Origin of the sequence: Flagellimonas algarum (assembly GCF_040513375.1) — a bacterium.
Classification (GTDB): Bacteria; Bacteroidota; Bacteroidia; order Flavobacteriales; family Flavobacteriaceae; genus Flagellimonas_B; species Flagellimonas_B algarum.
The window spans coordinates 229,640-344,982 of the sequence record NZ_JBEVTG010000002.1 but is presented as its reverse complement, the minus strand read 5'-3'; the positions used below and the strand labels follow the sequence as shown (position 1 = coordinate 344,982).

The 115,343-nt window shown below is 47.3% G+C and carries 103 protein-coding genes (2 of these 103 running past the window's edge); 26 read left to right on the top strand and 77 right to left on the bottom strand.

Translation table 11 applies throughout. From position 1 onward, the window contains the following. The 9 genes from ABV409_RS08765 to ABV409_RS08725 form a co-directional block, all read right to left on the bottom strand. Nucleotides 1-1,480, bottom strand: the 5' portion of a protein-coding gene (locus ABV409_RS08765; protein WP_353877206.1) for a DUF2779 domain-containing protein. 491 nt of this gene lie to the left of the window's left edge; only the first 1,480 of its 1,971 coding nucleotides appear in the window; the start codon lies at nucleotides 1,478-1,480; its stop codon lies beyond the left edge, outside the window. Nucleotides 1,481-2,049: 569 nt separating this feature from the next. Then, complete coding sequence (locus tag ABV409_RS08760; protein ID WP_353877205.1) at nucleotides 2,050-3,270, bottom strand: hypothetical protein; 1,221 nt, start codon at nucleotides 3,268-3,270, stop codon at nucleotides 2,050-2,052. Nucleotides 3,271-3,591: 321 nt separating this feature from the next. After that, entirely contained in the window at nucleotides 3,592-3,897 is a 306-nt protein-coding gene (locus tag ABV409_RS08755) for a hypothetical protein (protein WP_353877204.1), read from the bottom strand. A 421-nt stretch (nucleotides 3,898-4,318) separates the two neighbouring features. Continuing rightward, on the bottom strand, nucleotides 4,319-4,531 hold the full coding sequence (locus ABV409_RS08750; protein WP_353877203.1) for a hypothetical protein: 213 nt from the start codon (nucleotides 4,529-4,531) through the stop codon (nucleotides 4,319-4,321). Further along, nucleotides 4,531-5,283 (bottom strand): hypothetical protein, encoded by a 753-nt coding sequence (locus ABV409_RS08745; protein ID WP_353877202.1) that lies wholly within the window; start codon nucleotides 5,281-5,283, stop codon nucleotides 4,531-4,533. Before ABV409_RS08745 ends, ABV409_RS08750 begins: the two co-directional genes overlap by 1 nt. 1 nt (nucleotide 5,284) lies before the next feature. Then, a complete protein-coding gene (locus ABV409_RS08740) occupies nucleotides 5,285-7,147 on the bottom strand; it encodes a hypothetical protein (RefSeq protein WP_353877201.1) in 1,863 nt (620 codons plus the stop codon). Nucleotides 7,148-7,423: 276 nt separating this feature from the next. After that, the gene (locus ABV409_RS08735) at nucleotides 7,424-9,247 is read right to left on the bottom strand and encodes a DNA/RNA non-specific endonuclease (RefSeq protein ID WP_353877200.1); all 1,824 of its coding nucleotides are present in this window, start codon (nucleotides 9,245-9,247) and stop codon (nucleotides 7,424-7,426) included. Between the two features lie 536 nt (nucleotides 9,248-9,783). Next, a complete protein-coding gene (locus ABV409_RS08730) occupies nucleotides 9,784-10,197 on the bottom strand; it encodes an SRPBCC domain-containing protein (RefSeq protein ID WP_353877199.1) in 414 nt (137 codons plus the stop codon). A gap of 250 nt (nucleotides 10,198-10,447) precedes the next feature. Beyond that, nucleotides 10,448-12,049 carry a hypothetical protein gene (locus tag ABV409_RS08725; RefSeq protein WP_353877198.1) on the bottom strand — a complete coding sequence of 534 codons (1,602 nt, stop codon included), beginning with the start codon at nucleotides 12,047-12,049 and terminating at the stop codon, nucleotides 10,448-10,450. Between the two features lie 230 nt (nucleotides 12,050-12,279). Between ABV409_RS08725 and ABV409_RS08720 the strand changes: the two genes are divergently transcribed. From ABV409_RS08720 to ABV409_RS08710, 3 genes are read left to right on the top strand one after another with little or no spacing between them, the layout of a single operon-like run. Next, nucleotides 12,280-13,743 carry an ankyrin repeat domain-containing protein gene (locus ABV409_RS08720; RefSeq protein WP_353877197.1) on the top strand — a complete coding sequence of 488 codons (1,464 nt, stop codon included), beginning with the start codon at nucleotides 12,280-12,282 and terminating at the stop codon, nucleotides 13,741-13,743. Nucleotides 13,744-13,776: 33 nt separating this feature from the next. Further along, nucleotides 13,777-14,826, top strand: a complete 1,050-nt coding sequence (locus tag ABV409_RS08715; protein WP_353877196.1) for a sensor histidine kinase — start codon at nucleotides 13,777-13,779, stop codon at nucleotides 14,824-14,826. Further along, entirely contained in the window at nucleotides 14,823-15,593 is a 771-nt protein-coding gene (locus tag ABV409_RS08710; RefSeq protein WP_353877195.1) for a LytR/AlgR family response regulator transcription factor, read from the top strand. The genes ABV409_RS08715 and ABV409_RS08710 overlap by 4 nt, the downstream gene beginning before the upstream one ends. A gap of 69 nt (nucleotides 15,594-15,662) precedes the next feature. Here the strand turns inward: ABV409_RS08710 and ABV409_RS08705 are convergent, their stop codons facing one another. From ABV409_RS08705 to ABV409_RS08690, 4 genes are all read right to left on the bottom strand, one after another. Then, nucleotides 15,663-16,715, bottom strand: a complete 1,053-nt coding sequence (locus tag ABV409_RS08705) for an AraC family transcriptional regulator (RefSeq protein ID WP_353877194.1) — start codon at nucleotides 16,713-16,715, stop codon at nucleotides 15,663-15,665. 83 nt (nucleotides 16,716-16,798) lie between these two features. Beyond that, nucleotides 16,799-17,902 carry a type 1 glutamine amidotransferase domain-containing protein gene (locus ABV409_RS08700; protein ID WP_353877193.1) on the bottom strand — a complete coding sequence of 368 codons (1,104 nt, stop codon included), beginning with the start codon at nucleotides 17,900-17,902 and terminating at the stop codon, nucleotides 16,799-16,801. 152 nt (nucleotides 17,903-18,054) lie between these two features. Next, nucleotides 18,055-21,312, bottom strand: a complete 3,258-nt coding sequence (locus ABV409_RS08695) for an ABC transporter permease/M1 family aminopeptidase (RefSeq protein ID WP_353877192.1) — start codon at nucleotides 21,310-21,312, stop codon at nucleotides 18,055-18,057. A gap of 11 nt (nucleotides 21,313-21,323) precedes the next feature. Continuing rightward, on the bottom strand, nucleotides 21,324-22,190 hold the full coding sequence (locus ABV409_RS08690) for an ABC transporter ATP-binding protein (protein ID WP_353877191.1): 867 nt from the start codon (nucleotides 22,188-22,190) through the stop codon (nucleotides 21,324-21,326). 187 nt (nucleotides 22,191-22,377) lie between these two features. Between ABV409_RS08690 and ABV409_RS08685 the strand changes: the two genes are divergently transcribed. The 3 genes from ABV409_RS08685 (at nucleotide 22,378) to ABV409_RS08675 (ending at nucleotide 24,461) form a co-directional block, all read left to right on the top strand. Continuing rightward, nucleotides 22,378-23,172 (top strand): sensor histidine kinase, encoded by a 795-nt coding sequence (locus ABV409_RS08685; protein ID WP_353877190.1) that lies wholly within the window; start codon nucleotides 22,378-22,380, stop codon nucleotides 23,170-23,172. Next, a complete protein-coding gene (locus ABV409_RS08680; RefSeq protein WP_353877189.1) occupies nucleotides 23,169-23,852 on the top strand; it encodes a LytR/AlgR family response regulator transcription factor in 684 nt (227 codons plus the stop codon). Before ABV409_RS08685 ends, ABV409_RS08680 begins: the two co-directional genes overlap by 4 nt. A gap of 99 nt (nucleotides 23,853-23,951) precedes the next feature. Continuing rightward, nucleotides 23,952-24,461 (top strand): hypothetical protein, encoded by a 510-nt coding sequence (locus tag ABV409_RS08675; RefSeq protein WP_353877188.1) that lies wholly within the window; start codon nucleotides 23,952-23,954, stop codon nucleotides 24,459-24,461. Between the two features lie 34 nt (nucleotides 24,462-24,495). Here the strand turns inward: ABV409_RS08675 and ABV409_RS08670 are convergent, their stop codons facing one another. Together ABV409_RS08670 and ABV409_RS08665 are read right to left on the bottom strand one after the other, a co-directional pair. Next, complete coding sequence (locus ABV409_RS08670) at nucleotides 24,496-25,383, bottom strand: TolB-like translocation protein (RefSeq protein WP_353877187.1); 888 nt, start codon at nucleotides 25,381-25,383, stop codon at nucleotides 24,496-24,498. Between the two features lie 3 nt (nucleotides 25,384-25,386). Continuing rightward, complete coding sequence (locus ABV409_RS08665; RefSeq protein ID WP_353877186.1) at nucleotides 25,387-26,571, bottom strand: serine hydrolase domain-containing protein; 1,185 nt, start codon at nucleotides 26,569-26,571, stop codon at nucleotides 25,387-25,389. A 199-nt stretch (nucleotides 26,572-26,770) separates the two neighbouring features. On the opposite strand from ABV409_RS08665, the gene ABV409_RS08660 reads away from it, so the two are divergent. Both ABV409_RS08660 and ABV409_RS08655 read left to right on the top strand, forming a co-directional pair. Continuing rightward, entirely contained in the window at nucleotides 26,771-27,757 is a 987-nt protein-coding gene (locus tag ABV409_RS08660; RefSeq protein ID WP_353877185.1) for a sensor histidine kinase, read from the top strand. After that, nucleotides 27,754-28,440: a LytR/AlgR family response regulator transcription factor gene (locus ABV409_RS08655; RefSeq protein WP_353877184.1), complete on the top strand. Its 687-nt coding sequence runs from the start codon at nucleotides 27,754-27,756 to the stop codon at nucleotides 28,438-28,440. The genes ABV409_RS08660 and ABV409_RS08655 overlap by 4 nt, the downstream gene beginning before the upstream one ends. Before the next feature lie 24 nt (nucleotides 28,441-28,464). Here ABV409_RS08655 and ABV409_RS08650 read toward each other — a convergent pair whose 3' ends face one another. The 4 genes from ABV409_RS08650 to ABV409_RS08635 all read right to left on the bottom strand — a co-directional run bounded on the left by ABV409_RS08650 (nucleotide 28,465) and on the right by ABV409_RS08635 (nucleotide 32,903). Then, nucleotides 28,465-30,192: a hypothetical protein gene (locus ABV409_RS08650; RefSeq protein ID WP_353877183.1), complete on the bottom strand. Its 1,728-nt coding sequence runs from the start codon at nucleotides 30,190-30,192 to the stop codon at nucleotides 28,465-28,467. A gap of 312 nt (nucleotides 30,193-30,504) precedes the next feature. After that, nucleotides 30,505-31,011 carry a PAS domain-containing protein gene (locus ABV409_RS08645; protein ID WP_353877182.1) on the bottom strand — a complete coding sequence of 169 codons (507 nt, stop codon included), beginning with the start codon at nucleotides 31,009-31,011 and terminating at the stop codon, nucleotides 30,505-30,507. 78 nt (nucleotides 31,012-31,089) lie between these two features. Beyond that, on the bottom strand, nucleotides 31,090-31,986 hold the full coding sequence (locus tag ABV409_RS08640; RefSeq protein ID WP_353877181.1) for a hypothetical protein: 897 nt from the start codon (nucleotides 31,984-31,986) through the stop codon (nucleotides 31,090-31,092). A 59-nt stretch (nucleotides 31,987-32,045) separates the two neighbouring features. Beyond that, on the bottom strand, nucleotides 32,046-32,903 hold the full coding sequence (locus tag ABV409_RS08635; RefSeq protein ID WP_353877180.1) for an alpha/beta hydrolase: 858 nt from the start codon (nucleotides 32,901-32,903) through the stop codon (nucleotides 32,046-32,048). Between the two features lie 144 nt (nucleotides 32,904-33,047). Between ABV409_RS08635 and ABV409_RS08630 the strand changes: the two genes are divergently transcribed. Then, complete coding sequence (locus tag ABV409_RS08630) at nucleotides 33,048-34,286, top strand: TraB/GumN family protein (protein WP_353877179.1); 1,239 nt, start codon at nucleotides 33,048-33,050, stop codon at nucleotides 34,284-34,286. Here the strand turns inward: ABV409_RS08630 and ABV409_RS08625 are convergent. From ABV409_RS08625 to ABV409_RS08525, 21 genes are all read right to left on the bottom strand, one after another. Further along, a complete protein-coding gene (locus ABV409_RS08625) occupies nucleotides 34,283-35,707 on the bottom strand; it encodes a serine hydrolase domain-containing protein (protein ID WP_353877178.1) in 1,425 nt (474 codons plus the stop codon). The two genes, ABV409_RS08630 and ABV409_RS08625, sit on opposite strands and share 4 nt — an antisense overlap. A 1-nt stretch (nucleotide 35,708) precedes the next feature. Then, nucleotides 35,709-36,125 carry a nuclear transport factor 2 family protein gene (locus ABV409_RS08620; protein ID WP_353877177.1) on the bottom strand — a complete coding sequence of 139 codons (417 nt, stop codon included), beginning with the start codon at nucleotides 36,123-36,125 and terminating at the stop codon, nucleotides 35,709-35,711. Between the two features lie 105 nt (nucleotides 36,126-36,230). Continuing rightward, on the bottom strand, nucleotides 36,231-37,292 hold the full coding sequence (locus tag ABV409_RS08615; RefSeq protein WP_353877176.1) for a helix-turn-helix domain-containing protein: 1,062 nt from the start codon (nucleotides 37,290-37,292) through the stop codon (nucleotides 36,231-36,233). 24 nt (nucleotides 37,293-37,316) lie between these two features. Beyond that, entirely contained in the window at nucleotides 37,317-38,069 is a 753-nt protein-coding gene (locus ABV409_RS08610; protein WP_353877175.1) for a LytR/AlgR family response regulator transcription factor, read from the bottom strand. After that, nucleotides 38,050-39,138 (bottom strand): sensor histidine kinase, encoded by a 1,089-nt coding sequence (locus ABV409_RS08605; protein WP_353877174.1) that lies wholly within the window; start codon nucleotides 39,136-39,138, stop codon nucleotides 38,050-38,052. The genes ABV409_RS08610 and ABV409_RS08605 overlap by 20 nt, the downstream gene beginning before the upstream one ends. Before the next feature lies 1 nt (nucleotide 39,139). Next, nucleotides 39,140-39,940 carry a hypothetical protein gene (locus tag ABV409_RS08600; RefSeq protein ID WP_353877173.1) on the bottom strand — a complete coding sequence of 267 codons (801 nt, stop codon included), beginning with the start codon at nucleotides 39,938-39,940 and terminating at the stop codon, nucleotides 39,140-39,142. After that, nucleotides 39,937-40,356 carry an ABA4-like family protein gene (locus tag ABV409_RS08595; protein WP_353877172.1) on the bottom strand — a complete coding sequence of 140 codons (420 nt, stop codon included), beginning with the start codon at nucleotides 40,354-40,356 and terminating at the stop codon, nucleotides 39,937-39,939. Before ABV409_RS08595 ends, ABV409_RS08600 begins: the two co-directional genes overlap by 4 nt. A 125-nt stretch (nucleotides 40,357-40,481) precedes the next feature. Next, nucleotides 40,482-41,081, bottom strand: coding sequence for a short chain dehydrogenase (locus ABV409_RS08590; protein ID WP_353877171.1), 600 nt, complete (start codon nucleotides 41,079-41,081; stop codon nucleotides 40,482-40,484). Nucleotides 41,082-41,132: 51 nt separating this feature from the next. Further along, nucleotides 41,133-41,999: an MORN repeat-containing protein gene (locus tag ABV409_RS08585; protein ID WP_353877170.1), complete on the bottom strand. Its 867-nt coding sequence runs from the start codon at nucleotides 41,997-41,999 to the stop codon at nucleotides 41,133-41,135. 34 nt (nucleotides 42,000-42,033) lie between these two features. Continuing rightward, nucleotides 42,034-42,855 (bottom strand): DUF2490 domain-containing protein, encoded by an 822-nt coding sequence (locus tag ABV409_RS08580; protein ID WP_353877169.1) that lies wholly within the window; start codon nucleotides 42,853-42,855, stop codon nucleotides 42,034-42,036. A 1-nt stretch (nucleotide 42,856) separates the two neighbouring features. After that, nucleotides 42,857-44,797, bottom strand: coding sequence for a hypothetical protein (locus ABV409_RS08575; protein WP_353877168.1), 1,941 nt, complete (start codon nucleotides 44,795-44,797; stop codon nucleotides 42,857-42,859). 91 nt (nucleotides 44,798-44,888) lie between these two features. Then, entirely contained in the window at nucleotides 44,889-45,989 is a 1,101-nt protein-coding gene (locus ABV409_RS08570) for an adenylate/guanylate cyclase domain-containing protein (protein WP_353877167.1), read from the bottom strand. 9 nt (nucleotides 45,990-45,998) lie between these two features. Beyond that, on the bottom strand, nucleotides 45,999-47,177 hold the full coding sequence (locus ABV409_RS08565) for a PQQ-dependent sugar dehydrogenase (RefSeq protein WP_353877166.1): 1,179 nt from the start codon (nucleotides 47,175-47,177) through the stop codon (nucleotides 45,999-46,001). A gap of 60 nt (nucleotides 47,178-47,237) precedes the next feature. Further along, on the bottom strand, nucleotides 47,238-47,795 hold the full coding sequence (locus ABV409_RS08560) for a DUF4251 domain-containing protein (protein ID WP_353877165.1): 558 nt from the start codon (nucleotides 47,793-47,795) through the stop codon (nucleotides 47,238-47,240). Between the two features lie 96 nt (nucleotides 47,796-47,891). Then, a complete protein-coding gene (locus tag ABV409_RS08555; RefSeq protein ID WP_353877164.1) occupies nucleotides 47,892-49,544 on the bottom strand; it encodes an N-acyl-D-amino-acid deacylase family protein in 1,653 nt (550 codons plus the stop codon). Nucleotides 49,545-49,596: 52 nt separating this feature from the next. Further along, nucleotides 49,597-50,352: a LytR/AlgR family response regulator transcription factor gene (locus ABV409_RS08550; protein WP_353877163.1), complete on the bottom strand. Its 756-nt coding sequence runs from the start codon at nucleotides 50,350-50,352 to the stop codon at nucleotides 49,597-49,599. Then, a complete protein-coding gene (locus ABV409_RS08545) occupies nucleotides 50,333-51,367 on the bottom strand; it encodes a histidine kinase (protein WP_353877162.1) in 1,035 nt (344 codons plus the stop codon). Before ABV409_RS08545 ends, ABV409_RS08550 begins: the two co-directional genes overlap by 20 nt. Beyond that, nucleotides 51,364-52,359: a sensor histidine kinase gene (locus tag ABV409_RS08540; RefSeq protein ID WP_353877161.1), complete on the bottom strand. Its 996-nt coding sequence runs from the start codon at nucleotides 52,357-52,359 to the stop codon at nucleotides 51,364-51,366. The genes ABV409_RS08545 and ABV409_RS08540 overlap by 4 nt, the downstream gene beginning before the upstream one ends. A 104-nt stretch (nucleotides 52,360-52,463) precedes the next feature. After that, nucleotides 52,464-53,912 (bottom strand): hypothetical protein, encoded by a 1,449-nt coding sequence (locus ABV409_RS08535; RefSeq protein WP_353877160.1) that lies wholly within the window; start codon nucleotides 53,910-53,912, stop codon nucleotides 52,464-52,466. A 184-nt stretch (nucleotides 53,913-54,096) separates the two neighbouring features. Then, on the bottom strand, nucleotides 54,097-54,789 hold the full coding sequence (locus tag ABV409_RS08530; protein ID WP_353877159.1) for a 3-keto-disaccharide hydrolase: 693 nt from the start codon (nucleotides 54,787-54,789) through the stop codon (nucleotides 54,097-54,099). A gap of 4 nt (nucleotides 54,790-54,793) precedes the next feature. Beyond that, complete coding sequence (locus tag ABV409_RS08525) at nucleotides 54,794-55,705, bottom strand: EamA family transporter (RefSeq protein WP_353877158.1); 912 nt, start codon at nucleotides 55,703-55,705, stop codon at nucleotides 54,794-54,796. A gap of 88 nt (nucleotides 55,706-55,793) precedes the next feature. On the opposite strand from ABV409_RS08525, the gene ABV409_RS08520 reads away from it, so the two are divergent. After that, nucleotides 55,794-57,041 carry a mechanosensitive ion channel family protein gene (locus ABV409_RS08520; protein WP_353877157.1) on the top strand — a complete coding sequence of 416 codons (1,248 nt, stop codon included), beginning with the start codon at nucleotides 55,794-55,796 and terminating at the stop codon, nucleotides 57,039-57,041. Here ABV409_RS08520 and ABV409_RS08515 read toward each other — a convergent pair. The 6 genes from ABV409_RS08515 to treF form a co-directional block, all read right to left on the bottom strand. Continuing rightward, a complete protein-coding gene (locus ABV409_RS08515; RefSeq protein WP_353877156.1) occupies nucleotides 57,038-57,679 on the bottom strand; it encodes a class I SAM-dependent methyltransferase in 642 nt (213 codons plus the stop codon). The two genes, ABV409_RS08520 and ABV409_RS08515, sit on opposite strands and share 4 nt — an antisense overlap. Nucleotide 57,680: 1 nt before the next feature. Then, complete coding sequence (locus tag ABV409_RS08510; RefSeq protein ID WP_353877155.1) at nucleotides 57,681-60,938, bottom strand: WD40/YVTN/BNR-like repeat-containing protein; 3,258 nt, start codon at nucleotides 60,936-60,938, stop codon at nucleotides 57,681-57,683. Nucleotides 60,939-61,037: 99 nt separating this feature from the next. Continuing rightward, nucleotides 61,038-61,454: a DUF3052 family protein gene (locus tag ABV409_RS08505; protein ID WP_353877154.1), complete on the bottom strand. Its 417-nt coding sequence runs from the start codon at nucleotides 61,452-61,454 to the stop codon at nucleotides 61,038-61,040. Beyond that, a complete protein-coding gene (locus tag ABV409_RS08500) occupies nucleotides 61,454-61,975 on the bottom strand; it encodes a hypothetical protein (RefSeq protein ID WP_353877153.1) in 522 nt (173 codons plus the stop codon). The genes ABV409_RS08505 and ABV409_RS08500 overlap by 1 nt, the downstream gene beginning before the upstream one ends. Nucleotides 61,976-62,034: 59 nt before the next feature. After that, a complete protein-coding gene (locus tag ABV409_RS08495) occupies nucleotides 62,035-63,123 on the bottom strand; it encodes a DUF2652 domain-containing protein (protein ID WP_353877152.1) in 1,089 nt (362 codons plus the stop codon). 66 nt (nucleotides 63,124-63,189) lie between these two features. Further along, nucleotides 63,190-64,779, bottom strand: coding sequence for an alpha,alpha-trehalase TreF (gene treF, locus ABV409_RS08490; RefSeq protein ID WP_353877151.1), 1,590 nt, complete (start codon nucleotides 64,777-64,779; stop codon nucleotides 63,190-63,192). An 89-nt stretch (nucleotides 64,780-64,868) separates the two neighbouring features. Between treF and ABV409_RS08485 the strand changes: the two genes are divergently transcribed. After that, nucleotides 64,869-65,543 carry a GntR family transcriptional regulator gene (locus tag ABV409_RS08485; protein ID WP_353877150.1) on the top strand — a complete coding sequence of 225 codons (675 nt, stop codon included), beginning with the start codon at nucleotides 64,869-64,871 and terminating at the stop codon, nucleotides 65,541-65,543. 26 nt (nucleotides 65,544-65,569) lie between these two features. Continuing rightward, nucleotides 65,570-65,731, top strand: coding sequence for a hypothetical protein (locus tag ABV409_RS08480; protein ID WP_353877149.1), 162 nt, complete (start codon nucleotides 65,570-65,572; stop codon nucleotides 65,729-65,731). 6 nt (nucleotides 65,732-65,737) lie between these two features. Here the strand turns inward: ABV409_RS08480 and ABV409_RS08475 are convergent, their stop codons facing one another. The 12 genes from ABV409_RS08475 to ABV409_RS08420 are packed head-to-tail and all read right to left on the bottom strand — an operon-like array spanning nucleotide 65,738 to nucleotide 76,572. Next, nucleotides 65,738-66,337: a nucleotidyltransferase family protein gene (locus tag ABV409_RS08475; protein WP_353877148.1), complete on the bottom strand. Its 600-nt coding sequence runs from the start codon at nucleotides 66,335-66,337 to the stop codon at nucleotides 65,738-65,740. Next, nucleotides 66,330-67,340, bottom strand: coding sequence for an XdhC family protein (locus tag ABV409_RS08470; protein WP_353877147.1), 1,011 nt, complete (start codon nucleotides 67,338-67,340; stop codon nucleotides 66,330-66,332). The genes ABV409_RS08475 and ABV409_RS08470 overlap by 8 nt, the downstream gene beginning before the upstream one ends. Beyond that, nucleotides 67,337-68,524 (bottom strand): molybdopterin molybdotransferase MoeA, encoded by a 1,188-nt coding sequence (locus ABV409_RS08465; protein ID WP_353877146.1) that lies wholly within the window; start codon nucleotides 68,522-68,524, stop codon nucleotides 67,337-67,339. Before ABV409_RS08465 ends, ABV409_RS08470 begins: the two co-directional genes overlap by 4 nt. Next, nucleotides 68,521-69,303, bottom strand: a complete 783-nt coding sequence (locus tag ABV409_RS08460) for a sulfite exporter TauE/SafE family protein (RefSeq protein WP_353877145.1) — start codon at nucleotides 69,301-69,303, stop codon at nucleotides 68,521-68,523. Before ABV409_RS08460 ends, ABV409_RS08465 begins: the two co-directional genes overlap by 4 nt. After that, nucleotides 69,294-70,355 carry a ThiF family adenylyltransferase gene (locus ABV409_RS08455; protein ID WP_353877144.1) on the bottom strand — a complete coding sequence of 354 codons (1,062 nt, stop codon included), beginning with the start codon at nucleotides 70,353-70,355 and terminating at the stop codon, nucleotides 69,294-69,296. Before ABV409_RS08455 ends, ABV409_RS08460 begins: the two co-directional genes overlap by 10 nt. Next, nucleotides 70,352-70,942 carry an NTP transferase domain-containing protein gene (locus tag ABV409_RS08450; protein ID WP_353877143.1) on the bottom strand — a complete coding sequence of 197 codons (591 nt, stop codon included), beginning with the start codon at nucleotides 70,940-70,942 and terminating at the stop codon, nucleotides 70,352-70,354. Before ABV409_RS08450 ends, ABV409_RS08455 begins: the two co-directional genes overlap by 4 nt. A gap of 11 nt (nucleotides 70,943-70,953) precedes the next feature. Continuing rightward, nucleotides 70,954-71,940, bottom strand: a complete 987-nt coding sequence (moaA, locus tag ABV409_RS08445) for a GTP 3',8-cyclase MoaA (protein WP_353877142.1) — start codon at nucleotides 71,938-71,940, stop codon at nucleotides 70,954-70,956. Nucleotides 71,941-71,949: 9 nt separating this feature from the next. Continuing rightward, nucleotides 71,950-72,585, bottom strand: coding sequence for a transglutaminase-like domain-containing protein (locus ABV409_RS08440; RefSeq protein ID WP_353877141.1), 636 nt, complete (start codon nucleotides 72,583-72,585; stop codon nucleotides 71,950-71,952). 3 nt (nucleotides 72,586-72,588) lie between these two features. Beyond that, nucleotides 72,589-72,858, bottom strand: a complete 270-nt coding sequence (locus tag ABV409_RS08435) for a MoaD/ThiS family protein (protein WP_353877140.1) — start codon at nucleotides 72,856-72,858, stop codon at nucleotides 72,589-72,591. After that, nucleotides 72,851-75,082 carry a xanthine dehydrogenase family protein molybdopterin-binding subunit gene (locus tag ABV409_RS08430; RefSeq protein WP_353877139.1) on the bottom strand — a complete coding sequence of 744 codons (2,232 nt, stop codon included), beginning with the start codon at nucleotides 75,080-75,082 and terminating at the stop codon, nucleotides 72,851-72,853. The genes ABV409_RS08435 and ABV409_RS08430 overlap by 8 nt, the downstream gene beginning before the upstream one ends. 18 nt (nucleotides 75,083-75,100) lie before the next feature. Next, nucleotides 75,101-75,604 carry a (2Fe-2S)-binding protein gene (locus ABV409_RS08425; RefSeq protein WP_353878158.1) on the bottom strand — a complete coding sequence of 168 codons (504 nt, stop codon included), beginning with the start codon at nucleotides 75,602-75,604 and terminating at the stop codon, nucleotides 75,101-75,103. Nucleotides 75,605-75,663: 59 nt separating this feature from the next. Then, entirely contained in the window at nucleotides 75,664-76,572 is a 909-nt protein-coding gene (locus ABV409_RS08420; RefSeq protein ID WP_353877138.1) for a polysaccharide deacetylase family protein, read from the bottom strand. Between the two features lie 127 nt (nucleotides 76,573-76,699). On the opposite strand from ABV409_RS08420, the gene ABV409_RS08415 reads away from it, so the two are divergent. After that, on the top strand, nucleotides 76,700-77,797 hold the full coding sequence (locus ABV409_RS08415) for a vWA domain-containing protein (protein WP_353877137.1): 1,098 nt from the start codon (nucleotides 76,700-76,702) through the stop codon (nucleotides 77,795-77,797). 53 nt (nucleotides 77,798-77,850) lie between these two features. After that, on the top strand, nucleotides 77,851-78,774 hold the full coding sequence (locus tag ABV409_RS08410; protein ID WP_353877136.1) for a 3-keto-disaccharide hydrolase: 924 nt from the start codon (nucleotides 77,851-77,853) through the stop codon (nucleotides 78,772-78,774). A gap of 3 nt (nucleotides 78,775-78,777) precedes the next feature. Here the strand turns inward: ABV409_RS08410 and ABV409_RS08405 are convergent, their stop codons facing one another. After that, nucleotides 78,778-79,398 (bottom strand): 3-keto-disaccharide hydrolase, encoded by a 621-nt coding sequence (locus tag ABV409_RS08405; RefSeq protein WP_353877135.1) that lies wholly within the window; start codon nucleotides 79,396-79,398, stop codon nucleotides 78,778-78,780. A 166-nt stretch (nucleotides 79,399-79,564) separates the two neighbouring features. On the opposite strand from ABV409_RS08405, the gene ABV409_RS08400 reads away from it, so the two are divergent. Further along, nucleotides 79,565-79,732, top strand: coding sequence for a hypothetical protein (locus ABV409_RS08400; protein WP_353877134.1), 168 nt, complete (start codon nucleotides 79,565-79,567; stop codon nucleotides 79,730-79,732). Here the strand turns inward: ABV409_RS08400 and ABV409_RS08395 are convergent. The 4 genes from ABV409_RS08395 to ABV409_RS08380 are packed head-to-tail and all read right to left on the bottom strand — an operon-like array spanning nucleotide 79,729 to nucleotide 84,201. Continuing rightward, the gene (locus tag ABV409_RS08395; RefSeq protein WP_353877133.1) at nucleotides 79,729-81,180 is read right to left on the bottom strand and encodes a M14 family metallopeptidase; all 1,452 of its coding nucleotides are present in this window, start codon (nucleotides 81,178-81,180) and stop codon (nucleotides 79,729-79,731) included. The two genes, ABV409_RS08400 and ABV409_RS08395, sit on opposite strands and share 4 nt — an antisense overlap. Then, entirely contained in the window at nucleotides 81,177-81,848 is a 672-nt protein-coding gene (locus ABV409_RS08390) for an N-acetylmuramoyl-L-alanine amidase (RefSeq protein WP_353877132.1), read from the bottom strand. Before ABV409_RS08390 ends, ABV409_RS08395 begins: the two co-directional genes overlap by 4 nt. After that, complete coding sequence (locus tag ABV409_RS08385) at nucleotides 81,848-83,332, bottom strand: FG-GAP repeat domain-containing protein (RefSeq protein ID WP_353877131.1); 1,485 nt, start codon at nucleotides 83,330-83,332, stop codon at nucleotides 81,848-81,850. The genes ABV409_RS08390 and ABV409_RS08385 overlap by 1 nt, the downstream gene beginning before the upstream one ends. Further along, nucleotides 83,329-84,201 (bottom strand): pirin family protein, encoded by an 873-nt coding sequence (locus ABV409_RS08380; RefSeq protein WP_353877130.1) that lies wholly within the window; start codon nucleotides 84,199-84,201, stop codon nucleotides 83,329-83,331. Before ABV409_RS08380 ends, ABV409_RS08385 begins: the two co-directional genes overlap by 4 nt. A 53-nt stretch (nucleotides 84,202-84,254) precedes the next feature. Here ABV409_RS08380 and ABV409_RS08375 point away from each other — a divergent pair, with 53 nt between their 5' ends. Continuing rightward, nucleotides 84,255-85,589 (top strand): serine hydrolase domain-containing protein, encoded by a 1,335-nt coding sequence (locus ABV409_RS08375; RefSeq protein WP_353877129.1) that lies wholly within the window; start codon nucleotides 84,255-84,257, stop codon nucleotides 85,587-85,589. 227 nt (nucleotides 85,590-85,816) lie between these two features. On the opposite strand, the gene ABV409_RS08370 is transcribed toward ABV409_RS08375, so the two are convergent. After that, a complete protein-coding gene (locus ABV409_RS08370) occupies nucleotides 85,817-86,659 on the bottom strand; it encodes a 1,4-dihydroxy-2-naphthoyl-CoA synthase (RefSeq protein WP_353878157.1) in 843 nt (280 codons plus the stop codon). 89 nt (nucleotides 86,660-86,748) lie between these two features. Here ABV409_RS08370 and ABV409_RS08365 point away from each other — a divergent pair, with 89 nt between their 5' ends. After that, a complete protein-coding gene (locus ABV409_RS08365) occupies nucleotides 86,749-87,891 on the top strand; it encodes an alpha-hydroxy acid oxidase (RefSeq protein ID WP_353877128.1) in 1,143 nt (380 codons plus the stop codon). A 7-nt stretch (nucleotides 87,892-87,898) separates the two neighbouring features. On the opposite strand, the gene ABV409_RS08360 is transcribed toward ABV409_RS08365, so the two are convergent. Both ABV409_RS08360 and ABV409_RS08355 read right to left on the bottom strand, forming a co-directional pair. After that, nucleotides 87,899-89,140, bottom strand: coding sequence for a glycosyltransferase family 4 protein (locus ABV409_RS08360; protein WP_353877127.1), 1,242 nt, complete (start codon nucleotides 89,138-89,140; stop codon nucleotides 87,899-87,901). Continuing rightward, nucleotides 89,140-90,651, bottom strand: a complete 1,512-nt coding sequence (locus tag ABV409_RS08355) for a DEAD/DEAH box helicase (protein ID WP_353877126.1) — start codon at nucleotides 90,649-90,651, stop codon at nucleotides 89,140-89,142. The genes ABV409_RS08360 and ABV409_RS08355 overlap by 1 nt, the downstream gene beginning before the upstream one ends. Before the next feature lie 241 nt (nucleotides 90,652-90,892). Here ABV409_RS08355 and ABV409_RS08350 point away from each other — a divergent pair, with 241 nt between their 5' ends. Together ABV409_RS08350 and ABV409_RS08345 are read left to right on the top strand one after the other, a co-directional pair. Continuing rightward, complete coding sequence (locus ABV409_RS08350) at nucleotides 90,893-91,759, top strand: sigma-70 family RNA polymerase sigma factor (RefSeq protein WP_353877125.1); 867 nt, start codon at nucleotides 90,893-90,895, stop codon at nucleotides 91,757-91,759. Between the two features lie 505 nt (nucleotides 91,760-92,264). After that, the gene (locus ABV409_RS08345) at nucleotides 92,265-93,563 is read left to right on the top strand and encodes a glycerophosphodiester phosphodiesterase family protein (protein ID WP_353877124.1); all 1,299 of its coding nucleotides are present in this window, start codon (nucleotides 92,265-92,267) and stop codon (nucleotides 93,561-93,563) included. Here the strand turns inward: ABV409_RS08345 and ABV409_RS08340 are convergent. The 7 genes from ABV409_RS08340 to ABV409_RS08310 all read right to left on the bottom strand — a co-directional run bounded on the left by ABV409_RS08340 (nucleotide 93,560) and on the right by ABV409_RS08310 (nucleotide 103,592). Then, the gene (locus ABV409_RS08340) at nucleotides 93,560-94,849 is read right to left on the bottom strand and encodes a YaiO family outer membrane beta-barrel protein (protein WP_353877123.1); all 1,290 of its coding nucleotides are present in this window, start codon (nucleotides 94,847-94,849) and stop codon (nucleotides 93,560-93,562) included. The two genes, ABV409_RS08345 and ABV409_RS08340, sit on opposite strands and share 4 nt — an antisense overlap. Beyond that, complete coding sequence (locus ABV409_RS08335) at nucleotides 94,846-97,227, bottom strand: sulfatase-like hydrolase/transferase (protein WP_353877122.1); 2,382 nt, start codon at nucleotides 97,225-97,227, stop codon at nucleotides 94,846-94,848. The genes ABV409_RS08340 and ABV409_RS08335 overlap by 4 nt, the downstream gene beginning before the upstream one ends. Nucleotides 97,228-97,236: 9 nt before the next feature. Beyond that, entirely contained in the window at nucleotides 97,237-98,667 is a 1,431-nt protein-coding gene (locus ABV409_RS08330) for a glycosyltransferase family 2 protein (protein ID WP_353877121.1), read from the bottom strand. Beyond that, entirely contained in the window at nucleotides 98,657-100,714 is a 2,058-nt protein-coding gene (locus ABV409_RS08325; RefSeq protein WP_353877120.1) for a HEAT repeat domain-containing protein, read from the bottom strand. The genes ABV409_RS08330 and ABV409_RS08325 overlap by 11 nt, the downstream gene beginning before the upstream one ends. A gap of 23 nt (nucleotides 100,715-100,737) precedes the next feature. After that, on the bottom strand, nucleotides 100,738-101,118 hold the full coding sequence (locus ABV409_RS08320) for a response regulator transcription factor (RefSeq protein WP_353877119.1): 381 nt from the start codon (nucleotides 101,116-101,118) through the stop codon (nucleotides 100,738-100,740). A 10-nt stretch (nucleotides 101,119-101,128) separates the two neighbouring features. Beyond that, nucleotides 101,129-102,799 (bottom strand): ATP-binding protein, encoded by a 1,671-nt coding sequence (locus ABV409_RS08315; protein ID WP_353877118.1) that lies wholly within the window; start codon nucleotides 102,797-102,799, stop codon nucleotides 101,129-101,131. 391 nt (nucleotides 102,800-103,190) lie between these two features. Further along, the gene (locus ABV409_RS08310; RefSeq protein ID WP_353877117.1) at nucleotides 103,191-103,592 is read right to left on the bottom strand and encodes an acyl-CoA thioesterase; all 402 of its coding nucleotides are present in this window, start codon (nucleotides 103,590-103,592) and stop codon (nucleotides 103,191-103,193) included. A 188-nt stretch (nucleotides 103,593-103,780) separates the two neighbouring features. Between ABV409_RS08310 and ABV409_RS08305 the strand changes: the two genes are divergently transcribed. The 4 genes from ABV409_RS08305 (at nucleotide 103,781) to ABV409_RS08290 (ending at nucleotide 109,142) form a co-directional block, all read left to right on the top strand. Beyond that, complete coding sequence (locus tag ABV409_RS08305; protein WP_353877116.1) at nucleotides 103,781-104,626, top strand: phosphatidylserine decarboxylase; 846 nt, start codon at nucleotides 103,781-103,783, stop codon at nucleotides 104,624-104,626. 124 nt (nucleotides 104,627-104,750) lie between these two features. Continuing rightward, a complete protein-coding gene (locus tag ABV409_RS08300; RefSeq protein WP_353877115.1) occupies nucleotides 104,751-105,518 on the top strand; it encodes a LolA family protein in 768 nt (255 codons plus the stop codon). Between the two features lie 51 nt (nucleotides 105,519-105,569). Then, entirely contained in the window at nucleotides 105,570-108,602 is a 3,033-nt protein-coding gene (locus ABV409_RS08295; RefSeq protein WP_353877114.1) for a WD40/YVTN/BNR-like repeat-containing protein, read from the top strand. A 126-nt stretch (nucleotides 108,603-108,728) separates the two neighbouring features. Further along, nucleotides 108,729-109,142 (top strand): glyoxalase, encoded by a 414-nt coding sequence (locus ABV409_RS08290; protein ID WP_353877113.1) that lies wholly within the window; start codon nucleotides 108,729-108,731, stop codon nucleotides 109,140-109,142. Here ABV409_RS08290 and ABV409_RS08285 read toward each other — a convergent pair. Next, a complete protein-coding gene (locus tag ABV409_RS08285) occupies nucleotides 109,128-109,808 on the bottom strand; it encodes a DUF2461 domain-containing protein (RefSeq protein ID WP_353877112.1) in 681 nt (226 codons plus the stop codon). The genes ABV409_RS08290 and ABV409_RS08285 overlap by 15 nt on opposite strands. Before the next feature lie 93 nt (nucleotides 109,809-109,901). Here ABV409_RS08285 and epsC point away from each other — a divergent pair, with 93 nt between their 5' ends. Beyond that, on the top strand, nucleotides 109,902-110,693 hold the full coding sequence (gene epsC / locus ABV409_RS08280; protein ID WP_353877111.1) for a serine O-acetyltransferase EpsC: 792 nt from the start codon (nucleotides 109,902-109,904) through the stop codon (nucleotides 110,691-110,693). Next, nucleotides 110,686-111,570, top strand: a complete 885-nt coding sequence (gene cysM, locus ABV409_RS08275; RefSeq protein ID WP_353877110.1) for a cysteine synthase CysM — start codon at nucleotides 110,686-110,688, stop codon at nucleotides 111,568-111,570. The genes epsC and cysM overlap by 8 nt, the downstream gene beginning before the upstream one ends. Here cysM and ABV409_RS08270 read toward each other — a convergent pair. Beyond that, nucleotides 111,554-112,360: an alpha/beta hydrolase gene (locus ABV409_RS08270; RefSeq protein ID WP_353877109.1), complete on the bottom strand. Its 807-nt coding sequence runs from the start codon at nucleotides 112,358-112,360 to the stop codon at nucleotides 111,554-111,556. The two genes, cysM and ABV409_RS08270, sit on opposite strands and share 17 nt — an antisense overlap. Next, nucleotides 112,347-113,228 (bottom strand): alpha/beta hydrolase, encoded by an 882-nt coding sequence (locus ABV409_RS08265; protein WP_353877108.1) that lies wholly within the window; start codon nucleotides 113,226-113,228, stop codon nucleotides 112,347-112,349. Before ABV409_RS08265 ends, ABV409_RS08270 begins: the two co-directional genes overlap by 14 nt. 117 nt (nucleotides 113,229-113,345) lie before the next feature. On the opposite strand from ABV409_RS08265, the gene ABV409_RS08260 reads away from it, so the two are divergent. Then, on the top strand, nucleotides 113,346-114,554 hold the full coding sequence (locus tag ABV409_RS08260; protein WP_353877107.1) for a DUF418 domain-containing protein: 1,209 nt from the start codon (nucleotides 113,346-113,348) through the stop codon (nucleotides 114,552-114,554). 3 nt (nucleotides 114,555-114,557) lie between these two features. Here ABV409_RS08260 and ABV409_RS08255 read toward each other — a convergent pair whose 3' ends face one another. Beyond that, a protein-coding gene (locus ABV409_RS08255) for a magnesium chelatase (protein WP_353877106.1) crosses the window boundary here: on the bottom strand, nucleotides 114,558-115,343 show its 3' portion. 684 nt of this gene lie beyond the right edge of the window; the window shows 786 of its 1,470 coding nt (coding positions 685-1,470); its start codon lies off the right edge, out of view; the stop codon is at nucleotides 114,558-114,560.

The window sequence follows — 115,343 nt, the reverse complement described above, 5'->3', positions numbered from 1 at the left end:
TCCCTGTGGAGTGTGTAATACTTTCAATAAATTCAATCAAAGAGTCCTTATCTTTTTCATCTGATTCCATTAGTTGGTAGTGAATTGCATTTAATACGGTGTTTTCATGATTATGAAATCTAAAAATCGTTCCACCATCATTTTCAAGAACTTTTTTTAACTCGCGTATAAAATCAAAATTTGGAAAATACCCTGCTTTATTGCTTATATATTCTGAACAATGGAGAATATCACCACTCTTTTCATAGGAATGATGAGAAAATTGAAAGGCAATTTGTTCATATGGTTTTCGCCCTTTTGAAAAAGGTAAAGCTGCAGTACATGTTTCAAAATCGATAAAATGCAGTGGAAATTTCCACTTGTTCATTTCTTCTGCTAGCCCTATTCTATCAACATAAATTGAATAATCATAGTTAACAGCTTTTTCTATTTGTATCCAGGCTCTTTCAGTATTTGACAACTTACCTACCTCTTCTTTATAACCAATATCTTCTTGGGTCATTAATTCTACAAAAAATTTATTGCCGTCAAATAGCTTAGCTGACTTTCTCCAGTCTATTCCACTTATATCGAACAAACTGGTTTTATTGAAATCCTCTGTTCTCCAATTATGTTGCTTTATGAAACACTCTTTAAAACCAGATTTAAGTTCTGTTTCGTTACTTTCTTTCGTGATTTTGAATTCACATTTATTACACTTCGAGTAAGAAGTTGGAACATTTTTATACTGATCATTAATATATGCTTGTTTATATTCTTCAATAGCATCTACAAAATTTAACCCATTGGAATATATATGTTTTCCATTTTCAATGTTCTCCACAATATCGGTAACTTCAAGCCTTCCCAATATAGAATTCCCTAATTCACTTTTAGATTGAACCAATACATTAACTCCAGTTCTATTATTTGCTTGTTTTGTAATTCTAAAAAGTTGATTTAACCCATCAATGGATGCTTCTTGTGTTTTATCAGCCATCAGAATAAATGACTTTATTTCCCATTGTGGGTAGCAGAGTTGCATGACGTATTTTTGAAAGGCAACATCAAATAAATAAGGTTTCCATTTACTATCAATCCCCCCTCTTTTTCCAATGAAAATGTGCTCATTGTTAGGTTCAAATGATTTTGACTTTACCTCAATTAATTCGACTTGATTTCCTTTTTTAACTATAATATCTGTTCGAATAAAGAGTCCATCATATAAGAAAGCGGCTTCGTATAGGATGACATTATCTCGTTTAAGTAATATTTTGGTATGTTCCGAATGCTTTAGATAATCCCAATCCTCTCCTTCTAAAAGATGACCACCTGGATAATATAATCTAGCTAATTCTTCAACCTGAAACCCTCCTTTCGCCAATGCCTCCAAAAAAGGATTCTGATCTTTCTGATTAGCATATTCTTTTTTACCTGTATAAAACAATTTATTGGGACACTCTAGGCCTATTTTAAATCTTGATTTGGATAATACTCTCATTTGACAATCAGTTTCTATGAATTAGCACTTTTTGTATAAAAGAATACCCCTAAACCAGAAAAAGCAGTTGTTAAAAAAATTACACTAATGGTGAATAGCATTAAACTGCAGTATTCTAAAATATTTACCGCCTTTTCTTCACGAAAAGGTCTGTCATCATTAATTGAATTGAACCTTTCAGTTAGAATTTCTCCCCTTTGACTTGTTGAAACTCTTATTACCTGCATGTCTTCAGTATATGAGTACTTCATATCCTTCACAAAAAGACTTTTAATAGCCAAAAACGAAAAAAGTGAAATGAAAGAAACCACAATTAAGATTATAGACGTTTTCCTAACTTTGACTAAAGAAGAAAGCTTATCCTCATATAAGAACACGAAAGGAATTGATAGCAAAGCAAATGAAGTGGGAATCCCTATATAGAATTCAGATAGAACTGAATCTTTAATATGAGATGTATTTGAAAAATAAATGATGGTAGGCAGTACAACACTAAAAGAAGCCAATATGCCCCAAAACGATTTCAAAAATTTGGAAAACTTATTAAAATTAAAACCTCCCGCCATCGTTTAAAATTTAATTTTTAGTAGTTTCTTGGTTGCCTTTGTAATTTCCTTATCTACATTATTGAGTATTGCAGTTTTGGATACTTTCTCAACCGGCGTGATTGCATTGTTCTTACCAATAACCGCTTCTGCAATTTTTTGAGCCTCCGAATTGGACTTTGCAATGGCTATTATCTCCTTTTGTTTCTCAAGGTAGTCCTTAGCAGCTTGGACAAGTAGATACGTGACATCTTTTTTGGACCAAATATTCAATACCGTGTTTGTCGAAGCTGTGGTATCGTCCCCTCCCTCCTCTTTTTCGAAGGCAGAACTACTAGATAAGAAAACTGGCACAGTGGCATCAATAATTGTTTTTGAACTTTTGTATTTCTCTACACTGATAATTGCTGACTGAAACAAATATAAATGGTCAAGTTGATGCATTGTCAATGTAGTATCGGCCAAATATCTTTTTACAACTCCATTCTTTACAATTGGATTCAATTGAGAAAAAAGTTCATCAATAGACTTTCCATTTGGTCCAGACCAAACTCTTGTACCAATATCATTGAGGTCATATTTCAACTTATAACCCCTGCTACTATTTACTGCAATTGACGCGGATGCTATGCCTGGTACTTCGCCGTTATTTTTTGTTAAGAAGCTACCAGTAAAAAAAGCCTCAATCTTTTTATCAAGATTACCATACTGGATAGGGTTTTTAACGGCTTTTAAGACGGACGCATCGATTCTATCAATTTCATTACCTTCTTTGTCTCTAATCGATAAACCACCAAAGAATGTATTATATGCATCATCTGCAGGTATTACTTTTCTGGAATTCTCGGGTGGGGTGTCACTTATTGCTTTTAAAAGATTCTGATATGATATTTCATCATTCCCAACCTCATCCATAGTGGCAGTCATAGTAATAATATGCTCACTGTTTCTTCTCAATAATGTAGATTCAAAAAACTTGAAAAGACCTTTAGCTCCAATTTGCCCTAGAACAACGAATTTTTGTCCTTTTCGAACATCTCTAAGTCTAATGAAGTCAGGTGTTTCAGAATTGGCCTGCATAGTTTGTGTAAATACTTCGGACATACTTTCAATTGGAGTAGAAATTTCACCATGCCTTACTTTAACCACTATCTGTTCGTCCAAGGTATTGTTGAACTTTAACTTAACTTGTCCATTAATATTAAAGGTTATTAATGCTAAAAGTAAAAAGTGATAATGCTTCATGACTATGATATTTTATTTAGTGTGCAAATAATATTTTAGTAGCTGGTCAAGCTCGAAAATTCTAATTTCAATCGACATTTTCAATACCCGTTTATAGGTATTATGGGGGAGAAAACAAAAGGAAGTAAGTCAATCGTTTGGAGTACTTCAATATAAAAATTGAATATGAAAACCCATTACACAAAAACCTTATAAATTCTGAGGTTTTTCTACAAATATTGAATAGTAAAATGTGATGAATCGAATTAGATTTATTGATTTTATCCAAAAAATCCTTCCAAAATAAATTAGAAGGACTTTTAATCATTCAAATTGGGTTTCTCAGGCTTTGAGTACAGAAAGTCTAGAAAATAATTTTACTAAAAAGTTGATATTTACACTTGTTAGGGATACACTATCGAAAATATGTTTTTTAGATAAGCCCAACACTTGGTTTTCGATACTGCCAGACAACATGCCATGCAAACCGTCTATATGGTCCTCCAAAGAATTTACGTCGAAATAGTCATCAATTGTGGTAATAATCTCAAGAATTGCCTTCCTTTTTTGGTTTGAATCTGTAATGGATAGATTGTTCTGCAATTGTTGATACCATTCTTCATGGATTTTGTTTTTTCTTGTAGACATAAAGAAAATTTTAAAAGCGGAGCCACCCCGTCAGCCCTGTCTACACAGTCTAGGACTGGAAGCGGTACTTTCGTGGCCGCTGGACTTGTGAGCGACTCCTTATCGATAAATAATTGTTTTAGAATTTTCCTAAAACCGTGTAGACGTGGTAAAGATACAAATGTTTATTATAACCCATTCCACACACATTACCCTCCCCTCCTACCTCGGGTCGTGTAAAAAGTGTTCCATTACCTTTTCAAAGAAGATTTTTGGAAGAAATTTTCCACGAGCTGCACGGTAAACTTTCGCTTTTACCAAAGCTCAAGTTACATAACGCGGTACATTATGATACATTTTTCTTTTAATTATTATCATGTCACCCAAATGTCAATCTTACTAAAACCAATGTCATCAATTTGATTCAGCACAATCCTAAAGATCATAAGCAAAAACAATACCGCCTACCGCCTATGGTGACACAAACCCGCCTACAATCTTCCCTAGACATATCAACGTCAATATTTTCAATAATCGAATAACTAGGGAGACCTATTTTGTCATCAATAATTTGTAAGATTGTTTCTTTTTGATATTCTAAATTGTCTATATCCAAACCTGAATCAGCAGGGATTTCGAAAAATTCTTCTTCCATTATTCTGTTTTTGAAGTTACATTAATTAGTATTGAATCTGATATTTCTTCATTATTGTTCACCACACATTCAATTCGCAAATCACCCTCAAATGGCAAACCGTTTTTTAATAGATTTCCAGCACTAAAAATTGCGCTCGCATTCCCCATACTGTTAATGTTAAGCTGTTGTTCGCGAAATCTTACATCAGTAAACAAAAGATCATTTGAATTATCGTAAATACGGAACAGAACACTTGACCCAGCTGATGGAAAACCCGTATCTGACTTAACCAGTGCTGTCAAGACCAGTTCAGAATCAAAGGTGTTGGTTACCTCAAGTTTATCTGCTGAAAGAGAAATGGTGGTTGGAGGCGCTTCCGTGAAGCTTAAAGTTGTTCTGGCGGGATATAAATCAATCTCAGCCGATACCGTCAACGATTCTGTAACCGTATTGCTGGACTTTAAAATTACATTTGCACTTAAAAACTTTTCGCCCCCCAATTCCAAGGTATCTTCTGCTTTAAGTTCTACCTCCTTTTCATTGTTCTCCGTAAAGACACCTGAGGTAGTTTCAAACCTAATGGTTCTTTTATCATCATCTGCATCCTTGGGGATATAAGCAATCAACTCTATTTTCGAATTGTTGTCGGCGGGAATGGATGTTGTTCCATCAGGTACTCGAATCTTAATTACATCTTGAGGGTCGAAAGTATCTGCACAACTTACGAAAACTAGTAAAAAGATGAAAAAAGCATGTTTTGTTCGTCTCATATTAAAATACTTTGCCGAGGTTACCCTGAGTTGCATTTTTAAATTCTATGTCAAATGAAATAGACAGAAAGCCTAAAGCCTTCGTCTTCTTATCGGAAAGCAATGGGTTTGGATTTATCTGATTATACCATAAAGTTCCACCTGATAACCGAATAGCACGGTTAACCCGAAATCCAAGACCCGTAACAATATTAATAGAGCCAAACAGGTCTTCCCTGGAGTCTTCAATTTTAATTGATCCAACCGATACACCTAGCATTAAAGAAGTATGTTGCCTCAAAAACCTCAAGGTCCTATTCGTATTAGGAATATTGTTCTCTTTTCCCCTTGGCATAAATCTAGATTTTACGTCCTTGTCAACAGGTCCAAAATTTATATTTACGCCTAAGAACGGTCTCAGAACGTTTGCTTCCTTGCTGAAAGCAAAAAGAAGTCCAGCATCGGGCAATATCCACTTACTGGCCTCAGAGCTAATTTTCTCAAAGCCCGTATTGCCAAATATATTTTCATCAACGATATGGGAGTTTAATTTTTTTAGTTTTTGAACCCCTTTGTTAATAGCTTTACTTTGCTCGGTTAGATTGGATATAACCTTCTTGGATTCTACGACTATAGCATTTAAATCAATCTCTTGTTCTGGGTGGATAATGCTCAGAATCTTTACATCCTCTATTAGCGTTTTAAAAGTTTTTATATTCTCTGAAGTGTTATTTCCTAATGCAACAAAATCTGAATCCTCAATTAGTTCTTGGGTCAATTCACCATTTATTTTGCCCTTTCCCTTTAAAATTTGCAATAGATCATCATTCTCTAAAATCTTAAGATTTGAAAGCGTTTTAATAGTGTTAACAAAGGACTCTGAATGGCCCTTTTCTGATTGATAATCACGAATTAGTTTAGCCGTTAAATTTAAACACCTCTTATCGATTAAATTTTCCAAAATAGCTGCGTAGTCCTGATTTATGCTGACTAACGATGAATAATATTTATCAGAAATGGCAACGTAGGTACTTAAGTTATAAGGGAAAAAATTTGGACAACTTAGCTCAGTGCCTGTATTCTTATCGTCATTTAAAGTGCATATACTTTTTAAAAAGACTAGATATTGTTGAGCAATTTTCAAAGTCCCCGATTTCATCAATACTTCATTAAATTCCTCACAATCAGTTTTTTTGCTACCTTGTAAACTACTGCAATCCAAAGCTTCCATATTTACAATTCTTTGATAGAACTCCAAATACCTATTAACACCTGTATTATTCTCGCTAAAGTCTACAATCGTAGAATCGTAGGATTTTTGAATCTTGGAATAAATCGTCTTAAGCTCATCTTCCATTTTTGAATAGTTTGGATTTAGTCCAAACTCCTTTTCATATTTTATCCATTTTCGAAATTTTGGATCGACATTATTTGAAATTACTTCCATTAGTTTAAGTAATTCTTTAGTTTCTTCAGATGAATATCGTCTCGAAAGGATAATCTCATATTTTAGATTGGGCGGTAAAGGTGGGCATAAAGCCGAAAGGTATTTGTACTCTTTGTCATCTTTAATCTCCTCGGTGGTGGTCTTTAACCGCAATAATTTTTCAAATTCTATTTGTTTTCTTCTTTTGCGAAATTGTTTGAGCTCCTTTTCAAGATTTTGAACCCCTCTCATTTTTTTGAAATCCCTTGTGATTAAAACATCAATGAATTCTATTTCTTTCTTTACTTTAATTTTTAGATAAAAACTTCTGTCAAAGGGAAGTTCTTTGTCAATAAGGCCAGTAATTCCATCAACCTCAACGACCTGAGTTTTTGGTGCATTTTGAGCTATGCCAGATGCGCTTAAAAGTAGAAGTATTAGTATGTATATATTTTTCATAAGTGAATTACGGTTGGTTTTAGCAAAAATGAATAATGAACCTTTCCTGTTAAATACCCACAGGAGGGTATTTTTACGGGGAATTAAGTTGTAGGTAGTCAATACTTTGGAGCAATTCAATATAGAAATTGTATGCAAAAAACGATTGAAGCTAAACCACAGAAATTCTACGGATTCACTGCTGTTTCAAAGTGAAATTCTTACAAGTCTTGAAGAAACGTTTGCATTTTCAATCCCTAAGTGGTTTTGGCTTGAAAAAGTCGGTTGCTATTTCGGTCATCCCAATACCGTATCCAAAGAGGTGACTATGGAAATTTCCTCAGTCGCTAGCGACTCCCTACCCGAAAGGGTGCTTACATCCACGAAATTGAACCCGGTTTTCTCGGAAACTACGTGCAAGGGTACCTTGTAGACCTCGAATTCGTCCAGATCCAAAGCTTCTAGACCGGAGATCAAGTCGGCTTGGGTTAAAATGAAAGCGTGGTGCTGCAACTCCTTGGTTTCCTCGTCTACATACCACACGACTTTCCAAAAAGCTTTGGGGATTTTGACATCGCGGTACTCCGGGTCGTTTTTGTCGTCGAAAATCGGTCCGCCAAAGACACTCACTTTCAATTGTTCGATCAAGGCCCCGTCGAATATCGCATTTTCAAGTCCGCCCCAAATACCGGCTTTTTTGGATTGGTTAAAGCGTTCATGCTGGGGCACCATGTTCGAGAAATAAAACGAATCCTTATTCGCCTTTTTTGCTTCGGCCATGGTACCCCAACACAATTCGGCCCTTCGAGCGATATGACCGCGATCCAAAGGATTGGATTTGTAAAGTTCATTGCCGATCTGCCCTGAACGGAAATCAGGGTCTTTGGTAAATGGGATTCCCTTTCGACTGATTTTCTTGATACTGCCCCCATCGATGTTCCAAGCCACCCATGAAGCGAACTTCCGTCGTTTATGCATGGCCAATGAAAAGTGCATGTATTCGATTTCGTGTTGGCCATTGACTTTCAACAGGCTGTTTTGTACCGTTTTGTTCTTGGCTTCAGGCGGTTTGATGGCCACGGAAAGGAAGTTGCGGTCATAGCCCAGGTTCATGGCTTCAAGCCCCCTGACCTCGGCCTTGCTCGGCACCAGGTTCAGTTTCTTGAAGACGGAAGAGGCATAGCACGCCAATCCGTGTTCGCGTGCATCACCGACCTCCCCGGCAAAATGGAGGCCCACCATGATCGAGCTCGCTTTGTTGTTTTTCACCAGAAGCACCGCGGAACCGGAATCGCCGCCCATGCTGATCTCGCCATCATGCGGAAGGTGATCTGGATCGGGTTCGTATTCGAAACATCCGATTTGTTTGATGCCGACACTTCCGTAATTCAGTTTGGCCGTGATATCGGTACGGCTGACGATGCCTCGGGTGACCGCGGTAGTCCGTCCTGATTTGATGACCTTATCATCAAGTTCGACATCGGCAATTTGTTTGACGCTGGTGTTGAGTCCCATAATAGTATCATCCAATTGCCGGCTATCGATTTCCGCAATAGCACAGTCCCCGGCCAATCCCAGGTGGCTGTTGATCAGTTTTCCGACGATGTTCTGCCCTACCCGATTGTCGTCATGCCGACCCGGTTGTACGATCGCATCGCCCACTTTGCCGTCATTACCATGAAGGACATGCCAGTTCGACAGCAGTAGTTCTTGTCCCGTATTGGCATCGTATACCACGCAACCCGCCGTGCCGGCGGAAATTTTAGGGTGACCGATACTGGCCCCGGGGAGTATAGGGTCCATTCGTTTTTTGCGCTGGACTTTCTCGAGCGCACTGACCATGACGGCATCGTGTTCATAACGTCGTTCTTTCACGTCGGTAGGGATGGTGACCCCGTCGATTTCGAACTGCTCCGGAATGGCCTTGCTATCTAGGGATTCCAAGCCTTCCAAGGCGACTTTCTCTCCTACGGTAAATTGCACACAGAGTTCTTTGGTGGTGGTGCCCTTGGTTTCCTTATATGCAATACCTACAGAGGTAATGTTGTTATCGTCTAAAAAGGCAGTGGCGTTTTTTCTGACGAATTTCTTGAGTTTCGCTCGGTTGATTTTTTTTGACATAGTTGAATTGATTTGGAGATAAAGCTATAAGTATCTATAAATCAAAAACATACCTGCTAATGGGGATATTTTCCCCGCAAAATCGAGTATTCCTTGAGTCGTGTTTCAAGGGGTCAGTGGGTCATGGCAGCGGTTGAAAGGTCATTGAACGTAAGTGAACTGGAAAAATGGAAATAGGACGGCCCGAAGGACCGGTCAATCCCGTTCTTCCTATACCCTATTTACATTTGAGGCCAAGTCCTCCTCCCTAACACTTTCTACCTATGGCATGTTCCTTCGACTCCGCTCAGGAACCGGATGGTTAAAGGGAAAAGGGAAAAGGGCTAAAGGGGTTGGTAAAAGGCTTAAGGTTTAAGGGCGAAGGCTTTGAAGTGGTTGGTCCTCTGATTCGCTTTAAGCTTTCCTCCTATCATCTTGTACCTTTGGAATGTTCCTTCGGCTCCGCTCAGGAACCGGTTGGGTGAAGGATGTTCGCCCAAAGCTCAAGTAACCTAACAAGGAGTTCGTGAAAACCAAAAGTCCAATTTTCCAGTAAGCTATGCTATCGTTACCGAAAGTGCTGCAGTCACCTTTTTCCAATGCCAGATCATTTCTTCACGCTGCACTTTGTTTACAAGTAGTTCTTGTGCAAAAGAGACCACAGTGTTCTTGCCGGACCGCATGATCCGTAATTGCAAACGTGACGTATTTTCCCATTCCTCCTTTTTCCATTGCATACGGATATGGGAAAGCGGCTTAAATACGGTGATTTTGAACATTACCCCACTCGCTAAGTTATAGGATGCCCCTACCTCCAGGTCGACGGCTTTTACAGGTCCCAACCATAGCTGCAGGCCTTTATCGGAAAACAGGAATTCCCAAACGGAGTCAAAATCCGCATAGATGGTCTTTCGCACCCCCATCTGCCAACCGGACTCTTTAGTCAAACCAACTTCGCCATTATCCTTCATTAATGGAATTTTTTGGTAGGGAAATTATTCTTTAGAATGGAAGGTAGTAATTAATTGTTAGCTGCAAATAGAGCCAATGGTGGAAAGGTAAAGGGTAAAAGGAATAAGGCGAAAGTTTAGTGGGCGAAAAACGATTCATTCTTAGAATTGCATAGCGCTTGCTCCCTTTAGCCTTTCTACCCAAACCCTACCACCAAAAAAAGGGAACCGCTTTCGCCATTCCCTGTCCGATTCGTTTTTTGAGGTATGCTTATTGCCCTTTTAAGGCTTTGGCCTGGGCAAAGGCACCTTTGGCCTCTTCGTTTTGGCCCATACCCTGTAAGGCGGTGCCGAGTCCTTCCCAGAATCCGGCGTTGTTGGGGAAGTTCTCCACAAAGGTGCCGAAGACAAAGGCCGCGGGTTGGTACTGCTGCTGGTCCAACAACATTTGACCCACCTGACCGAACTCTTTTTCGAAATCGATGTGCTGGTATTTCGGGTCCCCGATGATCTGTTGGGCCTCGGTCTTCAATTGTTCCAACTTCCCTTCGACGAACAATTGTTGGAAATAGGCCATAGGATCGATGATGGTGTTCTCGGCATCCATATTTTCGATCAAGGCCAAGACAGGGTCTTGGTTGCTGCGGTACTCGGCAAAAGTCGGTTCTGCATAGAAATTGGGCGTGGTGGCATCGGCATTCTCCCATTGCGGCTTGTCTTGCCACCAGGCGAAAGACAGGTAGGCCTTGATGCCGGAGTTCGGCATCTCCACCGTTTGGGTGTCGCCGTAAAAATTCTTGTTCTCCGAACTGGGCTCCCCCACCATGATGGCCTCGGTATAGGTTTCCACATCGTTGGTCAGGTTCTGACAGGCCGAAAAGGTATTACGACCGATGATGTAGTAGAACTTGCCCTTCTGGTTCAACTCCGGCCGGGCCATGATGCCCTTGATGAAGTGGATGTTGTTGTAGTTGTTGCCCCCACCGTTCAAGCGGACGTCGTAGATTAATTTTTCAACTGCGTTAGTATCGATGAATTCGAACAATCGGGCATAGAAATCGCGCAAAGGCTCTTCCGGATGGTCAAAGACGGAACTCTGGCGTACATAAAGGGTCTTGGTGCCTTCCAGCAATTCGAAATAGAAGAACTTCTCGTTCAAATGCTTCAAATAGGCAGGGGTCTCCCCTGCTTCCCGTGCACTCAACCAGTCGGTATTCGGGATGGCGAAGAGGTAGTCGCGTGACATCCCCGCTAAGGGAATGGCCGTAAAACGATGCGTAAAGGTCTTACCGTCTTTTTCCAAAGTCAAGGGGATTTCCTCTTGTAAGCCGGGGGTAATACCCTGGGCGTGCAATACGCTGGGTACGGTCAAAAAGCGCAATCCATAACCCTTGAAATACTGATCGTTCTCTGCCGGTACCACGGGGCGGATCTTGGTCAGGGCCTCGGCCACCGGTACCCCATTGACGGCCACCACCTTGGCACCGAGCGCTTCGGCATGATTTCTATGGACGCCTTCGACATAGATGCCGTCCTTAAAGTGATAGAGGTTGACGGGGAGTACGGCCTCTCGGGCCAGCGTACTGAACGGGATTTGGGTATGCCCGTAGCCAAAGGCGGATACCATTCGGGTAAGACCGACTTTGATCTCATGGGCTTCCAAGTTAGGGATGGCCGCCCGAAGCTCGGCCACTTGGGCATCCCAATCGGATGGGGCAATCTTTTTGAATAAAAAAGGGAAATCGGTATGGACCCGCCGCTGCAGGTAATCCAGATCCGACTGCCATTGTGCGGCAGTCGGGCTTTGTTGGGCAATTCCTGCGCTTAGACTTAAAAAGCAAAGGAGTAAGGCGGTTACAATTCGTTTTTTCATGACGTTGATTGATTTATGATTTGTTATTGGAAGGCAAGTAGCCCCTTTTGTTACGCTTTTCAAGCGACATTTCTTTGAACCATCGTTTTTGATTGTTGAAGTATCGCGACTTGGTCCATTTCGGCCGAAATCTTGTCCGCTTCGGATGGATTTTCCAAAAAAGGGACCGCCCTACCCCCTACTTTCACCTTAGTAACCCGGTCGCCGATCGCGACCTTAAACCTTATCCTATGCGATTCTTCATTTTGCTGATTGCCCTTGGCAGCACCCTAGTACTGAATGCCCAGTCGAAAACGATTTTCCGACACGCCTGCGACGGAGATCGGGCGCAGTTGGATTCCCTCCTACAAACGACCGACATCAACGTACGCAGTAAGAACGAGTCTAACCTCTTGCATTTCGCAGCCTATTGCAGTCAAGAAGCGGTGTTCCACGAATTGATCGAACGGGGCATCGACCTGCAAGCCAAGAACAAATACGGCGATTCCCCCTTGATGTATGCCGTACTACGCCGCAACCTGCCCATGACCCAAGCTTTGTTGGAACGCAAGGTCGACGTCAACACCATGAATACCGATTCGCTAACGCCCTTGTTCAATGCGGTACAAGCGGATCAAAAGGAGCTGGTGACCCTCTTGATACAAGCTGGGGCCGATATCAATCTCGGCAAGCCTTTGTTGCACAAGGCGGTACTCAACAACAGCCTGGAAGTGGTCAAGCAACTGATCGGCGAAACTACGGACATCGATGCCCGAAACGAATACGGCAATACGCCTTTGGCCCTCGCCCTACGGGAAGACAATATGGAGATCGCGGAATACCTGTTAAAGCAGGGCGCCGATAAAGCAAAAGTGCCCACTTACCACAAGCAGGGGCACTATTTGGGCGAACAACAACCGGACAGCATTCCCCTCCTATTCTCCAAAGGGTTCATCGCCACCGAGAATTTTGTGCACAGTCCCACCTTTTCCCCTGACGGGAAAGAACTTTATTATACGGTGGAGTCATGGCGCTACCACGGGGGGACGGTCTTCGTGACCGAACAAGATGCAAACGGCACATGGAGCAGCCCGAAGCCCATGGAGATCGATGGGGACTATCGGGAGATCGATCCGTTTCTCTCCGCCGACGGCAATACGCTCTATTATTGCACCGATCGACCGGTGATGCCTTCCGATTCGACCCGAACGAACTGCGATATGTGGCTGCTGCAACGCAAGGATGAGGGCTGGAGCGCCCCGCAGTATATGGGCGAGCGTGTGAATAGTGGGGAACACCACGATTGGTTCCCTACCCTATCCAATGACGGTACGCTGTACTTCTCTACCGGACCCAACCGGACCAGCAACATCGTCTATGCCGAATCCAAAAACGGGGTGTATCAGGCGCCCCAAGACCTGGGGCCGGCCGTGAATTCGGAGTCGCGGGATTATGATCCCACTATCGCCCCAGACCAAAGCTTTTTGATCTTTAGTTCGAATCGGGCCAACGGCTATGGTTCCGTGGACCTTTACATCAGTTTTCGGGATGCCCAGGGTGAATGGACCGAAGCAAAGAACATGGGCCCTTTGATCAATACGAACACCATTGAATTCGCTCCCCGACTGTCACCGGATGGCCGCTTTCTCTTCTTCAACCGGGAAGGCAGCATCTATTGGGTATCGACAAAGGGGATCGCCTCGCTCAAGGATTAGCAACGAATACCTGAATTAGCGTACCTTGGAATCGTGAAGCGCAACCGCAGTTACATTTGGCATATCATCGGCGCCGCCATCGTGGTCACCCTATTGGCCAATGTGGGCTTGTTCAACCATTTCCACAAGCTGCACACCCAAAGCGACCCGACCCCGGAGAGTGTGGAGCAGTATTACTTTACGGTACGGATCGGCTTTGTCGGGGTGGCGAGTGAATTGCTGATCCTGGTGGTCTTCGCTTTTTTCAATTATTCATGGAAAGACCGCTTGTTTACCAAGCACAGGCTGGCGTTGACTATTTTGGGCAATGTCGTCTTGCTGGTCCTTTTTATCGGGATGGACATGCTCATCTTCAAGTACGGGGTCAAAACGCATCCGAACCTGACCTTGAATTGGTTCTATTTGAAAGACTATCTCATCAACCATTCCTTGGTCCTTTGCATCGCGATTGTAGCGCCCTATATGTTATTGCGAATGGAAAAGGCCCAAAAGATGGAACGCAACCTGCAGCAGCTCAAGGAAGAAAAGGCGACCGCTGAACTTGCGGCCTTGAAGGATCAGATCAATCCCCATTTCTTTTTCAATACGATGAGTACGCTGAGCACGGTGGTTCGGAATGAAACCAAGGCCTCCAGCTTGGAATTCATCGATGACATCTCGAAAACCTACCGCTACTCCATCACGGCATCGACTGCCGATGTGGTGCCCTTGGCCAAGGAATTGGAATTCATTACCGCCTATGCGGATGTGTTGCAGCGCCGCTTCGGGAAAAAGCTGACGGTAGCGATCCAAGTATCCAAACGCTTATTGGAAGGTAGCATCCCCCCCATGTCGTTGCAGCTATTGGTTGAAAACGCGATCCGACACAATGTGATTACCAAAGAACGGCCATTGCATATCACCATTACCGATGAAAGGGACGGTATTTGGGTACGGAACAACCTTCAAGAACAGTCTGGGGTCCAAAGTTTGGGTGTGGGATTGGTCAATTTGGAGAATCGCTACCAATTGATCGCGTCCCAGGGCATCCGGATCGAGAAAACGGCTACCCAATTTGCGGTCAAAATCCCGGTACTGCTATGAAGGTGATCCTGATCGAAGACGAAGACAGTGTAGCACGCAACCTGAGCGATCTGCTGACCGAAATCGACCCGCAAATCGATATTCTGGTCGTCTTGGAGACCATCCGTGATGCGGTACGCTGGTTGGAGCAAAATCCACCTCCGGATATCGGGTTTTTCGATATCAAGATCGCCGATGGCCAATCCTTTGAGATCTTGGAACGGGTATCGCTGCAGTTCCCCATCATCTTTACCACGGCCTATGATGCCTATGCCTTAAAAGCCTTTCAATACAACAGCATTGACTACTTGTTGAAGCCCATCAATCGCGGGGAGTTGGAACGGGCACTCGCCAAATACCGTACCCTATACGCCTCAGACCGTGCGCTGGCGCAAAGCAACGAACGACTGTTGCAGGCCATTGCGGAGATCAAACGGGAATCCGGCACCGTGTTCAAAAGTTCCTTTCTGGTCCATTTTCGAAACCAGCTGCTACCCTTGCAGGTAGTAGAAATCGCCTATTGCTACCTGGACAACAAAATGGTCTATTGCCGCACCCATTCGGGAGATACCTACCGCATGTCGTATACCCTGGAACGCCTGGAGCATGATCTGGATCCCCAATTGTTTTTCAGGGCCAACCGACAATGGATCGTAGCCAAATCGGCCCTAGGTTCCATAGAAGCCCTTGCGCATCGCAAACTCCGATTGCATCTAGCTCCGAAACCCCCAACCGATGTTCTGGTCGGGAAAGTCAAAGCGGGAGCCTTTAAGCGTTGGATGCAATAAGACTCAGGATTAGGGTCAAATTTGTTGGGATAAGGGCAATGGGTATAGGGTAAAGGACGGGGACGATAGTCAGTCCTTCCCTCTCCCCCGAAAGGCTGATGGGGTCTGCCCTTCGAATTTTTTAAAGGCGCTATTAAACGACGATAGGCTGTTAAAGCCCACCTCAAAGGCAATGGATGAAATGGTATACTTGTCGTTTTCGGTCGAAGTCAACAAATTCTTGGCCGCTTGGATGCGGTGGTAGTTGATGTAATCGTTGAAGTTGCGTTGGGCCTGTTCGTTGACCAATTTGGAGAGCTGTTGTGGACTGGTGCCCAACAATTGGCTCAGTTTCGACAGGCTGAGGTCGGGCTCCAAATAGCGTTCCTCCGTGATTACCAAGCGTTCCAACGCTTCGAATAAGGGTTGCTGGTCACTGACTTCGAATACCGACCCGTCCAAATCGATGATGCGCCCTTGAAAAGCCTTGAAACTTAAGAAATACACCACCACGGAATACAATAGCGGACCGACCACATAAGGCACGGCATTGTCTAAAATGTTCAAGACATAGGTCACCCAGAGTAATACGAACCCCCATAGCAGCCAACGCAACCAGTGTAAGACGGCCTGTTGCGATTTGCTACGCTTGGATTCCGGATATTCCCGGTTGACCTTTCGGAATCGTCCCCAGGCCAAGCCGATATAAACTGCCAAATGGAGGTAGATAAAGAGCAGTCCACTGGCAAAAACAGGGATCACCCATTCGCTTTGTTCATACCACTCGCGTGATACGAACAAACTGGCCCCAAAAATCAGGGCGAAAGGTGCCAATTGCAGCCCATCGGAGCGGGTCAAGGCGAAACCGGGCCGGGTCATGCTGATCACATACCAGCGCAATAATGGTCCGATCAATAACAGCAATGCCAAGCCGATGAAGATAAAAACGGGTTCGAGGTCTTGCCCGAAATTCAGGAGTACGGACTTGCCAATACGGAAGGCCATAAAGATCAAAAGCCAGCCCAACAGATAATTGGACCGGCTTTTTTTCTTTTTAATGACCATGAGGTACAAGGCAAAGAGCAGCCCGTGCAAAAGCCCGGCACTGCTCAATAGAATCAATACGATATCGGATACCTTCACTTGATGGACTTTTTACGAAAGTAAACGAATTTCAAAGGTGCCCCTTGCCCCTGCCCCATTTTTCCGTTCGTTCTTTCAAATGCTCACTTGCGTTGCGCCACTTTTTTGGTGTATGCCGTCAACCGTACGAGGCCGAAAAAGCGACCGATATCCCCCCGCATGGCGGCAATGATGCTGTGCTTGGCGATGAGCACGCGTTGCACTTCGAGCTCGCGTTGGTTGTAAAAGTTCGAAATCAGGTTCTTGGCACTTCGCGACCCTTTCGCATCATAAGTCTGTAAGACGGTTACCGCATTTTCTTCAGCGGTCAGCTTTCGATATTTGGGGGTATAGCCCATTTCTTGGATCATGGTCTCGGCCATTTTCCAAGTCGACCAGGGGTTCTGTCCGGTGACCAGGTTCTTTTCGTGACTGATGTGTTCCAAATAGGTGGTGCCAGCACTAAAGCGGGCTCCTTGGGCTTCCAATTCACTTTGTAGCAAGAAAGGAAAAATGGTCTCCGCCTCCGGAATCAGGAATAGTTCCTCATCATTGGTAAAACCACTGACCGTTTTGTCTTGCAACAGGTGCTGGCCGTTGTCGAGGGTTACATTGACGAAGGCTGCGGGCCCATGGCACACGGCCCCTACCACCCTATCGGTCTGGTACAACTCGCGTACCAGGTTTTGGATGGCGTGGTTGTTTGGGAAATCGAACATGGCCCCCTTTCCGCCCACGAAAAACACAGCCTCGTAATCGGCCGGATCAACCTCGGCGATGGGCAAGGTGTGTTTCACCTTGTATTGGGCCAGACTGTCCTTTAAAAATGCGAAGTCATAGGCGCCCATATCCTCGTCATCGATAACGACACGGGGTTCGCCACCTTTCGGACTGGCAACCTCCACCTCAAAGCCATTGGCTTGAAACACGTAATAGGCCCGCGAGAGCTCGGTGAGTTCATAGCCGGTGCTTTTACCGCTACTCCCCATTTCGGTGGCACTGGTGACCACGGCCAAGACCTTGCCCCTGTGTTCGGGTACGTTTTCGTTCACATAGGCAAGGTCACTTACGACGGCCGCTTTGATCTGGGCACGTTCTTCTTTTTCAGGGATCAGGCTCATAAACCACCAGCCAAATCCGATCAATAACAGGATCAGGGTGGCTAAACTGATCAAACTCCATTTGATAATCGGGTATTTCTTCAACATCGTTTTTGATTTTAAATGATGGGCCGAAATACGCTCCTTTTCATAAGAATAGCTGTCGGAATGATAATTCCGTCAGTGTAAATTATCATTTCGGAGGTCCTTGGTTGATGATAAAAGGCAAAAGTCAAAGGTTAATGGTTGAAGGCTTTGGGTTATTCCACGGTTTCGAACAAGCGATGGAGCTCGCCATGCTGGGCTTTGGGGGTTTCGGCCCTGAGGTAATCCAACAGCTCTCTCGAGCTGGCATAACGATCGGTCTGCGTCTTCTTGGCACCTTCATAGCTGCGCCAATCGGCGATGAACCGTTTTAAGGCCTTATTGATCCGGGCTTCCCCGATCAGTTCGCTCAACTCGTTCATGGCCAAAACCCCTTTGTTATAGTACACGAAATCTTGGTTTTCAACCAAAGCCAACGAGGCTTCCTTTTTCACCTTTTTGCGCTCACGCTCATAGATCTCTTCTTGCATTTCCAAGAACTGCTGCACCTTTTCTTCAGGATAATGGGCCTTCAACACCATCAAAGCGCCATATTGGGCCAGGGTCTCCAAGACGAAATACTGCCCCTGTACATGGGCGGCTTCGAGCTGCATACCGAACCACTGGTGGGCTATTTCATGGGCCGTAATAAAGAACACCATATCGACATCGCTGCGGTCGTCAATGTCCAAAACAAAGCCCAATCCTTCTGAAAAGGGGATGGTATTCGGTAACGATTGGGCAAAATCAGTATAGCGAGGCACTTCCATGATCCGTAGTTGGTCGTAGTGGTAGGGACTGAAATTTTCACTGAAATAGGTCAAGGAAGCTTTCATGGCCTTTTGCATCCGATCGAGGTTGTAGGTATGGGTGGGATGATGGTAGATCTCCAAGTCCACGGCCTTATCTGCCTCTGAAGAAGATTTCCAGTTGTCTTTGAGCACTTCGTATTCGGCAGAAACGATCGTATAGAAATTGACGATGGGTTCTTTACTTTGGTATCGGAAATATGAACGTCCGTTGGTCGACCACTGCCTTTGTAATGTTCCTGGGGCCAAGGCGGTCTGTCCTTCCTTGGTGCCGATGGTGATATCCAACAGCAAGCCATCCGAATCGCTACCCGAACGGGCGTTGATCAATTCATGTGCATCATCGATTTCGGCTTTGCGTTTCCTCGGTGCCAGACCCATGACTTCCCTTTCGTTAGGGTCTTGTAGCTCGTACTTTCGGTTGTACCCCAAGGTCGGGAACTCGGTGTTGTGGATAAAACTGCCGTTGTCCACCATTTTGGTGTCTTGCCCTCCTTCTTCAAAGCCTTTGGGGCTGTAGGTCTGTACGAAATCGAACTGTACCGTTTGGTTTGGTTGTAGTGCATGTTGAAGGGTGTAATCGATATAGCCAAAACGGGCATGGGTCGAATCCGCTACGGCCCCACCTTCGAACCGTACTTCGGAGAGCTGCAAGTGGGAAGCGATCCGTTGCTGGATGGCGATCGTTGTCATTGGGGCATCCGTGAGGTTCGTCAGTGTGTAACTGCCCTGGACCTCATAGCTTCGGGACTCCGGATAGAGCTCGACTTGGAGTTCGGCCGCTGTAATTTTAGGTTGGGGGCGGTATTCCATGGGTTTTAAGGTTTGCTCATAGGCCGCCCTGAAGTCCTGTTCCTCACCGGACGTCCAATAGGTGTTCAATACATTGGTGTTGTAGAAAATATAGCCACCACACAGCACCAGCAGCACAAGGAGCGTAGCCCCCAGTTTACGAACCGCTGGTGTGGACTGCCTTTTCAAGTTTTGGAACCGCTGTTTCAAGGAACTGCCCATACCCCGCTGCATCAAAAGACTGGCCAAGACCATCACTAGGGCGGCAAAGACTGCCCAATAGGTCTTGGTCCATAAATAAGGGGCCAGAAAATGGCCGTAGCCGTTCATTTCGGAATAGCTGCCTAGGGGCTTTCCGCCGAATTTATAGAGGCTGTGGTTAAAGCCCAGGAATTCGGAACCGATATTCGCGATAAAAAAGATCAGCGTAAGGAAGATGCCCACAAAACGGTTTTTAGCGATGGCCTGGAAAAGGAACGCCATACAGCTGTAGAGGGTTAAGAAGGGCAGTATTTCAACGAAGAAGCCCGTGAAATAGACGCCTAGGTCGAACTGGTAATAGCCGTTCAAGGCTTGGAACAGTACGCCGGCCAGGATCAACACCACCATCAAGACCACATACACCAATTGCAGGGCCAACAATTTACCGATCATCACGCTACCGTTGGCAATGGGGGTGGTATCGTTCAAGACGAACTGTTTGTTGGTCCGTTCTTTCCAGAACAATTCACCGGAATAGAACAACAAGAGGATGATAAAAAAGTAGAGCGAGTTTTCCTGCAGTTCGGCAATGATGAAATGCGTCGCCGGATAACTGTCTACCCCATAAACGGTTCCTAGGTTCACTGAATTGATACCGATGATGACCAGGCCGCATCCTACGATCGCCCAGAATGAGGCCTCCTTAAGAAGGGACAAGGAATAGAACTTTACCAATTCGAACAGGCGTAGACCTTCGGCCTTCAGGCTAAACCGTTGCTTTGCCCGTGGTATCGCCTTGGTATCGTCGGAGGGTTCGATGGCTGTCTTTTTCTTTTTGCCTTGGGTCTTGACCAAGGTGCTGAATGAGAATTTGCGGTAGCCATACCCCAGGACGGTAAGCCCCAAAAGGAACCAAAAGAGTTTGTTGTGAAGCATGATCCCGTTAAATCCGATGCCCCTGGCATTCCGCTGTGCCGCCGTCCAACTTTTAGCGAATTGGGTGAGGGTGGTCAGGGAGAACGGATCGAATACGCCTTGCCAGTAGGGATCGGTGATGGCTTTGGTCAACAAGAAGATGACAAAGAGGACCACTCCTTGGGTATAGACCACCAACAACTTTTTACTCAGCATGCCAGTGACGAAAAAAAGGCAGGCACCAAAAAACAAGGTCGGCAATACGACCACGGTAAAGGATTGGAGGTAAGGCCACACTGCAAAAGGCAGCATTTCCTCGACTTGGTGCCAAGGCATTTGGCTCCCCAACAGCATGCCCAGGGGCATACCACTGAAAATAAGCAAGAGCACGGTAAAGGACCCCAAGAACCGTCCTAAAAGATAGGCCCGTTTCGATATGGGATTGACGAATAGCAGGGCCTCGGTTTCGTATTGGTAGTCGCGTAGTACGGGCACCCCCATGATCATGGACACCATGATCATGAAGAGCGCCGTCAGGGCCCCCATGGTCTTGGCCAAGACTAGTGGGGCGTTACGTTTCATCAACCCGATTTCGACCCCTTGGAAGATAAAATCGACCCCAACGATCGAGAATAGGAACAATACCCCGAAGAACACATAGGTTTCTGGGCGTTTTAGACGATAATTCAATTCAAATTTGAAGAGTTTCAACCACATGATGTTTTGTTTTATTGATAGACTTTTGAGAAATACACCGCTTCCAAACTGGTGTCGATGGGTTCGAATCCGTCGCCTGGTGCGACATCGCTAAGAATCTGGATAACCGGCTTGCCGAAAAAACGTTTGTCATTGATGACCTGGTAATAGGCCTTATGGCTGTCCAGCTCTGCGGGATTGATCTTTTTTTGATAGACCTTACCTTTCATTGCGGCCATCAACTCAGCGGGCTTGCCTTGCAAGACTACCTGCCCGCGGTTCATGATGGCCATGTCAGGACAAAGTTCCTTGACATCTTCAACGATATGGGTCGATAGCAAGACCAAGGTGTGTTCGGCGATCTCGCTCAACAGGTTGTAGAATCGGTTCCGCTCTTTGGGATCCAAACCCGCAGTGGGTTCATCAACGATCAAAAGTTTGGGATCGTTCAACAGGGCCTGGGCGATTCCGAAACGCTGTTTCATCCCCCCTGAAAAACCACCCAATTGCTGTTTTCGCACCCCATAGAGGTTGGTTTTATGCAACATGGCGGCCACCAATTCGCGGCGCTCGGCCTTATCGGTAATGCCCTTTAAGACCGCGAGGTGATCCAGCAAGACTTGGGCCGATAGTTTGGGGTACAAGCCAAATTGCTGTGGCAAATATCCCAACAGTTTTCGCACCTCATGTTTTTCGGTGCGTACATCGAGTTCGCCTAATCGGATGTTCCCTTGATCGGCCTCCTGTAAGGTGGCGATGGTGCGCATTAAGGTTGATTTCCCGGCGCCGTTCGGACCCAGGAGTCCGAACATGCCCTTGTTGATTTCCAGGGAGACGTCTTTGAGGGCGTGTACCCCGTTATCGTAGGTTTTGGTTAGATTTTCAATTACTAGTTTCATGACTGTCCGTTTTTTGGATTCAGGCACAAACCTAGCGCTGTGATACCCCCCGATAAAGGAATTGGGATGGGTGGTGGCCGTACGGGTTCGGATGGTGGTAAACGTATGATGAAGGGCGTTCATCACTGCCTAAGGGTCGTTCATCAACTTATTTGTTCAGGGGCTTTAAATCCAGTAATATTGGGGCATGAAGTCAACAACTCCATCCCGACGTACGCTTTTTTCGATGCGCAACCTGCGCATCGCGTTGGTCGTACTCGGGATCATCATCGTCTTGTTCAATGATACCTTCGGCAAGTTGGAAGGCTTTATCGAGTTTCTGCTCCTTTATGCCATTGCCGTCTTGGTCGCTGTCTCGCATTGGTTGTTCGTCAATATTCGGGGCATCATCAATTTGAAAAACGAAAAAGCAAAGACCGAATTGAAACTGCTGCAAGCCCAGGTCAATCCGCATTTCTTTTTCAATATGCTGAACAACCTCTATGGACTTGTCGATAGGGATCAGGACAAGGCAAAGACCCTGATCTTAAAACTTTCCGACATGATGCGGTACAGCATTTATGAAGGTCAGAAAACCGAAGTCAGCCTTCTAGAGGAAATCGAATTCCTCGAACAGTATATCGCCCTTCACCAAATGCGCTATCATAAAGAGATCACCATTGATTTCAAGGTGGATATCGCTGATGGAAGTCTTAAGATCGCCCCGTTATTGTTCATCATTTTGGTGGAGAACGCCTTTAAGCACGGCGTGGAAAAATTACGGGCCGATGCTTATGTGCACTTGACCATGCGCTCGGATGCGGATGGTATCCGTTTTGAAATAAGCAATAACTTCGACCCCGAAGAACAGGGGCCGCCCGGGATCGGGTTGCCCAATCTGAAACGACGTTTGGAGCTGATCTATCCGAAACGGCATCAGTTGGAGTTCGAAAAGGGAGCAACGACCTATACGGCTACATTACTTATAAATCCAGCCCCATGAATTATATCATTGTTGATGACGAACATATCGCCCATGACATCGTCAAAGGCTATTGTGATGCCCTACCCCATCTGAATCTGGTGCAGCACTGTTATGATGCCATTGAGGCGATGGAGTGTTTGCGGAACCATCAGGTCGACCTCATGTTCTTGGACTTGAACATGCCCAAATTAAGCGGCTTTGGTTTTTTGAAAAGCTTGCCTAACCCGCCAAAAGTCATCGTAACCTCGGCCTATCAAGAGTTCGCCCTAGAAGGTTACGAACTCAATATCGTGGACTATTTGCTGAAACCCTTCGCATTCGATCGTTTTGTCAAAGCGATAAACAAAATCGAAGCGAAAACGGCCAGCGAACCTGAAAAGGTCCAGGTCGAAGAAAGTCGGATGTTCCTGCGTTCGAACAAGAAAATGGTTCAAGTGCGTCTTGAAGACATCCTTTTTATAGAATCCACCGGAAACTATATCAAAGTGGTATTGGAAGATTCGGAGGTGCAAGTGCGTGAAAAACTGTCGGAAATGCTGCAGTCCCTACCGGAAGGGGACTTTATCCAATGCCATAAATCCTTTATCGTTGCCAAAAAGCATATCAAAGAGATCGAAGGCAATCGGATCCATAGCAAGGGGTTCACCATTCCGATCGGGAAGACCTACAAGCTCAACCTGAAAGGTTTGATGGGATAGTAGGTCGCACCCTGGCCATCTTGTTAATTCTGAAACCCTTAACAGCCCCCTCTCAAAGTTTTTGGTAATTTCAAGCAACACCAGTTCCATTAACCGTACATGAGACTATCGATCCTATGCTTGTTGTGTTTCGCCCAATTCGCTCCGACCATGGCGCAAACCCCAGTAGAACAGCCAGTTTTGCCCACACTTTCCTTAGATGAACGATTCTCCCAATTTCGGGTCGAATACCCCTTGGGGGTCAATGGGGAGGACTTCTCCTATGGGTTGTTGGAATACCGTATTTCAGAACGCCTTGGTGCCCGGCTACAGCATACGGTGAACAGCTTCGGAACGCTTCAGCAATTCAACACCTCGCTACAGGTCAAATGGTACGTCAAGGAAAAACTTTACCTTTTCGGAGGTGCCGAACAGGAATTCGGGACCAATGAGTTTACCAGCGAACAAGAGGTCTTACGAATCAATCTGAACCTTGGGGTGGGCTATGAAGTCAATGAAAGCACCTTGCTTGAAATGGGGCTCAACCCGCAGATCGGAGGGCCCTCTAAGGACCTTATGGGTAGGCCCTTACCCAAGAAAAATACCTTGTCGTTGCGCGCTCGATTTTAGGAAGATTTAAAATCCTTTGTTATTAGCGCCTCCCTCATTTCGCTTCCGTGATACAGGCGGCATCCACCCAATAGATGTCCGACATGCCATTGGCTTCGTTATACCGACTGAAGAAGAGGTACTTGCCATCGGGACTGACACTGGGGCAGGTTTCCGTAAAATCGGAATTGACCGAGGGCCCTAGGTTGACCGGTTCCGACCAGCTGCCATCGGTTTCTTTGAAGCAGACATGGATATCACGATCCTTGCCTTCCGCTTTTGGGGCATCGAACAAGAGAAAGGACTGATCAGGAGCAATAAAGCCATGTAAGCCTTGTGGGATTTCCAACGCCAATGCTTCCGGATACCCACCCTTTCGAAATGGGGCCCAATACAGTTTCAATTCGGAGATGTTGGTGTAAAACAAGTCCCCGTTATCGGCCAAGGTCGGATAAAAGACCAAGGCATCGTTTACTGGGGAATCCAACAATCGAGCGCTACCCCACCTGGAAGATTCCTTTGCCATCATCCAGATGCGCTCATCGGAGAATATGGAATCAAAAGCAGCGAATACCAGCTGTTGGCCATTGGGGCTGACGAAGGCTTCGAATTCGTTCTTCTTGCGACCTTGGGTCAAACTCCTGATTTTAGGTGCCGTCCATAGGGAATCCAACCACTTCGAAACATAGACGCTTTGTATACCGTCTTCCCCATTCCCTGAAAAGTAGATTTCCGAGAGATCTGGGGTAAACGATACCCCGTATTCGTAGCGTCCTTGTACGGATACTACATTCGGGGCAAAGCGTTCGGCTTCCCTCCCCGGCGGGGTTTGTCCGAAATAGGGTTGCAATCCAGTGGTTTCCGATGGTTTCGGTTTTTGAGACTGGCAGGCCACCAACACGAGGCTTAAGACGAGCAATCGATAAAGCACGGTGGTTTGCATATGTTATAAAAATGCAGGGATGATATGCTCCGCCACCATTTGAAGGGTGCGGTTTTCATTGTCATGGCCGGTCACCACCACCATGAGGTCAAGTTCTTCGATAAGAATGATGTATTGCCCCCCGCCACCTTGGGCCGATCGGGTAAAATAGGAAGTATCGCCCACTTTGAGATCGGCACTCCACCAATAATAACCATAGCCTTGTTTGCTGACAGCCTTTCCCCCACCGAAAATATCATCGTCACCGGTGAGTACGATACGGCTCAAGGCTTTTTCAAGATAGGCTTGGGGTACCAGTTGTTCGCCTTTCCATTGCCCCTTGTCACGGACCAGTTGCCCCCACTTGATCATGTCACGCGACGTCATGCTCGTGCGCCATCCCGCCTCGGGGATACCGCTCGGTGAAATACGCCATTCGTAGTTGCTGATACCCAGTTTGTCAAGCAGTTCTCTTTTAAGGAAGTCCATGGCCGACCCTGGAACCACGGCCTCCAAGACCTGCATGACCAAACGGGGATCGCTTTGGTATTTAAAGGTCTGGGACGCATCAGTGATCGGGGCACTATGCTCAAGCATGAGTTGCACTTCTTGTTGCCCCTGCAACAATTCGGGTTTTTCTTCGAACATCTTTTGGTGTTCCTCGCTCACCCGAATGCCCGAGCGCATGGTCAAGGCTTTGGCCAAGGTGATCTTTTCGGCACCGGGGGTAAATTTTGATGGATCGAGGTCTTTCAGAAAATGGACCAAGGGCTTGTCCAAATCCGCCATCGTTAGGTATCCCAATTGAATGGCGCGCCCAACGGCGAGGCAGGTGTAGGCCTTGGTGGCAGACGCTTGTGGATGGGGAAGGTTGCTGCGCCCTTTGATAAAGTAAGATTCGAACAGCAACTTGCCCTGATACGAGATCAAAAAACTGTCGAATTTGCCGTATTCCGCCTGGGCTGCCTTTTGGGCTAATTGCAGGATCAAGGCTTTGTCTCCGCCATCCGTTCCCAATTTGCCGACCGGGATTCCGTCTTTTTTAGCGTAGGGACTGGCATCATAGAAGGCGGGTTCCAGATTAGGGATGTCCCAGAATTCCAGTTTTCTTTCTTCGGCGGTCGCTTCGGCCGTTGGGGCCGATTGCTGGGAAAAGCCGAATGTCGTTGCTGTGATGAGCAGCAGGGTCAAACGCATGGGTGTTGTCATGATGGTTCGTTTTTGAATTGATATGGGTAAAAGTAGCCTAGATACGGTCAAAGAAAACCGTAAAACGGACCAGCGAGCCCTTTTAGTGACGAACGCGTTTCGTCAGGAGCCAATGCCATTCGTAAGAATTTATGGGATGTGGCCCCAATTGGTCGTAATTTTACCGGCAATAGCCTATTTGTTTATGTTTCAGCGCTCGTTGAAAAATACCATCCTTTTGAATGTCGGGGCCTTTGTTTTGGTGACCGTCTTGGAAATCCTGAGCATTTGGATCATCAAGGATAAGTTCGATACCGACTATGAATTTTACATGCACGGTATCAGCTATGCCGTCAACATCATGCTGATCATTTGGATCAACCATTTTGCATTGATCCCTTGGTTTTTAGACCGTCGTCGGTACCTGCTTTATGGCATATTACTTATGGGCTGTATCTTTTTGGCGTCTTATTTCAGGGGATATGCCAAGGGAGGTTGGCCGGTCGTTTCGAAATTCTTTTTCTTTTTGATCTATACCACCGGAACCGGTATGGCGGCTTTTTTATTAAGGCGGAACGCCATCATCCAACGCGAGAATGCCGAAAAGGATAAATTGCAGAAAGAGTTGGCCTTGAATTACTTAAAGGAACAAGTGAACCCCCACTTCTTATTCAATTCCTTGAACAGCATCTACTCCCTTTCGCGACAGCAATCCCCGGAAACCCCCGCGGTGGTGATGCAGCTTTCCGAATTGATGCGCTACCAATTGGAAAGCGCGAAAAAAGATGTCGTTTCAGTGAAGGAGGAATTGGAATTCATTGAGAACTACCTTTTGTTGGAAGAAAAGCGCTTGGGCGAACGCTGTACCATCGAGTTTTCGATCGAAGGCGAGCTTACTGATGAACAGATCGCGCCGATGTTGCTGATCCCTTTTGTTGAAAATGCCGTGAAACACGGTGCCCAATTGACCAACACCCCGAGCACCATTGATGTATCGGCCCAACTGAAGGACGATGCCCTTTTTTTCAATGTGATCAACTCCAAACCCGCCCAAATGCCGCCATCAAATCGAGAAGGCATGGGGCTTGACAACGTAAAACGCCGTTTGGCCCTGTTGTACCCCCATGCCCATGAGCTGAAGATCGAAGATTTGGACCACAGCTATCATGTGGCCCTAGCCCTCACCCTAAAAAACGCCCTATCATGATGCGGATCGCGATTATCGATGATGAAGTCTTGGCCAGAAAGGTGTTGGAGGAATATTGCGCCAAGATAAATACGTTTGCCTTGGTTTTGAGTACGGGCAATCCGCTGGAATTTATCAATTTCGCCCAGCAGGAAAAGGTGGACCTCATATTTTTGGATATCGAAATGCCGGAATTGAACGGCTTGGAAATCTTGAACACTTTGGTAAATCCGCCAAAAGTCATTTTGACTACGGCCTATTCGGAATACGCCTTGAAGAGCTATGATTATGGCGTGGTCGACTATCTGTTGAAGCCCATCAAGCTCGAGCGTTTCCTAAAGGCCATAAACAAGGTCAACGCCTCCGCTCTTCCCGATACTACCGCATCGAATCAAGGAGAATTGCAGATCAAGCACGACGGCATTCCCGTTTCCCTTCCCTTTGCTTCCATACAGTACATCCAGAGCTTCGGGAATTATGTCAAGATCTTCACTGACGACCGCATGTACCTGGTCAATGGGACCTTGACCCATATCGCTTCCCAATTGTCAGATCATTTCGAGCGCACCCACAAGTCGTATATCGCAAATTTGGACCGTGTAGAAAAAGCCACACGGACTTCTGTCCAGATCCAAGGAAAGCAGGTGCCGATCAGCGCCAGTTATAAGCTGTTGGTACAGCAAAAATTGGGAAAGTCCGGGTAGTCAAGATGGCCTACAAGCAAGTTGTTAGGGGTTCGTCGTCTTGTTCAAATAGGCGCCGGTAAAGTACTTTTTACAGAAGTTGGCAATGTTGTCGTAAAAGATCATGTCGACCAATTCTTCCGGGCTGAAACCCATCAGCAGCTCGTTGAACTGTGTTTTGGTATACGGTCTCGAAAAATCCTCCCCTATGAAAAGTACCCGTGCTTTTTTCCGTTCCATATTATCCGCGAAGTTGTAGTCGATAGCATCACGACAACGGCCCTTGAATTCGGTTAGAGAGGCCGAGGTGTTGAAATGATCGAAAGGATCGATGATGCCGTCGAAATCCGTACCCAATCCCGCGGTTTTCCATGCTTCTTTGTGATCGATGCCCGCTCCGGTTTGGGCGTTCATTTTTTTAATATGATCGAGAGTGACCCGAACGACATGGAAAATGTTGGTAAGAAACATCTGGGTGTGTAAGCGCTGCACCCGGATCGTACTGCCCATGGCCCGGTTTTCCACTTTAACGAGCTTGTTGAACTTGCCGCCCGGCATCCGGCCATCGTGCATACATATGCCTATGATCCCATCGGTATCGAAGATGTCGGTGATGTCTTCATTGGTCAGGTTGATATCCCATCGACTGACATAAGAGCGCTGATCGAGTTTATTGGTATCCGCACGATTTGCCGATTCGGCCCGTGTCGAAATCCCGTTCACCGCGGTATGGCTGCAGATAATGGGGATGTTGTCGGGGTGGGCCTTTACGAGTGCGGTGAATTCATCGCGACATTTGAGCGACATATGTTTGGTGTCGATCAAGATCCGACGGTCGAAATAGTCTTTGGACAGCAGGAAGTCGGTGATCAAGGTCTTTCCGAAATCGGTAAAGCCATCGTCTAGGCCGTTCCGTTGGTCGAAAACATTGCTAAACCCCGGAATCAGGAAGTTCTTGGCGTCTTTAAAACTTTTGGCATGCCCGGAGACTAGATTATTGAAATGGTGTGAGAAGGTGATGAAGAACGGGGGAAACTCCAGTTGTTTTACCTTTTTGATGTTTTCTTTGAAGGATTCCTCCAAATCACGTCTTGGGCCGGCATCGAGGGCATCGATGTTTCGAGCATTGAACAGGTCGTCTTTATTGTAATTGGCCAAGACATGGGCCCCTTCAAGGGTGATGATGCCTGCGATTTCCCAGTTGCTCAGCGCATCCACTTCCGAAAAATCGTTGATCAACTTGAGCTTGACCGGCCTGGAATACCCGGCCAAGGTATAGGGTTTGTCATGCTCAGTACGGATCTTGGTGTATTCGCGCATCAACCCTTTGAAATAATCGATTTCAGGGGCATGGTAAATGTCTTGTAGAAAGCCGTCAACCTCTTTTTTGGAAAATCCGGTCAAGGCGCGAATGATCTTGGAATCGATTCCCAGATTGGCAAAAATGCCCTTGAGCAGTTTTTTTTGAATACCGGTGGTCCCGTTGTTGAAAGGCCTGTCGGGCTTCATAAAGGGGCGTTCCGGCGGATAAATGGCAAAGAAGACCAATTTGTTGTTGCCCTCCATACAGGCCTCGAGGTTCGATTGGGTGTAACGGGCCATGTTCTTTAAGAACATATCAATGGCGAGTTTCCGGAGTTTGTCAGACAATCCTCCACCTCTAAACAGGGCCCGAGTGGTAATGTTCTTCTTTTCGACCCAAAGATTATCGATATCCTCGTTAAAGGTCGGTTTTAGGGAAGGATGGCAGTGCAGATCGGCGATTTTAGTCATATCAATTCTTTTTAAAGGTTGCCGGGGAAGCGTTTTCGCATCTTGATTAGAGGGTGTTTGAAAACCCACTTCCGAGCCGTACTTCTACGAACTATCGGATTTATGCGAAGACTTAGTTGATGTTTAGGGGGGGACTACAAGATAAACAATGGTTCTTGAACAACATTATGTAAAAACCTTAGACTTTTTGAGGTTCAACCCTAGTCTTAGGGATAAAATCTTAGGTGTTGGGTGGAACTTTGGAGAAAAGATTGGTTAGAAATAAATGGATGAATCCCGATAATGGAAGCTGTCCTTTTTTAAAGGAGACCGTTAAGCAGCGTGCTGTTCGCTCTCCATGGCCAAGAAATGGGTGACTTGGTTTTGGGCATTGCGCAAAGGCACCACATCGATATGGCAAAGATATTCTTCCCCGTTTTTACGGTAATTCACCAGGGTTTTCGAAAAACGGATTTCTTGCTGCAACAGATCCCTTATCTCTTTTTTGGTGGTTTTCGAGGTATTCACCCCTTGCAAGAAGACCGGCCGCTTGCCCAAAGCGAATGTTTTGGCATAGCCCGTCATCTCCCGAAAACCATGATTGACCCATACGATGTTCTTCTGGGTATCGGTAACCACCAAGGCCTCATAATCGGTGTCTTCCAAAATTCGTACGATTTCAGGGGCAACGTTGCGCTGCAATACGTCCGTCAGTTCGGCTAACTCATGCTGTAATTTGAGCCTTTTACACAGCGCCTGGAAATGAGGTAGGTAAAAATCCAAGCTCTGCAAAGGCGAGACGTATTTTTTTTTGCGGTTGGGGTGTTGCTGGGCACTCATGCGGTGGTAAATGTAGTATAAATATTACGACCCTGACCATCAGGTGGATGGTTTTCGTTCAATAACATCTTGAAAGCACTACTCCTGGGTCAAATCGGCCCGGCAACGCAACGATTGCTGCCCGGTTCGGGCGTAATGTGAGGACAAAGCGAGTTTGGCTTTGTCATTTTCAAGGTACCAACGTTGCTCCGGGATTTGGGCCAGGGGAATCGGGATACCGGCAATTGGGATATCCCCGATGGTGGCTTGGTTCTCAAAACCGTCTTGAAAAATAACCGTCCCAGGTCCGGATCCTTGGTACACCCCCATTTCGATATCATCAAAATAAATATCGAATCCGGCTGCATTATCAGGAGCGAAATCACGGCCGCGCAAGGCAAAGGTATATCCAGTAAGTGCCGCTTCATCGAAAGGGGCGTAATTCGGGTACTCCAAAGGATTGCCTGCAATGGCAAAGGTTTGGTCAAGACCGTTCCCTTCCAAACGTACCGAAACGAATTCCAAGCTATTGAAATCGCATGCAATGGTCATTTTGTACCAGCTGTTCGGTTGTAATTCGATACCGGTATCCTGTACGATCCAATTGTCGGTATCGGTGGGTACCCCTTCCCTATTCTCAGGATATCCGATGGGAAACCACAACCGGCCCGTTCTATCGAAACCTGCCAAGGCCATCCAATCGGCCCCTTCAAAACGAAGGGGGTCGGCCACCCCTTCCAAGAACTCGATGTCCAGTCCAAAAATAATATCGGAGGCCAGATCTTCTTCAAAATAAAAATACCCACTGACGTAGGCGTTTCCTGGAGTTGTCAAAAAGTCTTGGACTACGGCATTGGAATATGCGAAAGCGACTGACGCACTAACGATGGATTCCATCAACACCTCCGGTTCTTCGATGTTCGCATCGCTAGCTGGATCGGAGTCGGAACTACAGGCTTGGAACAGGAATAATCCTAAAAGTAGGAAGCGCTTCATGGTATTTAAACGCTTTAAAACAAGATAGCTTGCCTTAAACGAATATTCATCAGGTGGGATTAGCGCAAATACCCATGTTTGACCAAAAAGGCATCCATAGCGTCTTGAGCCGCCTGCCGGATTTTAGGATCGGGGTTCGGCCAATCGTTATCCGGTTCCGTGGCAGGAGTGAACAGATGCCCCACCCCGTCATAAACAATGAGCTCGCATTCCCTTCCAAGCGCCTCCATGTTATTTTGGTAGCGTTCCGATTGGGCCAAAGGGGTCACCGTATCGGTACGTCCGATAACAATAAGGGTGGGTGGTGTCTTGTCATGTATTTGTTCAGCTGGGGAAAGGTCTACTACTGAAATCTTGTCACCCAAACGCCTCGGAAAATCGGAATAGCCCATCAGCGATACCGCCGGGGACTTTAATAGCAACAAGTTCGGGGCACTGGAATATTCTGCCCGAGGGGCACCTAGATTTTCAAAGACCGCGGCACATGCGGCCAGATGGGCCCCTGCCGACCAGCCGTAAGCCGCTATTTTATCCGGGTCGATCGCAAATTCATCCGCATGTTCTCGCACCCATCGCATCGCCTTTTGGGCATCCAACACGGCCTCATACGGGGTGAACCCTTTTTCAGTGTTTTCCAATCGGTATTGTACCGAGAAGGCGACCATGCCCTTTTTGGCATAATGTTGGACCGTTGAAAACCCCCAAGACGCCTCACCAATCGACCATCCTCCGCCGTGAAAAACCAATACGGCCGTATAGTTCCCGCTTGTTTCGAAATTAGGCGGTTTCACACCATAGATCTTTAAATCATGGGCGGTATCGTAGGTATAAGTTTGGATGGGAAGGGAGTCAAGGGTGGATTGGGCCAATACCTTTGCGTGGATACAAAGCACCAATACGAAGAATAGCGATCTCATGTGATAAGTAATTTGATTGATGGTCCGGCTGTTCGCCTTGCCTTAAAAATACGGCATTTCTTTTAGTACCACTGTATACATTTCGTCGATTGCTACCGTGGGGATTACCGTTCTTCCACTAAGAAACCGCAATACCCCTTCCTTATGATACGCAGACGATCGGTCAAACTCAGTTGTTGGATTGTCGTTTGGCTACTGTTGATTTATGGAGGTTTTCATGCTTGGGAATACCTAAGTGGAAATCCGTATGTGGATTATTTGGAAAATCATAGCGAAACGGTTCCTTTGGGTACCGCATTCGACTATAGCCTGATGCATGAAGACCTGCAATCGAGCCGGGTGATCTTGGTGGGTGAGATCCATGGGTTTGCCGAGCCCAATCGTTTCGATGTCGATTTCTTCAAGCAGCTCCATCAACACTATGGCGTACGCCACTATCTCAGCGAATTGGATTTCGTACAAGCCAAATATGTGAACCGATTCTTGGATTCGGGTAATCGCTCTTATTTAGATCAAGCGCTGAAGCACTGGGGGGTCATACAGGGACGGGACAACCAAAGTTATTATGACAAGTTTTTGGCCCTTCAAGAATTCCAAAGCACTTTACCGGTATCGGAAAAATTCACCGTGGTCGGCATCGATAAAATCAGGGACACCCTGCTTTTGGACCGGTATTTGGATGATGCCTTCCCTATGACCGAAAGGAATGCCCGGTTGCAAACATCAGATAATCGCATCGGACGACTGGATCGGTTGCTTTTGCGCGACAGTACGACATCCGAGCAATTGGCTACCTTAAAGCATTTGAGAAAAAACCTCCAGTACTTAAACGAAGGCCGAAATCGGGAGGAGATCCTGTTTCATAACTTTACTTCGTTTTACGACAGCCTTCGTTTGCAAAAAGAGCGGGTTTATGGATTCTTGGGACTTTATCACGTCATGCAATACAGCATCAACCAAACCGAACCCCTGGCGGCCAAGATCCGGAAATCGGGCATGGTGCCAAAGCGGGGGTTACTCAGTATCAATTTCATCATGAACGAGAGCAAGATGGTACTCCCAAGTGACCAGCTACCCGATATGCTCCAAGACGATGGGCCATATACGCGATTCCCGATCAGTGCGGACAATATGCTGACGACCTATATTGTGGGAGTCCGTGATTTGAAACGGATCACGCCACCCAGACATCTTTCGTTGGTCAAATTGAATGGAGTTCACAGTCCTTACGCCCAATCGACCCGTTTGCAGCGGATCATCAAGGTATTGCCTTTGTCACAAGATTTCACAATGACCGAAAAAGGCCGACCCTACGTCCAATATGCCATTTTCGTCCGTCATTCGGATTGGGCCGAACCTATGGGAGAATCATTTATTCCTTAATCCACTTTCTCGAAAACGTTGACACCCCCTGTGCTCATGTATTGGACCTGCCCTTGAGCATTGGTAACGAATCCCATTGTACGTTCACCATCCGTACTTCGAAATAAAAGGGGGGCAACTTGAAAGAAGCGGCGACCGAAAATGGAAAAGGTACCATCTTCGTTGTCAACCAATTCATGTACAGGGGGGCGATGACCCGATGCGCAACCATGGCAGAACGTACTCCATTGATAGTGGCCGGTAAAGCGCGCCAAATCCGTTGTTTGGGCAATGGGCTGCGGCTCGGATCGCTCGGTTTCGCCTTTTGAAAAATGGGCCATGATCACTTCCATGGCTTCATAACGCAATCGGGTACCTTCGTGATGGTGCACGATATAGGCCCCTAGGTTTTCTTCGGGAACCATGGCTAAAAAGGAAGCATATCCGAGCATATCGCCCCCGTGGGCGACAGTCCGAAACCCTTGAATGTCTTCTTCATAGAATCCGTAGGCAAAAGACTCGATTTTTTCGTGTACACGGAGTTCCGGATATTTCATTTGGTCGCAATAGCTTTTATCCAAGATCGATCGCCCGTTCCACTTTCCATCGTTTAAATGGAGGAGCAGGTACTTCCCCATATCAACCACCGTACTGTTAATGTCCGAAGCCGGATAGGTATGGTAATATTCCCAAGCCATGGGTACGTTTACCCCATTTCGGTATTCATATCCCCATGATAATCGTTCTTCTACCGAGTCGGTCAATTGCATTCCCGTGCTTTGCATGCCTATGGGATCCCAGATATGCTGGCGCATGTATTCCTCTAAAGGCAGTCCACTCACCTCCTCCACCAACAGTCCGGCCAAGGCGATGCCATACGATGAATAACTTGAAACCACTCCTGGTTCGCGGATAGGGATAAGCCGTTCCTGCAAAAACTCCGACAATGGTATCCGATCAGCAAGATCGAAGACCCGACGCCCTCCAAGTTCATCAAAACCGGCGCTATGATCGATCAGGTGTGCCGGCGTAATCACCTTTTGAAAGGGTGAGGAAACCTGGATACTTTTCAGGTAGTCGTTAACGGGCCGATGCAAATCGATCTTGCCGGCATCGGCCAACTGCAGAACGGCCATGGCTGTAAAGGTCTTGCTCACCGAACCGATCCTGAATATCGTCGAATCGGGATCGACCCGATCGATCGCTTCCCCCAGTGACGTAAATCCATAACCACCTTTTAACAAAATGGCTCCGTCCTTGACGATGATGTAGGCCGCACCCGGTATATGTTCGGCTTCCATGATGGTGGAGAACACCGAATCCAGTTTTTGCCGAAGTTCCGAGCTATCGGTAGAGGTAACTTGCGCCTTAACAGGGAGGCTAACGAGCATCCAACACCATAACCACCAAGAAGCAGGGGGTACGTTAATTCTGTCGTTCATATCAGTAGGCCTCCGAAGTAAAGGATTTGTGGACGATTTTCCATTCCCCTTGGATCTTTAGCAGCATCATGTAGTCGGTATATAGGCGTTTTCTACTGGGCACATCGATTTCGACCTTGGCCATGGCCGCATCGTTGACCACATCGATACTCACGATCTTCCCATCACGATCATTGGTCTCTCCCTCCTTAAAGTATCCGATGTATTGGGTGCCGGGCAGGGCCCTTAGCTGTTGTTCCGCATCGATGGAATACAAGTTCAAGTCGGAATGGAAGGCTCGTTTGATACGTTCAGGCTGACCTTTTGAAGTTCCTTCGATGTAGTCCATAAGTGTTGCGGTGATGGCCGCTTTGTCCGTTTGCGCGGTGGTCCATTGGATTCCCAAGATGAATACCGCCAGTAGCGTGATGGTTCTCATATGTTCGTTTTTTATAGATGAAACATGCTTCGAAGCTAAGGCTAACGCTGTTGCGATACGTCGCTTTTCGTCCGGATTTCCTTCGGATTTATAATCCAAAAGAAATTAGGAAACCAATGAGCGCTTGAACTGGGCCGGTGTTACCCCTTTGAATTTCTTGAACGCCGAATAGAAGGAAGAGTTCGATTTGAATCCACAGTCGTTTCCAATGGCCTCGAGGGTCAATCGATCGTCTTTATGCAACAAGTCAACTGCGGTTTCGATGCGTAGGGCATTGATGTAATTGGCAAATCCGGTACCCAGATTGTCGTTAAGGAACTGCGATAGCTCGTGCTTTCCGATCTTTATGCGATCGGCTACTTCAGATAGTTTCAGGTTGGGATCGAGATGTGGTTTTTCGCTGGAAAACAACTGTTGCAGTTGCTTTTCGATCCATTCGGCCCGTGCATCGGGAATTTTCTTCTTGGCGTATTTTTCGGCCGGCTGAAGAAAGGTCAGCGCGTTTTTCCGTCGTCGTAAAAACCAATAAAAAAAGGTGACATACAAGGTAAACGAGAAGGAAATGGCCCCGACGATATACGAAGTATAGGTCGTGGTGTTATAGGCCAGCCATACCACAAAACAACCAATGAGGATCGAAATGACCCAATAGTCGAATACTTCCATCGATTTTCGATCACGCAGCCACTTTTTGAACAGCGGTCGGGCCAGAAAAAGTGCGGCACCCAGATAAAGGGTCCACAGGGCGAACAACAAGCTCCCCATGATACGCGGCGGGGTACGCCACCACAATTCCCGGTTTTCGGCATAGGGATATTGAATGCTCACATAGACCATCAGGATACAAATGGGAAGCACGTGAACGACCCAACTCCATTTGCGAAGCGTGTCGGGATACAATGCAACACGGGTATAGAGGTAGGTCAAGGGTCCGATCAAAAAACAGGCAGTGAGTCCGATGCTGACAAAAGTGGAGGAAACCCCAGGATAAAAGGTTAAAAAAACCGATTTGGCCACCCGCACACTAATAACGAACAACAAGGCTGCCAAAAAGGTAGTGGCCCTATTCCTGTTTTTGATGAACAGCCCGAAATAGAGACTTAAAAACAGTCCGTTGAACGCCCCAAGGGCGCTAAAGAAAAATAAGAGCTGCCGTTCAAAGTCCACAACTAAAAATACGAATAAGTTGGATTAGCGGTTCAGCCAGTCCTTAAAGTCATTCGATTTCGGTCGGCTTACGATAAATTCCCGTTCCCTACCCTGTCGTAGGGTCAGCTTCAACCGATGGTTGAAGTATTTGTCGATTTTTTCAATGGCCGATTTGGCAACGACCTGCCCGCGATTGATGCGAAAGAACTTGGTGGGGTCCAAGGTGGCCTCGAGTTCATCGATGGTTTCGTCGATGATCACCCGTTTGCCGTCAAGGATCCCGAAGGTTATGCTGTCTTCGGAGTATACGTAGTTCAAATCGGCGATCTTGATCTGGGCGAATCCATCCCCATCCTTGACCAAAATACCCTCGCGCTGCTTGGGGGCCTGTAAGTCTTGAAACAAGCGTTCCAATACCGTTCGATCCACTTGGGAACTTCGTCCGGTCTTTTTGAATTTTTCAATAGCCTGGCTCAAATCGGCTTGTTGGATCGGTTTCAATAGATAATCGACGCTATTGACCTTAAAGGCTTTCAGGGCATACTGGTCAAAGGCCGTTGTAAAAATGATGGGGCATTCGATCGTTACTTTCTGGAAGATTTCAAAACTGAGGCCATCGGCCAATTGAATGTCCATAAAGACCAGTTCGGGCGCGGTGTTTTCCGTAAACCATCGGATGCTATCCTCGACCGAATCCAGAATATCGAGTAAAGTATAGTCCAATCCGATATCACGCATCAGTCGTTGCAACTGGTTGGCCGCCCGGGCCTCGTCTTCAATGATCAGAATGTTCATGTTTTGGTTTTTGGTCGTGTTGTTCCAAGAGTGGGAGCCGTACTTCGAAATGGGTATCCTCCTTAAGGATGGTGATCTTCCGTTGGGCGATCAGGGCGTAGCGGCGTTCGATATTCTTCAGTCCCAGTTTGGTGGTGGGCAATTGGGTCGATTTGGGCTGTATCTTGTTGGATACGATCAGTTCGCTCCCTGTCACACCCACCTTGACCACCAAGGGCTTCGATTTGGAAACCACGTTGTGTTTGACCGCGTTTTCCAACAATAGCTGCAAACTCATCGGAATGATCCATAGCTTTTTTGCCGATTCGGGTACCTGCCAATCCAACTGCAGGTTATCGCCAAAGCGTTCTTTTTGGATGTGTACGTAGGCCTGGGCGAATTTCAGCTCATCGCGCAAAGGGGTCAAATCGGCATTGCCCGACTCCAAAATGAATCGGTATATATCGGCCAAGCGGTCAACGAATTCCTTGGCTTCCGCTTTGGTGTTTTGATCGATGATATCACGCAAGGTATTCAGGGTGTTGAAGAAAAAGTGTGGTTGGGCCTGGTTCCGTAAGGTATCCAACTGGGCCTGCACGATCGCCCGTTTGGCTTGCTCCTCTTCACGAATGGAATTCTTGAGGCGGATGTAGTAGTATATGGCCTCATAGATCGACATGGTCATGGTGCTGATCAAGATGATGGGTAAGATGATGCGCGATCGAGCCGGATGGTTATAGTTTTGGCCAAAAAGGAGGCCCAATCCCATATTGCCCATAAAGTCGACCAACAAAATGGTGCTCACGATGGTCACGAAGAAGAGGGGAATCCTAATTTTGTTGTCTTTCAAATCGGGATAACGCTTTCTAAGGGATATCAAAATAGAACGCATAATGAGCCAGTTGGCTGTTGAAAAAATTAAGGAAACGCTCCAATTAATAACGGCTTCGATGAAGGGCAATCGTGCGAACGAATTGCCCGAGAACAGGAAATCGGTAATAAAACTTAGCAGCACAATGCCCAGTATGACAAACCAGGCATCGTTAAATGCTAAGTATTTGATCCGTTTTTCCTTGTTGAATAGGCGCATGTTATAGCTTTACTAGGGGCATGCCTTGTTTGGCTTGGTAAAAGGTGTATCCGATCCAGGCGAAATACAACAGCCCGAACAGTATGGTGAGGGCAATTCGGTTGCCTTCCTTGGTCTGCCATTTCCGGGTCAGTGCCCATGCGAATAAAGGGATTATTTGGATGCCATGCAATCCGAAGAAATGGGCCACCCGTAAATCGCCGGCTACGGTACTCCAATTTAACAACGGCAGGCCTTCACCCCCATCGGCTACGCCTACGTTGTGGGCCATTTGCCCGATCATCTGCCCTCCGACATAGCTGCTGAAAAAGACGACTAGCCAGCCCAGTAAGACGCCCCATTGTATGGCCCGGGTCGTATGCATTTTCAATCGGATGGTCTCTACAATGAAAATGAACATGGTCAACACCACGATGCTGATGAAAAGGCCCATAAGGGCGAACAGTATTCCGTTGAGCAAACTCGTTTGGTTGTAGTGGCTTTGCTCGCCGCGAAAGGCCTGGAGCATCACGATGATGATCTCGATACCCAATGACCAAGACACCAAGTTGTTGATAATATTCCGTTTTCTCCTTGAAAAAGGATAAAAATGGATGATGTACCCGACCGTTAGGATGTAAAACATACCTGAGATACAAAATTTCAAGGGTTTGATCCAGATATTGATGCCCATCAGTTCACGATCGTCTACAAAAATCCCGATTAGGCTCGCGAGGGCGAAAATGGCGTGCATCACTACGATGCCATAAAGGATCGGACTTTCGGTCTTCACCTTTTGAAGGATATGGTTGAGTGTCTTCATGATAGTTTCAATTTAGCGGCACGCATGCCCATGAACAATAAGAAGCCTACAGGCCCCAACATAAAGGTGAAGAAGAGGCAAGGCGCCAAAAGGATCTGGTGGATCTTGAGGGTTCGGTTTTGATTGACCATCCACATGCCGATCAATAGATCAAACGCCAAGTAGTGCACCCATCCGGCCATAACCGCATGCTCTTTGGTAAATAGTTCCATGACCGAGGCCAGGCTTCCGAAATCCATCCCTCCTGCTTGGATCGAGATGGCTACGTAATAGACATAAAATAAGGAAAGCGCTAGGGGGATGATCTTATAATCGATCAAGAAGCGGGTGACTTTCCATTTGGGTAGGAGGATCAGTAAGATCCACATGGGCATCGCCATCATATTGGCGATCGAGAAAACTTCAGCAGTTGTCATAACGGATTGGTTTTAGATTGATTAACAACTCAAAATTGCCGAAATCGGTACAAAACCGAAAGTAAAATCCGTTGAATCATCGCATCAGCGGGTTGAATTATCAACCTGCTTGACTTAGGACGGGGTCACTCGTAGATCCGGATGACTTGCCCATGCCCCTTTCCTTTGACACTGCGCTCGTAGCCACGGATTACTTTGTCCATTGGGATGGGCGTATGGCCCGGAAAATAGTCTTTGTATTTGTCATAGGCATCGACCACGACACCTGACGAAACCACATTCAATCGCAGACCGTCCGGAAGCTCCAAGGCGGCAGCTTGAACAAAGCTATGGATAGCCCCATTGACCATGGCGGCACTACTGGTTAGGACTACTGGATCATCGGCCAGTATACCCGTGGTCAAGGTCAGGGACCCCCCAGCGTTCAGATGGTGCTGTCCGATCCGAACCAGGTTCACTTGCCCCATGAGTTTGCTGTTCAAGCCGATGTGGTAGTCGGCTTCGGTAAGTTCGCTAAAAGGTGCCCATTTGGCTTCTCCGGCAATGCATATGATCGCATCGAGCATTCCAAGGGTCTCCAAAAGCTTTTGTATCGAAGTGCTATCGGCAATATCGACTTGGTGCTCGGCCGTTCGGCCGGCGACGATGACCTCGTCGGTCGTATTGAAATGGGCGGCTACCGTTTTTCCGATGGTGCCATTGCCCCCAATGATCAAGATTTTCATTCGTGTAAGATTATCTGGATTGAAAGGTCCAGATAAAGATATCAAAAAGCATTAACGGCGACGCTGTTTTTTATCGGCTGCGACCAATTGATCCTCCTCCCAGGTACCACTGGCCATGATTTTACCATCTTTTCCGTAGAAGACCCCTTCTCCAGAGCGTTCGTCATTCTTCCATAGGCCGACATATTTTTCACCGTTCGGCCACAGGTAGGTACCTTGGCCTTCTCGCTTGTCGTTGACGTAGCTACCATCGTAGATTTGCCCGTCGGCCCAAAAGAATTTTCCTTGACCATGACGCTGGTTGTTTTTCCACTCCCCCTCGTACCTACTCCCGGTGCTCAACAAGGCGACGCCGTGGCCGTTGGCCTTATGGTTTTTTACTTGCCCGACATAATGCATGGGGCTTCCCTTACTACTTTGGAAGGTGAGATATTCCCCAGCGGATACCAGTTGCAATTGTTTCCGAATGCGGGCGAGTTGTGCCTTGGTTTTCTCGTGGGCGAACTGTAACGAATCGAAACGATCGATTTCCTCTGGGGTCGCCACTGCCGTTTGATCTAGGGTGTCGAGCTCGTTTGTTCGTGCCAAGGTAGAATCGTACAGTTTGGCTTGTAATCCTTGGATGCGCTGGGCAATCGCCAATCGCCAGCGGATACCGAGACTATCGGTAGACCCCGCATCGGGTACTACGCTATTGTAGGCCTTTAAGGCCTGCTTGTATTGGCCTGAAGCCAACAGGGAATCGGTAACCAAAAGCGCTTGGTGCCGTTCCAGATTAGTCTGTAATACAAGGGTTTGTGCTTCTTGGGTGACCAACGCTTTACTGAGGGAACGGGTCTTTGCCAAATAAAAGATGCCAAATACCATGGTAACGGCCAAGAGCAGGTATGCGATGCGGATTTTGGTTCGGTCATTCATATCGAATCGTGCTTGCTGACATGGGATATACGTGCTAATCGTCGAAATGGATGGCGGGAAGCTTATTTTTTACTTTTCGGAAATCAGGTGAGAAGTACACATGGAAGCGGAAGGTCCAATTTTGCTTGAAAACGCCCGGATTGGCTAGCGTTTGTCCTTGGCTGTACATGGGGCCTGCCGCTAGGGTCAACCGCGGATTGACAATGTATCCGATCGTACCGGTGATCCGAAGGTCTTCCATTAAGCTACCGACCACTTCCTTGCCACTTTGCATGATCAACTCGGCTTCCGGGGAAACATACCAGGTCTCGGGTACCAATTTGTAATTGTTCAGCGGGATTTTGGCCCGGAACATATAACGCCAACGGTTTCTGAAAATGTACTCACTGTTTTCGGCAAAACCCTGCGTCCAGCGGTGCTCGATCCGTATGCGGTGATAGATCATCATGCTCGATAACGGCTGGGCGAACTGGTACTGGTGCCAGATACGCCATTCTGGAACAACATTGCGATCATCAGAGGATTCGTCGGTATTGAAATTGATCCGAACGACACCCCCTAGGCTCACATTGAACTTTTTCGAATAGATATAGCCTATGGCGTGCCGGTTGTAAATCTGTCCGATCTGCCCGATGAACGGGGTACTTTCGGTCTCTTCGAACCTAAAATGGGTTTGGGCATCCCAAAACAAGCGTTTTGAGATACGGATGTTGCCGTAGGTGTTGAACCACGTACGTGTACCCGGATCTTTGAATTCCGAAGCTTCCGGTAGCAATTCCCCTTCCTGACCGATTACCGGTGCCAATCCGCCTAAAAGGAAGACCAAGACTATGGCAAGTTTTGCGATACGTGTCATCCTATTGTTCGTTGGTTGGAAGGTTGAACAATTGCCAGACCGCATCGGGGTCTTGGATTTTTCTCAGTTTTCGCTCCAGTTTGGAGGTGTCCTCATCACGCATCATCGCCATTCGCTTGTACAAGCCCTGTAATTGGGAAATGTAAAGTGCCACGTTGTTGCAATCGAGATCATTGCTGATGCGTTGTAATAAGTCGGGTATCAAAATACGTTCGTAGGCGTTGATGATGCGTTTCTTGACTTCTTCGTCCATGATGGTCGCCATAAACGGGTTCCATACTTGATCGGTATAGGTCGTTTTGATTTCAATCGTCCGCTCCGGAATATCGGCTACCATGGCGGCCAAGACATTCATTCGCTCGAGGCATTCGATCAGCGTTTTTGCCGTTTCAAGCTGTCCATCTTCGACGGGTTGATCGGCATAGCTCCTGACATCGGCATTGGCCACTTGGGTGATTTTGGCAACGGCCGTGACGGTCGGTCCGGTGCGTTGCCTTTCCAAAGAATCCAGTCCTTGTTCCAGACCTTTGACATAGGCGACCATGCGTTCTTCGTAGGAAATCAGCTCTTGCTGTCGTTTGTCGTTACTTAAGCGTTCGTCCAATTCCAAGGCAATGGCGTTCAGACTTTCATCCACATAGGCCGAAAGCATGGCTACGTATGCCAAACCTTCACGATCCATTTCCAGCGCATTGAATCCCGGGCCTTCATAGATGCCACGCCCCTCCCCTTTTTCGATGCGAACCGAAGGTTTTCCTTCGGGCCAAATATCACGGAGCAAGGCCACTCGCGAAACATAGGGCAAGACCCCCTCTCGGTCATAGGCTGCCAATTGCGAAATGGGTTTTACGAAAGCATCGTTGAAACCGGAGATGACCTCATACAACTCCCCGGCCCGCTCATCGGACAGTTTCAAAATGTTCAATTGTGAATTATTAAGGAGCTCGGTGCATATGGCCAAGGAATTCCGGTTGGCGGCATTGATTTGGGTTACGGCGTTACGTTCTAATGAATCCAAAGGAAAGGATGCCACTTTTACGCGAAGTTCCGGCATGAAATCGGCATCTCCCAATTGGTTCAACAACTGGTCGACCCGTTGATAATGCCCGTCATTTTGCGCCAACAGCCCGTAAATACCCGAGGCTTGCTGGAATGGGGCATAACGCCCCTCGGTCATGATTTTCAGCACTTGGATGTAGCGTGAATCCAAGGCAATGGTCTCCAAGTTTTGGGCTCCGGCATCAAAAAGGGGTAGCTCTACGGAGCTTTCTGATGAACTTGTCTTTATTGCAGTGAGGATACCTTCCGTAAACGACCATAGCTCTTCACCACCCAAGGCATCATCAGAGTACAGCGTCCATTCGTCATGGGCCAGCCCGTTCCGTAAAAAACGACCGACCAATGTGGCGTCCTCGCCTTCGATCTTAAAGCTTTGCTGCGGAATGCCGGCTGCGAATTCGAATTCACTTTTGAATAGCGTCTTTACGACTTCGGCATTTTCAATTCGATCGATACGAAAGACCCAAGGCCCATCTGGGCGGCCACCGATCAAGCTTCCGTTGGCCTGCTCTTGGGTACCCGTAACCGGGATGCGGTATTGGAAGCCTTCAATTTGGCTGTCATCGCTAGAAGTGAACTCGCCGAATTGGAAGGTCCAGGGTCCCACAGGAATGTTGCGCTCGAACCGACCCCTGAAAAGAAAGGTCGTATCCCTTTCGTTCAAAAGCGCGCGAAGGTTCGATTTCTCAATACTGAAGGGGCCGACGAAAAGGGTGTCACCCGCCGCTACTTCATAGGCGAATCGCGCTTGGCCTTCATATTGGCCGACCGCATACCTCCCTTCAAAGGTCAAGGGCTCCTGACCGAATAGCCCGGTCAGTCCACCAAACAAAAGAAAGGTCAGGCATATCGGGAATACCCTAAAATTGCTGGTTCTGGTCATGATGTGTTCTCTTGGTCCGGTTGGGTCGCTACAACGACCTCACACCCTTTATACGGTGAATTCGTTCCCTTAGATGTTCCGGGTTCGATTTTTATGGCAAGAAGGCCTCTTTGTTGGCATGAAATACTTCCATGGGGGCCTGGCGTCCCTTAATGGGAAAGGTGCCAAGGCTTTGGAAGGCATTTGAATACCCAGGTAGCTGGGCAATGACCGCGGCAGAGATGATAAAGTCCTTCTGGAGCTCTTTGCAAAGACCTTGAATACGGGCCGTGACGTTCAAAGGGTCTCCGGTAAAAACGATTTCTTTTTTCAGCGCCCCGATTTCCCCGATGCTTACCGTTCCTGCATGCAGTCCGGCCTTGAAACGAGGGACAAGACCAAAGCGGTCTTCATAGGCCGGGGTCTTCTTCCCCAAGTCCTCTTGCATGGCATAAAAACAACGGATGCAATTAGCCGCTTCCACACCAGTCTCAAGCGGCCAGGTAATCACGATCTCATCCCCCACGTATTGGTAGACTTCCCCTTTGTGTTTAATGATGGCATTCGATAGGTCCTCATAGTACCTTTGGATCAATTGAAAGTAGCGTTTATGGCCTAATTTTTCGGCAATGGCGGTCGATGCCGTCATATCGACGAACATAAAGAACCGTTCTTCCTGTTTGGGGGAATTGTATTTGCCGGTGATGAAATTGATCAAGACCGAATGGCCGAGATTTTCACTGATTGCCCCATAAAACAAGGATAGCATTAGGCTGAAGAACAACTGCAGGCAGGTGCTCCAGAATGCCAAACTGCCCCAAAAAACCGCATATCGCTTCCATACTTCGGCTTTCCATAGCGGTACCTCCATTTCAATGGCGGCGGCCATCGGATAGACAATTGAAATCACGATGCTGAACAACAGCGTATACAACAAGAATTTATATGCTACTTTTTTCCAAAGGACCTGCTGGGTAAAAAGTCGGTTGATAAAGACCACTTCCAAAAAACCGACCAAAAGGCCCATCACCGTGACGGCGATGCAGGCAAAAAAGAAAATTTCGCCGTTCGGATTGATCGCTCCTTCCAACACGGGGTTATTTCCGATCGCCATTTTATCGGAAAGCAAAAACACCACCCCGGTAATCAACCAGATGATACCGAAAGGTAAAATCCTAACGAGTTGGTAGCGGGTTTTGGGTGAAAGTGGCAAAAGACGGTCTTAAGAAGGGTCCGTATAATGTACCCGATAGATGGCATCACCATAGTCATCGGAGATCAGCATCGATCCGTCTTCTAAAAACAGGATGTCGACCGGTCTTCCGAATTGATCTTGACTTTCGTCATCGAGCCAGCCATCGATAAAGGTCGTATAGCCCACGGATTCATTGCCATCCAGTTCGACCAAGGCGATACGGTAACCGACCTTTTTCGAACGGTTCCAAGAGCCGTGTTCGGCCACGAAGGCATAGTTTCGGTAGCTTTCAGGAAACATGTCACCGCGATAGAACTTCACGGCCAAGGGGGCGACATGGGCGCCCATTGCTTGTACGGGGGCGGTGAATTCGTCACAGTCGCGGTCATTGAATTCAGGATCGGCAACCGTACCACCATGGCAGTAGGGGTATCCGAAGTGTTGGCCTGCCCTTGAGATGCGGTTCAATTCGCAAGGGGGTACATCATCCCCCATCATATCACGGCCGTTATCGGTAAACCACATTTCCTTGGTTTCCGGATGCCAGGTAAAACCCACCGTATTCCGTACCCCATGGGCATAGATTTCACGATTGTTTCCATCAGGGTCCATACGGGTGATGGTCGCGTATCGTTGATCAGCGACCGTACTATCACAAATGTTGCAAGGCGCGCCAACGGGTACGTATAGTTTATCATCCGGACCAAAGGCGATATACTTCCATCCGTGGTGGAACTCCGTTGGGTAATCGTCGTAGACGATTTCGGGGATGACCTCAAAGTCTTCGAGATGCGACTCGATTTCATCATACCGCAATAAACGGCCCACCTCGGCCACATACAGATCTCCATCGCGAAATGCGATACCGTTAGGAACTTCAAGGGTCGAATCCAAGACCATGACCTTGTCGGCCTTAAAATCCCCATCTTGATCTTGGATGGCGTAGACCGTTTTTTCGTTACGGGTGCCGACGAACAGCGTACCTTCATCCCCCATGGCCATAGAACGTGCGCCATCGATTCCTTCGGCATACAGCTCTATGGTAAAGCCTTCGGGTAAATTCAGACGCTCTAAGGGTAGCGTAGGTTGGGCTTCAGGAACGGAAGCTACTTGAGATTCATCTTCCGCCTTCTGTTTACAGGCCCCAGCCAATAGGATCATCATGCCCAGGGCATATGCATAGACTTTCGTTCTTGAAATTTCCATGGTTTAGGGATTTAGACTTTCACCGTTAAAGATAGCCTATTTCCCTTATGGCCGGATTGCCTACTCACTAACTTTATTCAGAAAACCTGAGTAACCTATGGTTAAACGCTGTGTACTATTGACATAAAAAGTCGCCGCATTGTTGGGATAGACCGTGCCGTTTACATTGAAACCCTCACCGAGCTCGTTCACGATATCGAATTGGAAATCATAGGCTTGTTTTTTCTCATTGAAATCAATGGAAAGGTCCTTGGGTACCCCTTCGAAATTGATGCCTACATCTTGGGGGTTGTAGGTGCTGGCGAACTGTCGTTCCCCATAATAGGGCAGTTTCGCGAATACGCTGTCATTTTGGATTCTCAAAAAGCTGGCAGTTCCAGTAATTTCGATACGGTTGGCCGAACTACCCGGGGGCAGCAGGCCTGCTGAAGCGATCGCATTGATGCTACGCGTACCCAGTGGATTGGCCCAACGGGCCCGTAAATCCAGTTCTTTGTTGTCGATTTGCTGTTTTAACGCCGCCAGTTCTTCTGGGGACGGCATTGATTTTTGGCTACCACAGGAGAGCATCGTTCCGAGGGTCACTAGTGCAACTAGGGCTAGTACGTTCTTTTTCATTTGTTCCTTTTTTTGAATTCGTTTTTAAAAGTACCACCACAAAAGTGTTGCCAAAATCACCAATGCGTGAAGGGTGCCACGATGATGGTCAATGGTTCATTCGGTCGAGGGTGCGGTTTGACGATATCCTGGACCCTTAATGAATCGACCTGGGGTGGCCCCCGTATGTTCACCGTCGCGCAATACCTGCTCCCCGTTCACCCATACATGTATCATGCCTTCTGCGTATTGGTGCGGATCGGTAAAGGTGGCCTTGTCGGCTACCTTTTCCGGGTCGAAGACCACAATATCGGCGAAATGGCCAATGGCCAATCGCCCCCGCTTCTTTAGTTTCAAGTTATCGGCAGGCAGGGCAGTCAGTTTACGAACGGCTTCTTCGAGCGAAAGCACCCCTTCATCACGTGAATATTTGCCCAGAACCCTGATGAAGGATCCGTAGGCCCTAGGATGGGTACTTTGCTTTATGAATACCCCCTCATTGGTATACGATCCCGCATCGGAGCAAAAACTCACCCATGGGAGGGCTACCTTTTTGGAAATGTTGGCCTCGTCCATGGAAAAGTAGACGACCTGTATTCTGCTTTGGTCTTCAATGATGAGATCGACCAAGGTCTCTGCCGGACTTTTCCCCCAGGCTTCGGCCACTTCGGTCAGATAGGCTCCGATGTAGTTGCGTAGCCCTTCATTGCGAAACCCGACCAGCAATATGGTTTCGGGACTATTGCGGAATTTAAGGTCGGCAATCGCGCGTAGACGGGTATTCGGGTCGGACAAGCGGTACAGCATCAAGGCAATACCCCCTTCCCGCACCCATTCGGGGAGTTGGACATGCAAGCCGGTAGAACTGGCGTTATAGGTGTACATATCAGCGGTCACCGGCAGTCCGGCCGTTCGGGCAGAATCGATTTTGGCGATGGCGCTGTCCAGTTTGGCCCAATTGCGTTTGGCCGATGCTTTGAGATGGTATACCTCGGATCGGATCTCTGCCTCCGATGCTATTTGCAACAGTTCATCCAAGCTCTCCAAAAGGTAATCCCCTTCATCGCGGATATGGGAGACGTACATGCCATCGTAATCGGCAGCGATTTTTGCCAGTGCCGTTAATTCCGCGGTATCCGCATACCGACTTGGGGCGTACAACAGGGAACTCGAAATGCCCACGGCCCCTTCTTCCATAGCGGTAGCGGTCAATGCGGCCATTTCTTCGATTTCTTCGGCGGTAGCCGGCCGGTTTTCATACCCGATCACGTGACGTCTCAGGGTACCGTTACCTACAAAGGACGCCACATTGGTCGAGACCCCTAAAGCTTCCAGATGGGCCAGGTATTCGCCTAGGGAGGTCCACTCGACGGCATATTTGATGTCCCCTTGGTTCTCGATCATTTCTTTTTTCATATCCTCGGTCAATGGACCCATGGAGCGGCCTTCCCCCATGACCTCCAAGGTAACCCCTTGTCGGATGTCACTTTGCGACCGCCCGTCTTCCAAAAGTGCCACATTGGCCCAACTGAGCATATTGATGAACCCAGGGGCCGTAGCCATGCCTTCCAAGTCGATGGTGGACGTCGCTTCTAAGGAAAGCCCTGGATCGATCTTGGCGATCGTGTCGGCGTTGATTCCGATATCGGCAAGGAAGGGTGTTCCTCCATTTCCGTCATAAACCAGTCCGTTTTTCAATACGAGATCGTAGGTCTCCGATTTTTGGCAGGCAACACTGAAGATGAGCAATAAAAGGATGTAAGGTCTCATGGGTCGGTACTTGAAGTATACCAAAAAGATAGTGATTTTCAGGGAGTTCGACCTATTGGCCCCCGAACCACTTTTTGAATTCGGCCACTTTTTCACGGCTGACCACGATATCGGCCCCCAGTTTGGTATGCAGCTCCAATTTCAACCTTCTATTCGAATACACCACCACATCGGCAATGGCCGAGAGGGCTACGATGAAACTCCTGTTCACCCGAAAAAACTGTTTGGGGTCCAAGAGTTTCTCAAGGGCTTCCAAACGATACTCGATCAGGTATTCCTTTCCACTGGAATTGAAAAGCGATACATCCCTGCCTTCGGCTTGAAAAACCAGCACCTCATGGGTGCCGACCGAACGGATGTGGTTGCCGATCTTTACCAAAAACCGGTCTTTATACGTCGTTTTTCCCAAAGAGCGGATAAGGGGCTCCATGTCGGGTTGGGTATAGTGCTTGCGTAAGGACGCGAATTTTTTCAAAGCCTTGGAAAGGTCGGTGAACGTAATCGGTTTCAAAAGGTAATCGATGCTGTTGACCTTAAAGGCGTCAACGGCGAACTCGTCAAAGGCCGTTGTGAAAATGATGGGTTTGTCCAAATTAAGTTCCGCGAAGATCTCAAAACTCAAGCCGTCACTCAATTGCACGTCCATAAAGAACAGGTCGACCTTATCTTTATGCTCGCGGATCCAAGGCACCGCTTGACGCAATGATTCCAAGACGGTCAATACTTCGATATCGGTGCTGTATTTTTCCAAATAGCGCACCAATTTTTCAGCGGCTAAGGGTTCGTCTTCAACTAGGGCTACTTTCATCGTAATTCAATATCGGTAATGTTAGGGTACGCCATGTTGCTTCGTCAGCTAGTCGAATGGGTTCGGATGAAAAAAAACCGAACTTTTTCACTACATCCGAGATCTTCGCCAAATCGAATCCATACCGAAGTCGCTCTTCGGGCTGGTATCGGATTTTCATATACCCTTCTTTGCTTTCAAGGGACACCTTAAGCTCTTTTTTCGAGGATGCAATCGTACTGCGGATGATTTGCTCGATGATCGCCAATAGGGTCTTGGGCGGTATCCATAATCGTTCGTCCACATCGATTTCCAATTTCAAGCTGCGATGGGGTAAATTGTCGAATAAGGCTACCAAAGATCGTGTGGCATCCAATTCTTCGGCAAGGGAAACCAATTCCGTTTGGTTTTTGGATAGGATATAGCGGTATACCGAAGAAAAATGATCCGTCATTTCCTCGGCCCTGTCCGGATCGTTTTTCATCGTGGCCAACATACTTTCAAGGCTTTCAAAAAGCAACTCGGGGTTGATGCCCTTCTGGTAGACCCGGAAGGCTTCTTCGACCGATTGCCGTTCAGACAATTCTTGCTGTTTTCTCTCGGTATTGGTACGATACAGGAATTGGTGGCTGAAATACAGGACCATATAGACCAATCCGATAAAAAGGAAAATAAGATTCAAAACCTGCAACTCACTAAAATTCGGGGTGTAGAGCAAGACGTACTTGAAATACAGGAACATGACGGTCGATACCAAGGCCACCACACCCAGGAGGGTAACCATTACTTGAATCGAAGCCCGAAGCAACTCGGAACTCGGTTTTTTTAATTTTTTAAAGCCGAGGATGGCCCATCGTATCATTTCTTGGATCAAATAGGTCAACCCGATACAGATGTACAATTCCTCCCCGAAAAAACTTTCGCCCAACTGCGAAATGTTATTGTTGATCAATAAGAGCAGCAAGTATACCAGAGTGCCCCCAAAAAGCGGGCTAATGATCCTGAAGATCGGATGATGTATAAAAAACCGCTTCATATCAGCACGGGTAATTTGACCGAAAAATCCTTTTGATCCAAAACCTCGACCGATTGCCTGGTCAACAGCCGGTAGCGTCTTTTGATATTCGAAAGTCCCAGTTTGGTGGAGTTCACTTGTTTGCGTTGCCCGGTCTTGTTGTTCATAACGACGATATGGCCATCTTGCAAGTCCATTACGACCCTCAGGGGCATTTCGGAATTGAACACATTGTGTTTTGCTGCATTCTCGACCAACAGCTGTAGCGTCAACGGGGGTACTTTGCTTTGTCTTATCGCTTCAGGAAGATCGACCTCGACCGTGAATCCGTCGCCGAATCTCGTGGACAATAACACCGAAAAGGCATTTACGAAATCCAATTCCTCGTCAATGGTGACCAGGTCGACCCGATGTTTTGCCAAGGTGTATTCATAACAGGTCGCCAAGGCACGGATGAAGGTTTCGGCCTGTTGTGGGTCTTTATGGAACAGCATGGAAAGCGAATTCATGCTATTGAATAGAAAATGGGGACTGAGTTGCGAACGCAACAGGTTCAATTGGATCTCGGCCTGTTTGCGTTGTTGGCGTAGCTCTTCGATCTGTACCTTGGTGTACTGATTGTAGGAATAAAGGGCGAAGTAGACGACCCCATGGATGATTGAAAGGCTGAACACCACAATACCCAATTTGAGCAGTTCTTCCCAATGATCCCCCATGCGCAATTCTTCGTCCATAAGCAGATGGTAGCTGGTAATGGCCGCATAGGATAAGCCTAAGGAAACGAGAAGATTACTTACGATTCCGAGGAGCAATCGCATCCCCGGAAGTTCTTTCCAAGAAACCAATTGGTTGATCCCCGAATTCGCATAGGAAATGGCATAGAACACCAGGATCCCCAAGAACCCACTAAGGTAAAATTCCATAGGCTGGCCCAGTCGGTTGAAATTGGCGAACCCATACATGAGCAAACCAATGGAGAAGCCAAAGAAAATGAGGACGAAATGTCGTTTCATGCCGGGTTGGTTGAAGAAAGTTGGAAAGCGCCACTCCATATCACCAAAATACTCATAAAAGTCCAGAGTATTTTGGCGCAGGGAATGGAACGGTGGTTGGTCGATCAGTTGATGGCCTTAATGGCCCTGCCTAGATGGGAATCACTATCGATATCCATGCAGGCATCGGTGTAGGCGTCGGCAACGGCTTTCGAACCGCCGTTGACCGCACTCGAAAAAGCGATCAAGGTTTCCGCCTTGTGGTAATCGGAATCTATGGACTCAGTCGCCCCTAGAATCGCGATGAGCTGCTTTTCGGAAAAGGTGCTTCTTGAAAGCGTTTTAAATACGTCGGCCTTATGGTGGTCTGAATCGATATTGGTCAACGCCCCCAAATAATCGGGTAGGCTTTCGTCGATCTGGTGGGCCGTCGCCATGCGCTTCAATACGTTGGCCTGGTGGTTGTCTGAAGTCATGTTCTCTTCGACCAAGCGTAACAAATGTGCCTTTGACGAGGCGTCAAGATCTTGTTTTACCAATTCTAGGAACACACTCGCGATGTGATGGTCCGAACTCATATTCGATACCGAAGCGAGCAGTGCATGGCTCGTGGCCGATCCGAGATCTTTACCCAAGGCTTTCTTCAAAACACTCGCCTTGTGGTGGTCTGAGTTGATCGATTTCGATGTAGCGATCAACAGTTTGGTATTTTCGGCATCCAAGTTTCGTTCGCGCAGTACCTCGTTCAAGACGCTGGCTTTATGGTGATCGGAATCGATATCGTCGACAATCGGGAAAAGCGCCTTCATTTGGGTATTCGATATGGATCCGTCACGAATCGATTTTTTCAGCACCTCTGCGGTGTGGTGGTCCGAATTGATATCGGATGCAGCTTTGATATAGGCGGCCGTGGTATTGTCGGAAGCCAAAAAGGCCTTTGCGTTTCTTTTGAGGATATCGGCTTTGTGATGATCGGAATCAAAATCCTCCCCTACCGTATTCAAAATGGCGATCAGATCCTTTTCTTTTAGGTCTTTATCCAAGAGTAATTTGATATAGCGGGCTTTGACATGGTCGCTGGCGATTTTATCGACTTCTTTCAATACTTTATAGGAGCCTCCCTGTCGATACATACGATCGACACGTTTTTCCGAACCTAGGGTTGTGGTTCGAACGACTTCCAAAAGGATTTCCGATAGCCACTTCTTGCCCTCGGCATCGAAACTGCGTTGTGAGCTGCCGACGTAGTACTTTTTGACCAGTTGGCCCGAACCATTGGGTTCGATAATGATCCTTCGTCTATTACCGAAAGCACTTTTTTTGATTTCCATATAACCTCCACGCGATATACCTACCACATCGCTGTCGTCATCCGATAAGGTGATGTCCCCTTTGTACTCAATGTAGAATTTATTGCTCAATCCATTTTTTATCGAAATGGTGGTCTTCCCCCCATTACTCACACTTACAGAGGTACTTCGGCGTTGTGCCTCGGTATTGGAAGGGATGAGAAAGAGGACGATCAAGACTACTTTAATGAGCAAAGCGGTCAAAATTTTGATGAGTTGTTGCATGATTTTCCGTTTTTTGAAAAATCGTCCGCTCTTGATTGGAGAACGGACGATTTGATGATTGATACTGCGTTTTTTGATTGATGATGGTACAAAGATGCTTGCTTCGTTCCAAGTACGAAAATGCAATGTCATGAATTGTACATTGGGTGCCATGAATTGTACATGGCGCGTTTGGAGCGGGTAGTTAGGGCGTCAATTTGCGGATGGGCTTGAGGGTGATTTCCTTGAATTCCATCTCGGCACCTTCAGCTTGCAAGGCGATTTGACCGCGAGAAGCCGTGCTGTCATACCCATAGTTTACTAGGTCACCATTGATCCAAACCTTGATTTCGGAATTAAGGCATTCGACGACCAAGGTGTTCCACTCGCCCAACGGTCGCTCACTGTTATCCGTTAGGTTTTCTATGCGGCGTGCTTTACCTTCGGTAATGCCCCAATTTTCTTTTGGTCCACGACGCTGCACCATATCCTCGCAATGAATGTCTTCAACGATACACCAAAAGTCGCCTGCGTTTTCATGCATCAATTGCACTTCGACCGATTTAGGGAACATCCCATACAAGGCGCGTGGTGTGGAAGCATGCACCAATACCCCACAATTGCCCGGTTCGGATGGAAAGCGATATATTACTTCCAAACGGTAATCGGCGTATTCGGCATCGGTAATCAAGTGCCCCCTAGGTTCCCCCAAGGAGACCAAGTGACCTTCACGGACCACAAAGGGAATAGGGGCTTCGGGCACGGTATCCCTTTGGGGTACATCCATATGCCAGCCCGAAAGATCGGTCCCGTTGAACAATTTCGCTTCCCCATCGTTGTTGCAGGCCGTCATGACAAGGGCCAACCCAATGCCGAATAAGAGACTTTTCGATATCATGGTTTTACTTTTTAAATCGATTGAACAAGACCAATTTCTTTTTGGTGTTGATGAAATAGACTCCGGTCAGCAAGATGACCGCAGCCAAAATCGACTGGTTTGAAATTTCCTCCTCCAAAAAATACCACCCTAAAAGCATTGCTACAATGGGGTTTACGTAGGTGTTGGTCGCTACCTTCTCCGGTGAAACGGTTTTTAAAAGGAAATTGAATGCCGAAAAAGCGATGATACTTCCAAAGATGATCAGCAACAACATCGAATACCGCACTTCCCCACTCCATTCGGAATAAGGCACCCAAGTTTCCTGAAAGGCGAAACTGGTTAACAGTAACAACAACCCACCCGTGAACATTTGGTAGCCGGTATTTACCACATAGTTTTTGGGCATGTCCGCCTTTCCGATGAATAGGCTTCCATAAGCCCAACTCAACATGCAGGCGAAGATCATGATCATTCCGAGAATGGCGTTCTCCTGTTCCAAAATCGAGCGTTGTCCCACCAAAAGGTAAATGCCTAAAATGCCCAAGGCAACGCCGACCAATGACATCGGTTGTATTTTTTTTCCATGAAGGGCCCACATCATCAATAAGACCACCAGTGGCTGGGCCGATATTTCCAGAGCGGCGAAACCACTATCGACGAAACGCAGGGCCCAAACTACCACCCCATTGCCAAAAGTCAAGAACAAAAATCCGGCGAAAGCCGTATTCAATAATTGTTTTTTGGTGATCCTCAACGATTTTCCACTGACTAAAGCGATAGCGAAAATCAATAGTCCGGCACATAGGAATCGTATGGATGCCAGCATGAACGGTGGTAAGGCCTCGACGGCGATCTTATTCCATAAATAGGTCGATCCCCAAACGACATAGGTCGCCAAAAAGGCGAGAATGATGTAGACTTGATTTTGCTTCATGGTAGCGGTCTGATTGCCGTATAAAATTACGACAAATAAGAAGCGATGAAAGGGTAATGTGTACTTTTGCAGGCGAAGACTTCAAGCTATGTATGTTGAACGCTGGCATTCTTTTTTCAAAGACCATTTGATTCGTAACGCCATACCCGAACAGACGGCCGTTTATCTCAATGCCGTACTCTTGGCTTTGGTCATGTTGGTTCTGGTTTTTTTGGTAGACTACCTGACTTGGAAGGGCATTCGCGCCCTTTCGGCGCGTATTGCAAAGCGTACCAAGAGCGATCTAGACGACTTGATGATACGACATCGCTTGCCGCGTCATTTGGCCCATATCGTGCCTTTGTTGCTCGCTATGGAATTGGCCCCTTTTGTCTTCTATGATTTTCAATATGCAGAGAACGTGTTGTTCAAGATTTTGAACATCCTTGGTGTGGTCCTGACCCTGCGCATCGCCAATAGTGTGTTGAAAACGATCAGTTCCTATCTGAAGACCTTGCCCCGATTTAAGGACAAACCGATCGACAGCTACATTCAGGTGTTTATGATCTTTGCATGGGTCGGCGGGATTTTGGCCATACTTGCCATTGTGACCGAAACCGACGTATGGAAGTTCATAACCGGTCTTGGAGCCGCATCGGCAGTTTTGTTGCTGGTCTTTCGTGATACCATTCTAGGCTTCGTTGCCAGTATCCAAGTCAGTATCAATGACATGGTACGGATCGGTGATTGGATCACCTTTGAAAAATATGGGGCCGACGGTGATGTCATCGAAATCAATTTGGCTACCGTCAAGGTGCAGAATTTTGACAAGACCATTACGACCATACCCACCTATGCCCTGATATCGGATAGCTTCAAGAATTGGCGTGGAATGCAGTCTTCAGGAGGGCGTCGCATCAAAAGGGCGGTTATTATCAAACAACAAAGCATCGTCTTTTTGACCGAGGCCAAAATCGATGAACTCAAGAAGGTACAATTGATATCCGATTACCTTGAAACACGGCAGGCCAAAATCGACCAATACAACGAAACGAATGCCATCGATAAATCCGTGCTGTTGAATGGCCGCAACCTGACCAACCTCGGGGTATTTCGAAAATATATCGAATCGTACTTGGAATCGCACTCGGCCATCAACCCCGAAATGACGATGATGACCCGTCAATTGGCACCGACACCCCAGGGGATTCCCCTTGAGATCTATGCCTTCAGCAGTGATAAGCGGTGGGTGAATTACGAATATATCATGGCCGATATTTTCGACCATGTTTTGGCAGCCGTTCCGTTCTTTGGGTTGGAGATCTTTGAATTACCGACTACAATGACCGTCGATTAATCGGCTTTTTCGGCAACAACGAACCACATACGCTTGTCGGGATCATTTTCCCAAAGCCCATGATCTAAATCCTCATCAACTACCCGAAAGCCGGTCTCATAAAGTTCTTCCTTTACGTAATTCGGTGCCATGGTATGACCAAACGCTTGAGCCTGACGTGATTCCCCTTCGAATCGTCGCTTCAATTTTTCTAGGATGATAAGTTGGCCGTTGCGTTTCAAGGAACGGTGCAATAGCCGTAGGACTTTTTTGTAGTCATAGATTTCATGGTAGGTATCGATGACGAAGATCCGATCAAAGGATTCCAAAGGCAATTTGGGATTGTCATATTCGCCTAAAAGGGTGACCACATTGTCCAGGTTCAGGGTCTGCACATGTTCGCGTAAACGTTCTAGCCGGACTTTGTTGACGTCTTCGGCATAAACCCTTCCTGAGCTACCGACCCGGCGTGCCAAGCGCACTGTCAGATATCCCTCATGACATCCGATATCGGCGACATTCATACCAGGGGTTACCGTAGCATGCTTGAAGAGGTTGTCCAAACCCATCCATTCATCCCGTGCTTCCCACTCGTCGGCCGAATACTGTGAAAAGGCGACCAGTGGGAGCAGGAACAAAAACCAAAACTTTTTGGGCATGCTAATCGTTTAAGAGGCCTTGGCCTTCGATCCATGGGGCGCCGGCAGCCTTCAACTCAGACTCAAGACCAGGCAAGGTGGTGTTGACCATGGCGCGCAATTGCGCTTTCACTTCTTGCAATTGGGATTTGGCTCGGGCAAATGCTTTTTTGTGATTGCCGGTTGGCCCATAGGTATTGTTCAGTGCGACATATCCAACAAAAGCGCCGTCTGAAGGAGAAGGTGGATTACGTTCCCCAACCTCATTTTTGGCACTGTTGCCATTCATGATCGAACTAATGGCCTGCAAATCGGAATTTGCCTTATGGATTTTAGCATACAAAGATGGGGACGGGTTTTCAGCTTGTTGGAATGCCCGCTTCATCGCTTTGGCCAATGAGGTGGCCTTGTTCAAGGTCGTATTGGTCGCCATCAAATCTTGTTGATAGGCTTGGAAACCGGCACGGAAGGCATCGATCTCTTGGGTAGGTTTCGCAGGAAGTGCCCCTTTGCGCAATGGAACGACTTCAAAACTTTGCGGCCCCGCCAATTCTTTCAAGTTGCCGTCGACCCTTTGGTGTACGCTGACCGTGTAAGTTCCGGGAGTGGCCAAATAAGGCGACCCAAAGAATTCTTCTTCATCGCTTGGCCCGGGGGCTTTTAGGGAAATCCCCGTACGGTTGGCATGGGTCAAATTCCAAGCCACTCTGTTGAACCCTTTGTTGGCGGAACCCTTTATGGTGTTCACCACTTTACCGGATGCATCTTTGACGACCAAGACAATGGCCGGACCTTCGGCATTCTTTTCATCCTGAAGGGCTTCCCAACCGGGAAAAGGGATATTGGCCTTCTGCTTCGTCAATTCTTTTTCCCGTTTGCTGCGTTGGGCCTTCAACGACTCCAGTTTGTTGGGCAGGTAGTAGGTGATCTCAGCTCCATAAGGCGGGTTTTTGGCCATGTAGGTATTGTTGCCTTGACCGTAAACCCCATCCCTTTGGATGTACCAATACGCCTGCTTCGGTGCGAAAAGTTGAACCGTGTTGGCTTTGGCCGTATCATAATCACGTAGTGGACCGATATTGTCGAGCACATAAAACCCACGACCGAAAGAGGCGGCCACTAGATCATCCTCGCGGCGTTGGATCGTAATGTCACGGAAGGAAATGGTCGGTAATCCTCCCTTCAACTGGGTCCAACTTCCACCACCGTTGGTGCTGAAATAGATGCCGAACTCCGTGGCTGCGAAAAGAAGGTTCGCTTTTTTATGATCTTGAACGATGCGCCAGGTCAATAGTTTCTTGGGCAAGTTGCCGTTGATCAAGCTCCAACTGCGTCCTTTATCGGTACTTTTCAATAGGAAAGGGCGATAGTCGCCTTCTTTATGGTTGTCCAATACCAAATAAACGGTGTTCGCATCGAAGAGATCGGCCCTTACATCATTGACAAAGGCCCTTTCCGGGACCCCTTTGATGTTGCCCAAGTTGACCTTACGCCACGAGTCGCCGCCATTTTCAGACACTTGAAGGATACCGTCATCCGTACCGGCATACAACAGCCCTTCTTGTACTGGGGATTCCGCCAAGGACGTAATGGTGTTGTAGTTACTCATCGCACCGACATCCCATGGATTGTCCCAACTTTGTTGTTTGCCCATGATCGGTAAGGCCAACCGCTCTTCGTTACGGGTCAAATCATTGGAAATGGCCGTCCAGTCGTCTCCCCTATTCTCTGATTTCCATACTCTGTACGAGGCGAAATACAGCCGTGTGGGCTTGTGCGGGCTCACTAAAATCGGGGCATCCCAGTTGAACCGCTCATGGGGATCCCCTGCCGAAGGTTGTGGTTGAATAAAGACCGTCTCACCCGTAGTTTGATCGATCCGCCATAACCAACCTTGTTGGAATTCGCCGTAGGTAATATCCGGATTACCCGGTTCCGTAGCCGATTGGTGTCCGTCGGCCCCAAGGGTGATCCACCAATCTTGGTTCAAGATTCCGGCTTGGTTGTCGGTACGGGAAGGTCCACCATGGGATCCGTTGTCTTGGGTTCCTCCATAAATATTGTAAAAAGGTGCCGAATCGTCTACGGCGACTTTGTAATATTGGATGACCGGTAGGTTGCTGAAATAGCGCCATGTCTTGGTGAGGTCATACGATTCGTAAAGCCCGCCATCGGTACCGAACAACACATAGTTTGGATCGTCCTTTTTGAAGGCCATGGCGTGGCTGTCAACGTGTTTCTTTTCTTCGTTCATAAACTGGAAGGTCTTGCCATGGTCTACAGAGTATTGCACATAGTTACTCATAAGGTACAGGCGTCCTTCTTGGTGGGGTGAGGCATACAGTTCTTGGTAGTAGTGTGGCCCTGTGCCCCCGGAAACAGCGTCTGATTGCTTTGACCAGGATACCCCCCCATTGGTCGAGATGTAAACCCCGCCTTTTTTACGGTCCAATTCGATGGCGGCATACACCGTTTCACTATCGAATGGCGAAATGGCCAATCCGATCTTCCCCAAGTTGCTCTTTGGGATTCCACCACTAAGTTTTGTCCATGTTTTGCCCCCGTCGGTGGATTTATGCAATCCAGAACCTGGCCCTCCGCCCATGTAGGCGGCTACGGTACGGTGTCTGTCCCAAGTCGCCGCGTACAATACCTCTGGGTTCGAGGGGTCCATGACGATATCGGTAACCCCGGTCCAAGCCTCATCGCCTAAGGTTTTGGTCCACGTTTTCCCTCCGTCTTCCGAACGGTAAAAGCCGCGTTCGCCCCCCTTGCTCCAAAGCGGTCCTTGGGAAGCGACGTATATTTTGTTCGAATTATCGGGATGTACGATGATTTTTGAGAGATGTTCTGAAGATTTGAGTCCCATGTTCTTCCACGACTTGCCGTCATCATGGCTGACATAGATACCATCCCCAAAGCCGACGTGTCGCCCTCCGACATTCTCACCGGTTCCTACCCAAATCGTACTTGGGTTGCTCGGGTCTATGGTCACGCACCCAATGGAATAGACCGATTGGCCATCGAAAATGGGTTCGAAGGTCGTTCCTGCATTCACGGTTTTCCAAACCCCACCGGATCCTACGGCCACATACCATACGTTTTCGTTTTGTGGATGGATGGCAATATCGGCGATCCTACCGGAGGTCAGGGCCGGACCTAGGCTTCTGAATTTCAAACCACCATAGGGGTTTTCTTTTTTGTCTTCTTGTGCCAACAGGATGGATGACGACATGAGTAGCAAGGCTACCAATGCCAGGCGAATGCTCGGGAATTTCATACAGGTTTCTTTTTGGTTAATCAGTCTGTGAAAGGTAGCGAAAAGGGGGTGCGGAGAACCTTAAAAAAATGTGAAAATTGCAGTAGGTTCGGTTTATTTTCAGCGGTCTTTAAGTCGGTACATGAACTTCAAGCCACTCCAGTCCGAATCTACGGCGCAGACCTTGGTATCTACAAGGCCTACAGCCAATAAATGCTCGCGTATCGGCTCCCGTTTTAAATCGGTGGTAATCGATGACGAACCCTTCGGCCAACTCACCCAAAGCATGCCCGACTTCTTCAATGCCCGCTTGATTTTCTCTGCGCGTTTTACCAGCTCTTCTTCGGAACGACAAAACCAATGGATGAAATCGGCTTCTTCTGAATGGGCCTCGTCCAAAAACAACAGGCCATCGGGAAGTGAATGGAAAAGATCGTGATAATGGTCTGGGGTATCGATCAACCAGAGGGCAAAACCGGCTTTAAGACCTAATTTCTTGGCCAATGGTGTTCCTGAATACCCTTCCGTCTTCGCCATTAGTCCAATTGTTCGGGAATTTCGTTGTCAGAACTGATTTTCCAACGATCGCCATAGATCGAGGTATAGGTGAATTCGTAATAGAACGATTTTTCTTGCTTTAGTTTGCCCAATACTTTTCCAAAACGGGTAAACAACTCCTCATCGTTGCCTATGGCCAACATGACCACTTTGCCGTTGGCGGGAATGGCCTGGCCGCGATATACATTCGACCAATTGTAGGGTTCGATGCCTTCCAGTTCCGGAATACTGCGTGTCATGAATTGGTAGAAATCTTGATCGTATTCCTTGCCATTGTAGATGACCTTCCGGCTTTCGATAATCGCTGGACCTACCCCTTGATTGACCAGGGTGAATTGGATTCGGTGTGCCCCACCATTGGTACTTTGTTCGATCATCAGATAAGGCATTGCCGATAACCGACTTTGTTTATCCATGATATTCGTTTGTCTGACGAAGATGACCAAGGTCACCAAGCTGATCAACATGGCGGTCAGTCCGAACAACTTGTCTGAGGACAAAAATGGTTTTTTAGAAGCCATGGTTTGTATTTCTATGCCTAATTTACAAAAGTATCCCTTTAAACGTCAGAGCGCTTATGTTGGGCAAAATCGAACAAGCCCTCCAGGGCAGTTCGGGTATTCTTTTCGAAGGCTTTTTTGGCGAACAGGGCGATCATTATTCGTTTGAGAGGTGATTTGGCCTCCCAGAACAGTTCCACTTTAAGGTGGCATGTGTTTTCAGAAAGGGGGGTAATGGTGTAGAATTGGTAAATGGCGTCAACGGGCAATAGATCCCGGGTCATTTCACCATAGACCAACTGCCCGGGCTCACCGGCTTTGGTGACCGACACGAAATTCAAATCCTTTCCATTGACAACACAAACGTGTTCGGTACCGCAACGGGTCACTTCATTGACCTTAAAGTCGAAACGATCTACGCCTTTGACCCATTCGGCCCGATAAATAAGATTGGAGATGTACTCATACAGTTTTTCGGCCCCAACGGGGTATTCCCTTTCAAAAATTAAATCGGCAGGTCTTTCAATTTCGATTTCCGCAACGGTTTCAGGTTCCTTCAACGGCAGTTGCTGGGTGTCGATGAGGGAGTACAAATAGTCGATCGTCGTGTCATCATAGTGGTCGCTGCCTTGCCGAAACCGGAAGAGTTTGCTTGAATAATAGGCGGATAGTTGGATTTCAAAAGCTAGAGAACGACTGATTAAGACGTAATTATCACTGTTGACCGAGTTCTTCATCAAGCGATGGGCTTCGATCACCTGTTGTCCGAAGGGTTTTCGCGTGCCTTGTACTTCGATGTGTTGCAGCTGTCCGGCATGGGCAATGATCTTGAGCTCTAGGTCAGGTGCGGTAGCACAGGCATTGCAAGGACAAATGCGGTTTTTTTTTAAGAATTCGAGGTGATTGTAAAAAGCCGTGAACATGGTTTCGATCTGGGCCAAAAGTCGTTCTTGTGAAGGCACCTCACCCTCTTTGTAAAAGAAAAGGGCATCCCCTTCGATTTCGGCCAATTCCATATTCTCGGTATTCGCCGCGATAAGCACTTCCAGCAACTCGGATATGATGTGCTGGCTATGCTCTACTTCCGTAGTTTGGATGAACTTGGTGTAGCCCGAAATATCGGGCAGGAACAGCAGCGATTTGGCCATGTTTTTTGGATAGGTTTTTCTAGTGCGTGCCTATATCCCGTTGGGACTTATGGTACGTTTGGGGTATCAATACCCTTTTTCTTCCAGCTCGTCCAAGATTTCCTTAAAGCCGAGGGCAACCCCGTTGGTCCATCCAAATCCGTCCTGGGTTTCATACTCGCCTCCACCGGAAAGCAAGCTCAGGTCTTCCACATTGTACTTTTCCATCATCTTGCCCGTGTTTTTATACACCTTTTCGTTTAGGGCCAACCACCGTTCAATGATGATTTTCGCCTCATCGATATACCCATAGGTCAACAGCCCGTTGACCGCCATCCATTGTAATGGGGCCCAGCCGTTGGGAGCATCCCATTGCTGACCTGAATTACGAAGGGTGGTGACCAGACCACCATCCCTCAAAAATTGGTTCATGATCACATCCTTCATCTTTTCGGCCTGGTCACGATCCGCAATACGGAAGGTCAAGGGATACACCCCCCCTAAAGTGAGTTCTTGGGTGGTTTCGGCACGTTTGAAATCAAAATCCATATAGAATCCGGCTTCTTCGTCCCACATATACTCTTTGATCAAGGCTTTACGCTCAATGCTCTTTTTGCGAAAATAGGTCGCCGCTTCTTTATCCCCTTTTAACATCGATCCCCTTTCGAGAATAAGCTCCATATGGTACATCAAGCAATTCAGGTCGACCGGCAGTAAAGAGGTGGTTCGGGTCGAAGCGAAATCCTCTGGATCGGAAAACCATCGCGAACTGAAATCCCAACCCGATTCAGCGGCTGATCGTAAATCTTTGTATAGTTGTTTTTTAGCGCCGGCTTCAGTGACTTCACCTGCCAAGTGCAAATCCTCCTTGTAGGCTTCAGGCCTTGGGGCCTCCCCTTGATCGTAGTACCGGTTCATGAGTCCACCTCCGATCATTTGAACCACATGTTTGCTTGCCCCATAAGGGCGGTCGATGGAATCGTGATCCATAAAATACGCATATTCCTTAGCGACTTCAGGCAGGTAATACAGCAGCATGTTGCGGTCTTCTTCGGCCAACGCATAGACCATCATGGAATAAAAAGGCGGTTGCGATCGGGTGCGATAGTAGTCTCTTGTACCATTTGGTATAAATCCGATGGAATCGATTAAAAAAGTGAAATTGTCGACCATGCTTTTGGCCAAATCCTTCCTTCCGGCGGCCAAAAGCCCCTCCATGGTGAAATAACTGTCCCAATAGTAGATTTCCTGGAAACGGCCACCCGGAACCACATATTTTTTGGGCAGGGGTATCCGCGATGCGTTGGCTTGGTAACTATCCGGACCACGGGTCAATTTATCCCACATCGATTCGATATGCTCATACATGGTCTTCGTCGTGTCGGTCACGAATTCGAGGGATTCCATGGATTGGTCGCTAAAATTCGCTTCGACAAAAGCGGTCAGATCGAAACCGTCTTGATCTTTTTCAGCGAGGTAACGTTGTTCCAATTCCAAAAACGAGGCGTTCGGAACCAGATCCACAAAAGTTTTGGAGTCAGGGTAAATGGCGGCCAACTGCACGTCTTTGAACAATTGGGTTTCATACAGGTTACCGGCCTCAATGGTAGGTTCAGTATCGTTGCAAGCGCTAAGGCTTAGTGCTAGTGCGATGAGCACGGTATACGTGTGCCTCATAAACGGGTTTTAAAGAATTGTCCGCTAAAGATAAGGCAATAAACCCTATTGCAAACAGTTCTTAAATCGTATACGATTATCTTTGTGTCATGAAAAAGAAGTCCATGCTTCGCGATACGGTAAAATCCCATTTGTTGGAAAAAATCCAGCATGGACAACTGCACATTGGACAAACTTTGAACCTGGCGGCTTTGTCAAGGGCTTTGGGCATCAGTGTCACCCCAATTCGTGAAGCGTTAAGTCAGCTGGAGCAAGCCCGCATCATCAAAGCGGTGCCCAACCGCGGGTTCATCGTACCTGCGCTTAGTATGCAAGAAGCCGAACATCTCTATAAGACCATCGCCGAGTTGGAAGTCATGGCATTGGAAGCTTCGACCTTCGATGCCCGGTCGATCGCTGGTTTGAAATCGGAACAACGGGTGTTGCTGCAGACCCACACGGCAGTTGCGCGATTGGAGTCACGGATCCGATTCCACCATTTGTTGGTCGCTCGATGCCCGAATAGTATTTTGACCCAGCTGTTGCGGGATCTGGAGGCCCGTGTGTTGTTTTACGAGCAGGTGTTCGTGCAAAACGGGGCGTTTTATGAGCATATCGACAATCAAAACGAAGCGATCATTCAGGCGATTGAAGAAGACAACCTGCCGACGGCGGCCCTCATCTTAAAAATGAACTGGATGAGCGTTTTTGAATACATCCAGAAGCAAATGTTGCGGGAAAAAGAATTAACCTATGAAGAATTACGCCCTGATATGGAACAATGATTCGCTCGCCATTACGTTTCTTAACTATGAATTACCTGAATCCTGAAATCGAAAGACGGGTCAAATCCCGAAAAAAATCCTTGATACGCCCAACCGTTTCCTGTGGGATTTTCCAAGAAACCGATTCCACACCATCCTTTTCCAATACAGACACCGCCCAAGTTTCCGATTCCGAAAGCCGGGATTGATATTCCCTATGTACCGTAATGCGCGTAGAGTTGCCGATACGAATCCATCGTATCGATATCCGTAGCATTTCCAAAAGGCGGCAATGATGCCGTATAGGCCGACTGTGATCGGATGAAACGTCGCGCACCCATTGCCCCATCCAACGCAGCAAGTCCATCGAACATTTTCGGTCCGAAAATAGCGGGCACACCGGGCTTGCTGCCGTAGCTGGTTGCGACGATTTGTCGGTCGCCGGAAAAAAAGCGGGTTCTCAAGCGTCCATAATGTTCGGTTTCCAACAAGGGCTGATCGACCAACATGATCAATACGGCCGTTGGTGTCGTGTGCGAAATGATATGGCGCATTCCGATAGCGATGGAGTGCCCCATCCCCTTTTCCCAATCCTCATTATCGATCGGAGTAACGTTTGACAGGTCGGTCCGTGATTTGATGATTTCACGTTGGGCACCAAGAACGACATAGACCTCGGGACTTTGTAACAAAGCGGTTCGTATGGCGTGATCCAATAAATTTCCGTTTTTCCAAGGCAATAGCTGTTTGGCTTGCCCCAATCGGGTCGAGGCACCAGCTGCCAATAGCAAAACGGCCAATCCCCTATCAGGCATGGATCCTCCCTTCCTTATCCTTCAATGGGCTTCCATCACGATTTCGAGTCGTACCCAAGATTTCGGCTAAGATGGACAAAGCGATTTCTTGCGGTGTATCGGCACCGATATCCAATCCGGCCGGTCCGTTGACCGACTCCAAGAATTCAAGGGATAAATCCGGGTCATGTTCCAGGGCTTCATGAAAAAGCTTTTCCCGTCTTCGTGCCGGCCCCAGAATCCCGAAGTAGGCGAATCGGTGGCTTTTCAACTGCAACAAAAACTTTAAGTCTTTTACATAACTATGTGTCATTAAGATAATTGCGGTATGAACATCACCTTGAACGGTCAAGGTCTCCGCTTCTGCGTATGCCATGGCTTTTGCCCCCGGAAAATCCTTTAATTCCTTTTCTTCGTTCGGCGGTGCGACTACAATGACCTCCCATCCCATTAGCGCCGCCATGGCGCATAGTTGTACCGCATCGTGTTCAGCCCCGACAATAAGCAGTCTAAAAGGGGCATCCAATCGTTGTTCTAAAACCGTTGGTCCGACATAAGGCTGGTCAACAGGTCGGAGTGGCAAAGTGACTTCATCGACATGAAGTTGTGATCCAAAACCTTGGTTTTCTTCAATCCTAGGTTCAAAATGACTTTGTATACCGATTGGTTTTCTGGTATCGATGCGCTGCCAAAACGCTTCGACCACTTCGCTTGAAGGTTCAAACGGTTCAATGAGTATGAAGAGAACGCCTTCACACCCGAGGCGGTAGCGGCCGTCATAAGTCATCACCTTCGGGATCCCCTTTTCGAAAACCGACTGGGCTTGTCTTTTGACCTCCTTTTCAACACAGCCACCGGATACGGCCCCGACCATATCCCCATTTTCGATAATGAGCATCCGAACACCTGGTTGGCGGTATGAAGAACCTTCGAGGGCCACCACCGAAGCCAAAACGGTTTTGTGTTTTTTTTCGTTAGCCGCTGAAAAGGCCTTGAAGATTTTTTTTAGTTCATGTGTTTTCATAGTATGCGTCGCGTTGGCGTGAATTCTAGGATCGTACCGGCGCTAACCTTCGTTTTAGGGGTTATGCGGACAAAACCGTTGGCTTCAGCCAAACTCGTGAGATCTCCCGAACCATTGCCATGGATCAAGGTGGCCGTTAGCTTTCCTGATTCGTTGGTCGCCTTTGCATGGATAAAACGCGTCAATTCCAATGGGTTGTCAAACCCTTCTTTTAAAGATACGGTAAAATGCTCCTCCTCGCGTTCCAAACTTTGCAAGTACCATGGGCGGAAATAGCGGTGGAAATTTACGAAGGTGGATGATGGATTTCCTGGAAAACCGAAAACGACCGCTCCGGAATCCGGATGCTTTCCGAACCAAAATGGTTTGCCCGGACGTTGTTTTACTTTATGGAAGTGCTTCACGACCCCCAAATTCTCGAGTACTTCTGGTAGATGATCGTATTTTCCTTTGGAAACCCCACCACTGATAAGAATGGCCTCATTCTCGGCCAGGGCGCGGGCCAAGGCTTCTTGGATGGCGCTTTTGTCGTCTTTGACATGGCAAATTTCAGAAGCGACACCCCATTTCAACAGCGCGGCCCGCATGGTATGCGCATTCGAACGACGAATTTGATGCGGTTCCGGGTTTTGCTCGATGGAAACCAGCTCATCTCCAGTTGAAAACAAACAAATCCTCGGATTGCGATGGACTTTAACGGTGGATGCCCCAACCGACGCCAGTACCCCAATTTCAGCAGCTGTTAGCAACTTCCCTTCCCGAATCAGTACGGTTCCTTTCGCTGCATCACTTCCTTGTTGATGGATGTTTTGACCGTCTTCAACGGTTTCAAGCAGTCGTGCTTCCCCGTTCGACAGTGTGATATGTTCATACATGACGACCGTATCCGCATTTTTCGGTAAGATCGCCCCCGTCATCACCTCCAAACAGGAAGTGTCGTTTTCCAAGCGCTGTTGCGGACTTCCGGCGGCAGCGATTCCTGTAACTTTCCAGTGCTTATTGGATGGATTGTGTCGAATGGCGATGCCATCCCTTGTCACTCGATCAAAAGGAGGAAAGTCCCGATCGGCAAGGATGTTTTCAGCCAAAACGCGTCCGTGGGCCTTTTCCAAGGGTACTTCGACCGTGCCAAAACCTTGAGCCGTTTGCATGACTTTGCTAAAAGCTTCTTCGAATTCGATCATTGCATAAAACTAAATTGTAATCCATTTTTGAGTAGTATCCTGATTCCGACGATCAAGACCAAGACCGCGGTCAGCAAGCGCAATCGTTTTGGGGATGCTTTTACCAAGGTATAGCGCACTCCTAATTGTCCGCCGATTAATACGGCCAGCACCAATCCGATAATTTCAGGCCAAGGAAGGGATAAGGTCCCACCCAACCAAAGTCCACTGAGACCCGAAACCGAGTTTACTAAAATAAAGAAACTCGCCAAGGAGGCTATAACTATCGGGCGATCCCATTTCATGAAATGTAGTATCGGCGCTAAGAATATCCCACCCCCGATGCCGACCATGCCCGATAACAAACCGACCACTGCCCCCATAATAAAGGCCATGCCTTTAGGATAGGATTTTGGCCGATCATTCCACGGTCTCGAATAGGTTTGGATCGTCAAAAACACTGCGGCCAAAAGCAGCACAAGTCCCAAAACGATGAAAAACGTTCGTTCTTGCAGCGGTATGAGAGCCCCGATAAAGGCCAAAGGGATGCTGGTGACAATAAACGGCAAGAACCGTTTCCATTGCAAATACCCTTTTCGATAATACAGCAGGCAATTACCGGTTACCACGACGAGATTGCAAATTAGGGCGGTGCTCCGTATCATGAAAAACCCGGTAAGTACCAATGCCAGTATGGCCAGGTAACTAGAACCCCCACCAAAACCGGCCGAGGCGTACAGAAATGCGATGAGGAAGAATATCGATACGAGGCCCCAAAACCCCTCTATGACTACCGACATCGATTTCCGATTTGATCCATACCCCCTTCGATGTTGACGAGCTTATGTTCAGGAATCCATTGTGACAAAGCACGTTGCGCCGCCCTACTCCGCTGTCCGGATTTACAGATAAGATAAATTGGTTCGTTGATTTGGGCCACACGACTCCAAGGTTCCAATTCGGATAAGGGAATATTGAGTGCCTGCGGCAAATGGTCGTCATCGAATTCGTGCGGTTCCCGTACATCGATCAGCAGGTGTGCGCCCACACCTTCTAAATACCCTTCACTTGAAATGGAGTCCAAAAAAGTACATGGAAGTCCATCATAGTGCTGTTCAAGGGCCGTAATCTTGGGTAGGGATCCGTTTTTCTCAAAGCGTATTTTGCGACTCTCCTGGTGTAAACCGTCGTAGATAAGCAGTTCACCGCTCAAGACTTGACCGAGTCCTGTCAAGACCTTTACAGCTTCCAAGGCCTGTAAGCTTCCTATGATACCCGGCACCACTCCCAAGACACCGTTTTCATCACAATTCGGTATCTCCTCTAGCTGTGGGGGGGTCGGAAAAAGGCAACGATAGGTAGGTCCATTGTGATGGTTGAAAACACTCACCTGTCCTTCAAATGCGTGCAAGGCCCCATATACAAAAGGCTTGTTCAAAATCACACAAGCATCGTTGATCAAATAGCGCGTCGCGAAATTATCACTGGCATCGATGACCAAGTCGTAGGGTTCGATGATGGCCATGGCATTTGATCGGTCCAAAAAAGCGTCATGGGGTATGAGTTGGGTCCCTTTGTTCCGGTCTTGTAACTGTTGTATGGCCACATGTAATTTGGATTTCCCTACATCCGCCTCACCATACAACACCTGCCGTTGTAAGTTGTGTAAGGCAATGGTATCGGCGTCCATAAGTCCTAAAGTACCTACTCCCATAGCATTCAAATACAACGCAGCCGGAATCCCCAAACCGCCCATACCCACGATCAAGATCTTGCTTTGTTGCAAGCGGGCTTGGCTGTCCGGGCCGAACCCCTTGAGTCGGATCTGCCTACTGTAGCGATCTTCACTCATGAAAGTAGGGATTTGGCCAAAGCATAATCTTTTGGCGTGTTGGCATTGTACAGTATCTTGTCACTATCAGGATACACCAAATAGGCGTTTTCTTGTATCAGGAAGCTGCGAGGCCCCAAATTCGACCCACTAGCCAATTGGACCATGGCTTTTCGGAGGGTACTGGGCTCCCAAATGGAAATCAAAGGTTCGGGCAAACCGGATGCTTTACTTGCGTAAGCCGTAGCTGAGCTAGCTCTTTTTCGATGGGCGATTAGTTTATCCAATGCATCCTTGTCTAGGAATGGAAGATCGCAGGCCATCACCAGCCAGGCGACTTCAGGATGTGCTAAATGCGCGCTCAAAATTCCGTTGAACGGGCCTTTGTATCGGTTCGTATCGATGATCAATGGGGCGCTTTCATCAAATTCATGCCGTTGTTCTTCACGAACGCTATACCAAACCTTAGCGGTGAATTCACTGGCAAGATGGAAAAGGATTTGACGCTGGGGCTTGCCATGGTACCTAATCCGCCCTTTATCGGTGCCCATTCGGGAGCTCCGGCCGCCGGCCAGGATCAAACTAAATAATTCAGCTGTGTGTCCCATAGTAGTCCCGCTTATCCCCCAATCGATGTCATGCTGCTATCGAAGACCGATTCCGCATGCTGGCTTTGCGCCTCGAAGCCGGTTTTCGCCCTGGTACCGATGACGTCCAATATGGCAGCTTCGAAGGCATTGTCGCCGCTGTTTTCCCGAAGCAGTTCACGTACATTGGTTTTGGGTTTCCCATATAGGCAACTGATTACATCTCCGGTGGCTGTGATGCGCAGGCGATTACAGCTACCACAAAACGTACGGCTAAAGGAAGGAATGATGCCAAAACTGCCCATATGTCCGGAGATGCGATAATTTACTGATGTCGAGGTTTTCGGAGCGGGGAGCTTTTGGATATCCGGATAATGTTCTTGGATATACGCAAAAATGCGTTTATGGTCCCAATGGATTTTCCCAAAGGATTTAGACCCTCCGTTAAAGGGCATTTCTTCCAGGAATCTGACCGCAACATGCTGCGCTTTAAAAGTTTCGATCAGGGGTATGATTTCCTGCTCGTTCTGACCTTCCAAAACAATGCAATTGATCCGGACGTTAAAATTCCTGGCGATGAGTCGGTTCACATTGCCAACGACGGTTTCATAGGTGTCTCGGCGTGTAATCTTTTTGAATGTATCCCTATGTATCGCATCCAAACTAACATTAATGTTTCGAATGCCCAGCTTTTCCAATTCATCGATATGGGGTCCGATCAAGGTGGCGTTGGTCGTTACCGAAATATCCTGAAGGCCATCAAGTGTAGCTAGAAACCGAAGCAATTCCATAATATCCTTGCGCACAAAGGGTTCACCTCCGGTCAATCGGATCTTATCGATTCCGAGACCGACCATGACCTTGGCGACACGCTTCAATTCAGCGGTGGTCAAAAGGGTGTCCTTTTTGGCGAAATCAATACCTTCAGCCGGCATGCAATAATTGCAACGGAGGTTACAGCGATCGGTCACCGCCAAGCGCAGATAATTGATTTCCCTTCCGTGATTATCGATCAACATCCCACTAATTTAAAACCGATATTCAACAATTCCATTGTTTTCATCAAAAACATCAGGATAGTTTTCCCGCAGGTTGCCCATCATGAATTCCAAAGGTACATCTTCGAAAGCGCCATAATCTTCCAGGTACTCCATGAATTGTCTTCCTTCTTGATTGAATTCCTGGAACATCGAATCGTTCTTTCCATCAAATTCCAATGGGGCCACTTGGCATCGCTCGCAAAGGGCTTTGTTAAAGGCGGGGGTGGCTTTGACCCATTTGCCTTCCAGGTGGACATCGACCATGCCATGTGGCGTTAAGACGTTCGAACCGAAACGCTCTGTCAGTCGGTCTACGGCGATGTGATTGGTCACCTTGGCAAGACGCAGTCTAGCAGGAATGCCCAGCCCCCGTAAGCAAGCCGTCAGGAGTATCGCTTTGTCGACACAATGTCCTTCCGACTTTCCTGAAATGACGCTGGCCCGATAGTTTTCGGTATTCATACTGATTTGGTAAGGATTGTAACGCCAGCCATCCCTAATGGCCAGATAGATGGCCTTCGCACGATCAACCGGCTTTTCAATCATAAGGAAAGGTGCGGTCAAGGCCTTAATTGTCGTTGCGTTGTAGTCGAGATAATAACTCTCTTGTAAATAGCGCTCCATAATTCAGCCTCCGCTTACCGGTGGGATCAAGGCGATTTCATCATAGCTGTTGATGGTGGTGCCATCATCCGCATAGGAATTATTGACCGCAATGGCCAAAGAAGAAAGCGCTTCCAACCCGGGGTATGAGTTATACAAATGTCGGCGTAGTTCCCCGACGTTCTTAGGGACGCCCCTGCCGTTGAAACCGGCAGTAGGTATAGAAAGTGAGGGGCTACCAATGATATCTTTGGTAACCCCGAACAACAATACATTCATAAATGATCTATCCAATAATTTCCTGTTTTTTCGGACGCAGCAATTCAGGCGTCTTGCTAAACGGTTGATTGTACAGGCGGTTTCCGGTTGCGGCTTTGTAGGCATTCGCAATCGCCCCTCCTGCAGGGGGTAAAGTCGGTTCACCAAGGCCGGTCGGTGCGATTTCATTTTGGATGAAGTGTGTTTCGACCGTCGGTGCCTCTTTCATTCTAATCAACCGATACCGGTCGAAATTTTGGGCAAGGGGTTTTCCATTGGCAAATCCAAAATCCCCATACATGGCGTGTCCGATACCATCGACTACCCCACCTTCAATCTGGTTCAGGGCGCCCAGTGGGTTTACAACGATACCACAATCGACCACGCAGGTCACTTTTTTAACAACAGGGGCCCCGTTTTCGATGACCACATCAGCGACTTCGGCCACATGGGTATTATGGCAATAGTAGTTGACAAAACCTTGGTACACATTACTTGGTGAATTGCCCCAACCTGATTTTTCGACTGCAGTCTCAATGACTTTGATCATGCGCTCGGGCGAGTATTGGATGCGGTCATCGGCAGCGGCGTCTACTTGTTTCAACAAGTCGATCCGCATCTGGATCTTGTCCATATCCATCATCTCGGCCAATTCGTCAAAGAAGCTCTGTTCAGCGCAAGCTAGAAAATTCGTATACGGTGCCCGCCATGCGCCTGTGGTAATGGCACTATTGTGGCTGGCCACATCGACTTTGTAGTTGGCCACAGCACCTGCCGGAAAGAAATTAGGGATCAAGCCGTACATGTTCGAATTGACCGCTGCCTCCTTAAGGTGGTAGCCTGTGAGCTTCCCATCCTTGACGGATGCTTTGATGCGGTATTTCAATGCCATACGATAGATACCGTCATTCATATCATCTTCACGGGTATAGACTACCTTGACAGGTTTGCGGATGCTATTGGCTATTTCGGCGGCTTCCAAAACGAAATCCCCGTATAAGCGTCGTCCGAATCCACCACCCATCCGGGTCATTTCAAGTTCGATTTCCTCCGGGGCACGGTCTAGCATGGCCGAGACGGCTCCAGCTTTCCAAGCCGGGGTTTGTATGGGTCCAACCAAATGGACCTTTTCATCGGTGATATCCGCATAGAAATTCATGGGCTCCATACAGTTGTGTGGTAGGAAGGGCGCTTCGTAGGTTCTTTCAAGAACCTCATCGGCCTCAGCAAAGGCTTTGTCAACATCCCCGTCTTCCCGCATGGTGTTGAATTCGGAACCATCCAAAAGGGCATGTAAGGAAGCATCTAGGTCTTCGGTGCTTTCCATTTGTTCCGCATCTTCCCAAACCGCTTCGATGGCTTCCTTGGCCTTGAAGGCCTGCCAAGTCGATTCTGCGATGACCACCACCTTGTCACTTGAAGAAAGGATTCCGGCCATGTTGGGCTGGGCTTCGATCAGTTTACGGGCTTTTTCGCCAATGGTAAGCACATCGAGTACTCCAGACATGGTCTTCGCCTTTTCCGCATCGAAAGACACCAATTTTTGCCCGAATGCGGGTGGGCGGACTACAGCGGCATAAACCATGCCTTCGGATTTATAATCCAATCCGTATAAGGGTTTGCCGGTAATGATCTCATCGATATCCACGTTCTGTGCATCTTTTCCGATGATCTTATAGTCTTTAGGTGCTTTCAGGGCGACCTCTTCGGGCACTTCCAATAAGGCAGCTTCAGACACCACTTCACCATACCCCAAGGTCTCCCCTTTTGGACTGGTGATGACTCCTTCGCTCACACTGCATTCGGAAGCATCGACCCCCCAGCGGGCAGCAGCGGCATTGACCAACATCTGTTTGGCCGTAGCACCGGTCTGTCGTAAGGCATCCCAACCATGACGGAGCGATTGACTCCCTCCCGCGACCTGACGATCAAAGTTTTGGGTATCCAGTTTCCCTTGAACGACATGCACGTTTTTCCAAGCTACGTCCAATTCCTCGGCAATGATCATCGGCATGGAGGTCTTGACCCCTTGTCCGATTTCGGGATTAGGGGAAAATATCGTGACCACCCCGTTTTCCGCAATTTTTATGAACGCGTTGAAGTCCTTGTATTCCAAGAGGGAAAGGTCGACCGGGGGTTCCAGTTTTACTTTGGGTTTACACGCCTGGAAGAGATTGAAACCGATGAGCATTCCGCCACCGGCCAAACCCGTAGTGCGCATGAAGGCTCTCCTGCTAAAAGTATTTTTTGTTGTTTCCATTGTCATTGTATTGGTGGGTTAGCCCATGTTCTCTGCAGCCTTTTCAACAGCGCGGTAGATTCGGTTGTACGAGGCGCAGCGACAGATATTGCCATGCATGGCGTTTTTGATATCCGTTTCGCTGGGGTTCGGATTGCTTTCCAAAAAAGCGGAAGCGGTCATGATCTGACCCGCTTGACAGTACCCACATTGCGGTACGTCGATTTCCTTCCACGCTTGTTGTACGGGGTGCTCACCGAATTCGGAAAGTCCTTCGATTGTGGTGATCGACTTGCCATCAACCTGTTCCAAAGTCAAGGAACAGCTTCGCATGGCCGTGCCGTCAACATGTACGGTGCAGGCACCACATTGCCCGATACCGCAGCCGTATTTCGTTCCGACGAGATCGAGATGATCTCGCAATACCCACAATAATGGGGTGTCAGCAGTGACATCAACGGTTTTCGAATTTCCGTTGACCTGTAGTTGATACGTTGGCATAGTTTTTTGATTACTGTTGTCTTGCTTGAAGGTACCAAAAATTAAAGGAGCTTGGCTTTTTTTAACCCGAAATAAAAGTGTTTTAACAAAGCTTTAAATATTTAATGTCCTCCCCTAGTGATCTCATCCCGTATTTCACGCCAGGTGACTAATTGGATCTGCTGCTCCTGGAGCAACTCCCGGCAGCGTTCGCTAGTGAAAAAGTCAAAATCGGCTTGGCGCCAGGCCGCGCCCCAATTCGGATGATCGATCGTGACGGCCTGCATCTCAGCGTCATCGTAGGCCGTATGGATCAAGATGCAATTCAAGCCGGGCCCAAGGTTGGTTAGCACTTGTTCGTAATAGGAGGCCATTCCCTGAGCATAATCCTCGGGAGAAGCCGAATACACCGAATCGACCAGAACGTCTTGGGCATCGAGTAGTGTTCGGACACTGGGGTCTTGTAGCCCTGCGATGGCTTCTACGAGCAATACGGGTAATTGGTGTGCTTTGCCCACTTCGATATAGGCCTTTAGGAATTCAGGAGTTGCCATAACGGCTCCCATATGGGCATCCAAGTGGGTCACATCGATTCCGGCATCCAAGGCCAAACGAACCTGGGCCTCGAGTTCTTTTTTGAGCACCATCACTTCGGCATTCGTAACGACGTCAGCTACGTTATCCGGAAAATGTCCGTTTGCATCGGTGAGGCTTTGGGTGTTTTCATGCTGTAACACAGGTCCCCATTTGTATTGCTTCCATTCACTGGTTAGGGTGAGATGAACTCCGATATCGTGTGTGGTGTGGGTCTTGGCGTATGCGGCGATTTCAAGGAACCATGGGCAAGGGACCATAACACTTCCTGAATTGACACTCCCCTGCTCCAAGGCCTTAAGGCTGGCCCTATTTTCAGAATGGGCCACGCCCAGATCATCGGCATGGATGATCAACAGTTTGGTGTCCTTCGGATATCCCAGGCGTTCGGCAATGCTCGATTGCTGGGTGTGTAGGGCTTGGACAGCTAAGGTCATAAGCAAGAATGTTAAAAGTCGCTGCTGCATGGTTTTTTTTGCTTTCGAAAAGCTACAAAAAATCATTGAGGTACACTATTGGCGCAATTTTTGCGTTTCAGATTTGAAGAACCTGAAAAACATGAAAATGAAATCATCAATCAAATCACTTTCCTATTTATTTATTTTTTTCTTGTTGTTGCAGTCGTGTGGCAATGCCGATGACGATGTCAACTTCAATTTGAACCAGGGTGAATTGGGCCAAGGGGAAGAACCCGACTCTTGCTTGGAATTCGGGGAAAACGAATTGCTTCTATCCATCCAAGATCAATTTACCACCTTACCAGGTAAGGTCTCTGTTTTGTTCAAAGTGTCCGATAACCTGGGCAATCCGATTTCGGGCTTGACCGCCAATCAATTCACGATTTACGAGCAAGGTCGTAACGACGACTGTTTCAACACCATATCGGCTTCGGAATCACTGGCGCGGATTTCGCCCAATTCCCAAGTGTTCAGCAGCAATACCTTATTGGTGCTTGATTTGAGTAATTCGGTGTTGGAAGGTAGTTTGGATGAGCTGAAGACGGCTTCGGCCAGCTTCGTCAACAATGTCATGCCGGTTCCGGAAACCGAATCATTCAAAATGGCCATTTACTGGTTCGATGGTGAAGATGAACTGCATCTTTTGAACCCATTGACTTCCTCGATTACGGAGTTGACCACAGCTATTGACGGTATAACCGCCGATATCAGCAATGACCCCTCGACCGACTTGTACGGCGCTGTAATCAAATCTGCCGATATCGCCAATGGATTGATCGATGAGGCGAACAGCATTCAGGGATCGCCCATCGTGGCCGCTTCGGTTGTTCTTTTCACAGATGGAACGGACCAGGCTTCCCGTTATACGGAGGAAAGTGCGTTGAACGCGGTTAACAATGCGAATCCGAATATTTCCTTCTTTACCATTGGATTAGGTGCAGAGATCGATACCCAGATCTTGGATGGAATCGGAAAGACCTCCAGTGTGGTAGCCAGTAATGCCGCGGAGTTGGAAACGACCTTCAACCAGATTTCCGCGCGGGTCAGCGAACAGGCGAATAGCTTCTATTTATTCGAATATTGCAGCCCTAAAAGGGATGGCAGTGGTGAGAACAACCTGGTCATCCAATTGACCGATGGGGTCCGGCAAGGAGCCGTGCAGACCGAGTTCAATGCCGATGGTTTTACAGGAGGCTGTGAATAAGCCCAAGTTTTTCTAAAGATTGGTTATCTTCAAGGCTTAAATTCCTTGAAGTTATGCGCACCCTTTTTTCCGTATTGGCCCTCTTATTGGTTTTGACCCAAGGCATCGCCCAAAAACAACACGAGTTGGAAGGCCGATGGGATTTGGAAATCGAATTCATGGGCAAGACCGCCCCCTCATGGCTCGAAGTACGCCATTCGGGATTTAATACCTTGACCGGTCGGTTCGTATTCGCTTTTGGAAGTGCGCGGCCAATCGCCCAGATCCATACATTCGGTGATCGGTTCAGTTTTACCATCCCCAGGCAATGGGAACCTGAAGGTAGCGATATGGCATTCCATGGCAGCTTGCAAAACGACACCTTGTCGGGGACATTGGTCTACACCGACGGCAGTATTATTACCTGGAAAGGGGTGCGGGCGCCGAAGTTGCCCCATACCAGCGATCCGAAATGGGGTGAATCCATCGCATTGTTCAACGGGAAAGATCTCGAGGGATGGCACTTGGATTCAGATAAGAACGAATGGTCGGTCAACGGAGGGGTCTTACGAAACGCAAAAGGGGGCGCCAACCTGATCAGCGATCGAAAATTTACCGACTTCAAAGCACACATCGAGTTTCGGTATCCGGAAGGCAGCAACAGCGGCGTTTACCTAAGAGGGCGTTATGAAGTCCAAATCGCCGACAATTTCGGATTGGATCCCATGGATATCTATTTTGGGGGGATTTATGGTTTTTTAGAGCCCAATGAGAATGCCGCCAAAGCCGCTGGCGAATGGCAAAGCTATGACATTACATTAATCGGAAGCCGCGTAACCATTGTAGCCAATGGGATAACGATAATCAGTAATCAGACGATACCCGGTATCACAGGAGGTGCATTGGATAGCAAGGAAGGCGAACCCGGACCATTCATGATCCAAGGAGATCACGGACCTGTCGAGTTCCGCGCTTTTGAGGTGACTCCTATGGAATAGGCATTATTCTGGTGTCGTGGCCTGAATGGGGGTTAACACAATGTTCTTCCATCGAACCTTGATGCCCCCACCATCGTGTATCTGCAGCGCTATGGCCCCTTTACCTCGGGCGATTTTTTCATCTTCCAAATAAATCATTTCCTGACCGTTCAACCAGGTTTGCACTTGTTTGCCGACCACTCTGATCTTTAAGGTGTTCCACTCCCCCATTTTCAAGGCGCGCTCTTTATCGGCCTCGGGCTTGATCAGCCAGCCACGGCCATAGGATTCATATACACCCCCGCTATGTTTACCGGGAGGAGCTACCTCCACTTGCCATCCGGTCACCTTGGTGCCTTCGAATGTTGAACGGAAGAATACCCCGCTATTGCCATCCGCTTCTTGTTTAAACGCTACACTAAGCTCGAAGTCGTCATAATCGGCCGCGGTTGAAAGATAACCGTAAGCGGCGTCGGGGCCGCTTTCGCAAATCAATTCCCCGTTTTCAACATACCATTTTTCGGTGCCATGGGTGATCCAACCCGTTAAATCCTGTCCGTTGAACAATTCGATCTGGGATGCGTTTTGGGCCAATCCTGATTGGAAGAGCAAGCAAAGGGTGAAAATTTGGAAAAGGTGTTTCATGGGAGTTGTTTTCTTAGACCAAGGTACTAAATTCATCGGTGAAGCACTACTTTCGACCGAATACCCCAATGATAGTAGGGTTTTTGGCCCAGTATTTGTTTTATATGTGAAACAACGATCAACATCCGAAAACTAACGATACAAGTGAACTCAAAAAAGAACTGTTATGGATGTATTACATGAAATTATCGAAAATAGCGCCATCGGGCCCTATTCGCTTTGGTCGAAAGGCCTAGTAATATCTATATTCTCAAGCATTGTCTGTGCCTTGGCCACCATGTTCGTCCTTTTAATGCTCCATGGCCCTGCCATGAGCATCCAATTCGGATACTAGCGTAGGTTCAAACCGTTACCGAAACCTTGATCTTCAAGCGGTAAACTGAGATCTAAAACGAATCCGTTGATGACCGCATGGGTGAGACGGCCTTCTTTCTTCAGGAAAAAGGTAGGGTTGATACCGGGTTGGAGTTGAAAAGGCGGAAGCTCAAAACGCCTGCCTACAAGGTGGATCGGGAGTTCCGTAAATGCAGTTTCCGGAAAGCGGTCTGAACGCAAATAGGCAATTCCATTCGAAAGCAATTCCATGGCATTTAAAGCCGTTCCGTCCCAAATGGTTTCGGATACCTTTGGGGGCACGATGGTATATCCGCTTGCATCAAAGGTTTGGTAACCGTAAAAGGTGGAGAGGTCCCCTTGGTCTATGACACGACTCGAATAGTAAAACCCATTGTGGTCGGCATGGTCTATCTCATTGCGATAAATGCCCAAATCGATGGTATAGGCATGGTTGCGCAATAAGTAGGTCGCATTCGAGATTTTCAAATCAAATAACTTTCTGTCGTTTCTTGGGATTTTGGCATACGTTTCCAAAGCGATATCGCGATATGATCCCTCAGCGATCGTTGAAAGGGCGGCCAAGATGGAAACGTAATTCAATTTTCTGATTTCCTGTTTTTCAATATCGTTTTGAAATCCACCCGATTCAATTAGAATCAGGCTCGTACCCCATTTGGCAATGTTGTCACCGAAGGCCCTTGGTTCGAAGTCATCACTATAACGACCCACTTGGCCTGGGGCGTAACCTTGGATGATATCGTTCATGAAAACGATCACCTGCATGGCCTTGGCACGGACTTCATTGATTTCTTTTTCATAATTGTACGCAGTAGCCAAGTACGATATGGTCGCCGGTTTTTCCGTCCGTTCCGCATTGTAATACGTGCTTTGATCGTGAAGGTTGAACCCGAAAGAAGCATTCAAACTGTCGCGAACCTTTTTCAGGGTCCGGCCTTCTGGTGATTGTAAACGGAGCGCATCCCGATTGATGTCGATGCCCAGTGCATTTCGGCGTTGGTAGCGTTCAGCCCCATCCGGATTGAGCATGGGTAAAAAGTGAAGACTTAGTTTTGATAGTATGGCCGCTTTCTCGGTTTCGAACCCTTCGCTATTGAAAAAGTTCAAGATATCGAAAATGGCCATGGTGGCCGTCGGCTCATCACCGTGCATTTGTGACCATAAAAAAATCGGTTCCTTTCCATTTCCGATACTGATCAGGTTAAGGTCACGACCTTCAATCGACTCCCCAACCTTGTTAACCTTGAATTTGGGGTTCGCTTTATAGGATGAAACCAAGGGTTGCAATTGGGCGTATTTGATCCGTCGTTTGTCTAGGCTGGGTTCTTTGAATTGGTCGTAGGTTCCGTAAAGATCCGCGGTAAATTCTTGGGCCGGAAGGATGGCCCAAGTACAAAACAAGATAAAACTGATCAGCTGTTTGCTCATTTTTCAGAGGGTTTGGGTAGCGGTTTGAATTGGTGATGCTGTGTACCTGCCCTGACCTGTTGCATGAATTCCGGTCCGGGATCGGTTTTTTCGGTTCGATACGTAGGGTCGATTTCGAGCCATAGTGGGTGTTCTTCGAATCGGGTGTACTCATAATGTCCGATCAAATAGTCTATCGGATATTTGCCAGCTAGGTAGTCGATCAATCGGATGTTGGCTTCAACTTGTGCTGCGGTAAGGGGTTGGTCGGCAGCCCCGCCGACATTTTCGACCCCAATGGCGCAATGGTTCAGACCTATTACATGACGGGCCATGTAGGTTTCGGGCATCAAGCGGTAGATCGTGCCGTCATGATCTACCAAGAAATGGGCAGAAACGTTCAAACCACTGACGCTTTCGATTTCTGGGCGCCAATTCGGCAAGGTCGGTTTTTGAAAGGCTTCGTACGATTGCTCTAAGGTAGGAATGACCGTCCAATGTAAGACGATTATTTTGGGTTCGATTTCCGGATGATCTTGTATTATGCCGTAGCGTTGGGCCAGATAATCCTTGGTCAAAGTGATTCGTTGCCCATCGAATTCGATCGGCATCTCCTGCAGCTCCAATTGGTCTTTGCAACCGATGGTGCCCAATAACAAGAGGAGTAGTATGGCGGCCCGTATTCCCATTAGTTCAAACGATTTTCCAAGATTAAGACATCAGGACTGTCCTTAGCCCAGCGTTCAGAGAATTCCTGGGGTATCGGGGTGAATCCGTAAGTAAAGGCACTCAAGACCAGGTCGGTATCCCCATCCCCATCTAAATCACCCTTATCGATCAAGAACCAGCGTCCAAGATTGGGATGCTTCAAGATATGGGCCTCGAAACCGTATGAGGTCGGATCGGTGTTCTTCAACAAAACGAAGGAGGTCTCAGGGGCATGATCGTAATCGGGAAAGGTACTCACTATGGCGAAATCGAGACTTCCATTTTGATCGAAATCCTCGGCCACGAAGCGTGTTGCGCCATTCATCGGATAGAAAAAAACTTCCTTGAAACGGTTACTGCCATCGTTTCGATGGATACGCAGCCCATGGTAGGGTTTGTGGACATAGGATTTGTCAGCATTGTCGCCGTGAACGGTTACGATATCCAAATGGCCATCACCGTCGTAGTCGACCAAATCGAACCAACTGCTCCCATATACAGGGCTGAATTCCAGCACCTTGTCGGCCCTGAATTTCAAATCTTCTTCTTGGTAGAGAATAAACACGGCTTCTTGGCTTTGCGAGGTCATGACGACCAAATCGGTACGCGCATCCCCATCCATGTCTTGGGCAATGGTTCTTAAGCCTCCTGGCAATGCGAGCAGCGTCGTTTTTTTAGAACCGGCGCTGTCCACGCTTTGCAGCATACTAATCGCTCCGGTTTCGTTGCCAAATTCACAGATGACCCATTCTTGGCGGCCATCGCCATTCAAATCCTGCATGAGGGTATGTACGGGTCTGTGCAAGGGTTCTTCCATAGCTATGTTCGGTGCTGTTCCCATAGGCGTAAGCGCGCCTTCTTGGCGTTCAGACGGGTCCAAAATCCCAACCTGGGTGACCCATGCCCCGCTTTCGTCGGTATTGAACCAGGTGATGGGACTTCCCCCTTCAAATACGGGCTTTGGATGCAAATTGTCGAATCGATGTTGGTATAAAACCCCTTGCAGGGTACCCAACATCAGGTTTTCGGAGCCTGCGTCCCATTCGAGATAAGTGATATCCGATTCAATATCAGGGATTTCCGTAGGAATTTCCTTGAATAAATCTTGAGGCTTGGTTTCATAACGAATGGGTTCCAGCTTTTCAGGGGCCATAGCTACGATGTACCGTTGCAGGCGTACCCAATCGTTAAGACCTATCTTCGGGCGATATCCGGTTTGTGCGAGGTTGGGATCGTTGTACATTTCCGCGATTTCCATCCGATCGCCCATATCCGGTAATACTTGGTTTTCCCAAATATGCTTTGGTAAAGCCTTAATATCCGGAGCCATATGGCAACTGGCGCAATATCGGGCATACAAGCCCACTTCTTTTTCCGGTTGCTTTGGTGAACAGGCCGAGATGGATAGGGCGAGCCAAAGGAACAGCCCTATTGCTGGTGTTATGCTAGGTATTCGTTCCTTCATTTCGGTAAGGGCACATAAGATCGATCTTCGGACATCATCGGAAAGGTCTTGGCCTTCCAAGCCGCCTTGGCGGTCTCGATACGTTCTTTGGAGCTTGAAACGAAATTCCAATAAATGTACCGTTCTTCGGCCAACGGTTCACCCCCAAAGAGCAGCAGGTGGGAATTCGGTCTAAGGGTTATGGTACAAGTGTCTTCTACTTTGGATACCACGATATGGCCTTTTTCGATAGTCTCCCCATCGGCGACGATCGCGCCATCGACGATACAGATCCCGATTTCCCCAGATAGCTTATCGCGCACGTCCAATGCGAATTCGGCAGTATTCTTTATTTCTACCATAAACAAGTCAGAATATACCGGCACTGGTGATTCTAAACCATAACCGGAACCTGCTACAAGGGTGAAGGCCGCCGAACCTTCGGTCCACCTTGGTAATTTGTTTGCCGGAACGTGGTGGAATCGGGGTTCCATTTCCTCTAGATCTTTGGGCAGGGCCACCCAGATTTGATACCCGTGCAAACGCTGGGTCGAACCGTTTCGCAAGGTTTCCGGGCTACGCTCCGTATGAGAGACCCCACTGCCCGCTGTCATCCAATTCACCGAACCTGGTGTGATGCGTTGTTTGGTGCCGATGCTGTCTTCATGCATGATTTCACCTTCTAGCATATAGGTCAAGGTCGACAGGCCGATATGCGGATGTTGGTCTACATCCATGTATTGGGTGGGCCCCACCGTAGTCGGACCCATATGGTCGATAAATATAAAGGGGCCGATCATGCGTTTTTTACGGAAAGGCAACAAACGGCCTACCAAAAACTGCCCGATATCCCGGCTGCGTTCTTCAATGATCATTCCTAGATTCGACATAGTGCAATTCCGTATCTTTAGCTTTCAAATTACGATAATTCAATTTGCGTTACATGAAGTGGATCAAAAGAATTTTGCTCTTGTTGGTGGTGGTCATCGGTTTGGTGGTGTTTTTCAACTATCCGAAACTGAACATTATTTCCGGCTACGCCTCAAAATATATGGCTTCGAGTGTTTATGTTGCCGGACATCAACCCGCGGCGATGATCCAATCCGACCTCAATGTACCCCTGGTTAAACTAGCGACTACCGCTATCGATCGTAGCGATAAATCGGCAAGTGCCGCCGTCTATGGTCTTTTGGAGCGAACGGCCGTGTATCGCGAGGGACTAGGTGCCGTTTTGGTCACTTCGGATTATGAAAGCAGTACAACGAAGCTGATCCCCAAACGTGAAAAGGAAGCGCTCGACCTCCCCTACCCGTTTGGTCATGGAATCCCTTTGGATACGGTCTTCCCTGAAATCGACTATGATCGCTTTCAACAAGCCGTCGCCCTGCCGTTTGGCAATAACGATGTCCAGAAAACGCGCTCCTTGTTGGTGCTTTACAAGGGACATTTGCTCCATGAGAATTATGTGGACGGATTCGACAAGGACACCCCGGTTTTGGGTTGGTCGATGACCAAAAGTATCTTGGCCACTTGTTACGGTGTCTTGGAAAAACAAGGAAGATTATCCGTTGATTGGCCGGCACCCATTACCGAATGGAAAGATGATGCCAGAAAGGACATCACCCTAAACCATCTGTTGCGGATGCAAAGCGGTCTGGAATGGGATGAGGACTATGGCGGAATTTCGGATGTCACCAAAATGCTGTTCCTTGAAAGCGATATGACCCTGGCCCAAAAAGCGAAACCACTGATCGGCGCCCCCACCGAAATATGGAATTATTCTTCAGGCACGACCAATCTTCTTTCAGGGATTTTGCGCCAACAGTTCCGGACCCACCAAGAATACCTTGATTTTCCTTATCGCGATCTCATTGATAAGATCGGGGCGCACAGCATGCTAATCGAAGCCGATGTGGCCGGAAATTACGTAGGTTCTTCTTACGGTTGGGCCAATACCCGAGATTGGGCGCGATTCGGGCAACTCTACCTCGATCGGGGTCAATGGAACGGGGAACAGCTGTTCAAACCGGAGTGGGTCGATTATATTGTTACCCCCACAGCCCTTTCGAACGGGATTTACGGAGCGCACTTTTGGCTGAATTCAAGTGGAAAATTTCCTGATGTACCCCGTGATATGTATTCCATGAACGGTTTTCAAGGGCAGTATGTGTTCGTCATCCCTTCCAAATCATTGGTCGTGGTGCGCACCGGCCTCGCAGAAGAGCCGGAATTCGACATCAACGGTTTCCTTTCCAATTTGGTAAAGGCTATCGAATAGACCTCGCTCTTTTGCCTTAACGACAGCTTTTCAGGTCCTAACCACAAAAGGACGGCACTTCACAACAATAATTTCTATCCGAGGGCAAGTCCCCCTACATTTACCATGTATTTAATTACGAAAGTAAATTTTTTCATTTTCATATAGTGTTCTCGTAAAAGGGCCTTTGTCAATAGACAGGGCTCTTTTTGATTTTACCCCCTTCGAACACTACAGCTGAAGGATTCTTACGGAATCCACTTGTTTTTACCGAAGTTCGGTTTGCGCTTTTCAAGAAAGGCGTTCCTACCTTCTATGGCTTCATCGGTCATATACGCCAATCGCGTTGCCTCACCTGCGAATACTTGTTGACCCACCATACCGTCATCGGTAAGGTTCATGGCGAACTTCAACATTTTAATCGATGTCGGTGATTTTGCCAAGATTTCTTGAGCCCATTCAAAGGCGGTCGCTTCAAGTTCTTCATGGGGTATCACGGCATTCACCATTCCCATCTCATAGGCTTCCTGGGCCGAGTAATTACGCCCTAAAAAGAAAATTTCACGAGCCTTCTTCTGCCCGACCATTTTAGCGAGGTACGCCGAACCATATCCGCCATCGAAACTGGTCACATCGGCATCGGTCTGTTTGAAAATGGCGTGTTCTTTACTGGCCAATGTCATGTCACAGACCACATGAAGGCTGTGGCCTCCACCAACGGCCCAACCCGGTACCACGGCAATGACCACTTTGGGCATGAAGCGGATCAGCCGCTGCACTTCGAGAATGTTCAGCCTGTGATACCCATCGTCGCCGACATAGCCTTGATGGCCCCGTGCTTTTTGATCACCTCCACTACAAAAGGCCCATCCCCCATCCTTTTTTGAAGGACCCTCACCGGAGAGCAAGACCACTCCGATGGAAGTGTCTTCTTGGGCATCATAAAAGGCCCGATATAATTCACTAGTGGTTTTTGGTCGAAATGCGTTGCGTACTTCAGGGCGGTTGAATGCGATTCGGGCTACCCCATCGCTTTTCGTATAGGTGATGTCATCAAATTCAATGGCGGTTTGCCAGTTCGGTGTGGCCATAAAGGTATTTTTTCCAAAGATAAACAGAATGGAAGTCTCTTGAAGCCCGAACTTGTCATGGCTTGTCGGGAAATCCTTAAATTTCACCTATGGCACTATCGAAGGAATTAGAACGCTTTGCGAACCGGTATCCCAGAATTTCCGATTTGGCCGAGAAAGCGGCTCGACGAATGCCTAAAGTCGCTTGGGAGTATTTGGACTCCGGAACCGGTGATGAAGGCCTGTTGCAAGCGAATAGAGACGCCTTGAACGCTATTCGCTTTACACCCCGTTTTTGTCAGGGACCCTTCAATGCGAATACCGAAACCACCTTATTCGGTCATACCTACAGTGCGCCCATAGGTATCGCCCCTGTGGGTTTGACAGGGTTGATGTGGCCCAAAATAGAGTTGCATTTGGCGGCTACCGCCAAACGACAAGACATTCCTTTTTGTTTGAGCACCGTTGCCACGGAAACACCTGAACGTGTTGGAAATAAAGTTGGTACGATGGGATGGTTTCAACTCTATCCACCCAAGGATGCCCAAGTGAGGGACTCGCTGTTGCAACGCGCCCAAGATAGCGGATTCCATACTTTGGTGGTTACCGCTGATGTACCCATGGCGAGTCGCCGTGAACGGAGCAAACGGGCCGGTTTGGCCATTCCCCCTAAAATCACCCCAAAACTGATTTGGCAAGGGATCACCCATCCGGTTTGGAGTTACCATACCCTAAAACGCGGATTGCCACGATTGCGAACGGTTGAAACCTATACCAACAATACCGACATGAAATTCGTTAGTGGCTTCGTCGGTAATCGTTTGGGCGGCACTCTGGATTGGGCCTATTGTGAAGCCTTGAAACGGCTTTGGGACGGTCCGGTAGTGATTAAGGGCATATTACATCCTGAAGACGCCAATATGGCCGTTTCATTAGGACTGGACGGTATTTATGTTTCCAACCACGGCGGTAGGCAGTTCAATGGGGCCCTAGCGGCAATTGACGCCTTACCGGCTATTGTCGAAGCGGTCGATGGTCGCGTTCCCGTGCTGTTCGATAGTGGGGTCCGAAGTGGTCTCGATGTCATGCGTGCTCTCCATTTAGGCGCTGATTTCGTTTTCGCAGGCAGGCCTTTCGTTTATGGCGTTGCCGCTTTAGGTCCTTTGGGAGGCGACTATGTGGCCGAGTTATTGATCGATGACCTCAAGAATAACATGGTGCAATTGGGGGCACGTAGCTTGAAGGATATTTAAACAGGAATCAACCTTTGTTTCCTCGATTTTTTTCTTCGATCCATCTGCCCATAAATTTTGTCGAGGCGTAGGCTTCTTGTTGTAGGATCCTACCCATGGTATTCGCCAACCGATGTGTTCGTAGGTTTTGTCGGATGGTCCGAATTTGATGGAACAAGCGCTTTTGGATTTCCTTTTCAGGAAACCGATCTGCCAAGATCTCGAATCCCCGTTGTTGGGCCGATATCCATTGCGATTCGGATTGATAAAGTGCTACCGCGGCAGCAACCAAGGCTTCCGGGGTATTTCCGATTTGCCCTGACCAGGATTCCTTATCGACCATACCTTCAGCCCCAATAGGGGTGGTCACGCTGGGGGTACCACATTGCATGGCCAGCGCCAGTTTGCCTTTGATGCCCGCTCCGAACCGCAATGGGGCCAAGACCACTTTGGATGCAGCGACCACAGCCTCTAAATCGGCAATCCAACCTTTGACCAAAAAACCTTGGGTATCATCATGCATGTTTTGAATGCTTTGGGGCAAGTAGGCCCCGAAGACATGTAGGTTGGCCCCAGGAAGTTGCTTTCTGATCATCGGCCATAGGGCGTCCTTAAGATAGTGTAAGGCGTCGGTGTTTGGAAGATGGCGTCCGTTACCAAAGGTGACAAAGTCCTTCCGCCCATGAAAACCCAAAGAAGGTGTATTGGTTGCCCCGCGTTCAGGAATCAAGAACGGGCAATGTGATACATAAGCGGATGGGATTCCGATCCGTTGTTCCAACAATCCCATTTCGTAGGTCGAAAGGACCAAGGTGAGATCGGAACGGTAAATACTGGCCAATTCGCGAAGGGTTTTTTTACCCGCCAACCAGGCATCCAGTTCGAAAGGCAGCTGTTTTTTGGAAAGCATCGCCCGTGTTTCACGTAGGGAATGTAAATCTTCGGTATTCAAGATGCGCAGGGCTTCGGGGGCATTTTCGGCTACTCGCCACCCGAACTGCTCTTCGGTCATAAACCGATCGAAGAGGACGATATCAGGCTGAAGTTCCGTTATCAAATTGTCGAAAGACGGGTCATTGAGCGTGATGCATTTGGTTTGGATCGCATGTTCATGTAAATCGACCGAATACGGGGTTTTTGTGGCAATACTTGTGAATAGGATGTCGTAACCTTCCTGCTGAAACGCCTTTAAGAGCTGCATCATGTGCACTCCGGCCGCCGTGGTTTGGGGTTCGGGCCAAACAGCTCCTATGACCAAAAGCTTTTGCATTACATGAGCTGAGCGAATTTTTTCGAGATGCTGGAACGCAGTTTACGCTCATAGTCTTCTTCGAGCCATTCTTTATAGTTCTTGGTATTGTTCATGATACAATACGAGTATTGGCGTACCCTGAAGGCGATTTCCTCTTTCAGCTCCTTGGCCAAAATCCGGGCGTCGAATACATCTTCGCTGTTTTCAACACATATTTGGGCATGTTGCTCGATACTCCGCTCAAGCACCAGTTTCGATTTCAATCCTTGGGCGAAGACTTTCTTGTATTCTTCCTTCACGTCGAAGGTGATGTGTTCCGATTTACTGAATTTGGCCTTTAGTTCATCTGGCATGACATAAATGAACTCCCGTTCGATTTCTTCATCGTTCTTGATGTTCTCCAAATAGAAGTCGGGGAAATGGAATATTTCCTGCCAGTCGACCGCCTCATCCCAGGGTCCGAAACGGGCGATATTGTTCCCTAAATCGACCACATTGAACTGCTCCTTACCCGGCAATACCCGGGATCCACGACCGATCATTTGAAAGTACAGGGTCAAGGAACGTGTGGCCCGGTTCAAGATGATCGTCTCAACTGAAGGTTCATCGAAACCGGTGGTCAAAATACTCACCGAAGTCAATATCGCGTCTGGCGTGTTGGAGAACCATTCCAATATCTCACGTCGTTCTGAAGGCGAATTCCGGTTGTCGAGATGACGTACGTTGTACCCGGCCTTTTTGAAGGTCTCGTAAACGTAGTGTGAAGTACTGATGCCGTTGTTGAATATCAGGGTCTTTTTCCCTTTGGCTACCTCCTCATAGGCTGAGACCAACTTGCCGAGCATGCTCAGATTGCCATAGAATTCATCGGAAGATTTGACGGTATAGTCGCCGTGGATACCCAATTTCAGGCTTCGAAGGCTTACATCATAGTTGTATAGGTTCGCCTTGGCCAAAAAGCCTTTTTCGATCAACGATTTGATGGACTTGCCTACGATCAACTTTTTGTAGTGGTCTTTCATCGGCAACTTGATGTTCGAGCTCAATGGGGTGGCCGTCACCCCTAAAATCGTGGCTTCCTCGAAATACTTGAACAATTTTCGAAAGGAATTGTAATGGGCCTCATCGATGATGACCAAACCGATGTTCTTTATTTTGACCTTGTCTTCTTGCAAGCGGTTGTTCAAGGTCTCGACCATGGCTACGAAGCACATGAATTCGTCTTGGTCGTCGAGTTCCTTGACCTCACTATTGATGACCTTGTTCGTTACGCCGAAACCGTGCAACATGTTCGAGGTCTGTCTGCTCAATTCGATCCTGTGGGTCAAGACCACCACCTTTTTTCCGGTCTGTTGGATGTACTTCCGGGTAATTTCGGAAAAGACCACTGTTTTGCCTCCTCCGGTAGGAAGCTGGTACAGCAGGTTACTGCCTTGGGGCATCTCGTCCAATTCCTTGAAAATCGTGTTCAGATCTTCAAGCTGGTAATCGTACAGTGATTTTCTCTTAATTTCCTTTTCTAGCCTCAACGAAAAAACTGCTTAGCATTAGTCAAACAAAAACCTTACAAAATTAGGAGAAAATGAAGCCGCTTGGTTAAAGTAAATGTCAAATTATTCCCAATACTATCAACATCCTTGTTTTAAAACTTTCTGGCGGAAGCCACCGATGCTGCTCATAAATTCTTGAAAAGAAACCTGGGTTTGATTTGGAATTTAGAATCTAAACCTGTATCATGAAAGCTTATACGAACAACCCTAAAATGACTTCATGAGGCAACTAAAAATCATTAAACAAGTAACCAATCGTGAATCCAAATCCCTAGATAAATACCTACAAGACATCAGCAAAATCGAGCTGATCACTGCCCAAGAAGAAGTTGAATTGGCCCAAAAGATCCGTGAAGGAGATCAACTGGCCCTAGAAAAATTAACCAATGCCAACCTTCGATTCGTCGTTTCGGTGGCCAAACAATACCAAAACCAAGGGCTCACCTTACCCGATTTGATCAATGAAGGTAACGTGGGTTTGGTCAAAGCGGCGAAACGATTTGATGAGACCCGTGGTTTTAAATTCATCTCGTATGCGGTTTGGTGGATCAGACAATCGATTTTACAGGCCTTGGCCGAGCAATCGAGAGTGGTTCGCCTGCCCTTGAACAAAATCGGATCGATCAATAAGATCAAAAAGACGTTCTCATACCTTGAGCAGGCCCATGAACGCCCACCTTCGGCGGAAGAAATCGCCAAAGAGCTCGACATGACGGTCAGTGAAGTCAAACAGTCCTTGCAGAATTCAGGAAGACATGTCTCTATGGATGCCCCCTTAAAGGAAGGGGAAACCTCAAGCCTCTATGATGTGATGCGTGCCGGCGAATCACCAAAACCCGATAAAGGCCTGATGCACCAGTCATTGAATACCGAAATCAACAGGGCTTTGGAAACACTTTCGCCCCGAGAGGCCGACGTGGTCCGCCTGTATTATGGTATCGGCGAACAGCCTTCAATGACCTTGGAGGAAATCGGGAGTACGTTCGACCTGACTAGGGAGCGGGTGCGGCAAATACGGGAAAAAGCCATTCGAAAACTGCGCCACAGTTCTAAAAGTAAGATATTGAAAACCTATTTAGGGGGATAAAAAAAAGGGCTTTGAAAACAAAGCCCTTTTTTAATGATAAACACTATATAACACTTAAACTTAAGAACAACTCAGTTGGTTGATGTTGTAATCGACAAGGATTTCATTCAAACTATTGATGAAATTCATGTACGAACTGTTTTCTTGATTTTGTTTTTCCATGGTTTTGTTTTTGGGGAAACTATAGGTAATCCAACTCGGCCAATTCGTTAAGGCTTAAAATTTCGTTCAACTCTTGTAGAAAGGCCAAATATTCCTCACCGTAGGTATCGTATAACATAGTTTAGGTAGATTAGGTTTAAAATTCGGGTCTTACCATATAAACGTAAACTTATCCGAAACATTATGTAATGCCAATATTTTGTGGTGAACCCCTTCATTTTTGTTGTGAACCCTTTTATAGGAATAATCTGTCAAATTGAAGATGGCAATAAGGAATGGGCAATTCCGTTTTAAGGGTACCCCTACTCCTATTAAGTACGGGTGAACCCAATAACCGGTTTCCATGCATTTCAATTCCACTATCGTAAGTCCAACGCTTTTTTATCGTTTGTCCCTTTTCTTTTGGGTGATCTGTCTTGCTATTCCCAATGCGCTGAATGCCATGGCCGAACGGTCTGAAAGCGAAACGGAACTACAGTTGGCAAGCTGTAGTTTCAATGCGAAAAAACGGAGTTGGTTCGGTCTTGACGGCCAAAAGGAATACGCGCAACGAGGATTGACCGTCATCCATTTCAATTCAAGCTCAACCGTCGAATACAAAACCCTTGACACCTATGGTAGTGTCGAGGCCAGACAAGAAGTGTTGGAGCTTTTGCGACAGCTGCGATCAAAGCAAGCCTATTTTGTGCTTTTGGCCCATGATTCCGCGGTACCCGGTAGTTTTGGTGATGCCGCAGCCTTAGAGGCTTTGGGCTTTGAAAGCTTGGCTGCATTGAAAAGCCGTGAAGCTTATGTCGCACACAACCTCAATGGCGAATTGAAGGAATGGGTCGACGGTACGGAGTTGAACCAGAACATCACGGTACCGGAAGGCATTTCGGACCCGACCATCTATTTCCCAAAGGAAACCTACACTTTTGATGCCCGAAACGATCGCTATATCGCCCATGCCGCAGGTGTGGTCAACGGTGTCAAATCTACCAATTCCATCGAGGCTTTGGATGCGAATTACAAAAAAGGGTTCCGCTATTTCGAATTGGACATCATAACTACTTCAGATGGACATTTAGTAGCCGCACACGATTGGAAAATGTGGGCGCGTTTCACGGATTTTCAAGGGAGCCTCCCTCCTTCCTTAAAGGAGTTTAAAAAGCATAAAATTTACGGGGATTACCGTACCATGGATTTGCCGGCCATCAATGCGTGGTTCGCGGCCCATCCCGATGCCTATCTGGTGACCGATAAGTTAAACGACCCCATGGCCTTCGCCCAAACCTTTGTCGACAAAGACCGTTTGATCATGGAGCTCTTCAGTAGGTTGACCCTAGAGGAGGCATCAAGAAACGGCATTGCCGCCATGATTTCACAAGAACCTTTGCTCGCCCTACGTGGTAAAGCCTTGGATTACCTCGCCATCAACAACATTCAATATGCAGCCGTCTCAAGACGCATCGTCAGCTCGCATAAAAAACTACTTGCTTCCCTACGGGACCAAGGTGTTAAAGTGTTCGTATACAATGTCAATTTCGACCCTGGAAAAGACGAAGTGTACGTACAGGAAAACGAGTTGGGCCTGGTCTACGGTATGTATGCCGATAACTGGGTTTTCGATGCTTATGGGGGTGCCCCTAAGGAAGACTAGAATTTCACTTGATAGTTGATCCCGGCTGAAATGCCCCAAAAGAAACGGCCTGAATCAAAGGCCAATTCCTGCCTTCGTACCCCTAGGTTCATCCGGTAGATATTCGGACTGTTCTTACTCGTAAACTGGTATTCGAGGTTCAGACGTTGGGTTTCGATATACAAAATGGTTTCCGAAAGCAATTCCTCACCGGAAAAATATTGGCGCAACTCCGGAGAAAAACCCATACCCACGTTGAAGCCCAGAAAGTTCTCCCCATCCCTAAAGTACTTTCTCACCAAAAGGTTGGATGAAAAACGCGTGAGGTTATCGGGTCTTGGGGTAATGTACGAACGAAGCGAAAAGTAATAGTTGCCGCTGTAATGCCCAAGGGAATTGGTAATGATGGTGATATCCTGTGTTCGGGTCTTGATGAACCGTCCGCCGGCCGAGAATTCAAAGGCGGCCGGGATATTGAAATTCCAATACAGGTCCCCACCGAATTTATGACTCGGATAGATTTCAGCGTTGGAATACCCATAATTAATATAAGCATACATCTTCTTGGCGATCTTCGGGTAGAGGTCGATATCGAATTGCACCCCGTGCTGACCCAATCGATTGCTGTAATTGATCCTTGGGATAATGCTTCCGAATTTGGTCCGTCTCAAAAAGGAAACACTTGAAAAAATCATGGGGTCGTAGCGTTCGCTGAACACCGTGAACGAATTATTGACACCGATCCGGTTTTTCGGTAATTCGGGTTCGGTAATCTGTTCAGGGGCCGGAGGGCCAGTAGCAGCTACTTTGGTCGCTTTTTTAGCAGGTCGGGTGTCTTGATTGTGCCACCCCAATGCAGGATACTCCGTTTTGGCATACCGCGTTTTTGCCATGCTGAGCAGGCGCAGCAATTCGCGATCTTTGGGGATATAAACCAGCCCTTTATTGGCCAGGCCTATAGCAATCGCGTTGTTGCCCGCGTATAATTCGTTTTTGACGGCTGATATCCACGCTGTGCGGTTCGATCGATGGACCGTGGTGATTTTGTTGAAAAGCTCCCTGGCCTTTCCATATTGCCCTGCCCAACTGTGGGTATGGGCCAACAAGAGCTGTGCTTCAAGTTGGTCGTTCTTGTTCACGTCGGCTTCCAAGAGAACGGTTTTGGCCGCTTGGTATTTGTCGTCAAAGGCCAACTCGTAGGCTTCTTCAAAGGCTTCCATGTCGGTAAAGGCAACTGATTGGGCCGACAGTCGAAAGATCATGAAGACCAGTACAAGCAGCGTGTATGTGCGGTTACTTCCCATCATTGATCCAAACTTAAACTGGCCATTTGATCCGTTGTTTCTTTCTTTTTCTTTGGTAAGCGCACGCCGTGTTTTTTAGCTTCACGCTTGGCCCTTGCGATTTTATCGGCCACCATATGGGCGCTTGAACTGTTCGCTTGTACGGTTTCGATGAGTTCTAGGGCCTGGTAGTGGCGATCACCCCAGAAGTACACATCGAATAGGGCCGCATAGGAGTCGATGTAGTTGGGGTTGGTGGCAATACAGTCTTGTAGTATTTCAATCGCCTTATCACGGTCCCTCCGCCAAGCATTGATACGACCGGTCAGGACCTTGGTGTCGATATGACTGGGTGATTCAGACAAGATGTACCGACAAAGCAGCAATGCCTTGTCATAGTCCTTATCGAAGGCCAACTGCCGGGCGATCATATAATACCGATCGAAATTCTGGCCGTTGTATAGACTGCTGACCCAGACCATTTCACTTTCAGTGAACTTTTCTTTCTTGACCGAAAAAATGGCCAAACTATCGGGAATGATCTTGTTCTGGCTGGTGACATATGCATTCATGGACTTGAACGCCTTTAGTTTTTTGTCGATACCCCCGCCAGAAAAGGAACTGCTCAGGTTCATCGATGCGTCGATATCATAGGTCGCACCGTCTGAATACAGTTTTTCACCGCTGACGTACTCTTTTAATTCGTTTTTGTTTCGCATGAGCGGGATGTCTTTCGTCGACCTATAGGCGACTTCGGTGTCCAAAGAGCCCCCCATCCAGGCGACTTTCCTGGGCATTTTCATCTCATAGGCCCCTTCAAGCAGGCTAAGGATGGTCGGCGTGATATCGAAATGTGAGTTCAACGCACTCATCTTGCGGGGTGATTTCAACAGCGGACTATACATGATCAAGGGTACATGAAAGCGGCTTAAAGTGTTTCGCTGTGGAATCGGGATCAATCGGTGGTCACCGGTGACTATGAAAATGGTGTTTTCATAACCCGGTTGGTTTTTATAGGCGTTGAACGCATAGCGTAAGGCGTCATCGGTATACAATAAGGTTGCGAATACATTGTCGTTCTTGCGGATGACCTTTTGGGTGCGTGCATCAAGTCCGCTACCTTTCAAGATTTGTTTCACCTGCGCTTCATAATGCGCTTGTCGCGGCGGTATGAAGGGCTCGTGGTTGCTGATGGTCATATAGACTTCCATCCGGGCTTGGCCGTCGGCACGTTTCAAGCTCATGCTTTTCTTAAAGAGCTCCATGTCAGGATAACCCCAAGAAGAACCCGCGGCATCTTCAGCCTGCATTTCATATTGGGAACCAAAACCTGATTTATCCAACACAAAATCGACATTTTCGCTTTGTAAGAAACGATCGACATTGTCGAAGGAGCTATTGGTGCCTTGATAAAACGAGGTTTTATAGCCGTTGTTCTTTAGGATGCTGAACAGCGTTAACTTGTTCGGATACTTCTCCAATTCCATAAAACCACTTTTACCGAAGGGTAAGGACCCCATGATACCGGGCAAGACCCCGAAAGTACGTCCGGTATTGCTGAGACAGTTTTCCCAGTACAGTGATTTTCGGCTCAGGGAGTCCAAAAAAGGTGTAAACCCTTCGAATTCGGCGTTTTCACCCACGAAATCGCGACCAAGACCTTCCACTATGAAAAACACCAGATTCGGTTTTTCCGATTTCATTTCGAAAAATGGGGCAAGTACGTTATCGAAACTATGGTTTTTGATGAGCGGATATTCGACATCGGCCTCATAGGTAGTGTCTTCCGTAGAGCTGTTGTACAGATTGACCGCCAAATACTGACTTTTGTTTTGGTTGATAGGCTTCCCTTCCAAAAACAAGGTCGAAATGAACAAACTGAACAAGACGATGGTAAAGGGATACATCCTTCCGATAAAATGGTAGTAGCGCGAGGTCAGCTTATAGCTTCCGATAAAGATGGCGATGATCGCGGCAAGGCCTACGATGGCCCAAATCGAAATCCCACCTGAATTGGAAATTGTTTCCTTGATATCGGCAAAACTATAGCCCAACAAATCGGAACCCAAAGGCACCAATGCCGTGGTATAATAACTGATCAGCATAGCCTCGATGATCAGTAGGAAAACCAGCACCGAGAATATCAAGTTGAAACCCCATCTCGGACGGTAATTCTCCCAAAAATTATAAGGAAAGGTCAAGATGACCGCGATCAATGAGGTGTAGCCCATTTGATGCGCAATGGCAATACCCAAACTCGCACTGAAAATCGTGTCGACCACCCCTTTGATGTAAAGGGTCACGTATTGAAAAGCATACAGGACCAACAGACTCAAAAAGAATGCAATGATGAGTCTGGTGAACTGCTTTAAACTATATCGTTCGAGTTGACTGGTGTTCATGATATTTCGTTAGGAGGTCGTGCCCAATCCTTTACGGACCTGGGATCCCCATCCTGCTTTTTTGCCTGTCAATTTTTTATAATTACCACGAATGGCCGCCCATACCACGACCGGATGAAAGGTCAATGGTTCTATGATGGCACATAGCATGAGGGTCAAGATATCCTTCGTTTTGGTGTATTCGTTATAGGTATAGACATCCCAAAGGATGGCGTAGAATGAAAACATGATGGAAAAGGCATAAATCGTTGCCGTCAAGGCAAGAAAAAACGACCAATTCAAAATGCCTAGGTATCCGAATAGGATGATGGTGAAAAACCCGAAAAACTCCAATAACGGTGCCAACCATTCGTAAAAAAACCAATAGGGGTAACTGATCAATCCCAAACGACCGAATCTCGAATTGAAGAACATGTCTTTGTGTTTGAACAAGGTTTCCAAGTTGCCCCTAGCCCATCGATCGCGTTGGTTTACCAACATCTTAAGATCTTCTGGGACTTCGGTCCAGCACAAAGGATCCGGGATGTACTCGATCGTGTATGGCTGCCGTAGGTCATGCATATAGCGACGCATGCGGAAAATGATTTCCATGTCCTCCCCCACCGTTCCGGTATCGTACCCGCCAACTGCAAGGGCGATCTGACGATCGAAGAACCCAAAGGCCCCGGAGATGATCAAAAGGCTGTCGATGCGCCCCCAGGCCATCCGTCCCAATAGAAAAGAGCGGGTGTACTCAAGCAGCTGGAACTTCGCCAACCAGTTCTTCGGTAAATTGATCTGTTCCAAGGCCCCACCTGTAATTCGGCATGAATTGGCGACCCTGATGACCCCGCCAACGGCGATTACCTTCTTTTTTGAGCGCTGCGTAAACGATTTGACCACATGCAACAAGGCATCGGGTTTGAGTAAACAATCGACATCGATACAGCCGACATAATCGTTTTCGGATAAATAAATTCCGCAATTCAAGGCGTCCGATTTACCTCCATTTTCCTTATCGATAACCGTCAATTTCGAAAAAGAACGATGTTTCGATCGATAGATGCCACGAATGGGCTTTGATTTCAAGTTCGGGTCGATGGGCTTGTCGATTTTTTCAAGATCATACGCAGCGATCATTTTCTCAAGGGTATCGTCTTTGCTGCCATCATTGACCACCATAACCTCGTAATTCACGTATTTCAACGATAAAAGCGATCGAATGTTTTCAACGATATTCAAGCCCTCGTTGTAGGCGGGCGCTATGATGGTTATGGAGGGTGCGATCGGCGAAGCCATGACCTTGCTCAAATCCCCAAAACTGTTTTTGTTTTTGTAATGGATGGCATTGCGGGTCGAAAAATAGCCCATGAAACTGAACATGGTAAACAAGACCACCGTGAACACCATGAAAATGATGTTGATGTATTCGATCAATAAGTCGAAAAAGCTATTCCCCATCCTGATCCTGGTTTTTGGGTGAAACGGCTTCCCGTCTTAATTCGAGGTAAAACTCATCCGACAATTCAAAATCAAAACCGGTATCTTCTTCTTTTGAAGGTTTGATCCCAAGCTCGTCGTATAAAAAACAAAGTTCCAAGGGGAGCTTGTTCGACCTCGTAGCTTCCGGTTCGATGGCTTTTTCAACCTTGATTTCAGTGAACGAAACTTCCAAATCGGTAATTTGAACCGCTGTATCACGTACTTTGGTCACCACTTCATCAAACTGTTGTTTTGCGGGTTCGAAAATGGAAATCGCTTTTTGCACCAGTTTGCTCAATGTCGTATTCGAGGTCTCTTTGGCCACCCCATACAAGAACGGTAGATCACGATGGTCGGCCAATTCGATCAATTCCTTGATCAGGATTTCTTTTGAATCCTCATCGGAGGCGTGGTTGAATAGGCTGTAGAATATACTGTCTTCGGCCATTGAAGGGGTATCCCCATCGTTTTCTTTGACGGTTTCTTCCGTTTCAGGCTCCGCCTTGTTGGCCTGTTTAATGTTCTTGAAGGCTTGGTAGCGTACCTCGCTGTCGCCGTCGCTCTCGACGACGAATTCCAAGAAATCGGTCTGTTGTTTGGGGTGTGCCTTCGTATGATCGTTGACAAAACTGATTCGCTCATCGGTGGTCAGCTTACTAAAGTCCTCTTTCTGATCATCAGGTGTTTCGGGTGCCGATTCGTTGGCGGGTATTAAATTCAAGGAATGGTTGACCGCTTCATCCATATCATCTGACAACGGCTCCAACTCAAAAGGGGTCGAAGGTTCGGCTTCTTCCGGATTTTCAGCAATTTGTGGTTGTGTCAACGGGGATTCAATGACATCGAACACTTCGACTTCTTGGACTTCGATATCCAAAGGTGACGTTTCTTTTTCATCAGGCTTTGGAAAGTCGTTATCCGTCTTGGTGGTATCCAAAATGGTCGTTTTGGTCACCACGGTTTCTTCATGGACTTCCAAATCGGAAAAAGAAAGGTCGTCCAAGATGTCTTTGGTCGGTAGTACGGAATCTGGGCGGATGGTATTGATCGCCCCCATCGCTTTGCTCGCTACCGAAAAGTGTTGTTCATTATCTTTTACCTGATAGAGGAATTCCAGTTCGGAAGCACCCCCGATTTTGGAAACCGCGGTCAGGATTTGGATTTTAACGGGTACTTGACACCCCCAAAACACTTGTTTTAAAGGCTCTAGGGCTTCCGTGAAGCCAAAATGAGCGATGCATTGTACGGCAGCGATTTTGATCACATCCTCCTTATGCTTGGTCAATTCGATAATCGAAAGCTCCGCTTCACGTTGGTTGTAGTGCTTGATCAATCGCAATGAAAACAAGACCACATCACGGTTTTCGGAGGTCAGCCACGTCTTGAATTTTGGCGGACGGAAATCCTCCAAACGGGCCATGGCCTCAATGAGTTTCAATTGTTGCCATTCACTGATGGTGTAGGTGGTCGTATCGAGAAGGAATTCGATGCCGCCTTTGTTCATGGCTACAAGGGCCAATTCGGCCTGCTTTCGCACGACGCGCCTTTTATCGTTGACGAAGGCCTTAATGGGTTCATACGCAACGGAGACCTGCATTTGGGCCAACTCCAAAATCCCTTTCGATACCTTGGGCCAGTGCCAGGAGCGCAATTTCGCAATAGAATCGTGGTGTAGTCCCATTTCCTTGAACAAACGGAACAAGCGCGCTTGTGTCTCACCTGAAACATCCTTCTGTAAATCGAATAGGATATCGGCCAAGATTTTTCTAAACCTACGGTCGTTGAGGTATTCCCTGATTTCGATTTTCAGTTTGACATAGTCACGTTGTTCACTTTCAGGATCCGTTTCACTGTGGAACAGGAAATTACTGATGATCGGCGCCAGCTTCTTACGCTTTGCAATGGTTTTTAGATAGGTCTTGGAAATCCGGTTCCTGAAAAGGAAGATAAAGGCAAAATACACCCCGCCTAAAATGCCGAAAAGCATGGTCAGGTCCCATAATAGATCCGAATGGATCTTAGGCAATAGGGCGATATTTGCGTTACAGATCAAGTGGCGTAAAAACGATTGATTTCCCGAGTGACCCGTACGACCAATTCAGAAGGACTTACCGGTTTCGATATAAAGTCATTGGCCCCCATTTGGAGGGCACTTAGTACATTGTCTTCATTGGAAGCCGCCGATATCAAAATGATCGGTATACCCGATCGTATCGAGTTGCGTAAATGATCCACCAGCTCGATGCCCGAACAATAGGGCATCATGATATCACTGATGATGGCATCCGGCAGTTCATTTTCCAATGCGGCCAAGACTTCTTTACCGTCTTGGGTTACCGTAACGAAAAAACCCGCCTTTTCGAGGCGGTAGCTCAGCAATGATGCCAGCATTTCGTCGTCTTCAGCCAATAAGATCTTGTTTCGTTCCAAGGCGTCGGCTTTATGATTTTCTTTTTTCCATCTCCTGATCCAAGAGCTGTTCAACTTGGGGGTAGGCCTCGACAAACTCCAAATACAGGTTTTTCAATACTTGAAAATCGCCACCGTCTTTGCATTCTTCGGAAAGTTGCTCGCATAAATCGGACAACGATTTGGCCTCCATCATCTTTAAACTCGACTTGATTTTGTGCGCGGCAAACCCAATGCCCTGGATGTTACGACCGTCTAAATGCAATTTCACATTTCCGATGAACTCGAGCATGTTCTGTTTGAACAGTCGTACCAGTTCCTCAAGCAGTTCGATCTGTCCGAGGCACTCCTTCTCAATGGGATCAAGGTTGATCAGTGGGTAGCGTTGCGAGGCTTCGGCAGCGTCAATGGATCCAAGGTGTTGGGTCGCTGATTGGGCCATATGATTCGCTATCATTAGTTGCAATTCTTCTGAATCATAGGGTTTTAAGATGAAGTCGTTGATGCCCCACTGTCGACAATGTTTTTGGTCGTTCAAGCTGAAATCCGCGGAGACGGCGATGATCGGGATGTTGCGTACACGGGCGATGTGGCTTTCACGGATGCGTTTCGTGATTTCGAGTCCGTTCATACCGGGCATACGCAAATCCATCAATACCAAATCGATGGGGTGGTTTTCCAACAGTTTAAGTCCATAAATTCCATTTTCAGTGATGTAGCTCTTACAACCCCAATTCTTCAATCGGTTGTACATCAGTTTTTGGTTCATGGTATTGTCTTCGAAAACCAAAATGCGTGCACCCCGGATGCTTTTTGGATCCAAGTTCGGTTTGACCACCGGCGGTACCGATTCAGCCGTCATTTCCCTGGTTTTTCCGAATGGGAGGATGACTTGAAAGGTCGTGCCTACCCCTAAGGTACTTTTGACTGCGATACAACCTTGTTGTTTTTCTACGATTTCCTTAACGATACTAAGTCCTAATCCAGACCCTCCGTATTTGGTAAAGGTGTCGTCTTCGGCTTGTTGGTAGGATTCGAATATGCGTTTCAGTTGATCATTGGCGATACCGATGCCGGTATCGGAAACCTCAAATTCCAAATAGGTCCGTTGTTTTTCGTTACCCTTTAACCGGATGTTCAACCGTACTTCCCCTTCCTTAACGAATTTGATCGCGTTACCCATCAAGTTCAACAGGATCTGTGATAGCTTCGAAGGGTCTCCAACGAGGTGGTTGGGGATATTTTCGTCGATTTCGACTTCAAGCTTGACTTGGCTTTCCGTGATCAAGGTTTGGCAAAGAAAGGAGACTTCCTTCACCAAGTTGACCAAATGAAAAGGGACCTGTTCGAAGGTCTCCCGCCCTGCGGCCAGTTTTGAGAATTCCAGAAGTTCATTGATGATGTCCATCAGATGGTTGGAAGCCGTACCCATGGCATTGACCAACTGCTGCTGTTCGACATCCAATTCGGTTTCCCTTAAGAGCTCGATAAACCCTAGGATTCCGTTCAGTGGTGTTCGAATTTCATGGCTGACGTTTGCTACCAGGGAGGTTTCCGCCTCGCTAGGTCCTGCTGACTTGGCAGCAGCCGATTCAGGCTCTCCGAACACTTTTTCTTCAAGACCGGTCTTGAAGGTTTCGAACGATTGTTTGAGTTTTTGCGCTTCTTTGGAATTCAATTCGGTGAAAGAGAAGCTATCCAAGCCTGTTTCCAGCTTCGATAAGTGCGATAGTAATTCTCGGGTATTCAATTTAAAAATGCTGTAAAGGTTTGCGGGGTCGATTGACCTAACAAACTGGTTTATATATTTTTAAAACTCCCCAATTCACCTAGTGTATGCAATAAATTGTTACCTAGGGCCTGATAACTGTTGTCAAAGGACGAAAATTGTAGGTGTGGCAGAACACCTTGTTCAGTACCAAGCGGAACCTATGTCAAACTTGGAATAGTCTTGAAGAAACTTGAAAAAGTGCTGATAATAAGTGGGTTAGACAAGGCTTGGAAGGTTTTCCACACCAACTCAAAATATAAACTTATTATTTAGATACTTGACATTAAACCACTGTTTAACAGTGTTATAAAAAATAAATCAGTTATTCTTCCTGATTTTTAGCGAGCCGGTCTTTTACGTATTCTACTTTGGTTTTACCATGTGGCAAAGGCTTGCCATTTTCATCCAAATTGACCATGATAATGTTGTCGACCGTGACAATGGTCTCTTGGTTCATCTTATTGCGGACCTCACAGTTCAAGGTAAGCGAGCTTTTTCCGAACTTCACGACCTCGATTCCGATTTCGACCACATCACCTTCTTCGGCCGTACTCATGAAGTTGATTTCCGACATGTATTTGGTCACCACCTTTTTGTTCTCGAGTTGCACGATACTATATAAAGCGGCTTCTTCGTCGATCCAAGCCAATACCTTACCGCCAAAAAGCGTGCGATTGGCATTCAAGTCCTCTGGTTTGACCCATTTTCTGGTGTGAAATCGCATAGCTAAAGGTTTTGTTGCAAAATTAAGTATTAATACCCTTGATAGCCCTACTCCCCTTTTCTTAACAATTGGATTTACCGAATTATAAAATTTGTTAAGCCGGAAATAAAGTTTTCTTAATTCGTTGGGAATGGTTTTGACGAAAAAATAAATTGAAAGACCAATAAACGAACATTCATCATCAACAAATGGAACTTTCTACCGACAACTACTATTCCGATCCTAGTTTTACCGTATTCCAAGTCCCGCATTGGCGGGCCTACCTCTACCGCTTTTTTTCCGTTAAGATTTGGGGTGGTCTGCCGAGCACGACCCAAAGAAAACTATCGCAATGGTATGCCAGCATCTACGATAAACCGATTTCGAAATGGATCATCAAACCGTACATCAAGGTCAACTACAACGATGAAACCTATTTGGACAAATTCAATCCACCAGGTCGAAAAACCGAATTCGAGACTTTTCAGGACTTCTTTACCCGGGAGTTCAAAGAGCTTCCAAAAAATGAGAGTCCCTGGGTTTGGCCTTGCGAAGGACTCCTTTGCGAAGAAGATAAGGTCGCTGCCATTGATACGGTGCAGGTCAAATGCGACCGTCGTGGGGTCCAAACGGTTTTTGGTGCCGAAGTGCCCAGCACGCATACCTTTACCAATGTGTTCTTGCATAATAAGAACTACCATCGGATCCATGCCCCTATTGATGGGACCATTAGCCGAATCCAGCATGTGCCGGGTGATTTAGTGGTTTTGCGCCCATGGATCTACAAACAGAATCCTTCATTGCCCGCTTTTCGAAACGAACGGTACAATATCGATATCGTTGACGGTCAGGGCCGCACATGGTATCTTTCCATCGTTGGAGGGCCTGCGGTGGGTACCATAGCTTTACATGCCGATGTGGCCATAGGGGCCAAAGTGAAAAAATTGGGTGAATTGGCCTTGTTTTACCTAGGCTCTACTTGCTGTATGGCGTCTCCTGTTTCACCACGGTTCCATCTTCGGAATTCGTTTGTGGAAGTCGGTGCAAGTTATTGAAGGACGGGCCGTTGGTCGATCTTCTTTTAAATGTGTAGGATTTTTGGTTTTTTTTAGGATTTATCTGTAACGGAATCCCCTATTTTAGTACTAACCAGAATAACACACATTTAAATCACTTCAAATGAAAAAACTAAACTTGGGCATTGCAATGCTACTTATTGCATTTGCCCTGCCGTTACAGGCGCAAACCGCCGATGAGATCATCAGCAATTATTTTGAGAACATTGGTGGCTTGGATAATTTCAAAGCCCTGGATGGATTGAAAATGACCGCAAAGGTCAATCAAGGTGGGATGGAGATCCCGATCGAGATCTACCAAATGAAAGACGGTCGCCAAATGACCAAGATCACTTTTCAAGGTAAAGTCATCAAGCAAGGGGTTTTTGATGGGGAAACGCTATGGAGCCATAACTTCATGACGATGAAAGCTGAAAAAAGCGACGCCGAACAAACGGCCAATTTCAAGTTGAACATCAATGATTTTCCTGATTCTTTCGCTGATTACCAAGCGAAAGGGTATACTGTTGAATTGTTGGGTAAAGAAACCATCGATGGCGCGGAGACCTTCAAAGTAAAATTGGTCAAAGAGCCGATTATGGTCGACGGTAACCAAGAAGACGATATTTCTTTCTACTTTTTCGATACGGAGAATTTCGTTCCTATCGCGGTTCAGTCTGAAATCAAATCAGGTCAAGCCAAAGGAATGATTTCCGAAACCACCATGAGCGATTACCAAGAGGTCGAGGGACTTTACTTTCCTTTCTCCATGACCCAAGGGATCAAAGATGGACAAGGTCAGCCGATTACCATCGATTCCATCGAGCTGAATCCAAGCATCGATGCTGCCGAATTCGCTTTTCCTGAAGAAGTAGCCGAAGAAAAAGAATAACGCAACACCCGAAAGACCCTTAACCGAGGGTCTTTTTTAATTGTATCGAAAATGAAAAAAATTATCCTAGCGATTTTTGCTTGTGGGATGTTGCCCGTTGCTGTGGGACATGCCCAAAGTTTGGAATCCATTGATGGCAAAGCCCTTTTTGGTGACCTGAACGCACGACATATCGGCCCTGCTTTAATGAGCGGTCGAATCAACGATATGGAAGTCCATCCGACCAATAGCCGAATTATTTATGCCGGAACAGCCGGTGGTGGGGTTTGGAAATCGAACGATGCCGGATCGACCTTCAATCCTATTTTTGACGACTATTGCCAATCTATCGGATCGGTCGAATTGGACCCTAACGATCCCGATAAGACCATTTATGTGGGTACTGGTGAAACCTGGCCTCGCAACAGCGTTTCCGTCGGTGATGGTTTATACAAATCCATCGATGGTGGCTCGAACTGGAAGAAAATCGGTTTCGAGAAATCGGAGCGGATCGCCAATGTCATCGTAAATCCTAAAAATTCCAAAGAAGTCTACGTGGGTGTACTTGGTGCACTCTGGGGTGATAGTGATGAACGTGGGGTGTTCAAATCGAATGATGGAGGCGAAACTTGGGAAAAGCTCTTGTACATCGATGCCAAGACCGGTTGTGCCGACTTGACGATGGACCCGAACGACCCTAACATTCTATATGCTTCCATGTGGGAATTCCGCCGAACCGGATGGTCTTTCGAGTCGGGAGGTGCCAACAGTGCGTTGTACAAATCGACTGATGCCGGAAAAACTTGGAACAAGATCCATAACGGCTTTCCGGCAGGGAAACTCGGTCGTTTGGCCATTGCCGTTGCCCCTTCGAATTCAAACGTGCTCTACACGGTCATCGAAGCGGAAAAAGATGAACGTAAAGGGTTGTATCGCAGTAACGATGCCGGTGCATCTTGGGAACAGTTGAACAACGATTTCGGAATCACGGTACGTCCATTTTATTTCTCAAGGATCGTAGTCGATCCCCGAAATGAGGATGTCGTGGTCAAAGGCGGCCTTAGCGGGTCGATTTCGCGTGATGGAGGTAAAACCTTTAAAAGCTTAGGGAATATGCACTCCGATATCCACGATATCGCGTTCAGTATCAAAGATTCCGATGTGATGTATGTCGGTACCGACGGTGGGGTCTACCGCAGTTGGGATGGTGGCACGAATATGGAAATCGTCGAAAACCTTCCCCTATCGCAATTCTACCACATCAGTGTTGATGATGCCGAGCCCTATAATGTATATGGCGGATTGCAGGACAACGGATCTTGGTGGGGTCCTTCCTCATCACCTGGTGGTGTGGAGGCACGTGACTGGAATTCCGTCGGTGCAGGAGATGGCTTCAGGGTGTTGAAACATCCGACCAAGAACATCATCTATTCCGAAATGCAAGGGGCCGAAAACGTATGGCGTTACGATGTAGATCGTAATTTGACCAAGACCATCCAACCCCTTCCCGATAGTGAAGATCAAAAACTACGTTGGAACTGGAATGCCCCTATGGCGATCAGTGTCCACCAACCCGATCGTTTTTACATGGGTAGCCAATACCTACACCGATCGGAAGATATGGGTGATACTTGGGAAATCATTTCTCCCGATTTGACCACCAATGATCCGGCAAAACAAAACCAAGAGGATTCCGGAGGTCTTTCAAAAGACAATTCAGGAGCTGAAAACCATACCACGATATTTACCATCGCCGAATCCACTTTGGATCAAAACGTCATTTGGGTAGGTACCGATGACGGTAACGTCCAAGTGACCCAAGATGGCGGAAAGACCTGGACGAACACAGTAGCCAACATTCCTGGCCTGCCCAAGAATATTTGGTGTTACCATATCGAGGCCAGTAGCTTTGATAAAGGAACGGCATATGCTGTTTTCGATGGGCATACCATGCACGATCAAAATCCGTATGCCTATAAAACGACTGATTTTGGAAAAACATGGACCAACATCATTTCAGACGATGTAGTAGGTTTTGTGCGCAATATCCAAGAAGATTATGTCAATCCGGATTTACTGTTCCTTGGAACGGAATTCGGCTTATACATTACCATGGACGGCGGAAAGAACTGGAAGAAGTTCACGAACAACATGCCATCAGTGGCCATCCATTTCATTGATTTGCAAAAGAAAACCAATGATTTGGTCTTGGGCACCCATGGTCGTGGGGTCATCATTCTCGATGATATCTCCCCACTTCGTGATATCAATGACGAGGTATTGACCAAGAACGTCCATTTTTTCGACACTCCTGAAACGGTAATCAATGAAACCGGAGGGTTCTCCGGCAACTTCGGTGCCGAGACGCAATTCGTCGGTCGGAACAAAACGAGGCAAGTCCAAATCAAGTACTACTTGAAGAAACGACACACCTTTGGCAAAATGAGCATGGAAATCCATGATATGGACGGCAATGTCGTATCGACCTTAGGCCCAGGTAAATCGAAAGGAATCAATATCGTCAACTGGAACTATACCCGTAAGCAGCCTAAAGTAGCCAAAGGGAAGACCTTCAGTTTCGGTGGATTTACTTCACCCCAGGTTCCTGAGGGCACCTATAAAGCCGTGATGAAGAAAGGAAAGGAAACTTTTGAGCACACCTTCAATTTGGTATACGATCCGAAATCCCCGTTGACCGCAAAAGACAGGGAATTGAAGAACACTACCACGAATCGGTTGTATGACATGACCCAAGAGTTGGCCTATTTGGTCTATGAGGTCGATGAGATCATTGCGAATGCCGAAGGAAAGGGTGACAAGAAAACCATGGCCAAATTGAACGGTTTGAAAGAAACCTTGGTGATCACTACCGGTGACAACTATGTAGGTTCGGCCGAACCGCAATTGCGCGAAAAAATGGCGGACCTTTACAGTAAGGTAGCATCGAGCTATGACAAGCCTACGGCTGCGGAGCTCAATAACCTGAATGTAATCGCGTCACGCTTCGATAAGGCCAAAGCCGATTTTGCCAAGATCAAAACGAAATATTTGAAGAAACAGGAACTGGAGTTAAAGTCTTTTGACGAATTCCTGGAAAGCAAATAATTCGCTTCCCATTCAAAGAAACCGCATTGAAAAATGCGGTTTTTTTGTTTATATCCCCGTTGAAAACTATCCAAGTACATCCAAGGGAGAGGATTTCAAAGTCATACCTTTAATAAAACTTGCGATATGGACGATAGGTCTTCAAAACTCCAAAGCATCCGCCCCACGATCACGACGACCAAAGTTTATGCCGATACCCGTAACGAGGAATACTTCCAAAACGAAAGCCTCCGGCCGATTATCAAGTTGCAAAACCCCTTGTTACTGGCTGCATTCAAGAACTACGTCCGTAAACATAAGAACCGGTTTTACGAACTGAACGTTGAAAACCGTTTGCTTTACATCGAGCGGGCCATCCAAAAAGACATCAAATTCCGAAACTCGCTAAAGGGGATGATCATCGGGCAGTTCACTTTGGAAGAATATAACGAATACATCCAAAACTCATCCGCTTTGAACAAACGCATGATGAATATGGTCATCGCCAGGATAAAGGATCAAGTACAGCTGCTTGAATCGGATGTGTTAATCTATCAGTGATTCCCCATTTAAATTGGTAGTGAGGATGTTGCTCATGAGATCGAAGTAGGGCCGTATCGCTTTGAAGGAACGTTCGATCTCATCGATGAACGTAGCCGACAATACCTCCTTATCGGTAAAGTTCCGAACGAAGATAAATTGCTTTCGCTTGATCAAATCAATATCCGGATGGGTCTTGTCAAAGCCTTTCGGGGCGGTTTTGACACCATCGCCCTGAAGTTCACCCCAGATATCCTTGAACGTAGGGTCACCGATAACCGCACGGAATTCTTCGGCATCCAATTCGAATTCCTTTCGGATACGGAACAGATCCTCTTTATTGGGATCCCAAAAACCGGTGGCCAAAAAAGTTTCCCCAGGCTTCAAACGCAAGTAGTAGCCTCCTCTCCTACTGGGGCCTGATCGGGCGAACGATCCCGCGAAATGCGATTTGTACGGGGTTTTGTCCTTTGAAAACCGAACATCGCGATAGATGCGGAACAATTTCATTTTTTCAATCTCATCATGCTGGTTCAGTCCTTCCATAACCGCTTGGTAGAACTCCTTTACGGCCGATTCGTGCTTTTTGAATTCGGTTTTGTGTTCGGTGAACCATTCGCGATTGTTGTTCTTTTCCAGTTTTTTCAAAAAATCCAAACTGGCCTTTGTAATGTTAGGCGCGTCCATACGATTAAGGATTCGATATTTTATGCTAAAGTTAACCATTTGTACTTCTTCAAATAGCTACTTTTAACATCTGGACGAAGCAACGATCAAAAAATGGACACGGAAGAAATCATTAAAAAATTGCAGTTTCATAAGAAACAACCCTACTTGGACTATAGGTTAAAAAGGAAGACGGAAGCTTTTACGGACCGTTTGTTCCATACGCTTTTCGATAGCTACACTCCGGTTAAGGACAACTTGGACCCCTTGGCCAACGATTTTTCGGCCTTGGTCGATTTGGCTTGTTGGAATACGGACAAGCCTTGTTCCAAGGTTTGGGAGCGTTATGTTCACAGCTTGCCTGAGATTTTAGAGAAACTGAATCTCGACGCGGAGGCCATTCTAAATGGTGATCCCGCCTCCTTATCGATCGAAGAAGTGTATATGGCCTACCCTGGCTTTTACGCCATAGCTATTTATCGTCTCGCCCATGAGTTGTATGATGCCGGTTTTCCCCTTGTTCCACGGCTGATGACTGAATACGCCCATCGGCAGACCGGAGTCGATATCAATCCGGGGGCCAAGATCGGTAAGGCCTTTTTCATCGATCATGCGACCGGGGTGGTTATCGGTGAGACGGCAGTGATCAAAGACCATGTCAAGATCTATCAAGGGGTGACCTTAGGGGCGCTTTATGTGGACAAAAGCTTACACCGTACCAAACGTCATCCGACCATAGAATCACATGTAACCCTATATGCCAATGCCACCATTTTGGGAGGCGAAACCGTCATTGGTGCCCATACGGTAATCGGTGGTAACGCTTGGGTGACGGCTTCGGTGCCTCCGCATTCGACCGTATTCCATACCCCTGAGATCAAAATAAAAACCGTGACCAATGCCTGATTCCGTTTTAGCACTCATCGGGAATACCCCTTTGGTGAAATCACAGCGGTTGAACACCAACCCGAATGTGGATGTCTACTTTAAATTAGAGGGCCATAACCCTGGCGGAAGCGTGAAAGACCGTCCTGCCTTCCATATGATCAAAAGGGGAATCGAGCGCGGTGATTTCAATGCGGACAGCAAGCTTATCGAGGCTACCAGTGGCAACACTGGGATCGCCCTTGCCATGGCGGCTGGTGTTTATGGCCTTGATATCGAATTGGTCATGCCCGAAAACTCGACGAAAGAGCGTGTTCAAACGATGCGGGCCTATGGGGCAAAAGTGACCCTGACCCCTTCGGATATCGGTATCGAAGGTGCTCGTGATTTTGTCATGGACAAGGTGGCGAACGAAGGCTATATCATGCTCGATCAGTTTGGTAATGCCGACAATTGGAAAGCCCATTACCTTAGTACGGGACCTGAAATATACGAAGCCACAGCGGGTAAGTTGACCCATTTTGTATCAAGCATGGGCACGACAGGTACCATAACGGGTACCGGCACCTACCTTAAAGAACAGGACGACAACATCAAAATCATCGGGGTTCAGCCCAAAGAGGGTTCACGGATCCCCGGGATACGAAAATGGTCTCCAGACTATGTGCCCGGTATTTTCGATGCCAGTAAAGTGGATGATATTTTGTTCGTTGATGAAACCGAGGCCGTCGCTATGGCCAAACGCCTGGCTAAAGAAGAAGGTATTTTTTCAGGAATGAGCAGTGGAGGTGCGGCCACCGTGGCACTTCGCCTGGCGGCGCAATTGGACCATGGGGTCATCGTCTCCATTGTCTGCGATCGTGGCGATCGTTATCTATCGGCTAATCTTTTCGATTGAGTTCGATCTCTACTCCTTCTCGATAACTTTCAAATTCAATAAGGTCGTTATGACCGCCACCTGCAATGGTATACAATTTTTTCGGTGCCTTTTCGATAGCTTCGAATAAGCGTTTGCCGGAGTCATAGGGTACTACCATATCATCGGTGCCATGGAAGATGGCGATAGGGCATTTCACCTTACCAATGCCCTTATCCGATTCGAATTTATACTTCAAAAGGGCCTTTGTCGGCAAGAAGGGAAAACGGGTTTTGGCTACATCATGCAAATTGTAAAAGGGTGTTTCCAGAATGAGTTGTCTTGGCCGGTGTTTTGCGGCAAGCGGGGTGGCGATCGCCGCCCCTAGCGACCGACCGAAAACAATGATATCGGCTTCGTTGTACCGTTGCAAGGCATACGCATAGAACAATTCGGCATCTTGATGTAAGTTCGCTTCGTTCAAGGTGCCCCTACTTTTCCCGTAGGTGCGGTAGTCCGAAATGAGGACATCAAAATCTTGTTCCACGAAGTATTGGGTAATTTTTCCCCAACGTGAAAGATCACCGGCATTTCCATGAAAATATAAGATCAGCCCTTTAGGACGGTCACTTGTAAAGTGAAGGGCGTGCAATCGGGCACCGTCGCTAGCATCTAAAAAAACTTCTTCAAAGGGGGATTCGAAACGAAACTCATAGTCGATGGCCAATTGGGTCGGCAAGAAAATGATTTTTTCCTGTACGAAGTATAACAATGCGGTTCCAATCATAAATACGGCCAAAACGACCCCTGCGATATTTCTAAGCCTTCGCATCGGCTTTATTGGTTTTTGAGGTATGTTGTACATTGATGCTTGAGCCTTCCAAATCGACTTTGGTCGGTTTGGAGTGTACGATATCGGATAACATCTGATGGTATGACTCGAAGGTATTCAGGTTTTTATGTCCCCCACCGATAACGGTGTGTAAGGTGGTGGTTTTCGGTTGGATGCGTGACAACTTTACACTGGTCTTGTATGGGATCAATTTGTCGTCGGTACCATGAATGATGTGTATGGGGCATTTTACGTACTTCATCCATTTATATGTGGGCATAGGAAATTTGATCAATAAGGACAATGGCATAAAAGGGATGTACTTTTTGGCTACTTTGCTCAAGCTGTAATACGGGGCATCCAAGATCAACATGCGGGGGTCGTTCATTGACGCCAATTTGGTAGCGAAACCCGACCCCAATGATCGTCCATAGAGAATGATGTACTTCTCAGCGACCTTGTCCTTGATCTTGTTGTAGATGAGTTGCATATCCCGCTTTACGGCCTTTTGGGTACGGCGGCCCGTGCTTTTTCCGAAGCCCCGGTAATCGACCATGATCACGTCGTAACCATGTCGGGTGAAATCAACGGCGAATTTGCCCCACCCTTTAATACTTTTCGAATTGCCTTTCAAATAAAACACCACACCCTTTGGATCTTTGGCCTTGAAGCGCAGGCCGTTGATCACGGCCCCGTCGCGGGTTTCGATATTGTATTCTTCGGTTTCTTGATTGTCGTAATGGAACTGGAAATCAGCCGTGAGTTTTTCAGGTTTAAAAAGGAAATAATCCTGCAAGAAATACAATAACAGACTGAGAAGCACATAAACCGCTGCGATCAGTATCGTTATGTATAGCCAAGGCTGCATTGCTTGAAAATACAAAAAAACCATAAAGGGGTATACTTCCATCAAAAAAGACCCCAAGTTGTAACTTCTTGGTTATCTTGAAGTCTAATTTCACAACACCATCAAAAAACGACCTAAATGACCTCCCAAAACAATACCCAACGGATTGAGATCATCGATGCTTTACGGGGTTTTGCCCTAGCTGGTATCGTATTCGCCCATATGCTTGAGAATTTTGTGGCTTCCCCGATCCCACAATCCGCTATTGAAGCGATGAGCCCTGGATTTATCGATCAATTGGCCGATGGTATCGTAGCGTTTTTCCTCCGCGGAAAGTTTTTCGCCCTGTTTTCCTTTTTATTCGGACTCAGTTTTTTTATCCAAATGGACAATGGTGCCCAACGAGGTGGCAATTTCGCCCCTCGCTTTTTGTGGCGTTTGGTCTTGTTGTTCGCCATTGGTTTCGTGCATAGCATGTTCTATCGTGGTGATATATTGACCTTGTATGCAGTATTAGGCATTTTCTTGATCCCATTTTTCAAAGTGGGCAACAAATGGATTGTTGCTTTGGCGGCCTTGCTGTTTTTGGGTGTCGGGCGCTATGTGGTGTTCTTTCTTACCCAAGGCAACGGATTGTTCATTTCAGAAGAGTTGACCCCTGACAGCCCTATGGTCGCGGCCTATTTTGAATTATTGCAGAACGGATCGCTATCTGAGGTCATGGCGTCGAACGCCATAGAAGGCAATATCAACAAGGCGGAGTTCCAATTCGGAACCTTCTCAAGGGGTTATTTGACCTTTGCCTTCTTTTTATTGGGGCTATGTATGGGCAGGACCCAGTTCTTCAAAAACTATGCGACAGAAAAGAAATTCACCCAAAACCTTTGGGTCGGTGGACTTATTGTTTTTGCTGTCGCCGTTATCGGCATGATCGCCATCTTTGCGAGTATGGGCCCCAATGTCGACTTTAAGTCTTGGCCGGCCATGATCGGTTTGACCTTCTTCGATCTAATGAATTTGGGCATGACGGTTTTGATCGTGGCTTTCTTCGTCATTTTCTATAAAAAGGCGAAAGGCCAACGATGGTTGGCCAAGTTCATCCCGTATGGCAAAATGGCCTTGACCAATTATGTAGCCCAAAGCATTCTCGGAACCTTTATATTCTTCGGGTGGGGTTTGGGTTATTTGGCCGAAATACCGCAGCGCTACGTGTTCTTGATGGCGATATTTGTCGTGGCGGTGCAAATGTGGTTGAGTGCCCTTTGGCTCAAGCACTTTCGTTATGGCCCCTTGGAATGGCTCTGGAGAAGCCTCACATTTTTCAAACGGTTTCCGCTAAAAAGTTAATCCTTACAAGCGGCTGATGTAACCGCCATAGAGGTCTTTGAACTGCATTCCTTCTTGAAAACGATGCTTGCTCAATTTTTTATGGGCCACCAAGCCCCAAAGCAAGAACTCTTTGAAAAAGTCTTTGTCCTCATCGGAAACGTTTTCCCCAAATTCGTTGACTAGGCTGTTCAACGGTCGGATCTTGGCCAATTTTCGTTGGTAATCCGCATCATCATCGGCATCCAACAATTCGAACCCTTCTTGATCGAAGAACCAAGCCACCAAGTCATCATAGGGGGTTACGGCATCTTTCTTTTCCAGTTTTCCGATTTTTGGAAAATAGGTTGGAAAAAGGGAAGTGATGGCCGATTCCAACAAAGTGTCGGCAACGAAAGCCGCTCCTTCCTGTTCGCCTTCATAAACCAGTTCGATCTTACCGGTTATCGCAGGTATGATCCCCATGAAATCGGTCAGGCGAACCGTGGTCGAGGCACTCCCCAGGGTCAGCATACGCCGCTCGGCGGTGCTGAGAAGATTTTCATAGGCCGTGATGCTCATTCGCGCACTAACCCCGCTTTTCGCGTCGACATATTCGCTGTTTCGCGCTTCGAAACCGATCTGCTCCAAAAGATCCATGGCTAATTCCGGAACATGGATATGTGCGCTCTGGCGTTGGTCAAGATCCGCTTCCTGCTTGGTGATTTTTTTGGCAATGGCCACTGACTCCGGATAATGGGTCAGGATCTGCGATCCTATACGATCTTTCAAAGGGGTTACGATGCTCCCCCGATTCGTATAGTCTTCAGG

Coding starts and splice junctions, on each gene's coding strand:
- ABV409_RS08590 (WP_353877171.1), bottom strand. CDS start 41,081: ATGAAAATCTTGATCATTGGGGGCAATGGCACCATCGGAAAAACGGTA.
- ABV409_RS08575 (WP_353877168.1), bottom strand. CDS start 44,797: ATGACCAGAACCAGCAATTTTAGGGTATTCCCGATATGCCTGACCTTT.
- ABV409_RS08580 (WP_353877169.1), bottom strand. CDS start 42,855: ATGACACGTATCGCAAAACTTGCCATAGTCTTGGTCTTCCTTTTAGGC.
- ABV409_RS08605 (WP_353877174.1), bottom strand. CDS start 39,138: ATGCGCCTATTCAACAAGGAAAAACGGATCAAATACTTAGCATTTAAC.
- ABV409_RS08395 (WP_353877133.1), bottom strand. CDS start 81,180: ATGAGCAAACAGCTGATCAGTTTTATCTTGTTTTGTACTTGGGCCATC.
- ABV409_RS08375 (WP_353877129.1), top strand. CDS start 84,255: ATGAAGTGGATCAAAAGAATTTTGCTCTTGTTGGTGGTGGTCATCGGT.
- ABV409_RS08625 (WP_353877178.1), bottom strand. CDS start 35,707: ATGAACGACAGAATTAACGTACCCCCTGCTTCTTGGTGGTTATGGTGT.
- ABV409_RS08600 (WP_353877173.1), bottom strand. CDS start 39,940: ATGAAGACACTCAACCATATCCTTCAAAAGGTGAAGACCGAAAGTCCG.
- ABV409_RS08465 (WP_353877146.1), bottom strand. CDS start 68,524: ATGATCGAATTCGAAGAAGCTTTTAGCAAAGTCATGCAAACGGCTCAA.
- ABV409_RS08635 (WP_353877180.1), bottom strand. CDS start 32,903: ATGAGATCGCTATTCTTCGTATTGGTGCTTTGTATCCACGCAAAGGTA.
- ABV409_RS08265 (WP_353877108.1), bottom strand. CDS start 113,228: ATGCAGCCTTGGCTATACATAACGATACTGATCGCAGCGGTTTATGTG.
- ABV409_RS08440 (WP_353877141.1), bottom strand. CDS start 72,585: ATGGAGCGCTATTTACAAGAGAGTTATTATCTCGACTACAACGCAACG.
- ABV409_RS08680 (WP_353877189.1), top strand. CDS start 23,169: ATGAATTATATCATTGTTGATGACGAACATATCGCCCATGACATCGTC.
- treF (WP_353877151.1), bottom strand. CDS start 64,779: ATGAGGCACACGTATACCGTGCTCATCGCACTAGCACTAAGCCTTAGC.
- ABV409_RS08260 (WP_353877107.1), top strand. CDS start 113,346: ATGACCTCCCAAAACAATACCCAACGGATTGAGATCATCGATGCTTTA.
- ABV409_RS08370 (WP_353878157.1), bottom strand. CDS start 86,659: ATGGCCACACCGAACTGGCAAACCGCCATTGAATTTGATGACATCACC.
- ABV409_RS08550 (WP_353877163.1), bottom strand. CDS start 50,352: ATGAAAGTAGCCCTAGTTGAAGACGAACCCTTAGCCGCTGAAAAATTG.
- ABV409_RS08710 (WP_353877195.1), top strand. CDS start 14,823: ATGAAGGTGATCCTGATCGAAGACGAAGACAGTGTAGCACGCAACCTG.
- ABV409_RS08505 (WP_353877154.1), bottom strand. CDS start 61,454: ATGGCGAAGACGGAAGGGTATTCAGGAACACCATTGGCCAAGAAATTA.
- ABV409_RS08450 (WP_353877143.1), bottom strand. CDS start 70,942: ATGGGACACACAGCTGAATTATTTAGTTTGATCCTGGCCGGCGGCCGG.
- ABV409_RS08555 (WP_353877164.1), bottom strand. CDS start 49,544: ATGAGACCTTACATCCTTTTATTGCTCATCTTCAGTGTTGCCTGCCAA.
- ABV409_RS08730 (WP_353877199.1), bottom strand. CDS start 10,197: ATGAAGGATAATGGCGAAGTTGGTTTGACTAAAGAGTCCGGTTGGCAG.
- ABV409_RS08760 (WP_353877205.1), bottom strand. CDS start 3,270: ATGAAGCATTATCACTTTTTACTTTTAGCATTAATAACCTTTAATATT.
- ABV409_RS08300 (WP_353877115.1), top strand. CDS start 104,751: ATGAAAAAACTAAACTTGGGCATTGCAATGCTACTTATTGCATTTGCC.
- ABV409_RS08430 (WP_353877139.1), bottom strand. CDS start 75,082: ATGGAAACAACAAAAAATACTTTTAGCAGGAGAGCCTTCATGCGCACT.
- ABV409_RS08470 (WP_353877147.1), bottom strand. CDS start 67,340: ATGAAAACACATGAACTAAAAAAAATCTTCAAGGCCTTTTCAGCGGCT.
- ABV409_RS08720 (WP_353877197.1), top strand. CDS start 12,280: ATGCGATTCTTCATTTTGCTGATTGCCCTTGGCAGCACCCTAGTACTG.
- ABV409_RS08270 (WP_353877109.1), bottom strand. CDS start 112,360: ATGCGAAGGCTTAGAAATATCGCAGGGGTCGTTTTGGCCGTATTTATG.
- ABV409_RS08495 (WP_353877152.1), bottom strand. CDS start 63,123: ATGGCCAAATCGCTGCTGTTCCTGCCCGATATTTCGGGCTACACCAAG.
- ABV409_RS08330 (WP_353877121.1), bottom strand. CDS start 98,667: ATGGGGAATAGCTTTTTCGACTTATTGATCGAATACATCAACATCATT.
- ABV409_RS08565 (WP_353877166.1), bottom strand. CDS start 47,177: ATGGAAATTTCAAGAACGAAAGTCTATGCATATGCCCTGGGCATGATG.
- ABV409_RS08560 (WP_353877165.1), bottom strand. CDS start 47,795: ATGAAAAAGAACGTACTAGCCCTAGTTGCACTAGTGACCCTCGGAACG.
- ABV409_RS08695 (WP_353877192.1), bottom strand. CDS start 21,312: ATGTGGTTGAAACTCTTCAAATTTGAATTGAATTATCGTCTAAAACGC.
- ABV409_RS08480 (WP_353877149.1), top strand. CDS start 65,570: ATGAATTACCTGAATCCTGAAATCGAAAGACGGGTCAAATCCCGAAAA.
- ABV409_RS08725 (WP_353877198.1), bottom strand. CDS start 12,049: ATGAAAAAACGAATTGTAACCGCCTTACTCCTTTGCTTTTTAAGTCTA.
- ABV409_RS08290 (WP_353877113.1), top strand. CDS start 108,729: ATGGACGATAGGTCTTCAAAACTCCAAAGCATCCGCCCCACGATCACG.
- ABV409_RS08295 (WP_353877114.1), top strand. CDS start 105,570: ATGAAAAAAATTATCCTAGCGATTTTTGCTTGTGGGATGTTGCCCGTT.
- ABV409_RS08510 (WP_353877155.1), bottom strand. CDS start 60,938: ATGAAATTCCCGAGCATTCGCCTGGCATTGGTAGCCTTGCTACTCATG.
- epsC (WP_353877111.1), top strand. CDS start 109,902: ATGGACACGGAAGAAATCATTAAAAAATTGCAGTTTCATAAGAAACAA.
- ABV409_RS08335 (WP_353877122.1), bottom strand. CDS start 97,227: ATGAACACCAGTCAACTCGAACGATATAGTTTAAAGCAGTTCACCAGA.
- ABV409_RS08365 (WP_353877128.1), top strand. CDS start 86,749: ATGGCACTATCGAAGGAATTAGAACGCTTTGCGAACCGGTATCCCAGA.
- ABV409_RS08515 (WP_353877156.1), bottom strand. CDS start 57,679: ATGCCCAAAAAGTTTTGGTTTTTGTTCCTGCTCCCACTGGTCGCCTTT.
- ABV409_RS08650 (WP_353877183.1), bottom strand. CDS start 30,192: ATGACTAAAATCGCCGATCTGCACTGCCATCCTTCCCTAAAACCGACC.
- ABV409_RS08485 (WP_353877150.1), top strand. CDS start 64,869: ATGAAAAAGAAGTCCATGCTTCGCGATACGGTAAAATCCCATTTGTTG.
- ABV409_RS08740 (WP_353877201.1), bottom strand. CDS start 7,147: ATGAAAAATATATACATACTAATACTTCTACTTTTAAGCGCATCTGGC.
- ABV409_RS08750 (WP_353877203.1), bottom strand. CDS start 4,531: ATGGAAGAAGAATTTTTCGAAATCCCTGCTGATTCAGGTTTGGATATA.
- ABV409_RS08675 (WP_353877188.1), top strand. CDS start 23,952: ATGAGACTATCGATCCTATGCTTGTTGTGTTTCGCCCAATTCGCTCCG.
- ABV409_RS08415 (WP_353877137.1), top strand. CDS start 76,700: ATGAAATCATCAATCAAATCACTTTCCTATTTATTTATTTTTTTCTTG.
- ABV409_RS08475 (WP_353877148.1), bottom strand. CDS start 66,337: ATGCCTGATAGGGGATTGGCCGTTTTGCTATTGGCAGCTGGTGCCTCG.
- ABV409_RS08545 (WP_353877162.1), bottom strand. CDS start 51,367: ATGAAGCGGTTTTTTATACATCATCCGATCTTCAGGATCATTAGCCCG.
- ABV409_RS08745 (WP_353877202.1), bottom strand. CDS start 5,283: ATGAGACGAACAAAACATGCTTTTTTCATCTTTTTACTAGTTTTCGTA.
- moaA (WP_353877142.1), bottom strand. CDS start 71,940: ATGTTGATCGATAATCACGGAAGGGAAATCAATTATCTGCGCTTGGCG.
- ABV409_RS08595 (WP_353877172.1), bottom strand. CDS start 40,356: ATGACAACTGCTGAAGTTTTCTCGATCGCCAATATGATGGCGATGCCC.
- ABV409_RS08305 (WP_353877116.1), top strand. CDS start 103,781: ATGGAACTTTCTACCGACAACTACTATTCCGATCCTAGTTTTACCGTA.
- cysM (WP_353877110.1), top strand. CDS start 110,686: ATGCCTGATTCCGTTTTAGCACTCATCGGGAATACCCCTTTGGTGAAA.
- ABV409_RS08610 (WP_353877175.1), bottom strand. CDS start 38,069: ATGAACATTCTGATCATTGAAGACGAGGCCCGGGCGGCCAACCAGTTG.
- ABV409_RS08420 (WP_353877138.1), bottom strand. CDS start 76,572: ATGACCTTAGCTGTCCAAGCCCTACACACCCAGCAATCGAGCATTGCC.
- ABV409_RS08520 (WP_353877157.1), top strand. CDS start 55,794: ATGTATGTTGAACGCTGGCATTCTTTTTTCAAAGACCATTTGATTCGT.
- ABV409_RS08350 (WP_353877125.1), top strand. CDS start 90,893: ATGAGGCAACTAAAAATCATTAAACAAGTAACCAATCGTGAATCCAAA.
- ABV409_RS08585 (WP_353877170.1), bottom strand. CDS start 41,999: ATGAATGACCGAACCAAAATCCGCATCGCATACCTGCTCTTGGCCGTT.
- ABV409_RS08405 (WP_353877135.1), bottom strand. CDS start 79,398: ATGAAACACCTTTTCCAAATTTTCACCCTTTGCTTGCTCTTCCAATCA.
- ABV409_RS08685 (WP_353877190.1), top strand. CDS start 22,378: ATGAAGTCAACAACTCCATCCCGACGTACGCTTTTTTCGATGCGCAAC.
- ABV409_RS08665 (WP_353877186.1), bottom strand. CDS start 26,571: ATGACAACACCCATGCGTTTGACCCTGCTGCTCATCACAGCAACGACA.
- ABV409_RS08285 (WP_353877112.1), bottom strand. CDS start 109,808: ATGGACGCGCCTAACATTACAAAGGCCAGTTTGGATTTTTTGAAAAAA.
- ABV409_RS08460 (WP_353877145.1), bottom strand. CDS start 69,303: ATGTCGGTAGTCATAGAGGGGTTTTGGGGCCTCGTATCGATATTCTTC.
- ABV409_RS08345 (WP_353877124.1), top strand. CDS start 92,265: ATGCATTTCAATTCCACTATCGTAAGTCCAACGCTTTTTTATCGTTTG.
- ABV409_RS08310 (WP_353877117.1), bottom strand. CDS start 103,592: ATGCGATTTCACACCAGAAAATGGGTCAAACCAGAGGACTTGAATGCC.
- ABV409_RS08700 (WP_353877193.1), bottom strand. CDS start 17,902: ATGTTGAAGAAATACCCGATTATCAAATGGAGTTTGATCAGTTTAGCC.
- ABV409_RS08380 (WP_353877130.1), bottom strand. CDS start 84,201: ATGTCGAATCTAGGAATGATCATTGAAGAACGCAGCCGGGATATCGGG.
- ABV409_RS08540 (WP_353877161.1), bottom strand. CDS start 52,359: ATGAAACGACATTTCGTCCTCATTTTCTTTGGCTTCTCCATTGGTTTG.
- ABV409_RS08640 (WP_353877181.1), bottom strand. CDS start 31,986: ATGAAGCGCTTCCTACTTTTAGGATTATTCCTGTTCCAAGCCTGTAGT.
- ABV409_RS08690 (WP_353877191.1), bottom strand. CDS start 22,190: ATGAAACTAGTAATTGAAAATCTAACCAAAACCTACGATAACGGGGTA.
- ABV409_RS08385 (WP_353877131.1), bottom strand. CDS start 83,332: ATGAAGGAACGAATACCTAGCATAACACCAGCAATAGGGCTGTTCCTT.
- ABV409_RS08530 (WP_353877159.1), bottom strand. CDS start 54,789: ATGATATCGAAAAGTCTCTTATTCGGCATTGGGTTGGCCCTTGTCATG.
- ABV409_RS08645 (WP_353877182.1), bottom strand. CDS start 31,011: ATGAGTGCCCAGCAACACCCCAACCGCAAAAAAAAATACGTCTCGCCT.
- ABV409_RS08655 (WP_353877184.1), top strand. CDS start 27,754: ATGATGCGGATCGCGATTATCGATGATGAAGTCTTGGCCAGAAAGGTG.
- ABV409_RS08755 (WP_353877204.1), bottom strand. CDS start 3,897: ATGTCTACAAGAAAAAACAAAATCCATGAAGAATGGTATCAACAATTG.
- ABV409_RS08735 (WP_353877200.1), bottom strand. CDS start 9,247: ATGTCAAAAAAAATCAACCGAGCGAAACTCAAGAAATTCGTCAGAAAA.
- ABV409_RS08390 (WP_353877132.1), bottom strand. CDS start 81,848: ATGGGAATACGGGCCGCCATACTACTCCTCTTGTTATTGGGCACCATC.
- ABV409_RS08630 (WP_353877179.1), top strand. CDS start 33,048: ATGATACGCAGACGATCGGTCAAACTCAGTTGTTGGATTGTCGTTTGG.
- ABV409_RS08525 (WP_353877158.1), bottom strand. CDS start 55,705: ATGAAGCAAAATCAAGTCTACATCATTCTCGCCTTTTTGGCGACCTAT.
- ABV409_RS08535 (WP_353877160.1), bottom strand. CDS start 53,912: ATGCAACAACTCATCAAAATTTTGACCGCTTTGCTCATTAAAGTAGTC.
- ABV409_RS08620 (WP_353877177.1), bottom strand. CDS start 36,125: ATGAGAACCATCACGCTACTGGCGGTATTCATCTTGGGAATCCAATGG.
- ABV409_RS08340 (WP_353877123.1), bottom strand. CDS start 94,849: ATGATGGGAAGTAACCGCACATACACGCTGCTTGTACTGGTCTTCATG.
- ABV409_RS08360 (WP_353877127.1), bottom strand. CDS start 89,140: ATGCAAAAGCTTTTGGTCATAGGAGCTGTTTGGCCCGAACCCCAAACC.
- ABV409_RS08670 (WP_353877187.1), bottom strand. CDS start 25,383: ATGCAAACCACCGTGCTTTATCGATTGCTCGTCTTAAGCCTCGTGTTG.
- ABV409_RS08455 (WP_353877144.1), bottom strand. CDS start 70,355: ATGAGTGAAGATCGCTACAGTAGGCAGATCCGACTCAAGGGGTTCGGC.
- ABV409_RS08410 (WP_353877136.1), top strand. CDS start 77,851: ATGCGCACCCTTTTTTCCGTATTGGCCCTCTTATTGGTTTTGACCCAA.
- ABV409_RS08400 (WP_353877134.1), top strand. CDS start 79,565: ATGGATGTATTACATGAAATTATCGAAAATAGCGCCATCGGGCCCTAT.